General features: G+C 63.7%; 105 protein-coding genes and 1 pseudogene (2 of these 106 running past the window's edge). 48 read left to right on the top strand and 58 right to left on the bottom strand.

Features of this window, described 5'->3' with window-relative positions:
- On the top strand, positions 1-738 hold the 3' portion of the coding sequence (locus FE240_RS12360) for an FAD:protein FMN transferase (protein WP_193001317.1). It extends 309 nt beyond the left edge of the window; 738 of the gene's 1,047 nt are visible here — the last part of the coding sequence; the start codon falls outside the window, past its left edge; its stop codon occupies positions 736-738.
- Between the two features lies 1 nt (position 739).
- The gene (gene nqrM / locus FE240_RS12355) at positions 740-964 is read left to right on the top strand and encodes a (Na+)-NQR maturation NqrM (RefSeq protein ID WP_193001315.1); all 225 of its coding nucleotides are present in this window, start codon (positions 740-742) and stop codon (positions 962-964) included.
- A gap of 49 nt (positions 965-1,013) precedes the next feature.
- Here the strand turns inward: nqrM and FE240_RS12350 are convergent, their stop codons facing one another.
- Positions 1,014-1,220 (bottom strand): hypothetical protein, encoded by a 207-nt coding sequence (locus FE240_RS12350; protein ID WP_193001313.1) that lies wholly within the window; start codon positions 1,218-1,220, stop codon positions 1,014-1,016.
- Between the two features lie 116 nt (positions 1,221-1,336).
- Here FE240_RS12350 and FE240_RS12345 point away from each other — a divergent pair, with 116 nt between their 5' ends.
- The 6 genes from FE240_RS12345 (at position 1,337) to rlmM (ending at position 6,136) form a co-directional block, all read left to right on the top strand.
- Positions 1,337-1,588 (top strand): helix-hairpin-helix domain-containing protein, encoded by a 252-nt coding sequence (locus FE240_RS12345; RefSeq protein WP_193001310.1) that lies wholly within the window; start codon positions 1,337-1,339, stop codon positions 1,586-1,588.
- 8 nt (positions 1,589-1,596) lie between these two features.
- On the top strand, positions 1,597-2,646 hold the full coding sequence (dinB, locus tag FE240_RS12340; protein ID WP_193004547.1) for a DNA polymerase IV: 1,050 nt from the start codon (positions 1,597-1,599) through the stop codon (positions 2,644-2,646).
- 470 nt (positions 2,647-3,116) lie between these two features.
- The gene (locus FE240_RS12335; protein WP_042045117.1) at positions 3,117-4,034 is read left to right on the top strand and encodes a transcriptional regulator GcvA; all 918 of its coding nucleotides are present in this window, start codon (positions 3,117-3,119) and stop codon (positions 4,032-4,034) included.
- Positions 4,031-4,657 (top strand): alpha/beta family hydrolase, encoded by a 627-nt coding sequence (locus FE240_RS12330; RefSeq protein ID WP_193001308.1) that lies wholly within the window; start codon positions 4,031-4,033, stop codon positions 4,655-4,657. Before FE240_RS12335 ends, FE240_RS12330 begins: the two co-directional genes overlap by 4 nt.
- Positions 4,654-5,040, top strand: coding sequence for a DUF423 domain-containing protein (locus tag FE240_RS12325; protein ID WP_042045112.1), 387 nt, complete (start codon positions 4,654-4,656; stop codon positions 5,038-5,040). The genes FE240_RS12330 and FE240_RS12325 overlap by 4 nt, the downstream gene beginning before the upstream one ends.
- Positions 5,033-6,136 (top strand): 23S rRNA (cytidine(2498)-2'-O)-methyltransferase RlmM, encoded by a 1,104-nt coding sequence (rlmM, locus tag FE240_RS12320; RefSeq protein ID WP_193001306.1) that lies wholly within the window; start codon positions 5,033-5,035, stop codon positions 6,134-6,136. The genes FE240_RS12325 and rlmM overlap by 8 nt, the downstream gene beginning before the upstream one ends.
- Here the strand turns inward: rlmM and FE240_RS12315 are convergent.
- The 7 genes from FE240_RS12315 to queF all read right to left on the bottom strand — a co-directional run bounded on the left by FE240_RS12315 (position 6,124) and on the right by queF (position 14,941).
- Positions 6,124-6,558: a hypothetical protein gene (locus FE240_RS12315; protein WP_193001304.1), complete on the bottom strand. Its 435-nt coding sequence runs from the start codon at positions 6,556-6,558 to the stop codon at positions 6,124-6,126. The two genes, rlmM and FE240_RS12315, sit on opposite strands and share 13 nt — an antisense overlap.
- A 111-nt stretch (positions 6,559-6,669) precedes the next feature.
- Positions 6,670-7,677, bottom strand: a complete 1,008-nt coding sequence (locus FE240_RS12310; RefSeq protein ID WP_193001302.1) for an isocitrate dehydrogenase — start codon at positions 7,675-7,677, stop codon at positions 6,670-6,672.
- A 105-nt stretch (positions 7,678-7,782) separates the two neighbouring features.
- Entirely contained in the window at positions 7,783-8,571 is a 789-nt protein-coding gene (gene xni / locus FE240_RS12305) for a flap endonuclease Xni (RefSeq protein ID WP_193001300.1), read from the bottom strand.
- 74 nt (positions 8,572-8,645) lie between these two features.
- Positions 8,646-10,001, bottom strand: coding sequence for a nucleotide 5'-monophosphate nucleosidase PpnN (ppnN, locus tag FE240_RS12300; RefSeq protein WP_193001298.1), 1,356 nt, complete (start codon positions 9,999-10,001; stop codon positions 8,646-8,648).
- 155 nt (positions 10,002-10,156) lie between these two features.
- Positions 10,157-11,713: a GGDEF domain-containing protein gene (locus FE240_RS12295; protein WP_193001296.1), complete on the bottom strand. Its 1,557-nt coding sequence runs from the start codon at positions 11,711-11,713 to the stop codon at positions 10,157-10,159.
- Between the two features lie 26 nt (positions 11,714-11,739).
- Complete coding sequence (locus FE240_RS12290; protein WP_193001294.1) at positions 11,740-14,019, bottom strand: tetratricopeptide repeat protein; 2,280 nt, start codon at positions 14,017-14,019, stop codon at positions 11,740-11,742.
- A gap of 73 nt (positions 14,020-14,092) precedes the next feature.
- Entirely contained in the window at positions 14,093-14,941 is an 849-nt protein-coding gene (gene queF, locus FE240_RS12285) for an NADPH-dependent 7-cyano-7-deazaguanine reductase QueF (RefSeq protein WP_193001292.1), read from the bottom strand.
- Between the two features lie 54 nt (positions 14,942-14,995).
- Between queF and syd the strand changes: the two genes are divergently transcribed.
- Positions 14,996-15,535: a SecY-interacting protein gene (gene syd / locus FE240_RS12280; protein WP_193001290.1), complete on the top strand. Its 540-nt coding sequence runs from the start codon at positions 14,996-14,998 to the stop codon at positions 15,533-15,535.
- On the opposite strand, the gene yddG is transcribed toward syd, so the two are convergent.
- From yddG to FE240_RS12250, 6 genes and pseudogenes are all read right to left on the bottom strand, one after another.
- Entirely contained in the window at positions 15,532-16,425 is an 894-nt protein-coding gene (gene yddG, locus FE240_RS12275) for an aromatic amino acid DMT transporter YddG (protein WP_193001288.1), read from the bottom strand. The genes syd and yddG overlap by 4 nt on opposite strands.
- Before the next feature lie 57 nt (positions 16,426-16,482).
- Positions 16,483-17,253, bottom strand: coding sequence for a Zn-ribbon-containing protein (locus tag FE240_RS12270; RefSeq protein ID WP_193001286.1), 771 nt, complete (start codon positions 17,251-17,253; stop codon positions 16,483-16,485).
- Between the two features lie 32 nt (positions 17,254-17,285).
- Positions 17,286-17,555, bottom strand: coding sequence for a DNA-binding protein (locus FE240_RS12265; protein WP_193001284.1), 270 nt, complete (start codon positions 17,553-17,555; stop codon positions 17,286-17,288).
- 18 nt (positions 17,556-17,573) lie between these two features.
- Positions 17,574-17,783: a DUF2789 domain-containing protein gene (locus FE240_RS12260; RefSeq protein WP_264293209.1), complete on the bottom strand. Its 210-nt coding sequence runs from the start codon at positions 17,781-17,783 to the stop codon at positions 17,574-17,576.
- A gap of 96 nt (positions 17,784-17,879) precedes the next feature.
- Positions 17,880-18,167 (bottom strand): annotated as a pseudogene (locus FE240_RS12255) (DUF3301 domain-containing protein); the annotation flags it as partial.
- A gap of 2 nt (positions 18,168-18,169) precedes the next feature.
- Positions 18,170-19,201, bottom strand: coding sequence for a DUF3549 family protein (locus tag FE240_RS12250; RefSeq protein ID WP_193001282.1), 1,032 nt, complete (start codon positions 19,199-19,201; stop codon positions 18,170-18,172).
- A gap of 191 nt (positions 19,202-19,392) precedes the next feature.
- On the opposite strand from FE240_RS12250, the gene FE240_RS12245 reads away from it, so the two are divergent.
- From FE240_RS12245 to FE240_RS12235, 3 genes are read left to right on the top strand one after another with little or no spacing between them, the layout of a single operon-like run.
- Entirely contained in the window at positions 19,393-19,731 is a 339-nt protein-coding gene (locus FE240_RS12245) for a YqcC family protein (RefSeq protein WP_193001280.1), read from the top strand.
- Positions 19,728-20,468 (top strand): tRNA pseudouridine(65) synthase TruC, encoded by a 741-nt coding sequence (gene truC, locus FE240_RS12240; protein ID WP_193001278.1) that lies wholly within the window; start codon positions 19,728-19,730, stop codon positions 20,466-20,468. The genes FE240_RS12245 and truC overlap by 4 nt, the downstream gene beginning before the upstream one ends.
- A gap of 51 nt (positions 20,469-20,519) precedes the next feature.
- Positions 20,520-20,972, top strand: a complete 453-nt coding sequence (locus FE240_RS12235; RefSeq protein WP_193001276.1) for a flavodoxin — start codon at positions 20,520-20,522, stop codon at positions 20,970-20,972.
- A 65-nt stretch (positions 20,973-21,037) separates the two neighbouring features.
- Here FE240_RS12235 and FE240_RS12230 read toward each other — a convergent pair whose 3' ends face one another.
- Both FE240_RS12230 and FE240_RS12225 read right to left on the bottom strand, forming a co-directional pair.
- Positions 21,038-21,466 carry a PliI family lysozyme inhibitor of I-type lysozyme gene (locus FE240_RS12230; RefSeq protein ID WP_193001274.1) on the bottom strand — a complete coding sequence of 143 codons (429 nt, stop codon included), beginning with the start codon at positions 21,464-21,466 and terminating at the stop codon, positions 21,038-21,040.
- A gap of 41 nt (positions 21,467-21,507) precedes the next feature.
- Positions 21,508-23,541 (bottom strand): M13 family metallopeptidase, encoded by a 2,034-nt coding sequence (locus FE240_RS12225; protein WP_193001272.1) that lies wholly within the window; start codon positions 23,539-23,541, stop codon positions 21,508-21,510.
- A 163-nt stretch (positions 23,542-23,704) separates the two neighbouring features.
- Between FE240_RS12225 and tilS the strand changes: the two genes are divergently transcribed.
- Positions 23,705-25,018, top strand: a complete 1,314-nt coding sequence (tilS, locus tag FE240_RS12220) for a tRNA lysidine(34) synthetase TilS (protein WP_193001270.1) — start codon at positions 23,705-23,707, stop codon at positions 25,016-25,018.
- On the opposite strand, the gene FE240_RS12215 is transcribed toward tilS, so the two are convergent.
- The 6 genes from FE240_RS12215 to bioA all read right to left on the bottom strand — a co-directional run bounded on the left by FE240_RS12215 (position 25,015) and on the right by bioA (position 32,585).
- Complete coding sequence (locus FE240_RS12215; protein ID WP_193004545.1) at positions 25,015-25,866, bottom strand: GGDEF domain-containing protein; 852 nt, start codon at positions 25,864-25,866, stop codon at positions 25,015-25,017. The two genes, tilS and FE240_RS12215, sit on opposite strands and share 4 nt — an antisense overlap.
- Before the next feature lie 192 nt (positions 25,867-26,058).
- Complete coding sequence (locus tag FE240_RS12210; RefSeq protein WP_193001268.1) at positions 26,059-27,192, bottom strand: patatin-like phospholipase family protein; 1,134 nt, start codon at positions 27,190-27,192, stop codon at positions 26,059-26,061.
- An 81-nt stretch (positions 27,193-27,273) separates the two neighbouring features.
- Complete coding sequence (locus tag FE240_RS12205) at positions 27,274-28,617, bottom strand: anaerobic C4-dicarboxylate transporter (protein ID WP_193001266.1); 1,344 nt, start codon at positions 28,615-28,617, stop codon at positions 27,274-27,276.
- A 224-nt stretch (positions 28,618-28,841) separates the two neighbouring features.
- Positions 28,842-30,242 carry an asparagine--tRNA ligase gene (gene asnS / locus FE240_RS12200; protein ID WP_193001264.1) on the bottom strand — a complete coding sequence of 467 codons (1,401 nt, stop codon included), beginning with the start codon at positions 30,240-30,242 and terminating at the stop codon, positions 28,842-28,844.
- A gap of 148 nt (positions 30,243-30,390) precedes the next feature.
- Positions 30,391-31,227, bottom strand: a complete 837-nt coding sequence (locus FE240_RS12195; protein WP_193004544.1) for a HAMP domain-containing protein — start codon at positions 31,225-31,227, stop codon at positions 30,391-30,393.
- Between the two features lie 86 nt (positions 31,228-31,313).
- A complete protein-coding gene (bioA, locus tag FE240_RS12190) occupies positions 31,314-32,585 on the bottom strand; it encodes an adenosylmethionine--8-amino-7-oxononanoate transaminase (protein WP_193001262.1) in 1,272 nt (423 codons plus the stop codon).
- 112 nt (positions 32,586-32,697) lie between these two features.
- Here bioA and bioB point away from each other — a divergent pair, with 112 nt between their 5' ends.
- The 5 genes from bioB to htpX all read left to right on the top strand — a co-directional run bounded on the left by bioB (position 32,698) and on the right by htpX (position 37,359).
- Entirely contained in the window at positions 32,698-33,759 is a 1,062-nt protein-coding gene (gene bioB / locus FE240_RS12185; protein ID WP_193001260.1) for a biotin synthase BioB, read from the top strand.
- Positions 33,759-34,919: an 8-amino-7-oxononanoate synthase gene (gene bioF, locus FE240_RS12180; protein WP_193001258.1), complete on the top strand. Its 1,161-nt coding sequence runs from the start codon at positions 33,759-33,761 to the stop codon at positions 34,917-34,919. Before bioB ends, bioF begins: the two co-directional genes overlap by 1 nt.
- Positions 34,912-35,697 (top strand): malonyl-ACP O-methyltransferase BioC, encoded by a 786-nt coding sequence (bioC, locus tag FE240_RS12175; protein ID WP_193001256.1) that lies wholly within the window; start codon positions 34,912-34,914, stop codon positions 35,695-35,697. The genes bioF and bioC overlap by 8 nt, the downstream gene beginning before the upstream one ends.
- Before the next feature lie 9 nt (positions 35,698-35,706).
- Positions 35,707-36,384, top strand: a complete 678-nt coding sequence (gene bioD, locus FE240_RS12170; protein ID WP_193001254.1) for a dethiobiotin synthase — start codon at positions 35,707-35,709, stop codon at positions 36,382-36,384.
- Between the two features lie 102 nt (positions 36,385-36,486).
- A complete protein-coding gene (gene htpX / locus FE240_RS12165; RefSeq protein WP_193001252.1) occupies positions 36,487-37,359 on the top strand; it encodes a protease HtpX in 873 nt (290 codons plus the stop codon).
- 67 nt (positions 37,360-37,426) lie between these two features.
- On the opposite strand, the gene FE240_RS12160 is transcribed toward htpX, so the two are convergent.
- Complete coding sequence (locus FE240_RS12160; RefSeq protein WP_193001250.1) at positions 37,427-39,229, bottom strand: hybrid-cluster NAD(P)-dependent oxidoreductase; 1,803 nt, start codon at positions 39,227-39,229, stop codon at positions 37,427-37,429.
- 249 nt (positions 39,230-39,478) lie between these two features.
- Here FE240_RS12160 and FE240_RS12155 point away from each other — a divergent pair, with 249 nt between their 5' ends.
- Positions 39,479-41,113, top strand: coding sequence for an NAD(P)-binding protein (locus tag FE240_RS12155; RefSeq protein WP_193001248.1), 1,635 nt, complete (start codon positions 39,479-39,481; stop codon positions 41,111-41,113).
- Positions 41,110-44,691 carry a pyruvate:ferredoxin (flavodoxin) oxidoreductase gene (gene nifJ / locus FE240_RS12150; RefSeq protein ID WP_193001246.1) on the top strand — a complete coding sequence of 1,194 codons (3,582 nt, stop codon included), beginning with the start codon at positions 41,110-41,112 and terminating at the stop codon, positions 44,689-44,691. The genes FE240_RS12155 and nifJ overlap by 4 nt, the downstream gene beginning before the upstream one ends.
- A gap of 96 nt (positions 44,692-44,787) precedes the next feature.
- Here the strand turns inward: nifJ and FE240_RS12145 are convergent, their stop codons facing one another.
- From FE240_RS12145 to FE240_RS12070, 16 genes are all read right to left on the bottom strand, one after another.
- The gene (locus FE240_RS12145) at positions 44,788-45,015 is read right to left on the bottom strand and encodes a YdcH family protein (RefSeq protein ID WP_193001244.1); all 228 of its coding nucleotides are present in this window, start codon (positions 45,013-45,015) and stop codon (positions 44,788-44,790) included.
- A gap of 125 nt (positions 45,016-45,140) precedes the next feature.
- A complete protein-coding gene (locus FE240_RS12140) occupies positions 45,141-46,571 on the bottom strand; it encodes an ATP-binding protein (protein WP_193001242.1) in 1,431 nt (476 codons plus the stop codon).
- Positions 46,568-47,239 (bottom strand): response regulator, encoded by a 672-nt coding sequence (locus tag FE240_RS12135; RefSeq protein ID WP_042044526.1) that lies wholly within the window; start codon positions 47,237-47,239, stop codon positions 46,568-46,570. The genes FE240_RS12140 and FE240_RS12135 overlap by 4 nt, the downstream gene beginning before the upstream one ends.
- Positions 47,240-47,338: 99 nt before the next feature.
- The gene (locus FE240_RS12130; RefSeq protein WP_193001240.1) at positions 47,339-47,950 is read right to left on the bottom strand and encodes a tetratricopeptide repeat protein; all 612 of its coding nucleotides are present in this window, start codon (positions 47,948-47,950) and stop codon (positions 47,339-47,341) included.
- Positions 47,951-47,952: 2 nt separating this feature from the next.
- Entirely contained in the window at positions 47,953-48,747 is a 795-nt protein-coding gene (locus tag FE240_RS12125) for an SDR family oxidoreductase (protein WP_193001238.1), read from the bottom strand.
- 10 nt (positions 48,748-48,757) lie between these two features.
- Positions 48,758-49,402, bottom strand: coding sequence for a TenA family transcriptional regulator (locus FE240_RS12120; protein WP_193001236.1), 645 nt, complete (start codon positions 49,400-49,402; stop codon positions 48,758-48,760).
- Positions 49,399-50,874 carry an AMP-binding protein gene (locus tag FE240_RS12115; RefSeq protein ID WP_193001234.1) on the bottom strand — a complete coding sequence of 492 codons (1,476 nt, stop codon included), beginning with the start codon at positions 50,872-50,874 and terminating at the stop codon, positions 49,399-49,401. Before FE240_RS12115 ends, FE240_RS12120 begins: the two co-directional genes overlap by 4 nt.
- A complete protein-coding gene (locus FE240_RS12110) occupies positions 50,871-51,515 on the bottom strand; it encodes a thermostable hemolysin (protein WP_193001232.1) in 645 nt (214 codons plus the stop codon). The genes FE240_RS12115 and FE240_RS12110 overlap by 4 nt, the downstream gene beginning before the upstream one ends.
- 133 nt (positions 51,516-51,648) lie before the next feature.
- The gene (locus FE240_RS12105) at positions 51,649-52,215 is read right to left on the bottom strand and encodes a hypothetical protein (protein ID WP_404800024.1); all 567 of its coding nucleotides are present in this window, start codon (positions 52,213-52,215) and stop codon (positions 51,649-51,651) included.
- Positions 52,216-52,226: 11 nt separating this feature from the next.
- Positions 52,227-53,573, bottom strand: coding sequence for an MATE family efflux transporter (locus FE240_RS12100; RefSeq protein ID WP_193001230.1), 1,347 nt, complete (start codon positions 53,571-53,573; stop codon positions 52,227-52,229).
- Between the two features lie 71 nt (positions 53,574-53,644).
- Positions 53,645-55,426: a SulP family inorganic anion transporter gene (locus FE240_RS12095; RefSeq protein ID WP_193001228.1), complete on the bottom strand. Its 1,782-nt coding sequence runs from the start codon at positions 55,424-55,426 to the stop codon at positions 53,645-53,647.
- Positions 55,427-55,492: 66 nt separating this feature from the next.
- Positions 55,493-56,062, bottom strand: a complete 570-nt coding sequence (locus tag FE240_RS12090) for a nucleotidyltransferase family protein (protein ID WP_193001227.1) — start codon at positions 56,060-56,062, stop codon at positions 55,493-55,495.
- Positions 56,052-56,309, bottom strand: coding sequence for a GNAT family N-acetyltransferase (locus tag FE240_RS12085; RefSeq protein ID WP_193001226.1), 258 nt, complete (start codon positions 56,307-56,309; stop codon positions 56,052-56,054). Before FE240_RS12085 ends, FE240_RS12090 begins: the two co-directional genes overlap by 11 nt.
- A gap of 37 nt (positions 56,310-56,346) precedes the next feature.
- On the bottom strand, positions 56,347-57,534 hold the full coding sequence (locus tag FE240_RS12080) for an iron-containing alcohol dehydrogenase (RefSeq protein ID WP_193001225.1): 1,188 nt from the start codon (positions 57,532-57,534) through the stop codon (positions 56,347-56,349).
- Positions 57,535-57,543: 9 nt separating this feature from the next.
- The gene (locus tag FE240_RS12075) at positions 57,544-58,020 is read right to left on the bottom strand and encodes a hypothetical protein (protein ID WP_226798807.1); all 477 of its coding nucleotides are present in this window, start codon (positions 58,018-58,020) and stop codon (positions 57,544-57,546) included.
- A 17-nt stretch (positions 58,021-58,037) separates the two neighbouring features.
- The gene (locus FE240_RS12070; RefSeq protein ID WP_226798805.1) at positions 58,038-59,435 is read right to left on the bottom strand and encodes a coniferyl aldehyde dehydrogenase; all 1,398 of its coding nucleotides are present in this window, start codon (positions 59,433-59,435) and stop codon (positions 58,038-58,040) included.
- Positions 59,436-59,646: 211 nt separating this feature from the next.
- On the opposite strand from FE240_RS12070, the gene FE240_RS12065 reads away from it, so the two are divergent.
- Complete coding sequence (locus tag FE240_RS12065; protein ID WP_193004543.1) at positions 59,647-59,943, top strand: hypothetical protein; 297 nt, start codon at positions 59,647-59,649, stop codon at positions 59,941-59,943.
- A gap of 43 nt (positions 59,944-59,986) precedes the next feature.
- On the opposite strand, the gene FE240_RS12060 is transcribed toward FE240_RS12065, so the two are convergent.
- Positions 59,987-61,075, bottom strand: coding sequence for a ketoacyl-ACP synthase III (locus FE240_RS12060; RefSeq protein ID WP_193001222.1), 1,089 nt, complete (start codon positions 61,073-61,075; stop codon positions 59,987-59,989).
- A gap of 154 nt (positions 61,076-61,229) precedes the next feature.
- Between FE240_RS12060 and FE240_RS12055 the strand changes: the two genes are divergently transcribed.
- From FE240_RS12055 to FE240_RS12035, 5 genes are all read left to right on the top strand, one after another.
- Entirely contained in the window at positions 61,230-62,165 is a 936-nt protein-coding gene (locus tag FE240_RS12055; RefSeq protein WP_193001219.1) for a LysR family transcriptional regulator, read from the top strand.
- Between the two features lie 103 nt (positions 62,166-62,268).
- Positions 62,269-62,871, top strand: coding sequence for a LysE family translocator (locus FE240_RS12050; protein WP_193001218.1), 603 nt, complete (start codon positions 62,269-62,271; stop codon positions 62,869-62,871).
- 107 nt (positions 62,872-62,978) lie between these two features.
- A complete protein-coding gene (locus FE240_RS12045) occupies positions 62,979-64,811 on the top strand; it encodes a peptidase U32 family protein (RefSeq protein WP_226798803.1) in 1,833 nt (610 codons plus the stop codon).
- A gap of 314 nt (positions 64,812-65,125) precedes the next feature.
- The gene (galR, locus tag FE240_RS12040; protein WP_042049061.1) at positions 65,126-66,127 is read left to right on the top strand and encodes an HTH-type transcriptional regulator GalR; all 1,002 of its coding nucleotides are present in this window, start codon (positions 65,126-65,128) and stop codon (positions 66,125-66,127) included.
- Positions 66,128-66,435: 308 nt separating this feature from the next.
- Positions 66,436-67,704, top strand: a complete 1,269-nt coding sequence (locus FE240_RS12035; protein ID WP_193001216.1) for a maltoporin — start codon at positions 66,436-66,438, stop codon at positions 67,702-67,704.
- Positions 67,705-67,818: 114 nt separating this feature from the next.
- On the opposite strand, the gene FE240_RS12030 is transcribed toward FE240_RS12035, so the two are convergent.
- The 4 genes from FE240_RS12030 to FE240_RS12015 all read right to left on the bottom strand — a co-directional run bounded on the left by FE240_RS12030 (position 67,819) and on the right by FE240_RS12015 (position 70,996).
- Positions 67,819-68,823, bottom strand: a complete 1,005-nt coding sequence (locus FE240_RS12030) for a glycoside hydrolase family 53 protein (protein WP_193001215.1) — start codon at positions 68,821-68,823, stop codon at positions 67,819-67,821.
- Positions 68,824-68,946: 123 nt separating this feature from the next.
- Complete coding sequence (locus FE240_RS12025; RefSeq protein ID WP_193001214.1) at positions 68,947-69,363, bottom strand: hypothetical protein; 417 nt, start codon at positions 69,361-69,363, stop codon at positions 68,947-68,949.
- Positions 69,364-69,386: 23 nt separating this feature from the next.
- On the bottom strand, positions 69,387-69,569 hold the full coding sequence (locus FE240_RS12020) for a hypothetical protein (protein WP_193001213.1): 183 nt from the start codon (positions 69,567-69,569) through the stop codon (positions 69,387-69,389).
- A gap of 344 nt (positions 69,570-69,913) precedes the next feature.
- Positions 69,914-70,996, bottom strand: coding sequence for an ABC transporter ATP-binding protein (locus FE240_RS12015; protein WP_193001212.1), 1,083 nt, complete (start codon positions 70,994-70,996; stop codon positions 69,914-69,916).
- 560 nt (positions 70,997-71,556) lie between these two features.
- On the opposite strand from FE240_RS12015, the gene FE240_RS12010 reads away from it, so the two are divergent.
- The 6 genes from FE240_RS12010 to FE240_RS11985 all read left to right on the top strand — a co-directional run bounded on the left by FE240_RS12010 (position 71,557) and on the right by FE240_RS11985 (position 78,774).
- Positions 71,557-72,786: an extracellular solute-binding protein gene (locus tag FE240_RS12010; protein WP_193001211.1), complete on the top strand. Its 1,230-nt coding sequence runs from the start codon at positions 71,557-71,559 to the stop codon at positions 72,784-72,786.
- A gap of 78 nt (positions 72,787-72,864) precedes the next feature.
- Positions 72,865-74,169, top strand: a complete 1,305-nt coding sequence (locus tag FE240_RS12005) for a carbohydrate ABC transporter permease (protein WP_193001209.1) — start codon at positions 72,865-72,867, stop codon at positions 74,167-74,169.
- Positions 74,170-74,181: 12 nt separating this feature from the next.
- Positions 74,182-75,033 carry a sugar ABC transporter permease gene (locus FE240_RS12000; RefSeq protein ID WP_193001207.1) on the top strand — a complete coding sequence of 284 codons (852 nt, stop codon included), beginning with the start codon at positions 74,182-74,184 and terminating at the stop codon, positions 75,031-75,033.
- 22 nt (positions 75,034-75,055) lie between these two features.
- Positions 75,056-76,255: a glycoside hydrolase family 53 protein gene (locus FE240_RS11995; protein ID WP_193001205.1), complete on the top strand. Its 1,200-nt coding sequence runs from the start codon at positions 75,056-75,058 to the stop codon at positions 76,253-76,255.
- Between the two features lie 63 nt (positions 76,256-76,318).
- Positions 76,319-78,373 (top strand): beta-galactosidase, encoded by a 2,055-nt coding sequence (locus FE240_RS11990; RefSeq protein WP_193001203.1) that lies wholly within the window; start codon positions 76,319-76,321, stop codon positions 78,371-78,373.
- 53 nt (positions 78,374-78,426) lie between these two features.
- Entirely contained in the window at positions 78,427-78,774 is a 348-nt protein-coding gene (locus FE240_RS11985) for a glucose PTS transporter subunit EIIB (RefSeq protein ID WP_042049048.1), read from the top strand.
- Between the two features lie 154 nt (positions 78,775-78,928).
- Here FE240_RS11985 and FE240_RS11980 read toward each other — a convergent pair whose 3' ends face one another.
- Entirely contained in the window at positions 78,929-80,107 is a 1,179-nt protein-coding gene (locus FE240_RS11980; protein ID WP_193001201.1) for a dicarboxylate/amino acid:cation symporter, read from the bottom strand.
- A 339-nt stretch (positions 80,108-80,446) separates the two neighbouring features.
- Positions 80,447-81,079: a LysE/ArgO family amino acid transporter gene (locus tag FE240_RS11975; RefSeq protein WP_193001199.1), complete on the bottom strand. Its 633-nt coding sequence runs from the start codon at positions 81,077-81,079 to the stop codon at positions 80,447-80,449.
- 99 nt (positions 81,080-81,178) lie between these two features.
- On the opposite strand from FE240_RS11975, the gene FE240_RS11970 reads away from it, so the two are divergent.
- Positions 81,179-82,075 carry a LysR family transcriptional regulator ArgP gene (locus FE240_RS11970; RefSeq protein WP_193001197.1) on the top strand — a complete coding sequence of 299 codons (897 nt, stop codon included), beginning with the start codon at positions 81,179-81,181 and terminating at the stop codon, positions 82,073-82,075.
- 61 nt (positions 82,076-82,136) lie between these two features.
- Here FE240_RS11970 and pykF read toward each other — a convergent pair whose 3' ends face one another.
- Both pykF and rdgC read right to left on the bottom strand, forming a co-directional pair.
- Positions 82,137-83,549, bottom strand: a complete 1,413-nt coding sequence (gene pykF, locus FE240_RS11965; RefSeq protein ID WP_193001195.1) for a pyruvate kinase PykF — start codon at positions 83,547-83,549, stop codon at positions 82,137-82,139.
- 723 nt (positions 83,550-84,272) lie between these two features.
- On the bottom strand, positions 84,273-85,184 hold the full coding sequence (rdgC, locus tag FE240_RS11960) for a recombination-associated protein RdgC (RefSeq protein WP_193001193.1): 912 nt from the start codon (positions 85,182-85,184) through the stop codon (positions 84,273-84,275).
- 178 nt (positions 85,185-85,362) lie between these two features.
- Here rdgC and FE240_RS11955 point away from each other — a divergent pair, with 178 nt between their 5' ends.
- The 3 genes from FE240_RS11955 (at position 85,363) to FE240_RS11945 (ending at position 90,818) form a co-directional block, all read left to right on the top strand.
- Positions 85,363-85,812 carry a GNAT family N-acetyltransferase gene (locus FE240_RS11955; protein WP_042049037.1) on the top strand — a complete coding sequence of 150 codons (450 nt, stop codon included), beginning with the start codon at positions 85,363-85,365 and terminating at the stop codon, positions 85,810-85,812.
- Between the two features lie 66 nt (positions 85,813-85,878).
- Complete coding sequence (locus FE240_RS11950; protein WP_193001191.1) at positions 85,879-87,096, top strand: exonuclease SbcCD subunit D C-terminal domain-containing protein; 1,218 nt, start codon at positions 85,879-85,881, stop codon at positions 87,094-87,096.
- The gene (locus FE240_RS11945; RefSeq protein ID WP_193001189.1) at positions 87,093-90,818 is read left to right on the top strand and encodes an AAA family ATPase; all 3,726 of its coding nucleotides are present in this window, start codon (positions 87,093-87,095) and stop codon (positions 90,816-90,818) included. The genes FE240_RS11950 and FE240_RS11945 overlap by 4 nt, the downstream gene beginning before the upstream one ends.
- Positions 90,819-90,879: 61 nt before the next feature.
- Here the strand turns inward: FE240_RS11945 and FE240_RS11940 are convergent, their stop codons facing one another.
- The 7 genes from FE240_RS11940 to FE240_RS11910 form a co-directional block, all read right to left on the bottom strand.
- Positions 90,880-92,802 carry a methyl-accepting chemotaxis protein gene (locus tag FE240_RS11940; RefSeq protein ID WP_193001187.1) on the bottom strand — a complete coding sequence of 641 codons (1,923 nt, stop codon included), beginning with the start codon at positions 92,800-92,802 and terminating at the stop codon, positions 90,880-90,882.
- Between the two features lie 105 nt (positions 92,803-92,907).
- Positions 92,908-93,687 (bottom strand): substrate-binding periplasmic protein, encoded by a 780-nt coding sequence (locus FE240_RS11935; RefSeq protein ID WP_226799147.1) that lies wholly within the window; start codon positions 93,685-93,687, stop codon positions 92,908-92,910.
- Positions 93,688-93,933: 246 nt separating this feature from the next.
- Complete coding sequence (locus FE240_RS11930) at positions 93,934-94,410, bottom strand: methylated-DNA--[protein]-cysteine S-methyltransferase (protein ID WP_193001183.1); 477 nt, start codon at positions 94,408-94,410, stop codon at positions 93,934-93,936.
- Positions 94,397-95,848 (bottom strand): AlkA N-terminal domain-containing protein, encoded by a 1,452-nt coding sequence (locus FE240_RS11925; protein ID WP_193001181.1) that lies wholly within the window; start codon positions 95,846-95,848, stop codon positions 94,397-94,399. The genes FE240_RS11930 and FE240_RS11925 overlap by 14 nt, the downstream gene beginning before the upstream one ends.
- 138 nt (positions 95,849-95,986) lie before the next feature.
- Complete coding sequence (locus FE240_RS11920) at positions 95,987-97,468, bottom strand: carboxypeptidase M32 (protein ID WP_193001179.1); 1,482 nt, start codon at positions 97,466-97,468, stop codon at positions 95,987-95,989.
- A 28-nt stretch (positions 97,469-97,496) separates the two neighbouring features.
- Complete coding sequence (gene smrA, locus FE240_RS11915; protein ID WP_264293208.1) at positions 97,497-98,051, bottom strand: DNA endonuclease SmrA; 555 nt, start codon at positions 98,049-98,051, stop codon at positions 97,497-97,499.
- Positions 98,052-98,139: 88 nt separating this feature from the next.
- On the bottom strand, positions 98,140-99,021 hold the full coding sequence (locus tag FE240_RS11910; protein ID WP_193001175.1) for a TraB/GumN family protein: 882 nt from the start codon (positions 99,019-99,021) through the stop codon (positions 98,140-98,142).
- 64 nt (positions 99,022-99,085) lie between these two features.
- Between FE240_RS11910 and FE240_RS11905 the strand changes: the two genes are divergently transcribed.
- Positions 99,086-99,418, top strand: coding sequence for a DUF1904 family protein (locus FE240_RS11905; protein ID WP_042048316.1), 333 nt, complete (start codon positions 99,086-99,088; stop codon positions 99,416-99,418).
- On the opposite strand, the gene FE240_RS11900 is transcribed toward FE240_RS11905, so the two are convergent.
- Together FE240_RS11900 and FE240_RS11895 are read right to left on the bottom strand one after the other, a co-directional pair.
- Positions 99,415-100,245 carry an SDR family oxidoreductase gene (locus tag FE240_RS11900; RefSeq protein WP_193001174.1) on the bottom strand — a complete coding sequence of 277 codons (831 nt, stop codon included), beginning with the start codon at positions 100,243-100,245 and terminating at the stop codon, positions 99,415-99,417. The two genes, FE240_RS11905 and FE240_RS11900, sit on opposite strands and share 4 nt — an antisense overlap.
- 91 nt (positions 100,246-100,336) lie before the next feature.
- Positions 100,337-101,752: an OprD family outer membrane porin gene (locus FE240_RS11895; protein ID WP_193001173.1), complete on the bottom strand. Its 1,416-nt coding sequence runs from the start codon at positions 101,750-101,752 to the stop codon at positions 100,337-100,339.
- 577 nt (positions 101,753-102,329) lie between these two features.
- On the opposite strand from FE240_RS11895, the gene phoB reads away from it, so the two are divergent.
- From phoB to FE240_RS11850, 9 genes are all read left to right on the top strand, one after another.
- Complete coding sequence (gene phoB, locus FE240_RS11890; RefSeq protein ID WP_193001172.1) at positions 102,330-103,019, top strand: phosphate regulon transcriptional regulator PhoB; 690 nt, start codon at positions 102,330-102,332, stop codon at positions 103,017-103,019.
- Between the two features lie 8 nt (positions 103,020-103,027).
- Entirely contained in the window at positions 103,028-104,335 is a 1,308-nt protein-coding gene (gene phoR, locus FE240_RS11885; RefSeq protein ID WP_193001171.1) for a phosphate regulon sensor histidine kinase PhoR, read from the top strand.
- A gap of 170 nt (positions 104,336-104,505) precedes the next feature.
- Positions 104,506-105,480, top strand: coding sequence for a PstS family phosphate ABC transporter substrate-binding protein (locus FE240_RS11880; RefSeq protein WP_193001170.1), 975 nt, complete (start codon positions 104,506-104,508; stop codon positions 105,478-105,480).
- 124 nt (positions 105,481-105,604) lie between these two features.
- Positions 105,605-106,411: a M48 family metallopeptidase gene (locus tag FE240_RS11875; RefSeq protein ID WP_193001169.1), complete on the top strand. Its 807-nt coding sequence runs from the start codon at positions 105,605-105,607 to the stop codon at positions 106,409-106,411.
- Entirely contained in the window at positions 106,399-106,890 is a 492-nt protein-coding gene (locus FE240_RS11870) for a GNAT family N-acetyltransferase (protein ID WP_193001168.1), read from the top strand. Before FE240_RS11875 ends, FE240_RS11870 begins: the two co-directional genes overlap by 13 nt.
- Before the next feature lie 100 nt (positions 106,891-106,990).
- Positions 106,991-107,899, top strand: coding sequence for an ROK family protein (locus tag FE240_RS11865; RefSeq protein ID WP_193001166.1), 909 nt, complete (start codon positions 106,991-106,993; stop codon positions 107,897-107,899).
- A gap of 22 nt (positions 107,900-107,921) precedes the next feature.
- The gene (locus FE240_RS11860) at positions 107,922-108,641 is read left to right on the top strand and encodes a copper homeostasis protein CutC (RefSeq protein ID WP_193001164.1); all 720 of its coding nucleotides are present in this window, start codon (positions 107,922-107,924) and stop codon (positions 108,639-108,641) included.
- Between the two features lie 67 nt (positions 108,642-108,708).
- Positions 108,709-109,320, top strand: a complete 612-nt coding sequence (locus FE240_RS11855) for an FKBP-type peptidyl-prolyl cis-trans isomerase (RefSeq protein ID WP_193001162.1) — start codon at positions 108,709-108,711, stop codon at positions 109,318-109,320.
- A 99-nt stretch (positions 109,321-109,419) separates the two neighbouring features.
- Positions 109,420-109,722: a DUF2845 domain-containing protein gene (locus FE240_RS11850; RefSeq protein WP_193001160.1), complete on the top strand. Its 303-nt coding sequence runs from the start codon at positions 109,420-109,422 to the stop codon at positions 109,720-109,722.
- 8 nt (positions 109,723-109,730) lie between these two features.
- Here the strand turns inward: FE240_RS11850 and FE240_RS11845 are convergent, their stop codons facing one another.
- Positions 109,731-109,946, bottom strand: coding sequence for a DUF1107 family protein (locus FE240_RS11845; protein ID WP_193001158.1), 216 nt, complete (start codon positions 109,944-109,946; stop codon positions 109,731-109,733).
- Positions 109,947-110,496: 550 nt separating this feature from the next.
- On the opposite strand from FE240_RS11845, the gene FE240_RS11840 reads away from it, so the two are divergent.
- Together FE240_RS11840 and FE240_RS11835 are read left to right on the top strand one after the other, a co-directional pair.
- Positions 110,497-111,522 carry an amino acid ABC transporter substrate-binding protein gene (locus FE240_RS11840; protein ID WP_193001156.1) on the top strand — a complete coding sequence of 342 codons (1,026 nt, stop codon included), beginning with the start codon at positions 110,497-110,499 and terminating at the stop codon, positions 111,520-111,522.
- A gap of 56 nt (positions 111,523-111,578) precedes the next feature.
- Positions 111,579-112,329, top strand: partial view of an amino acid ABC transporter permease gene (locus FE240_RS11835; protein WP_226798799.1) — the 5' portion only. The gene runs 434 nt beyond the window's last position; only the first 751 of its 1,185 coding nucleotides appear in the window; the start codon lies at positions 111,579-111,581; the stop codon falls past the right edge of the window.

Below are 112,329 nucleotides of genomic sequence, written 5' to 3'. Positions count from 1 at the left end.
GTGATCGAGTCGTTGCACCTGGGTCGCGAGACCCGCGGTGCCCTCGACGTGACGGTGGGGCCGCTGGTCAATCTGTGGGGCTTTGGTCCGGACAAACGGCCGACCAAGGTGCCAAGTGACGAGCTGATTGCCCAGACTCGCCAGAAGACCGGTCTTGGCAACCTGCACGTGGTCACCTCGGCTGATGCCGATACCTTGCAAAAGGATATTCCCGACCTCTATGTGGATCTCTCCGCCATTGCCAAGGGGTTTGGCGTCGACAAGGTGGCCGAATACATCGAGTCGCTTGGTGCGCGTAACTACTTAGTCGAGATCGGTGGCGAGCTGCGTCTCAATGGTCACAACGGCAAGGGGCACCCGTGGCGGGTCGCCATCGAAAAGCCAGTGGCCGGCAGCGAGCAGGGCTCGGTGCAGGAGGTGATCGTGGTGGGCGACAACGGGGTGGCTACCTCAGGGGATTACCGCAACTATTACGAGATGGATGGGCAGCGCTTCTCCCACACCATCGATCCGGCCACCGGCAAGCCGATCCAGCACCGGCTGGTCTCGGTTACCGTGGTGCACCCCTCCTGCATGACCGCAGACGGATTGGCCACGGCGCTGACCGTGATGGGGCCGGAGAAGGGCATGGCCTTTGCCAAGGAGAAGGGGCTGGCCATTTTCATGGTCGTCAAGACCGACGAAGGGTTCCGCGAGGAGTACTCGGAGGCCTTCAAGCCGTATCTGGTGAGAAAGTGATATGCAAGTCTTCCTGATTACCTTTGCCGTCTTCCTGTTGGTGGTGCTGGGCATGGCCATCGGCTACATCGTCAAGAAGAAGAGCATCTCTGGCTCGTGCGGGGGGCTTGGCTCCATCGGCATCGAGAAGGAGTGCGACTGTCCCGAGCCGTGTGACAATCGCAAGAAGAAGATGGCCGCCGAGGAGGCGCGCCGCAAGATGCTCGAAGAGAACCGCATCCTGTAATGCAACGACGGGGCCCAGTGGGCCCCGCCGCTTTTTCCTCCCCACGGCCTCAGTAGTCGTACTGATGGCACTGTTTGTTATGAAACTCCACCTGCCAGCGTGCCAGCTCCTCCCGGGTTCCTAGGGCATCTCCTTGCTTGATGGCCAGCTTGAGGGCGGCCATTCGGTCATACAGCCAGCGGCACTCGGCGGTCGGGTGGTTTTTGGCGCTCAGCGGCAGGGCCAGCAGGCTTAGGATGAAGATAACGGCTCGCATGGTGATGACTCCTCGGCAATGAAATGAGAGAGATAGGCCGCTTTCCTATCTGGGGGCTGTCAAAACTGGCAGTCAACTGGGGTATACTGGGTTTTTATCCAGTTAAGGAGGCGGCTATGGGGTTTTCATCGTCAGAGCGCACGGCGCTGCTCTCCCTCAAGGGGGTGGGGCCGACCGTGCTGACCCGGCTCGAGGCCGTGGGCATCGACAGTCTGGCGATACTGGCTCAGAGCGAGGCGGATGAGCTGCTGCGCACCATTTCCCTGATGCTCGGCTCGACCTGTTGGCGCAACAGCCCGCAGGCGCGCGCCGCCATCACCGCCGCCATTGCGCTGGCGCGTCAGCTCGGTGAGGAGCACCCCCGGTGAGCGAGGGGATACGCAAGATCATCCATGTGGACATGGATTGCTTCTATGCCGCAGTGGAGATGCGCGATAACCCGGCGCTGTGCGAGCTGCCCATCGCCGTGGGGGGCGCGACAGAGCGGCGCGGCGTCATCAGCACTTGCAACTATGTGGCACGCCGTTTCGGGGTACGCTCGGCCATGCCGACGGCGCTGGCGCGCAAACTCTGCCCGCCGCTGGTGCTGCTGCCGGGGCGCATGAGTTATTACAAGGAGGTGTCGCGCCAGCTGCACGCCATCTTCCGCCGCTATACCGAGCTCATCGAGCCGCTCTCCCTCGATGAAGCCTATCTGGACGTGACCAGCAGCCCGCAATGTGATGGCTCGGCCACCCGGATCGCCGCCGAGATCCGCGAAACTATCCGCCGCGAGCTGGGGTTGACCGCCTCGGCCGGGGTGGCTCCGAACAAGTTCCTGGCCAAGATCGCCTCCGAGCACAACAAGCCGGATGGCCAGTTCGTCATCGCCCCGCATCAGGTGGATGAGTTCGTGCGCCAGCTACCGCTCTCCCAGATCCCTGGCATCGGTCGCAAGAGTGCCGAGCGGCTGGCGGCCTTTGGCCTGTTCACCTGCGAGGATGTGCGGGGTCTTTCGCAAGAGGAGTGTCACCGCCACTTCGGCAAGATGGGGGACGTGCTGCAAGAGCGCATCTGGGGCCGTGATGAGCGGCCGGTACAGGTGAGCCGCGAGCGCAAGTCGGTCGGGGTCGAGACCACCTATGAGAGCGATCTGCCGCCGGATGAGGCTCTTTGCTGGCAGCAAATAGAGCGATTGCTGCCCGAGTTGCAACGGCGTCTGCTGCGCCACCACGGCGAGCGCCCCATCGGTGGGCTCGGTCTCAAGCTCAAATTTGCCGATTTCCAGCAGACCACCGTCTATCGCAGTTGCGATCACATCCAGCTCGAGCTACTCCACTCCCTGCTGCGGGAGGGGTTGCTGCGGGGGGCGGGCCGGGGGATCCGCCTCATCGGCTTGGTCGCCGGGGTGGGCGTGCGCCGTGAACAGCTCTCTTTCGATCTCTAGCCGCTTCCCCGATAACCCACTCGGCTCAGCCTGATGCCGAGTATGCGCATGGGCCCATACAGCGCAGCCCTTGGGCACGACGGTGTTGGCATCACGTGGGGTCGGCTGGAGTCGGTGGGCGGCCACTCTCTGGCTAAGCACTGCGGCCGAGGCAGGAAGTTAGGGGTAGCGAGGGGAGGGCACAGTGCCGGCAGAAAAAAGGCGCCAACACAGGAAGGCGCCAAGCTATTCAGATGACAGACAGGGTCAAATCGGAGGATTTGAACCTTTCTCCCCGCACGGGGAAAAGAACACAACACCACAATCGGTCGCCATGGGCTCCGGCAGAGGCCGCACATCGAACAGGCATCACAGATGCGAGCCATATGACAACGAATTGTTGACGCGAATTATGTTTATTCGCTGGTGGGCTGGCAACCGACAATTTATAATGCCGTTCATTAGAAAAATTCATCTTTTCGGCAGGAGTCATGTCGCGTCGTCTCCCCCCCCTCAATGCGCTCAAGGCCTTCGAGGCGGCTGCTCGGCATCTGAGCTTTACCCGGGCTGCAGAAGAACTTTTTGTCACCCAAGCTGCCATCAGCCACCAGATCAAGGCGCTCGAGGAGTACCTTGGTATCAAGCTGTTTCGCCGCAAGAACCGCTCGCTTCTGCTGACCGAGGAGGGGCAGGGCTACTTCCTCGATATCAAGGATATCTTTGCCTCTATCTCGGAGGCGACTGACAAGCTGCTGGCGCGCAGCGCCAAAGGGGCGCTCACCGTCTCGTTGCAGCCGAGTTTCGCCATCCAGTGGTTGGTGCCGCGGCTGGTGCGCTTTAGTGAGCGCCACCCGGATATCGATGTGCGCATCAAGGCGGTCGACATGGACGAAGGCTCGCTCACCGATGACGTGGACGTGGCCATTTACTATGGCCGGGGCAACTGGCCGGGAGTGCGGGCCGACAAGCTGCACACCGAGTACCTGATCCCGGTCTGCTCGCCGCTGCTGCTCACCGGCCCTAAACCGCTGCGAACGCCCCAGGATCTGACTGGCCACACCCTGCTGCACGACACCTCGCGCCGCGATTGGAAAGCGTGGTTCCGTCAGCTCGGCATCGATGCGCCCAACGTCAATCAGGGGCCCATCTTCAGCCACTCCACTATGGTGATCCAGGCCGCTATTCATGGTCAGGGGGTGGCCCTTGGCCACAGCGTGCTGGCCCAGCCTGAGATCGATGCGGGTCGCCTCATTTGCCCGTTCGAGCAGGTGCTGGTGAGCAAGAACGCCTTCTATCTGGTATGCCAGGAGCAGCAGGCCGATCTCGGCAAGATAGTGGCGTTTCGCGACTGGATGCTCGAGCTGGTGGAGCAGGAGGAGGCGCGCCGCCTCTCTCAGGTGTCGGCATGAGTGAGCACGCGTGGGTGCGCGCAGGCGATCCGGCGGCGCCAGTGCGTCTGCTGCTGGCCCATGGGGCAGGGGCTGGCATGGATCACCCCTTTCTGGCCCGCCTGAGCGAGTTGCTGGCCGGTGCCGATATCGAGGTGGTGCGCTTTAACTTTCCCTATATGATCGCCATGGCCGAGAGCGGCAAGCGGCGTCCGCCCGATCGGGCCCCGCAGCTGCTGGAGCACTGGCGCTCCATGATAGCGCGCTTTGCCCACCCCAGGTTGTTTCTGGCCGGCAAGTCGATGGGGGGGAGGATGGCGGCCGAGCTGGCCGATGAGAGCGGCGCCGCCGGGCTGGTGCTGCTGGGCTACCCCTTTCATCCGGTCGGCAAACCCGAGCGCTGGCGTGGTGAAGTGCTCAAGTCAATCCAGACGCCCACCCTGCTGCTGCAAGGGGAGCGCGACAGCTTTGGCTCGCGTGCCGAGCTGGCCGATTTTCCCTTCTCGGAGCGGGTGAGCAGGCACTGGATCCCCGATGGGGACCACAGTTTTGTACCGCGCAAGGCGAGCGGGCGTGACGAAGCGGCCAACTTGAGCCTGGCGGCGGGTCTTATCTCCCGCTTTATCGAGGAACGAGCGTCATGAGTGAAAAACGTCACTGGGTGGTGCTGGCCGCCCTGTTTGGCCTCTCGGCCACGGCGCTGGGGGCGTATGGCGCCCACGGCCTGCCTGCCACCGGTATCGCGGCTGACAAGCTCTCCGCCTTTCACAGTGCAGTGCAGTACCAATTTATCCATGCCCTGGCGCTGCTTGCGCTCGGGATCTCTTCTCTGCGCGGGCGGGCTGTGGCCATCGCCTGCGCCCTGTTCGTGCTGGGGACCCTAGGGTTTTCCGGTAGCATCTATGCCATGGTGCTGCTCGGAACCAAGGGCATCGGCCTGCTGACCCCGGCCGGCGGACTCTGTTTCATGTTGGGATGGGCAACTCTGATCTGGGTTGGCTGTCGTCTTGGAGGAAAGAATGAATAACCTGCTGATTTATTGCCGTCCCGGCTTCGAGAAGGAGGCGGCGGCAGAGATCACCGAGCGAGCCAGCGAGCTGCAGTGCTACGGTTTTGCCCGGGTCAAGGACGACAGCGGCTATGTGCTCTTCGAGTTGTATGAAGAGGGGCAGGCCGATCTGCTGGCGCGCAAGCTCCCCTTCCGCGAGCTGATCTTCGCCCGCCAGATGCTGGTGCTGACCCACGATCTTGCCGATCTTGATCCGGGCGATCGTATCCGCCCCATCGTCGACGCCTGCCGCGACTATGCCATCTGCGGCGATCTGCGGGTCGAGACCGCCGACACCAACGAGGCCAAGGAGCTGTCGGGTTTTTGCCGTAAGTTCACCGTCCCCCTGCGCCAGGCCCTGCGCAGCAACGAGATCCTGACCCAGAAAGAGACCCGGCATCGCCCGGTGTTCCACGCCTTCTTCCTGGCCACCGACCATGTGCTGCTCGGCTACTCCTACTCGTTCAACAACTCCGAGTTCCACATGGGGATCCCGCGCCTGCGCTTCCCCTCCGATGCCCCGAGCCGCTCCACCCTCAAGCTCGAGGAGGCGTTCCACGTCTTCGTACCGAAAGAGGAGTGGGACGTGCGTCTGACCTCGGGCATGAAGGCGGTCGATCTCGGCGCCTGCCCGGGGGGCTGGACCTATCAGTTGGTGCGCCGTGGCATGATGGTTACCGCCGTCGATAACGGCATGATGGCCGACTCCCTGATGGAGACCGGCCAGGTGAAACACCTACGCGAAGACGGCTTCCAGTGGAAACCGGTCAAGAAGAATAACTACTGGCTGGTGTGTGACATGGTCGACAAGCCGGCGCGGGTGGTGCACATGGTGGCGGACTGGTTCCAGGATGGACTGTGCCAGGAGGCGATCTTCAACCTCAAGCTGCCGATGAAGAAGCGCTTCGTCGAGGCCGAGCACAACCTGAATGTGCTGCGCGAGCGGCTGGCCGAGGTCGACCCGAGCTTCGTCATCCAGGCCAAGCAGCTCTATCACGATCGCGAGGAGATCACGGTGCACGTCTATAACCGTTATGCCCTCTCCAAGCTGGTGCCCCAGTCTCAGAAGCGGTAATCGAAGCGCAGGCTGGACTCGTCGTCGGTCAGTTTGACCTCGACCTGTAGCGGAATGCGTTTGTCGGTCGGGTTGAATTGCAGTTTCAGCCCGTCCCCCCTGAGCTTGACCGCCGTGTTGATGCCGCCGGCCTTGAACTTGACCCTCGGCTTGTAGCGCTCAAACGAGAGAGAGACGCTCTTCTCCGGGGTCAGGTTGAGCTGATGGTAGGGGGTAATGGTCTGCTGGCCGTTGCGGTCGATCTTCACGTCGAGCCCCATGCTGTAGCGCGACGAGCGGCCCAGCAGGCCATTGCTGTCCAGCGAGGTCTCCAGTGGGGCGTTGTTGGGTAGCTCCTGCGCCTGTTTCCAGGCGGTGACATCCGGCTTCTCCAGCCCCATGGCTGGCAGCGATATGAGCATCAATGCGAGCAGCAAGCGCATGGTGGAATCTCCCTGTTTCCTGCCCTCAACCATAGCTCATGGTGTTACGGGAAGAGGGGGTGCCACCCACAAAAAAGGGAGCCAACGGCTCCCTTTTTTGTCGTTCAGCGGTTACAGGCGGGCAATGACGGCCTGGGTAAACTCATCTGTGCTGGCGCTGCCACCGAGATCGCGGGTGACATGCTCACCGGCTTCTATGGTGGCGCGCACGGCCCCCAGGATGCGCTCGGCCTTCTCTTGCATGCCGAGGTACTCCAGCATCTGCACCGAGGCCAGGATGACCGAGGTGGGGTTGGCAATGTTCTTGCCAGCGATGTCCGGTGCTGAGCCGTGCACTGCCTCGAAGATGGCGGCGCCACTGCCGATGTTGGCACCCGGCGCCATGCCAAGACCGCCGACCAGACCGGCGCACAGATCCGAGAGGATGTCGCCGAACAGGTTGGTGGTGACCATGACATCAAAGCGCTCCGGGTACATCACCAGGTTCATGCAGGCGGCGTCGACGATCATTTCCTCGCACTGGATCTCCGGATAGCGGGCCGCCACCTGACGGGCCACCTCCAGGAACAGGCCGGAGGTGGACTTGAGGATGTTGGCCTTGTGTACCACGGTGACCTTCTTGCGTCCCTCGTTCTTGGCCAGCTCGAAGGCGAAGGTGGCGATGCGCTCTGCCCCTTCGCGGGTGATGATGCTCATCGCCTCGGCGCTGTTGTTGTCGTCGCTGCGCTTTTGGCCGGCACCTGAGTACATCCCCTCGGTGTTCTCGCGCACCGTGATGATGTCGATGTTCTCGTAGCGGCTCTTGGTGCCATTGAAGGAGATAACCGGGCGCACGTTGGCGTAGAGGTTGAACTTCTTGCGCAGGGAGACGTTGATGGAGGTGAAACCGCCACCGACCGGGGTGGTGAGGGGGCCCTTGAGGCTCACCTTGTTGCGCTCGATGAGATCCAAGGTGGCTTGTGGCAGCAGTTCACCGTGTTTTTCGAGGGCAACCAGGCCGGCGTCGGCGTAGTCATAGTCGAAGTCGCAGCCGGCGTGCTGCAAAATTTGAATGGCGGAGTCGATGATGCTGGGGCCGATGCCGTCGCCCGGGATGACGGTAATTCTGGTTTTGGACATAGGGCACTTCCGAGGTACATAAAGAGGTAGAAGTCGGTGTTTCTTATACCATTTTATAAAGATTTACACCATTTTTCTTTACAACCAAGGTCGTATCCTCGTCGATTATTCTGACTTTTCCCCCGGCAACGGAAGACGCAGGTCGCGCAGGTTGAAGCCGAGCTCGATGTCATCGCGCAGCCGTACCAGTTCACAGGCCAGACGCGCCTCATCGGCATGGGCATGCACTCGCTTCACCGCCTTGTCATCACTCTCGATGCTGAGGATGGCCTCCAGCGAGCCATGGGCTTGTAGCAAGGCCGCGGCGCTCTTCGGGCCGATCCCCGGCACCCCCTTGATGCCGCTGCCCGACACGCCGGTCAGCGCCCAGTAATCGACCAACTGGGCTGACGTCACCCCAAACTGGCTCTGCACGAAGGGAAGATCGAGCCAGCGCTTGTTGAAGTAGTCGCGGATGCGGATCTCGGGGCAGAGCAGCTGGCAGAACCCCTTGTCGGTGGAGATGATGGTGACGGCCTGGCCGTGATGGGCCACCTTGCGGGCCAGGGTGGCAATCAGATCGTCCGCCTCGTCGGTCTGGGAGAGCAAGGAGTCGATGGCAAGCTCCCAGAAGGCGTCCTGCAAGGTCTCGAGGCCGGTGCGCAGCTCGGTCGGCATCGGCGTGCGTCCCTCCTTATAGGCGGGGAAGCGCACCTTGCGCCAGCCGCGAACCTCGGCGTCAAACACGGCGATGGCGTGAGTGGGGGCGGCCTGAGCGAGCAGTTTGTGGGTGGTATTGATGAGGGTTGCCCGGGTCGCGATGAGGGCCTGTTCGGGCGTCAGCGATTGCCCCGCCTGCACGGCGTGGATGCGGCGGATGAGGTTGAGGGCGTCGATGATCAGCAGGTGGGACATGGGCGGCTCGCTCGGTTCGGGCCGCCCATTGTAACAAAAGGGGGCGCCATGCGCCCCCTTTGGGTCATCCGTGATTAGCGCACTATCTCGTAGCAGGGCACGTAGGCGCTGCCCGGCAGCTTCATGCGTTGCTGCTTGACGAAGCTTTGCAGCAGTTTATCCATCAGTTGCATCAGCTCCTTGTCGCCATGGATCTTGAACGGCCCCTTCTTCTCGATGGCGCGGATGCCGGCCTCTTTCACGTTGCCCGCCACGATACCGGAGAAGGCGCGGCGCAGGTTGGCTGCCAGGGTCTGGGGCGGTTGATCCCGGTGCAGGTTGAGGCTGGCCATGTTGTCATGGGTCGGCTCGAACGGCAGTTGGAACTCGGGCTCAATCTTGAGCGACCAGTTGAAGGAGTAGGCATCGCCCACCGACTTGCGGTATTCGCGGATCTTCGGCATTCCCTCCTTCATCACTCTGGCCACCTCGGGGGCGTCGCCAATGATGATGCGATAGAGGCTGGTGGCCGCCTCACCCAGGGTGGCGCGCACGAAGTCATCGATCGCCTTGAAGTAGTCGGCGCTCTCCTTGGGCCCGGTCAGCACGATGGGGACGGGCTGACGCTCGTTGGCCGGGTGCATCATGATGCCGAGCAGGTAGAGCAGCTCCTCGGCGGTGCCTACCCCGCCCGGGAAGACGATGATGCCATGGCCGAGGCGCACGAAGGCCTCCAGCCGCTTCTCGATATCCGGCAGGATCACCAGCTCGTTGACGATAGGGTTGGGCGGCTCGGCGGCGATGATCGAAGGCTCGGTCAGGCCGATGTAACGGCTGCTCTTGATGCGCTGCTTGGCGTGGCCCACGGCAGCCCCCTTCATCGGCCCCTCCATGGCGCCGGGGCCGCAGCCGGTGCAGATGTTGAGCTCGCGCAGCCCCAGCTCGTTACCCACCTGGCGGGTGTAGCGGTACTCCACCTCGTTGATGGAGTGGCCACCCCAACAGACCACCAGATTGGGATCGGCGCCGGGCTGCACCGCTTTGGCGTTGCGCAGGATGGAGAACACCACGTTGGTGATGTGGGTGGAGTTGGTCAGGTTGACCTGGCGGTTCGATTCGAGCTGGTTCGATACATACAGGATGTCGCGCAGTACCGAGAAGAGGTGCTCTTGAATGCCGCGGATGATCTCACCGTCGACGAAGGCGTGCTCGGGGGCGTTGAACAGCTCCAACTTGACCCCGCGCTCACGGCGGATCACATGGATATCGAAGCTCTTGTAGCGCTCCAGTATCTCTTTGGAGCTATCGGTCTGGCTGCCGGAGTTGAGCACGGCCAGGGAGCAGTTGCGAAACAGTTGGTAGATGTCGCTGGTGGCGGTCTGCTTGAGGCGATCCACCTCAAGTTGCGACAGCAGATCCATGCTGCCGACCGGATTGATATGGGTAATCATAGGGCCCCCTTCGGGTCGTTGTTATTGTGGCGTACAGCTCCGTGCGGGAGAGGCGTGGCGTGGCGCCGGTCGCTAGATACTAGATGCAAGCCTAGGGGGAGGGGAATAGCAACGGGGCGCGACCGCTGGTTTTTCAACCAGTTGCCGCACCCCGGTCACAGCACTATGTTGACCTGATCGCGGCCCGAGTGCTTGGAGCCGTAGAGTGCCTGATCGGCCCGCTCAAAGGCGTCGGTGGTCTGATCGCCCTCCTTGAACAGGGTGGCACCGATGGAGATGGTGATCTCTACCCGGGCGTCCTTGAAGCGAAACGGGATGCTCTTGATGGTCTGACGCAACTTGTCGAGAGGCTTGTGGAACTTCTCCGGGTTGATGTTGGGCAGCAGCACCACAAACTCCTCGCCGCCGAAGCGGGCGATGAAGTCGGTGTCGCGCAACGAGCGCTGCAACGCCTTGGCCACCACCTTGAGAGCCTTGTCGCCGGCCATGTGGCCGTAGTTGTCGTTGATGGTCTTGAAGTGATCGATGTCGATCACTGCCAGACACAGGGGGGTCTGGTAGCGCAGCCAGCGCTTGTATTCGAGCTCAAGCCGCTCCTCCAGCGCCGCTCGGTTGTGCACCTGGGTCAGGCTGTCGAGAAACAGCTTGTGCTTTTGGATGGTGAGCCGTTTCTTGTACTCGGCGGTCTCCTCCTTCATCAGGCGCAGCTTGGCCTCCATGGAGGAGAGGCGGGTGATGAGGTGACGCTCCCGCTGATAGAGGGCATCCCGATCGCTAAGCAGCAAGGAGATGGCGTCCATGTGGCGATGCATGTCCTGCTTGAGCAGCTCCAGAGTACCGGCCTGGGCCAGGGTCTCATCGATGGAGCGCAGCTCCTTGTTGAGGGCCTGACGGCTGCGGCTGGTCTCCTCTTGCAGGGTGCGCCCCTCATCGAGGCTCTCGGTGAAGCTGAAGTGCACCGCGTGCAGCCCCTCGTTGAGGCTGATGAGGAAGGCCTGGGACGCTTTACGCTCCTCGCGGGTTCCCTGAATGATGAGTTCGATCACTTGCAGCGCCAGCTCGGAGAGCTTGGCGAGGGTGACACCACTGAGCAGCTCGCGGCGCACCATGTCGAGGCGATCCCCGACCTCGCCGGCGAAGTCCAGTTCGGTGATGAGGCGTTGCAGCTCGTCAGCCAGCTTGCCATAACTGCGCCCGCCGAGTTCGACGGACGGGTTATCGTCTTCCCGCAGCAGTGGTTCCCCCAACTGCTGGAACTTCAATGCCTGCTGGTAATACTCAAGCAGTTTCAGCACTTTGCGGTGATAGTCACCAAAGCTGTAGCCATCGTCGGCGAGCAGATGCTCGCGCAGTGCCTGACAGGCCCGCTCCGGGAAATCCTTGACCGGCTTGATGTGCTTGGCGCCGTACTGGATGGCGCTGCGAGCCGAACCGATGGAGTCCTTGACCGAGTCACCGTGGTGTTGCAGCAGTCGCTCGATCAGCGCCAGCTCGGCATCGAGGGTGGTGTAGGGCTGATGGATGTCGATCTTCTGCTTGAGCTTGGCCAGCTTGGTGTCAAGCTCACGGTCATGGCCGCGGCAGGCGAGCATCAGCTTGCCGATGAACTGCGTCACCCTGGTCCGTTCGGCGATCATGCTCTCCCTAAGCTGGGCCAGCTCGGGGTGCGTGTCCGGTGCGTCGCTGGGGGGCGAAAGAGCCTTGTCCTTCATGAAAGAGTCGCCTGTTGCTGTCTTTATTATTGCGAGTGGTCGACGACTCCAGCAGGCTGCTTCCTTGCCAGCTCATGCCACTCAACCCATTGTTTTTCGTGAGAAGAATTCACTTTAACCAATCCCTTGTCAATTGCCATCAGGCAGCGCTCCCACACGTCGCCATGGAAGAAGGCCGCCTGCTGGCAATCGACGGCTGCCAGCTCTAGCCAGACCGCCTCGCCGCTGCGCTCGGCCAGCTGCAATGCCCCGGCCAAGGCGAGGAAGCAGAGATCGAAAAGACGCTGGTGATCGACCGCGCCGGCCGCCTTGGGCAGGAAGGGGTAGCTGACGATGCCGAGGGCGCAGCGGCGCTCGAGCGGCAGCTCGCTTGGGAAGTCATGCAGCCACGCCAGCAGCTCGCCCGCCAGCTTTGGCAGGTCGGTGACGTGGCGTTGGGGGATCACATAGAGCAGGTGCCCCTCGCGCAGGTCATAGATGCGTCCATCGGGGGGATTGCCGGCGGCGAGATAGCGGCCAAACTGCTGCTCTAGCTCGCTCGCCACCTGATGGCCGAAGCGCTCACGGCAGTCGGCCAGGAAGGGCACCTTGAACAGCAGGTAGTGCAGCTTGTCATCGAAGGCTTTGTCGCCCTGCTCGCCGAGATACCAGCGATCCGAGCTCTGACGGCGCTTGGCGATTTCGACTGGCGTGCGTTGCAGCAGGCGTTGCCAGTTGGGCAGTCCGCTGCGCGGCTCGCGTTGCAGTGACTTGCCCAGCAGCTTGTTCTGCTGGCGGGCGGTGCGCAGTTTGATCCAGAGGGTGAAAAAGAGCCAGGCGAACAGGGCCAGCGAAAGGCCGGTCACCACCGAGGTCCACTGGTAGCGCTGGCGCTCGCTCCTCTCCTGCTTGAGTTCATGGGTGAGCTGGCTGAGTTGCTGCTGATACTCCACCTGCTGATAGTGCTCGGTGAGGCCGTCTTGATAGAGGGCCGCCTCCTGCTGGCGCGACAGCTCGCTGCTCTGGTGGTACTTCTTGTAGCTGTCGAGCGCCTGCTGGTAGTAGCCCTTTTGCTCATAGGCAGTGGCCAGCAGGCGATGGGTGTTGCGCTGGCGCAGGCTGTCGCCGATGCGGTTGGCCAGGGTCAGGGCATTCTCGAGCTGGAGGATGGCGATGCCTGACTCGTTCTGGCGCAGGTGCAGCTCGCCGAGCAGCAGCAGGGTGTCTATCTGGGCCTCTTTACTGTCGCCAAACTCGTAGGCTTGACGGGCGGCGGTGAGATAGTTGCGGGCCTGCACCAGATTGCCGTTTTGCAGATAGGTCTTGCCTATCTCGAACTTGAGGCGGGCGGTCTCGCTGCGCGAGGGATCATCCCCTTGCAGATCGAGGGCGTTGAAGAAGTAAACCAGCGCCATGTTCATGTCGCCAAGTTCGCGATTGAGGCGGGCCAGCTCGATCAGCGCCTCACTGAGCGGACGGGGGTCCCCCTGGTTCTGGTAGTGATCGGCCGATTCGCTGGCGAAGCTGAGCGCCTTCTTGAGATCCCCCTCCCGCCGGTAGAGGGCCGCTATCTGGCCGGTCAGTCGACCGAGGAAGGCGTGCTCTTCGCTCTCCTCCACCCGCTTGAGGGCGTCGAAGTATTGGCCAAGGGCCAGCTCGGGCTGCTTTTGCAGCAAGAAGAGATCCCCTTGCACCGCATTGACCCAAGCCAGGCGCAGGGGCTCACTGCTGCGCTCTGCGGCCTGTTGCGCCAGCGTCATCTGCTGTTTGGCTTGCTCGATGCGATGCTCACTCATGGCCAGCGAGGCTTCGAACAGGTGGCTGTAGACCTGCAAGGCATGCCGGTAAAGGGGGGGAGTATTGAGCTCTTTGTCTAGCTGCTCTAGCAAGGGGCGGGCTAGGTAGGCGCGGCTCTCATCCTGAGCCAGCAGGCGCGCTTGCAGATAGAGTGCACTGGCGGCTTGGCCGGGGAGCTTCTCCTGACGCGCCGCCTCCAGCGCCAGAGCGAAGGTGCGCATGGCCGACTCCCCCTGTCCGGCCTTGGCCTGACAAAATCCCTTGAGCAGTTGGGCGCTGTTGATCTGCTCTACGGTGCGGTAGTTGAGTAGCGGCTCGCGATAGGCGTGACTTTGGTTGCTGCCGAGCACCTGGGAGGGGTGTTCTGCCAGGCGTTTAAGAAAGGCGTTGGTCAGGCGCAGGCACTCATCCGGGCGACTGAATGCCAGGCTTTGGGCCGGCTGCAACTCGTTTGGCAACGACTCGCGGGCCAACTCCAGATCCGGAGTCGACAGGGAGGAGATCATCATTGCCAGAAGCAGAGAGTTCATCATCGGTTACAGCGCACAAGGGGTCATGGCATGTTATCTAGGGGCCCCTTGCACGTCCAGTTCAGAGGAGAGATTACTGACGAATCAATCGGATATTCGCGGGTGAACGCTCAAAATCGCTGCGAAAAGGGTTGATATCGAGGCCACCGCGACGGGTATAGCGGGCATAGACGGTGAGTTGCCGGCAACCGCAATGGGTCTTGAGATCGGTGAAGATGCGCTCGACACACTGTTCGTGGAACTCGTTGTGCTGGCGAAACGACACCAGATAGCGCAGCAGCTTCTCCCGCTCGATGCGCGGGCCACGGTAGTGGATCACCACAGAGCCCCAGTCCGGTTGGGCGGTGACCAGGCAGTTGGATTTGAGCAGGTGGCTGTGCAGGGTCTCCTCTACCTCCTCTGCTTGTGCCGCGCCACTGAGCCAGTCGGCGCTGAAGTGGTAGTCGTCGATCTCGATGTCGAGATCGTCGATGCACTCCCCCGGCAGGGTGGCGATGGTGGCGGGGGCCTGATGCAGGTGCCACAGGGTCACCGCCACAGGCGCGCCAGCGCAAGCGCTGAGATCCTGCTCAAGCAAGGCCCGAACAGCGTCGATGCTCGCGCAGCGGGTCTGGTTGAAGGAGTTGAGATAGAGCTTGAACGATTTTGACTCGATGAGGTTGGCGCTGGTGGCGGGCACCCGCACCTCACCCAGTGCCACGACCGGCTTACCCTTGCCGTCGAGCCAGGAGAGCTCATAGAGGGTCCAGATGTCTTCGCCCTGAAACGGCAAGGTGTCTCCCAGTTGCAGATCGTCGCGGTTGAGGCTGCGTGGCACCGGTTGCAGCAGCCCCGGTGTGTAGTGGCTGATGTAGTCGGACTTCTGCCCGAGGGCCAGTTGGGAGAGCGCCTTGGCGCCGGCGTAGCGGTCGTGATTGGTCATGGTGTCGATGTCGCTTAGAATGACGGACTTTGGCGGCAATTGTGGTGAATTTGCATGGCGGATCAAGTGTTGTCTGCGCTGGAGCGGCTATTTGCGCGTTGGCAGCAGCAAGGAGAGAGTCGGGGCAGTCTGCCCCTGTGTGAGGTGGAGGAGGGGTGGCGATCCCCTTGTGAGTTGGGAGAACCTCACGCCGGCATGGTGGCTTGGCGCCCCTTTGCCCGCGAGGCGCAGGAGGATTTCACGGCCCTTGAGGAGGCGCTTGAGCTCACGCTGCACCCGGCGGCTAAGGCCTTCTATGGCCACTGGTTCAGCCGTCCGCTCACCCTCTGGTACAAGGGGATGACTCTCTCCCTGATCCAGCCCTGGAACGCGCAGGACATGGATTTACTCAAGGAAAACCTCATCGGCCACCTGTTGATGCTGCGCAAGCTCAAGCGCACTCCGACTCTGTTTTTAGCCGGTTGCCGCGATGAGATGGGGCTCATCAGCCTCGACAACGAGAGCGGCGCCGTGTGGTTCGAGCGCCTCGACAGCGGGCGGCGCACCCCGCTTAGCCCCGATCTGGCCACCTTCCTCGATCGGCTCGAGCCTTAGCGCCGGGTCGCCCACCAGCACAGCAGCGAGCCGGCGGTCACCATAGCCACGCCGGCGAAAAAGCCGCCCCCCGGCGCCACACCGAGCCAGAGACTGGCCAGCGCCATCGAGAGCACCGGCGTGAAATAGGAAAAGGCGGCGAGCTGGGTCAGGTTGCCAGCCAGCACCCCGTGGTTCCAGCAGGAGTAGGCCGCGGCGGTGAGGCCGCCAAGCAGCAGCACTTGGCCCAGCCCCGGCAGATGCAGCGGCAGGGGCGGCTCGTTACTGCCAAGATAGTGGCCCCACAGTAGGGCCGCGGTGATCGCCAGAAACAGCGGGATCACCGGCTCGCGGCTACCCCAGCGCCGGGTCACCAGCGAGTAGCAGGCCCACAGCAGGGCGGCCGCGCCGGCCAGCAGGTAGGCGGACGGATTTTGCAGCAGGTTATGCCACAGCTGTGCCGGTGACCAGACGCGTTCCCCCTTCATAACCCAAATGATCCCCGTCAGGCAGAGTGCCAACCCCGGCAGCAACAGACGCGAGGCCCGCTGCTGGCGGGTCAACACGGCCAGCAGCACGGTCAGGCTCGGCCAGAGGTAGTTGATCATCCCCAGCTCCAGCGCCTGTGGGCGGTTATGGGCCCAGCCGAGGGCCAGCGCCAGTGCGACCTCATAGGCGACAAACAGGGTGCCACCGAGCAGCAGATAGGGGAGGGGAATGGCGCGCAGGCGCGGCCACCCCAGAGCCAGGGTGGCGAGCAGGGCGCTGGTGGTAAAGACCAGCGCTGCGCCACCGGCGGCGCCGAACAGCTCGGCGATACTGCGAAACAGGCCGACCGAGGCGCTCCACATCAGGATGGCGCCCATGCCAATCAGGGTGGCGCGCCGGGGGGCGGGGAGGGGGTGGTTCATCTGGGCTCCTGCTGTGGTCATCACGCCATGGGCGAGGCGATTACGGCCAGCGCCGGCTTACTCCTTGAAGTCCCATGAGAGATTGGAGACCAGCCGGCAGGTGTCGCACTTGAAGTCGAAGATCTCGTGCAGCGGCTCGGCCAAGCGCCAGTCACCGCCACACTGGGGGCAGGGGCGGCGCAGCTCCTCCTCGCGGTTGCCACCGACCCGGTACAGGTAGTAGTAGGTGGGGGTCTTTGTCAGGAACTCGATGCGTTTACACAGATCCCAGCCGCGGCGAAACAGCCGGCTGCCCACCTCGCTCATCTCGTGCAGCGCCGCGTGCTCGGCGATGGAGCCGTTCATCTGCAACTGATCGCACGCTTCCCAATCCTCCTGCCACTTGATCACCTGCTTGTGATCGCCATTGGCCACCGGCGGAATGCGGTAGAGCGGGATGGGGGCGAAGTGCTCGCCGCAGCGCAGCGGCGAGCAGGTGTGCAGGAAGCTGGTATAGAGCACCTGCCAGTGCGGCTGGGTGCACGCATCCGTGCTGTCGGAGAAGAGATCGGGGCCGTCCAGCTCCACCTTGGGGGCCAGCAGGCCAGCCTGATGCAGGCGGCGCTCGGCCAGTTGCACCTGCTCGCTGTGATGGCGTGGGTGCAGGCTGTCGGGCTCGGGGCAGACGACCCGGCTTTTAAACCAGCCATCTTGAATGCTGGTGGGCAGTTCGCGGCCGATGATCTGACCGTTGTAGCGCAGGGCGTCGAGGTAGCCGAGGATGGCCTGCTCGGCGCGTGAGAGGGTGGTGTCTTCGAAGCACTCGAAGAGGAGATCGACAAGGTACATAAGGTTCCGGTACAGGGCGGCGCGGGGCCGCCTCAGCGTGATTGCAGCAAGGAGATCAGGGTATCGAGCTTGGCCTCGATGCGCTCAAGCCGTGCCTCAATGGGGTCGGCTGGGGAGGCGGGGAGTGCCTCTGGCGCGCCGCTCTGCTCGGTGTGGCCCTGTTTCCAATGGGCCAGCACCGAGAGCAGCTCGGCCATGGGCACCGACTGGCCGAGGCGAGCCTTGACCATGGCAGTGGTCGGGGTGGTGCCACGTTCGGCCAGCTCATTGGCTATGCGTAAAATCTCATCGCGATGGGACATGGGGTTCTCCACAACGGGTTAGCGGCGCAGCATGCGATCGAGCTCGTCGATGGGGGTCGACCAGTCCGAGTCGTTATAGAGCGCATCGCGCAGGAAATCGGCCTGGGACGGGCTCCAGAAGGGGGCTTCGGGCAGCAGGGTGCCTCTGTCGAGGGGGTGGCTGTTGACGAAGCGGCGGATGCTCAGATCATCCGAGGGCAGGCCCAGTTGATCGAACAGGGTATTCATGGTGTGGTAGGGGCTTTCCATGCTCTTTTTCTCCAGTTTGGCCGGCTCTGAGTATAGTTCTCCCTCCATGGCATCCTGCCCTGGATCGCCGTCATAGACCCGGTGCGGCGGCAGCTCGATGCCGGCTAACTGTTGGCCGCGCAGGCGCAGCAGGCCGGTGTAGTGGCTCTCGCCGTCGCTGGAGAATTCGAACTGGTAGCAGGTGATGAGGCCGGGGGGCGAGCGGCTCCAGCTACGGTGGCTCAGGGCCACCGAAAGCAGTTGCAGCCCCTGCGCTTTGCAGTAGCGGCGCAGCATCAGGGTCGCCAGCTCGCCGCGCTGGCGCTCACGCCAGAACAGGGCGGCCCCGAGCAGGAGCAGCAGGATCAATACCACTTCGGTCAGCATCAGGCCCCCGCCGCCTTGAAGAGATCGCCGATGGCGCGTCCGAGCGCCTCACTGCGATGGGGATCGCGCAGCTTGCCGAGCAGTTGCAGACGCAGGGCCGGCAGGGTCACCAGCTCGGCGAAGAGCTGGCCAAACAGGGCCGCCTCTGTGGTGGCAAGCGCCTCAAGGAAGGCACTGAGCAGGGTCTCGTCCTCCAGATCGCCCGGCAGCCGGCCGGCGATGGCGAGCAGCAGCGCCGGGCTCGGCTGGGTGGTGAGCAGGGTCTGCAACTTGGCGCGGCGCAAGGCCTGCGGCGGGCAGGAGGCCTGGGCCCGGCACAGGTGGGCCAGGGTCTCAGGGTTGGGGGCGCCGCGCTCTTGCTCTTGATTGATGCGCTCAAGCAGGGCCCCCTGCAATGCCGGCGGCAGGGCCACCGACTCGAGGGCCTGACACAGGGCGTACAGCACAGGCTCGGGCAGGCGCGGCAGGCTCTTGCACACCAGTGGCAGTATGTCGGGATCGCTGATGCGCTCAGCCAGATCGGCAAAGCCCTGTAGCCCCAGTTGCTGCCAGCCATCCCCCTTGGGGTCGGCCAGATAGGCGCACAGCGGGGCCAGATAGGCCGAGGAGGGTTGGGCCAGCTGACGCGACAGGCGCGCGTGCAGGGCCGCCATCTTGGCTTCGGCCGGACGGAAGGTCCAGGGGTTGCTGGCGAGCTTTTCGGCCTTGGCTTCATCCAGTTCGCCGCTGAGCTGGTAACCCAGGGTCTCGACCACCAGCTCCATGAACTGCTTGGGGCCGGCGCTCATCAGCAGGCCTCGCTCATCGAGGGGGAAGCTCAAAAACCAGAGGTAGTGCTTGCCCGCCTCCTGATGGAAGTGCACTGCCAGCCAGGCCTTTTGCTGCAAGGGCCAGGGGTAGGGCTCCTCTTGGCGTTCGATGCGCTCGAAACGGGCGCGCTCCAGCGGTCGCAGTTGGCGGCCGAGATCGAACAACTGGAACTCGGTACCGGCCTGGGTCAGGAAGTGGGTCAGGGTATCGATGGTGGACATGCCTTGCTCTCGGATGCGGGATATGGCGCCCGATTATAGGGAGCCGGCGGGGCGGCGCAAACCGTTCCCTGCCATTCATACTCAAAACGGAACGTTGGGTGACGGCTCCGGCCCTTACCGCGCCGACGGCCCGACGTGGTATAGTGACGCCCCCCTGCGCGCCAGCGCGCCATGCAATAGAGGACCTTCTCATGTTCAACAAGCACCTGCTGGTTTCCGAACTGCTGCTGGAGCTGACCCGCGAGATGCAGCGCATCGGGCGCTGGCAGAGCGAGGCCCCGAGCAGCGAGGCGCTGGCCAGCCAGCTGCCGTTCTGTGTCGACACCCTCTCGTTCGATCAGTGGATCCAGTTCATCCTGATCCCGCGCATGCAGCAGCTCATCTTGCTGGAGGCCGAGTTGCCGAGCAGTGTCTCTCTCTACCCCATGGCGACCGAGGTCTACAAGGAGGAGCTGGCCGAGGTTGAAGATCTGTTGCGCCTCATCGGCCGCTTCGACCTGTTGCTGTCGGGCAAAGTGGTGGACCGATGACGCTCGAGCTGCTCTATCAGGACGACTGGCTGGTGGCGGTGAATAAGCCCTCCGGCCTGCTGGTGCACCGTAGCTGGCTCGATAAGCACGAGACCCGCTTTGCCATGCAGATGACCCGCGATCTCATCGGCGGGCGCCATGTCTACCCGGTACACCGCCTCGATCGTCCCACCTCTGGGGTGCTGCTGTTCGCCCTCGACCCGCAGACCGCGCGCACCCTGACCGAGGCATTTGCTGGCCGTCAGGTGCACAAGGAGTATCTGGCGCTGGTGCGCGGCTGGGCGCCCGAGCAAGGGCTCATCGACTACCCGCTCAAGGAGCAGCTCGACAAGATTGCCGACGCCTTCAGCGACCAAGACAAGCCAGCCCAAGAGGCGGTCACCAGCTATCGCCGCCTGCATCAGGTGGAGCTGCCCTATGCGGTGTCGAAAAAGCACCCCACCAGCCGCTACAGCCTGGTGCGCCTGCACCCTCACACCGGGCGCAAGCACCAGCTGCGCCGCCACCTCGATCACATCTTTCACCCCATCATCGGTGACACCACCCATGGTGACGGGCGCCACAACCGCTTCTTCAAGCAGGAGTTGGGCTCGGATCGGCTGCTGCTGGTGTCGCGCTCTTTAAGCTTCACTCACCCGGTGCTCAAGGTGCCGATGCGCATCCAGGCGCCGCTTGGGCCCGAGGTGCTGGCCCTGTTCGAGCGGCTCGGCTGGCCCGCCAGCGAGAGTGACTATTGAGCCCCGCCTGTGTCATGCTGTGACCGGTTCAATGGAACAAGGAAACAGGGAATGGCGCGGATCGATCTGTTTATCGGCACTGTATATGGTCAGGCGGCACTGGTCGCCGAGCGGCTCGCCAGCGAGCTGGAGGGGAGGGGTCACAAGGTGACCCTGAACGAGGCGGCGCGGGCCAAGCACCTCTCACCCGATCGCTTCCTTATTTTGGTCACCTCCACCACGGGGCAGGGGGACATCCCCGACAACCTGGCCCCGTTTGCCGATGATCTGCGCCACAAGGCGCCCTGGCTCGCCCCCCTGCGTTACGCCTTGGTGGCGATGGGCGACAGCGCCTACGGTGACACCTTCTGCGGCGCCGGGCGCACCCTGGACGGCCTGTTGCAAGAGCTAGGGGCCAGCCCCCTGGTGGCACGCCTTGAGATTGACGCCAGCGAGGAGGACGAGCCCGAGCGCCCGGCTCTGGCCTGGCTCAAGGGGTGGGCTGACAGGCTCGATAGCCTGTGACATGGTGCATGAAATGACAGAAGAGGGGGCCAGTGGCCCCCTCTTTGCGTTATGTCGGTGGCGTGTCACTCCTCGAGAGTTCGCAGCGCCTTGAGCACATCCTCGCCGGGGGCCAGCCCCTCCACGTGGTTGAAGCTCTCGATGCCGCCCACGTTCACTGTAAAGGCGTCGGCCGAGAGATAACCGCCGCTGCCGGCGCTTTGGGCGATCACCACCAACTCGGGGGCGAGATCGCCACTGAGCTCGGCCAGCTTGACCTCCTTGATGGTGCCGTCGCGCGGCAGCACCACGCCGGCGATGAACTCATCGAGTGGAAACTGGGGCTGGCTACCCGTGTAGAGGCGCACGTCGTAGCTGCCGATGGAGGCAGGCTCGCCGCGCCCGCTGGCGACGGTCACCACCAGGCCGCTCGGCAGGGTCAGTTGCTGGAAGAAGGGCTCGGCGGCTTGGGCATAGCTGGCTAGCAGCAACAGAGAAGAAAGCAGATATTTCATGGCTCGGTCTCTTGCAAGGGGGGCGGCAGGGCCGCCCCGGATCACCAGATCTTCACACGTTTTTGCGGCGGCAGGTAGAGCTTGTCGCCGGGCTGCACGTTGAAGGCGTCGTAGAAGGCGGGGAGGTTGGGCAGCACGCCGTTGACCCGGTACTCGGGAGGCGAGTGGGGGTCGGAGCGCAGCAGCATCTGCATCAGCTCGGGGCGATATTTGCCCTTCCACACCTGGGCCCAGCCGAGGAAGAAGCGCTGATCGCCGGTGTAGCCGTCGATGACCGGCGCCTCTTGGCCGTTCAGTGACAACTGATAGGCCTTATGGGCGATGGTGAGGCCACCCAGATCGCCGATGTTCTCGCCCAAGGTAAAGGCGCCGTTGACGAACTGGCCTTGGATCGGCTCAAAACGGTTGTATTGCGCCACCAACCGGCTGGTGCGTAGGCGAAACTCCTTGAGATCCTGCGGTGTCCACCAGTCGCGCAGCACCCCGTCGCCGTCGGATTTGGCTCCCTGATCATCAAAACCGTGCCCCATCTCGTGACCGATCACGCCGCCGATGGCGCCGTAGTTGACCGCGTCGTCTGCCGCCATGTCGAAGAAGGGGGGCTGCAAGATGGCGGCCGGGAAGACGATCTCGTTGTTGCTCGGGTTGTAGTAGGCGTTCACCGTCTGCGGCGTCATGTGCCACTCGTTGCGATCGACCGGCTTGCCGAGACGGGCCAGGCGGTCTGCATACTCCACTTCGCTGGCGCGCAGCAGGTTGCCCACCAGATCGTCGCGGTGGATGGTGATGGCGCTGTAATCCTTCCAGCTGTCCGGGTAACCGATCTTGGGGCGGAACTTGGCCAGCTTCTCAAGCGCCTTGGCCTTGGTGGCCTCGCTCATCCACTCCAGCTCGCGAATGCTCTGGCCGTAGGCGCTGCGCAGGTTCTCCACCAGTTGCTCCATGCGCGCCTTGGCTTCGGGCGGGAAGTAGCGTGCCACGTAGCGCTCACCCACCGCCTCGCCGAGGTGACTGTCGAGCAGCCCCATGGCGCGCTCCCAATCCGGGCGCTGCTGCGGCGTGCCGCTCAAGGTGGTGCCGAAGAAGGCGAAGTTGAGGCGGTCGGTCTCCTTGTCGAGGTAGGGAGCCCAGTCGCTGATGAGGTGCCAGCGTAGGTAGGCGCGCCAGTCGGCGAGTGGGATCTCGGCCATCAGGCCGTCGATGGCGCTGAGGTAGTCCGGCTGGCCGACGATGAGGCTGGGTTGTCCGGCCAATCCGGTGTCGGCCAGCCAGCGGCTCCAGTCAAAGCGCGGGGCGAGTCCCCGGATCTCGGCTTGGCTCTTGGGGTTGTAGCCCAGCTCCCGATCGCGCAGCTTCACCTTATCCCATTGCAGGGTGGCCAGGCGGGTCTCGAGGGCCAGAATGCGGCTGGCCGCCTCTTGCGCCTGCGCCTCTGGGGTGCCGCTGCGCGCCAGCATGGTGGCGATGTGAGCCCGGTACTGCTGGCGTAGCGCCTCGGCCTCCTGGCCCGTTTTGAGGTAGTAGTCCCGATCTGGCAGCCCCAGCCCGCTCTGATAGAGGGTGACGCTGTAGCGATCCGGGTGCTTCTCATCGGCACCGATCCAGAACGAGAAGGGGGCGCCGCCGCCGATCCGGGCCGTGCGGGCAAAGGCGTGGGCCAGATCGCTCTGGCTCTGCACGGCCTCAATCTCGGCCAGCAGCGGCTGGATTGGAGTGAGGCCGCGGGCATCGCGGGTCGCCCTGTCCATGAAGCTCTGATAGAGATCGGCAATTTGGCGGGTGCTGCTGCCGGCCGGGGCATCGGCCTTGATCGCCTCGTCGACCAGCACTCGCACGTCTGCCAGTGACTTGTCGCGCAGGGCGTAGAAGGCGCCGTCGGCGGGGCGATCCGGGCGGATCGCGCTGCTCTTGAGCCAGTGGCCGTTGGCGTAGCGGAAGAAGTCATCGCCCGGCTTGATGCTCTTGTCCATGTTGGCAGGCAGCAGGCCACTGTGGCGCGGCGCAGATGACTGACTGCAGCCGGCCAGCAGGGCCAGGGCGACCAGGGTGGCCGCCAGGGTGTTGCGTTGGGTCATAGTGGAGTGTCTCTTTGCTTGAGCCAATGATAAGGGGTATGCGGCTCTCTTCTGGAGCCTGTTGGCCCTTGCCACTGTAACAGTGCGCCATCCCCTTGATAAGCCTCACTTGGTGTTATCATGGCCGGCAATTGAAGTGTCTGTATCTGCCGATGGACTCCCTATGACCCAGCCTTCCCCCGCCGCCACGGCGCTGCATGCCGCCCTGGCCGAGGATACGCTAGCCCCGCTGCGCTTGGCGCTGAGCGGCGGCCTCGACTCCTGCCTGTTGCTGCACCTGCTGGCGGCCGAGCCTGACTGGCGCCGCCGCCTTGAGGCCGTGCATGTCCACCACGGACTGAGCCCCCATGCCGATGAGTGGGCCGCCTTTTGTGTGGCGCAGGGGGCGGCGCTGGGGGTGCCGGTGCGGGTGGAGCGGGTGCAGCTTTGCCCCGGCAATGGCGAGAGCTTGGAGGCGCAGGCGCGCCGTGCCCGTTATGGGGTGCTGGCCCGCCACCTGCCGCCGGGAGGGGTACTGCTCACCGCCCATCATGGCGACGATCAGCTCGAGACCCTGCTGCTGGCCATCAAGCGCGGCAGCGGGGTGCGCGGGCTGGCCGGTATGGGGGCGCGTCAGCCCTTCGCTGGCGGGGTGCTGGTGCGCCCCCTGCTCGGGTTTGCCCGCGCCGAGCTGGCCGCGCAGGCCGGCGCGCTGGGGCTTACCTGGGTGGAAGATGAGAGCAACGGCGATGAGCGCTTCGATCGCAACTTCGTGCGCCAGCAGCTCGCTCCACCGCTGCGCGAGCGCTGGCCGGCGATCTTGCAGACTGCCGCACGCAGCATGAGCCTGTGCGCCGAGGCCGCCGAGCTGCTCGACGAGCTGGCCCAAAGCGATCTGGCGGCCATCGGGGAGGGGGAGCGGCTGCCGGTGGCGCCGCTCATCCCCCTTTCGCCTGCGCGGCGCGCCAATTTACTGCGCCACTGGCTGCGAGAGCGCGGGGCCACTCCCCCTTCCCGCGAGCAGTTGACCCTGCTGTGGCAGGAGGTGGCGCAAGCTCGCGCCGATGCCAATCCCAGCCTGTGTTGGGATCTGTGGCGTTGTTGTCGTCATCAGGGGGCGCTGGTGGTGTTGCCGCGTGATGAGCAGGCTGCGCCCCTGTCATGGGAGGCCGAGCTGGAGGTGGGGCAGTGGCTGACCTTGCCGGTCGGGCTGGGCCGGCTGCGGCTGGTGCCCTCACCGGCAGGGCCGCTGCGCGCGCCGCAGGGGGGGGAGCGGCTCTTCTTACGCTTTACGGTGGCGCCGGGCTGCCGATTGCACCCTATCGGGCGCGCCGGCAGCCGGCGGCTCAAGAAACTGTGGCAGGAGTACGGCGTACCCTCGTGGCAGCGCGGCAGGGTGCCGCTGCTCCATTACGACGAGACCCCGGCGGCGGCGCTCGGGGTCTTTGTCTGCGAGGGATTTGCTGGCTCGGCGCTCGGCTGGGAGTGGCAGCGCTAGGGGAGCTGGCTCTTGCCCCGGTAGAGATCGGCGTCGGCCAGCTCATAGAGCTGGTGCACGCTCATGCCACTTTGCCAGCTGGCCGCCCCTAGGCTGCACCCGACACCAAACGAGAGCAGCTCCTGATGGCTGCGCAGCTGATCGCACAGGCGCTGCTGCACCGGCTGCCAGGCCAGCGGCTCGGCCGGTTGCAAGATCAGGGCAAACTCGTCGCCGCCGAGGCGAAACGCCTGATCGGTGGTGCGGATCACCTCGCGCAGCAGCTGGGCAAAGCGCGCCAGCACCAGATCGCCGACCGGGTGGCCCCAGGTGTCGTTGATGAGCTTGAAGCGATCGAGATCGACCAGAACCAGCACCAGGCCGTGGTGCTCGCGGCAGTTCTGCTCCACGGCGCGGCCGATGGCCTCGTCGAAGTGGGCGCGGTTGCCAAGGCCGGTGAGGTGATCAAGGCGCACCTGTGACTGCAACTGCTCCAGGCGCAGCATCAGACGCAGCGGCATGCTGAGCAGTTGGTGATATTGCTGTAGCGCCCGCTGCTGGGTATGGCTGAGCGGTAGCTCAAGGCCATAGTGCAGCAGACCGAGCAGAGAGTGGTTATCGTCGCGCAGCTCGAAGCTGCAATGATGGGGCGCCCCCTCACTGTTGACGATATGACGCGGCTGGCCGCAGTCGATGAGCAGACTGTGCAGGCGGACAATTCTTGCCACCCGGCTGGCAAAGGTTGTCAGCAGCTCATGCAGGCTGCCTTGGGCCAGCAGCAGTGCCAGCAACTGCAACTGCTCGTTGCTGTCGAGGGTGCTCGCCCTTTCTGTCTGTCTCGACCACGGTTCTGCTCCTTGTCCCCACATGCCAAACGCGATGGTGTTTTCCACGTCGACTCCTCACTACGCATCGAATCACTGCCAGGCGGGTAGGGGGAAGCAATAGTCATACCTATTTATGAACAATATGTGACTGTTTAGCGTTGGTTTATACAATGCATTGATTAGACAGGACAAATAAAAGAAACACCGCCCGAAGGCGGCGTGGTTACTGCCGCTTCAGCGGCGAGGGCTGGGTGCCAGGTCGAGAAAGTGCCGGATACTTGACTGCTTGTCCCGGGTGTCCTGATAGCCGAGCTGGATCAGGTTTTGACAGTACTCGGGCACGAACATCAGGAAGCTGGCCAGGGTGCTTGGCTCATCCCCCTTGACGCCGAGCACCCGCAGCAGTCGGCGCAGGTGGCGCGGCAGGTGGGGAAGGTGGGGTAGCGCGAGTTGGTCGAGATCCTGACTTGGCCCCAGCACGCAGGGCTCGATGAGGCGCAGGTTGAGGCGCTCGCGCTCGCGCGGTGCCATTTGGGCCAGGGTGGCGTTGATGCGGGCGAGCCGCTCCAGATCCGAGTTGAGGGTATCGCTGAACACGGTGTTGAGCAGATGGCTGGCGATCTGTGAGCTGGTGATGGCGTGGGGAGCGCTCCCCATGTCGTGGCGGGCATCCAGAGTGATCGCCAAGATGTGCTCAGCCCCCAGATGGATGGCCGGGCTGAGTGGGCTGAGCTGCTGGATCGAGCCATCGCCGAAGTCGTGATCGTCGATGCGCTGGGGGGCGAACACGAACGGCAGTGCCGACGAGGCGAGCAGGTGCTCGGTGGTGATCAGGGTCGGGATGCCACGGCGGCGGGCCCGTTGCCAGGCGTGCCGGTTGGGGCGCCCCTGGAAGAAGGTGGTCGACAACCCGCTGCGGTAGTCGGAGGCGGTGATGGCCAGCGCCTCCAGATTGCCATAGAGCAGTTGCTCGTCTATCCGGTCGTAGTTGATGAGCTGATCGAGCAGGCGCTTGAGCGGCTCCTGAGAGAAGAGGTGAAACGCCGGGTTGGGAGTGGCGCTGATGAGGCCGGCCGACCCCTCGAACAGTAGGCGACGCAGCAGTTGCCCCGGTTGAAAACGAAAGATGTGGTGGGTCTCGCAGCTGCGCCATACCCACTCGAGTTTGCGCACCCCGAGTTGGAAGTGGGAGGCATAGCAGGCGAGGGCGGTGGCGTTGAGGGCACCGGCCGAAGTGCCGCACAGAATAGGAAAGGGGATCCCCGCCTGGCGGGGGTAGAGTTCGGCGATCGCCTTGAGCACGCCAACCTGGTAGGCGGCGCGGGCGCCGCCACCGGTCAGCAACAGGGCTGTGCTGGGTTTTGACATGGCCCCTCCATGGGTTGCCTTTTCCTCACTATAACGCGTTGTTTTGTGGTGAGAAATGGGCAGAGGGGCCGGTTTTTTCGGTTACAGCAGCGTGGTGGTTAACAGGTAGCCCACCGTACTGGCCACGCTCACCCCGATGAGGCCGGGAATGATGAAGCTGTGGTTGAGAATGTACTTGCCGATGCGGGTGGTGCCGGAGCGGTCGAAGCCGATGCAGGCGAGATCGCTTGGGTAGGTCGGCAGGATGAAGTAGCCGTAGCTGGCCGGCAGGAAGGCGATCAGCAGCTTGGGATCGACCCCCAGCGCCAGCCCCATGGGGGCGATGGCGGTGAGCGCCGCCGCCTGGCTGTTGACCAGCTTGGAGATGAGAAACAGCACCAGGGCGTAGGTCCATGGCTGGGCCTGCACCACGTGGGAGAGCGCCTCTTTGAGCTCGCTCATGTGGCTGTTGAAGAAGGTGTCACTCATCCAGGCCACGCCAAACACCGAGAAGATGGCGACCATACCGGCCTTGAACACCGGGCCGTTCGATATCTCGCCCGGTTTGACCTTGCAGCTCATCAGGATCACGGCGCCGGCGATCAACATCATCATCTGGATCACCAGGTTCATGGAGAGAGGCCCGGTCTTGCCCCCCATCTCGAATACCGGGCGCAGTGAGGCATCGGCCCCCAGCACCACCACGGCGGCGATAGCGGCGAAGAAGATCCAGGTCGACCGGTAGGCCTCTTTCGGGAAGCGGGTGCCGAGCAGGGTCTCGCTGCCGCCATAGATGAAGGCGCGTTGCTGCGGATCTTGCAGCTTGGCTTGGAACTCCTCGTCCTTATCGAGATCCTTGCCGCGGCGCAGGCTCCACAGGGCGGCGGTCAGCACGCCGCACAGGGAGGCGGGCACCGACACCATCAGGATCTCGAGCAGGCTATAGGCGTGGCCCACGCCGGCCTTGGCGGCCAAGATAGAGACCAGCGAGACCACGGCCACCGACACCGGCGAAGCGCAGATGGCCATCTGGGAGGCGACCGAGGCCACCGCCATCGGCCGCTCCGGGCGGATGTTCTTTTGCAGCGCGATGTCGGCGATGATGGGGAACATGGTGTAAACCACGTGGCCGGTGCCGCACAGGAAGGTCAGCGTCCAGGTGGTGAGGGGCGCCAATATCGTGATGTACTGCGGATGGCGGCGCAGCAGGCGTTCGGCCACCTGCATCATCAGGTTGAGACCGCCAGCGGTTTGCAAGGTGGCGGCGCAGCCGATCACTGCGAGGATGGTGAGCATGACCTGCACCGGTGGCTCACCTGGGGTGAGGCCGAAGATAAAGCTCAATATAAACAGACCGATGCCGCTGATAAGGCCCAGCCCCATACCGCCAAAACGGGTGCCGAGCAGCAGACAGCCGAGCACCACTAAAAACTCCATCAGGATCATTCCCTGTTACCTCCATCAGTTGAAACAGCGCCGCCCGTGGCCGGCGCACACTCCATCGTGCCTTGTTGTGTTAGCCCTAAAGGGTTAGGTGAATTATCGGGGGTGACGGCGGGCGAAAAGTTGCGGCATCTCAAGGTGAATCAATAACAACTTAAAAACTGCGAGGTCAGGAGAAATGCAAAAGGCCGCCCCGGAGGGCGGCCTTTGAGGTCATGTCGGTGCGCTTAGAACTCGGCGGTGCGCGGAGTTCGCGGGAAGGGGATCACGTCGCGCACGTTGCCCATGCCGGTCACATAGACCACCAGGCGCTCGAAGCCGAGGCCAAAGCCGGAGTGGGGCACGGTGCCGTAGCGACGCAGGTCGCGATACCACCAGTAGTCCTCTTTCTTCAGACCCATCTCTTCAAGGCGCTGATCCAGCACGTCGAGGCGCTCTTCACGCTGGGAGCCGCCGATGATCTCGCCGATCCCAGGGGCCAGCACGTCCATGGCGGCGACGGTCTTGCCGTCGTCGTTCAGGCGCATGTAGAAGGCCTTGATGTCCTTGGGGTAGTTCTTCACCACCACGGGGGCCTTGAAGTGCTCCTCGGCCAGATAGCGCTCGTGCTCGGAGGAGAGATCGATACCCCAAGAGACCGGGAACTCGAAGGTCTTGCCGCAGTTTTCCAGGATGGTGATGGCATCGGTGTAGTCGACCTGGGCAAAGTCAGAGGCGACGAAACGCTCGAGGCGGGAGATGGCCTCCTTGTCGACGTGCTGGGCAAAGAACTCCAGATCGTCGCGGCGCTCGGTCAGTACGGCGTTGAAGACGTACTTCAGCATGGCTTCGGCCAGGGCGGCGTTATCTTCCAGATCGTTGAACGCCACTTCCGGCTCGACCATCCAGAACTCGGCCAGATGGCGGCTGGTATTGGAGTTTTCGGCGCGGAAGGTGGGGCCAAAGGTGTAGACCTTGGAGAGGGCGCAGGCATAAGTTTCGGCGTTGAGCTGGCCGGAGACGGTCAGGAACGCCTCTTTGCCAAAGAAGTCCTCGGCGTAGTCCACCTTGCCGGCATCGGTGCGCGGCAGGTTTTCCATGTCCAGGGTCGAGACGCGGAACATCTCGCCGGCGCCTTCGGTATCGGAGGCGGTGATGAGCGGCGTGGCCACCCAGATGAAGCCCTGCTCGTGGAAGAAGCGGTGGATGGCCTGGGCCAGGCTGTTGCGCACCCGGGTCACGGCGCCGATCAGGTTGGTGCGGGCACGCAGGTGGGCGTGCTCACGCAGGTACTCGATACTGTGGCGCTTGGCAGACATGGGGTAGGTGTCGGGATCTTCGACCCAGCCGACTACCTTGACCTCGGTGGCTTGCAGCTCGAAGGACTGGCCGCTGCCCTGGGACTCGGACACGGTGCCGGTCACTTCGACGGAGCAGGCGGTGGTCAGATGCAGCACGTCGCTCTCGTAATTGGCCAGGGTATTGGGCACGACTGCCTGCACCGGGTGGAAGCAGGAGCCGTCAGATACGGCCAGAAACGAGATCCCCGCCTTGGAATCGCGGCGAGTCCGGATCCACCCCTTGACGGTCAGGGTGGTGCCGACCGCAAATTTGCCGGTCAGCACATCAACTACGGATGCGTGCGTCATCGAAATAAAGTCTCCAACTGGTGCTTGCACAGTTTTTCTTGCAATAAAAAAGAGGGCGGCGCAAGGCCGACCGAATGCCACATCTTACCCGCGCCGGCTTGATAAACAAGCAAAAGATGGCGCTTTGGGCTGGGCGGTAACGGCACTTTTAGCCCCGTTTGGGGTCTGCTGCGGCGCTCATGGTTCGGCTTTGGGCGCCCGGTTCGGATGGCCGTGGCGCGAGCCGTCGCTCCATGCTGTCGAGCATCTGGTTGTAGGCGGCGGCCACTCGGCCAATCTCATCCTCTTCTTCTATCTCGAGGCGCCGGCCGGGGAGCGGGGCATCGGTGGCCTCTTCCATGGCGCGGGTGAGCTGGCCGAGCGGGTTGACCACCCAGGTACGCAGCACCCAGAGGGTGAGCAGCAGGCCGGCGCCAAACAGGGCGGTGAGTGCCAAGGTGGAGCCGAGGATGCTGCGCTCAACCTGGGCGAACAGGGCGTCGAGGTCGTACTCAAAGCGCACCGCACCGAGCACGGTCCCCTCTTCGACTTGATGGCAACTGGTGCAGTCGGTGCCGCGATAAGCCTTGCTGGCGCGCAGGGGCAGGGTGGCAATCAGGCGGCTGCTGGCCCCCTCTTGGATCACCTCCAGACTCCCTTTTCCCTCGAGGGCGAGGCGGTCAAAGTCATCCTGCACCGCCTCTTCTGCCCGCCCCGGCCCGTATTGGCGGGTGAGGGCGGTGCTTCGCACGATACGGGCATCCTTGACGTGGCTATGGCGCTTGAACTTCTCGCGCAGGGTATCGCGCGCCGCCATCTGGCCGGTCAGCATCAGCATGTTGAGGCTGTCGAAGTAGGCTTCGGTCTGCTCCTGGCTCTGCTCCTTGATGAGGCTGAGGATGAGATCGCGTTCGCGCACTGCTTGGTAGCAGGCCGAGAAGACCAGCACCATGGAGAAGATGAAGAGCAAAAAGAAGTTGAGTTTGGCGGCAATAGAGAGGCGCATGGGCAGTGTGATGGGGCGGGTCAATAAACCGCCCCACTCTACGCCTCTTTTTCACATGGGTCTGATGGCTGGGTCACAAAGCGGCGTCAGCGCCAGCTCCCCTCTTCCAGCACGGTGGCGATGGCCCGGGTCAATACCGCCAGCTCTTTTGCCGTGATGACAAACGGCGGCATCAGGTAGACCAGCTTGCCAAACGGGCGGATCCAGGCGCCGAGCTCGACGAAACGGCGCTGGATGGCGGCCACATCGACCGGCTGGTGCAGCTCGACCACCCCGATGGCGCCGAGCACCCGCACATCGGCCACCGCCCCATGGCGCGTGAGCGGCAATAGCTCATCGCGCAGCTGCGCCTCGATCCGTTGGACCCGTTCCTGCCAAGGGGAGGCCAGCAGCAGATCGATAGAGGCGCAGGCGATGGCGCAGGCGAGCGGGTTGCCCATGAAGGTGGGGCCGTGCATAAAGACCCCGGCTTTTCCTTCACAGATGGTGGTGGCCACCTGTTCGGTGGTCAGCGTCGCCGACAAGGTGAGGTAGCCCCCGGTGAGCGCCTTGCCCAGGCAGAGGATGTCGGGGCGGATGCCGGCCCAGTCGCAGGCGAACAGTTGGCCGGTGCGGCCAAAACCGGTGGCGATCTCGTCGGCAATCAGCAGTACCCCGAACTCGTCACACAGGGCGCGCACCCATTGCAAGTAACGGGGGTGGTAGAAGCGCATGCCGCCGGCCCCCTGCACTATGGGTTCGAGCACGATGGCGGCAACTTCTTCGTGGTGATCCGCCAGCAGGGTGGCAAGTTCCACCACGCACTGCTCATCCCACTGGTCGTGGAAGCGGCAATGAGGGGCGTCAACGAAATGGTGCTCGGGCAGGAACCCCTTGTAGATCTCGTGCATGCCGCCATCTGGGTCGCACACGCTCATGGCGCCGAAGGTGTCGCCGTGATAGCCGCTGCGCAGGCTGACAAACTTGGCCCTGGGCGTCCCCTTGGCGTGCCAGTACTGCTGGGCCATCTTGAGCGCCACCTCCACCGCCACCGAGCCCGAATCGGCGAGAAACACCCGATCCAGCCCCGCCGGAGTGATCTCGACTAGCTTCTGGCACAGTCGGATGGCCGGCTGGTGGGTGATGCCGCCGAACATAACGTGGGCCATGCGCCCGAGCTGATCGCGCGCGGCCGCATCGAGCTCGGGGACCTGGTAGCCGTGAATGCAGGCCCACCATGAGCTCATGCCATCGACCAGCTGGCGGCCATCGGCCAGGGTGAGGTGCACGCCGCTCGCCTCGCTCACTTCGTAACAGGGCAGGGGGCGGGTGAGGGAGGTATAGGGGTGCCAGATGTGGTGCAGGTCAAAATCGCTCACAAAATAATCCAATGTCAATGTGGTGCAACTGGTTGGTGTTGACAGGATATCGGCAATCCCTACACTGGCCAACCATTAACGGCCCGCGAGCCTTCACAACGAGAAGCACTGCATGAGCACCGAACTGCGCCACGACTGGACCCTGACCGAGGTACAGTCCCTCTTCGCCCTCCCGTTCAACGATCTGCTGTTTCGCGCCCAGAGCGTGCACCGCGCCCATTTCGACCCGAACGAGGTGCAGGTGAGCACCCTGCTCTCCATCAAGACCGGCGCCTGCCCGGAGGATTGCAAGTACTGCCCCCAGAGCGCCCGCTACCAGACCGGCCTCGAGGCGGAGCGGCTGATGGAGGTGGAAAAAGTGCTCGAGCGGGCCCGCGAGGCGCGCCAGAACGGCTCGTCGCGTTTTTGCATGGGCGCCGCCTGGCGCAACCCCAAGGAGCGCGACATGCCCTACCTCATCCAGATGATCGAGGGGGTGCGCGCCATGGGGATGGAGACCTGCATGACCCTCGGCATGCTCAGCGCCGAGCAGGCCGGTCGGCTGGCCGAGGCGGGGCTCGATTACTACAACCACAACCTCGACACCTCGCCGGAGTTTTACGGTGACATCATCACCACCCGCACCTATCAGGATCGGCTCGATACCCTGGCGCATGTGCGCAGCGCCGGCATGAAGGTGTGCAGCGGCGGCATCGTCGGCATGGGCGAGCAGCCCAGCGATCGGGCGGGGCTCCTGATGGCGCTGGCCAACCTGCCGCGCCACCCGGAGAGCGTGCCCATCAACATGCTGGTCAAGGTCAAGGGCACGCCACTTGAAGACGAGGCGAACCTCGATCCGTTCGAGTTCGTGCGCACCATCGCCGTGGCGCGCATCATGATGCCCCACTCCTACGTGCGCCTCTCGGCTGGCCGAGAAAAGATGAACGATCAGCTGCAAGCCCTCTGCTTTATGGCTGGCGCCAACTCGATCTTCTATGGCTGCAAGCTGCTCACCACGCCGAACCCGGACGAGAGCAGCGACATGCAGCTATTCCAGCGCCTCGGCATCCACCCCGCCCAGTGTGCCCAGAAGCCCGACGCGGTGCAGGAGGAGGAGCTGACCGCCACCTTGGCGCGTCAGGCGGCGACCCAGCCGGCGCCAGAGGATCTCTTCTACGACGCCACGGCTCGCTGATGGGCTCCCCGTTTCATCTCGCCGACGCGCTCGATGCCCGGCGCGAGGCGGCGCTGCTGCGCACCCGCAGCGCAGTGCGCCATGAAGGGGCGCACCTGCACGTGGCCGGGCGCGACTATCTGCACTTTGCCGGCAACGACTACCTGGGGCTGGCGCGCGAGCCATTGCTGGGCGCGGCGTTTGCCGAAGGGCTCACCCGCTTTGGCGCCGGCAGCGGCGCCTCGCCGCTGGTCACCGGCTACCACGAGGCGCACCAGCGCCTCGAAAAGAGCCTGTGCGACTGGCTCGGGGTAGAGGCGGCGCTGCTGTTTAACTGCGGCTTTTCTGCCAATCAGGCGGTGCTCAAAGCCTTGCTCGGCAAGGAGCACCGCCTGTGGCAAGACCGGCTTAACCACGCCTCTTTGCAAGAGGCCGGCAGCCAGCTCCCCTGCACCATGCAGCGCTTTGGTCACAACGACATGCAGGCGCTGGCGCGCCAGCTCGAGCCCGGCGCCGGCCTCATCGTCTCGGAAGGGGTGTTCAGCATGGACGGGGATCTCGGCGACTGGCCGTCCCTGTGCGATCTGGCCGCGCAGAGCGGCAATTGGCTGATGATCGACGACGCCCACGGTCTCGGTGTGCTGGGGCCGGAGGGGCGAGGCACCCTGGCTGCGCTCGGCATAGGGCCAGAGCGGGTACACATCCACATGGGGACGTTTGGCAAGGCGCTCGGGGTGGCCGGGGCCTTTGTGGCCGGCAGCCGCGAGCTGGTGGAGTATTTGACCAACTTCGCCCGCACCTATGTCTACAGCACCCATATGCCGCCGGCCCAGGCCCACGCCATCACGGCGGCGATTGATTTGGTGCGTGCCGGTGAGGCGCGGCGTACCCACTTGCACGGGCTCATCGCGCGCTTTCGCGCCGGGGCGAAGGGGCAGGGCTGGCGGCTTGGTTGCAGCCACACGCCGATCCAGCCGCTGCTGGTGGGGGAGAGCGAGGCGGCGCTGCACCTGGCGGCGCGGCTGCGTGAGCGCGGCATCTGGGTCACGGCGATCCGCCCGCCCACCGTGCCAGTTGGTACGGCGCGCCTGCGCATCACCTTAAGCGCGGCCCACGGCGAGGCGGACGTCGATGCCCTATTGGCGGCGCTCGCCGAGTGCCGGGAGGCGCGCCATGGGTGAGCTGCCCCCGTTCCAGCGGGTCGACAAGGCCCAGTTGGCCCGCCGCTTTGGGGCGGCAGCCCGGCGCTACGACGCCCACGCCGCCTTTCAGCGCGAGGTGGGGCAGGCGCTGCTTGGCTGGTTGCCGGCGCACAGCGATCACCTGCTCGATCTCGGCTGCGGTACCGGCCACTTCCTGCCCATGCTGGCAGCGCGCAGCCATCGCCTCACGGCGCTCGATCTCTCGCCCGGCATGCTGGACGAGGCCCGCCGGCGTGGCAGTGGAGCCTCGCTCTTATGCGGCGACGCCGAGGCGCTGCCGCTGCCCGGCGGCCAATTCGATACGCTGTTCTCCAGCCTGGCGTTGCAGTGGTGCGAGCGCCCCGAGCGCGCCTTTACCGAGGCGGGCCGAGTGCTCAAACCCGGCGGCCGGCTGTTTTTCTCGACCCTGCTGGCCGGCTCCTTGCACGAGCTGCGTGCGGCCTGGCAGGCGGTGGACGGCGCGGCGCACGTGAACCGCTTCCTCGAGCGGGCGGCGCTTGAGCGCGCCCTGCTGGCCGGGGGGCTCGTTATCGAGCGCCTTGAGGTGCACCCCTGGCAGCTTCGTTATGGGGCGGTCGAAGGGTTGCTGCGCGATCTCAAGGGGATCGGTGCCAGCCAAGTCAATGAAGCGCCGCGCGGCGGGCTGGGGGGAAGGGCCCGGCTGGCGGCGCTGGCCGATGCGTACGAGCAAAACCGGGTGGACGGCACCCTGCCGGCGACCTATCAGGTCTGCCTCGCCGTGGTGCGCCGCCCTTAGGAGAAGCAGATGAGTCACACCTATTTTTTAACCGGCACCGACACCGACGTGGGCAAGACCCTGGTGGCCTGTAGCCTGCTGCACGCCTGGCAGGCAACGGGTCTTGCCGCCGTGGGCTACAAGCCGATCGCGGCGGGCTGCGAGCAGAGCGCACAGGGGCTGCGCAACCGCGATGCGTTGCAGTTGCAGGCGGCGGGAAGCGTCCAGATGCCCTATGAGGCGATCAATCCCATCGCCTATGCGCCGCCGATCGCCCCCCACATCGCCGCCGAGCAGAGCGGCATCCCCATCGACACGGCCCTGCTCGATGCGGGGCTGGCCCGCTTGCAGGCGAGCGGGGCCGAGCGGGTACTGGTGGAGGGGGCGGGGGGCTGGCACCTGCCCATCGGTGGCGGCCGGCTGCTCTCGCATTGGGTGGCCGATCATGGGCTGCCGGTGATCCTGGTGGTGGGGGCGCGCCTTGGCTGCCTTAACCATGCCCTGCTGACGGCCGAGGCGATCCGCGCCGCTGGCCTGACCCTAGCAGGCTGGGTTTGCAACCGCATCGATCCCGATATGCCTTTCTACGAGCATAACCGCGACACCCTGGCGGCCCTGCTGGGGGCGCCGCTGCTTGGGGAGATCCCTTGGCTGGGAACTCAGCCTCAAGCGGCGCCGCATGGGCTCGATGTTCGCCTCTTGCAGTAGGCAGTATTATTCAGCGATTATTCATTGATTTTTGCGATAGTGACGCCGTGAATAAAACATGGCGTCGTACTGTGACGTTGCGTAGCTCAATGAGGAGTCAAAATGAAGCGCATCTTACTGTTCCTGGCCACCAACCTCGCCGTGATGCTGGTGCTGGGGGTGGTACTCAATATTCTGTTTAGCGTGCTTGGTATCAACCGCTCGAGCATCAGCGGCCTGCTGCTGTTTTGTGCCGTGTTCGGTTTTGGCGGCTCCTTTATCTCCCTGTTCATGTCCAAGTGGATGGCCAAGCGCAGCTACGGGGTGCAGGTGATCGAGCAGCCCCGTAACGAGATGGAGCACTGGTTGGTCAGTACCGTGGCCCGTCAGGCGCGCGAGTCTGGCATCCAGATGCCGGAGGTGGGGATCTATGACTCTCCCGAGATGAACGCCTTCGCGACCGGTGCCAGCCGCAACGCCTCTCTGGTTGCCGTCTCCTCCGGCCTGCTCTACACCATGAGCCGCGACGAGGCCGAGGCGGTGCTGGCACACGAGGTGAGTCACGTGGCCAATGGCGACATGGTGACCCTGACCCTGATCCAGGGGGTGGTGAACACCTTCGTGATGTTCTTCGCTCGCATCGTGGCCGGCGTCATCAGCAACTTCTTTAGCAACAACAATGATGAAGAGAGCAGCAGCACCGGTGGTCTGGCCTACATGGCGACCGTGTTTGTGCTGGAGATGGTGTTTGGCATCCTGGCCTCGATCATCGTCATGTGGTTCAGCCGTCAGCGCGAGTTCCGTGCCGACGCTGGTGCCGCCAAACTGGCCGGCCGTGACAAGATGATTGCCGCCCTGCAACGTCTGGCCCGGGGCCCCGAGTCCCAGATGGAGGGCACCATGATGGCCTTTGGCATCAACGGCAAGCGCTCTATGAGCGAGCTGTTCATGAGCCACCCGCCCATCGAGCAGCGCATCAGTGCTCTGCGCGGTTAAGCCTTCCTGATCGCTCCCTGATAACAAGAAGGGCCGGATGATTCCGGCCCTTCTTTTTTATTGCGCATTACTCGATGTGCACATCGGTGAGGGGCACGGCGCAGCAGGCGAGGATCTCGCCGCGATCGCGGGCCGCCTCGTCCAGCGCAGGCGCTGCCGGTTGATCCACTTCCCCAACCCGCAGGGTGCAGCGGCAGCTGCCACAGATCCCGGCGCGGCACGACCAGGGGAGATCGATCCCCTGCTTGGCGGCCTGATCGAGCAAGGTGCCTTGGTTGTTGCCGATGAACTCTTCGGCGCCGATGCGGATCCGCACCGCCTGATGGGGGCGCGCCACCGTCAGCATCTGGCCGCCAAACGACTCGTGGTGCAGTTGCCCGGCGGGCACTCCTAATTCGGCGAGCCAATCGAGGGCCAACTGCATGAAGCCGGTGGGGCCGCAGACATAGACGTCGCGCTCGGCCAGCTCCGGGATGGCCTCTAGCATGGCGTGGGTCAAGTGGCCGCGCAGGCCCTGCCAGTGAGGTTCGGGGCGGCTGAGCACCAGTTGCAGCTGCATGCCGGCCAGGCGCAGGGCGAGCAGCTCTTCACGGGCGGGGATGTCGACCTCGCTGCGGCACTGGTGCAGGAAGTGCACTTCACCAAGGGCCCCCTGATCGGCCAGGAAGCGCGCCATGGAGAGCATGGGGGTGATGCCGGAGCCGGCTGAGAGCAGCAGCAACTTGCGCCGTCCGCCGAGGTGGAACTCGCCGGCCGGGGCATGGGCCAGCAGGGTCTTGCCGACCCCTAGCTGCTGGTGCAGCCAGGTGGAGAGCCGTCCCCCCTCAAGGCGCTTGACCGTGATGGCGAGGCGCTCGGGACGCGACGGGCTGGAGCTCAGGGTGTAGTTGCGCAAGATGCGCTGGCCATCCACGTCGATGGCGATCGGCAGGTACTGGCCCGGCAGGTAGTCAGGCAGGGGCAGATCGTCGTCGGCCTCCAGCCAGAAGGTCTCCAGCTCCCGAGCCAGAGTTTCGCGCGCCACACAGCGCAGACGGCGGCGGGCGGGAGCGCCGTTGGGGTAGGCGGGGGCGCGCCGGGTCTCCAGCACCTCGACCGGATCGCCTGCGCTGATCGTCCCTTCGTTCAGGGCGATCAGGTTCTGGCCGAAGTAGACCTCGCCATCCTCCCCGCGGCGGTAGCGGGTGAGGGTGGCGAGCGGCTCTTTGAGGGCGTTGAAGCGCTCGCTGCCGGGCTCCACTGTGGTCATGATGCAGCGGCTGCACGGCTTGGCGACGGCAAACTCCACCTCGCCGATGCGAATGCGGGCCCAACCATCCTCGGCGAAGGGGGCGGTGCCACTGACCACCAGGTTGGGGCGAAACTGGCTCATCAGATGCAGCGCGTCGGAGCGCCGGTTGAGATCTTCCAGCGAGGCCTCGCTGATGAGCAGCAGCGGGTAGCCATCGGCAAAGCTCACCCGGGTGCCGGTCTTTTCCCGGTAGCGGTTGGAGCGCTCGCCGAGCCACAAGAGGCGGGCCGGCTCGCCGAGAACCCGGCTTATCCAAGCGTCGGCCTCGTCCGTGGTGGTGAGCGCCTCGAAATCATCCTGCCACACCCGGGTGGCCAGTGAGTCACGGGTGAAGCTGCGCTCTTCCAGTCGCAATGGTTCGCCGCCGCTGAAGGCCAGGCGCACGCCTCCCACGAACGGATCGGCCAGCACCTGTAGCAGGCGTGGGTGGGTGCGCGCCGTGATAAAACTGCCATCCGGGCGCACCACCATGTAGCGGCGATCCCCGAGCAGCCCCTCTTCGGTGACCGTGGCCCGCAGCGGGGAGAGGGCGGCGCAAGACTTGACGGGATAGAGATGAAGGGAGACGAGAGTGGTCATGAGCGCTCCTTTGCAGATGAAAATGCACCATAACGATTTCGTTTGAGCAGCTCAAACAGTTTGTTTTGGTGTTGATAGAGTGCGCTTTTATTGATCTCGATTGCATCATCGCTGCGCGCGTTAGGTCAAACTGTGACCAGTTTCCAGTTCTTGACGCTTTTGCTTTTCCCGTCAGCCACCGGCCGCCACGGCGCGCCGGTTTTCAAGGGCAGATGACGGTCGGTTCACCCACAAGCAGAAAGCCACGTTATGAGCAGACCACTGGATATGACGCTGCCACCGGATCTCTCCCGCAAGACGGGGACGGGCCCGGTGCTCAGTCGGGTGCCACGCTGGCGCCCGGCCCTTCCCCCCTGCAATCACGCCTGCCCTGCCGGTGAGGACATCCAAGCCTGGCTCTCCCTGGCCCAGTCCGGCCAGTTCGAGGCCGCTTGGCGGCGCCTCATCGAGGTCAACCCCTTGCCGGCCGTGCATGGCCGAGTCTGTTACCACCCCTGCGAGCGTGCCTGCAACCGTGCCGAGGTCGACGAAGCGGTCTCGATCCACGCCATCGAGCGCTTCCTTGGCGACGAGGCACTGCGCCTCGGCTGGCTGCCGGCGCCGCCTCCAGCGCCCACGGGCAAGCGGGTGCTCGTCGTCGGGGCAGGCCCTTCGGGCCTCTCTTGCGCCTGGCACCTCAACCGGCTCGGCCATAGCGTCGAGATCCGCGAGGCGGGCCCGCGCCCCGGCGGCATGCTGCGTTTTGGCATTCCTGCCTACCGCCTGCCGCGCGCCGTGCTCGATGGTGAGGTGGCGCGCATGCTGGCGGCCGGGGTGCAGCTCACCCTCAACCACAAGGTGGAGGATGTGCTGGCCGAGTGGCGTGAGGGGGGCTTTGATGCCGTCTTCATGGCCATCGGTGCCCACCTGGCCAAGCGCGTCGATATTCCGGCCCGCGAGGCCGGGCGCATCCTCGATGCGGTGAGCTTTCTCCAGCAGGCGAGTCTGGCCCAGGAGCAGGGGCTACAGCCCCCAGTGCTGGGGCGGCGCGTCGCCATCTATGGCGGCGGCAATACCGCCATGGATGCGGCCCGCACCGCGCGTAGGCTCGGCGCCGAGGAGGCGATGATCATCTACCGGCGGGATCGCGACCATATGCCGGCCCATGACTTTGAGGCCATCGAGGCCGAGGAAGAGGGGATCACCATCAATTGGTTGCGCTCTATCCGCCAGTTCGACAGCGATCGCCTCGAGGTGGAGGTGATGACCCTCGATGAGCAGGGGCAGCCGCAACCCACCGGCCGCGTCGAGACACTGGAGGCCGATGCCCTGATCCTGGCCCTTGGCCAAGAGGTGGACTTGAGCGTGCTCAAGAGCGTGCCCGGTGTGCGCTTGAGTGGCGAGGTGGTGCAGGTGGGGGAGAACCTGATGACTGATCTGCCGGGCCTGTTTGCCGGCGGCGACATGGTTCCCTCCGAGCGCACCGTGACGGTGGCCACCGGCCACGGCAAGAAGGCGGCGCGCCACATCGATGCTTGGCTGCGCGGCGAGCGCTATTGCAAGCCCCCCTCCTTCCCGCTGGTGGGGACCGCCTCCTTGCAGCTCTGGTTCCAGACCTGGGCGCCGGCGAGCGATCAGTCGGTGCTGGCACCGGCGTCGCGCCACGGTTTTAGCGAAATCGTCTGCGGCCTCGATGCCAATGAGGCCCGTTATGAGGCGAGCCGCTGCTACTCGTGTGGCAACTGCTTCGAGTGTGACGGCTGCTTTGCCAGTTGCCCCGAGCAGGCGATCGAGAAGCTGGGCGCTGGGCTTGGCTACCGGGTCGATCCGGCGCGGTGCAGTGGGTGCAGCGCCTGCCACGACCAGTGCCCGTGCAATGCCATCGAGATGGAGGAGGCCAAATGAGCGACAAGATGATCATGGTAGATGGCAACGAGGCCGCCGCCCGGGTGGCCTATCAGTTGAGCGAGATCTGCGCCATCTACCCCATCACCCCCAGCTCGACCATGGCGGAGCTGGCCGATGAATGGGCGGCAGAGGGGCGCCCCAATCTGTGGGGCAACGTGCCGACCGTGGTGGAGATGCAAAGCGAGGGGGGCGCTGCCGGCGCCGTGCATGGCGCTCTGCAAGGGGGGGCGCTGGCCACCACCTTCACCGCCAGCCAAGGGCTGATGCTGATGCTGCCCAACATGTACAAGATTGCCGGTGAGCTGACCCCGGCGGTATTTCACGTGGCGGCCCGCTCCCTGGCGGCGCAGGGGCTGTCTATTTTTGGCGATCACCAAGACGTGATGGCGGCGCGCACCACGGGGTTTGCCATGCTGGCCTCGGCCAGCGTGCAGGAGGCCCAGGATCTGGCGCTGGTGGCCCACTGCACCACTCTGCGCAGCCGGGTGCCGTTTTTGCATTTTTTTGACGGCTTTCGCACCTCCCACGAGGTGAACAAGATAGCGGCTATCGAGCGGGTGACCCTGCGCTGCATGATCGACGATGACTGGGTGCGCAGCCACAGGGCCAGGGCGCTCAACCCGGACAACCCGGTGATGCGTGGCACGGCGCAAAACCCAGATACCTATTTTCAGGCTCGCGAGAGCGTCAACCCCTTCTACGAGGCGCTGCCAGCCCAGGTGCAGCAGGTGATGGACGAGCTGGCCGGCCACACCGGACGCCACTACCGGCTGGTGGAGTACAGTGGTGCGCCGGATGCCAGCGAGGTGGTGGTGCTGATGGGCTCGGGGGCGGCCGCCGCGCGCGCCGCCAGTGACTGGCTCAATAGCCAGGGGGGCAAGACCGGCGTGCTCCAGGTGCGCCTCTATCGCCCCTTCCCGGTGGCGGCCCTAGTGGCCGCGCTGCCGGCCAGCGTGCGGCGCATAGCCGTACTCGATCGCACTAAAGAGCCGGGCGCAGGCGGTGAGCCGCTGCTGCTCGATGTGCAAAGCGCCCTCATCGATGCCCTGCAAAGGGGGAGCCTAGGGAGCTTGCCCCACCTGTGCGGCGGGCGCTACGGCCTCTCTTCCAAGGAGTTCACTCCGGCTATGGCGGCCGCCGTGTTTGCCGAGTTGGCGAGCGAGGCGCCGCGCCCGCGCTTTAGCGTGGGGATCTGTGACGATGTCTCCGGATTGAGCCTGACGCTGCCCTCCTTGCCGAGTCTGGAGCCGCAGGATAGGGTGTGCGCCCTGTTCTTCGGTCTCGGTGCCGATGGCACGGTCGGGGCCAATAAGAACAGCATCAAGATCATCGGCGAGCGCGGCGATCTGCACGCCCAAGGCTACTTTGTCTACGACTCCAAGAAGTCGGGGTCACGCACCGTCTCCCACCTGCGCTTTGGCCCCGATCCCATCGATGCTCCCTGGCTTATCGAGGCGGCGAACTTCATCGCCTGCCATCAGTGGGGCTTTGTCGAGACGCTGGATCTGCTCGAGCATGCCGCACCCGGCGCCACCTTGCTGCTCAACGCCCCCTGGCCCCCCGAGGCGGTGTGGGGACAACTGCCCGAGCGGCTGCGCGCCCGCATTCGCGCCAAGGGCGTCCGGCTGTGGGCCATTGACGCCGACCGGGTGAGCGAGCAGACCGGCATGGGCAAGCGCATCAACACCATCATGCAGACCTGCTTCTTCGCCCTGGCCGAGGTAGTGCCGCGGGAGGAGGCGATCGCGCTCATCAAGGGGAGCATTGCGAAGAGCTACGCCAGCAAGGGGGAGGCGGTGGTGGCGAGTAACTTCGCCGCGGTCGATGCCACCTTGGCGGCGCTGCACCCGGTGCCCTGGCCCAGCGAGGGGGAGGAGCAGAGCGGCGACTATCCGCTGCCGCTGCAATGGCCCGCCGGATTATCGGCAGCCGAACACACCTTCATCGAGCGGGTGACTGGCCCCATGCTGGCCGGTCGGGGCGATCGGATCCCTGTGTCGCTGCTGCCCTGTGATGGCACCTACCCGCTGGGAACCAGTCGGGTGGAGAAGCGGGCGATAGCCCGCGACATCCCCATCTGGCGGCCTGCGGCGTGTGTGCAGTGCGGTAACTGTTCGTTTGTCTGCCCCCACGCGGCGCTGCGTGCCAAGTTTTACCACCAGGCGTGGCTCAAGGATGCCCCAGCCGAGGCCCGCTCGGCGGCGCTGACGGCCCGAGGTTACCCCGACAGCCGCTACACCTTGCAGGTCTACCCGGAAGATTGCACCGGCTGTGGTCTGTGCGTGCAGGCTTGCCCGGTACGCGATGAGGCGGGCGAGCGTGCCATCGTCATGGGGCCGCTGGCGGCGCATCGTGAGTCGGAGCGCACGGCGCTGGCCTGGTTCGAGCGCCTGCCCTGGCCGGCGCGGGAGAAGATCGACTTCTCCACGGTGCGCGGGGTGCAGTTCTTAGAGCCCCTCTTTGAGTTCTCCGGCGCTTGCGCCGGCTGCGGTGAGACCCCCTACCTGCGGCTGCTCACCCAACTGTTTGGCGATCGCATGTTGGTGGCCAACGCCACCGGTTGCTCCTCTATCTATGGCGGCAACCTGCCGACCACTCCGTGGAGTCACAACGACGAGGGCAAGGGGCCAGCCTGGTCTAACTCCCTGTTTGAAGACAACGCCGAGTTCGGCTTTGGGCTGCGCTTGTGCGCCGATCAGCACAGGGGCCAGGCCGAGGCGGCGCTGCAAGCGGTCAGGTCGCGCGTCGGGGAGGCGCTGGTCGATGCCTTGCTGCACTCACCGCAGCGGTTGGAATCGGAGATCCGCACCCAGCGCCAGCGCCTGACCATGCTGCGCCGGCGTCTGGAAGATGACGAGAGCACGGAGGCCCATGCCCTGCGCTCGCTGATGGATCAACTGGTGCGCCGCTCGGTGTGGATTGTCGGCGGTGACGGCTGGGCTTATGACATCGGCTCGGCCGGGCTCGACCATGTGCTCGCCTCCGGGCGCGACGTCAACGTGCTGGTGATGGATACCGAGGTCTACTCCAACACCGGCGGTCAGATGTCGAAGTCGACCCCGCTCGGGGCGGTGGCCAAGTTTGCCGCCGGGGGCAAGACCCTGGCCAAGAAGGACGTGGCGTTGCAGGCTATCGCCTACGGCAATGTCTATGTGGCGCGCATCGCCTTCGGTGCCCACCCGCAGCAGGCGTTGCAGGCCCTGCGCGAGGCGGAGGCCTATCCCGGCCCTTCGCTCATCATCGCCTATAGCCACTGCATCGCCCATGGCATCGACATGGAGCAGGGGCTGGCCCAGCAGAAGCGGGCGGTGGACTCGGGGCACTGGCCACTGCTGCGCTACAACCCTGTGCTGCGTGAGTCCGGGCAGAACCCCTTCAGCCTTGACAGCCTGCGTCCGACCCTGGCGCTGCGCGCCTACCGCGAGCAGGAGAGCCGCTACCGGGTGTTGGCCCAGAGCGATCCGGCCGAGGCCGAGCGGCTGATGGCCATTGCCCAGCAGGTGGCGTGGCAGAAGTGGGCGACCTATGAGGAGATGGCGACCCGCAGCGCCGAGCAGTTCCATCCGCTGTTGTGAGTCGGTGGCGGCGGGCTTAGGCCCGCCTCTTTTTTTGAGGGACGCCAAAACGAAACGACCCGGGATTGCCCCGGGTCGCATTGCCTTGCGAGAGCATCACTGCAGTGATGTGTCGCGCTTACTATGAGTTTTCAGGATCTCATAGAGATCTTCTTTGAGTTTCAGCTTTTTCTTCTTCAGTTCACGAACCTGATCGTTGTCTGCGTACTCTTTTTCCAGTTGCTTGATCTCGTCATCCAGCTGGTTATGCAGGTTAAATTTCCTCTGAAAGTGGGCATCGGTCGTTTTCAGCTGAGTGATTAGATCACGGTACTCTGGAAACATGTGGCCTCCTTTTTCAGTGTGTGTAAGTTCAAGCTACTCCATTCCGGCAGGGGGGAATGTGATGATGGTCACCCTTGGTGACAATCATGCATTTTTCTCTCGCTATGCTATTTAGCTCACATTTTTCAGCTTTCCAGTTGGAAGTAGACGCTAACTTCAAGCCCCCCCTGCGGGTGATTGTGTACCCTCATCTCGGCCCGGTGCAGCTCGGCGATACGGCGCACGATGGCCATGCCAAGCCCCGCCCCGTCCCCTTGCTGCGGGTTGACCCGAAAGAAGCGCTCACTCAGGCGCGGTAACAGCTCGGGCGGCACGCCGGGGCCGCTGTCGCGCACCCTGACCCGAGCCTTGTGCCCCTCGCGATCGAGCAGCACAGTGATGGTGCCGCCGCGCGGGGTGTAACGGATGGCGTTGTCCACCAGGTTGGCAAACAACAGCTCGAGCAGGGTCGGTTGCCCGGCGATGGTGAGCGCCTCATCGGCCTCGAAGGCGAGCTGCTGCTCTTTGTTAAGCGCCAGCGGCACCAGGCTGGCGATGGTCTCGCGCAGGGTCTCGCGCAGATCGAGCGGCTGGTGCGGCATCGGCTTGCGGTGATCGAGGCGGGCATGGGTGAGCAACTGGCGCAGCAACCGATCGCTGCGATCGAGCGCCTGCTGCATCTTCTCCAGCGCCTGGCGCCGCGCCTCCTCGTTGTGGGCGTGCAGGGCGTTCTCGCTGTATAGGCGCAGCACGGCGAGCGGGGTACGCAGCTCGTGGGCCGCTTCGTCGGTGAACTGCCGCTCGCGCTCGAGGGTCTCTGCCAGGGTGTGCATCAGGCGGTTGAGCTCGGTCATCAGCAACCCCACCTCCTTGGGCGGGTGGTCGATATGCAGTGGGGTTAGGTTGGCCGGATGGCGCTCACCGATGGCGGTGGTGAGCCGGGTGAGCGGTGAGATGCTGCGGGTCACCAGCCACCACAGCAGGATCAGCAGCAGTGGCAAGGTGATAATCAAGGGCAGCATGGTCAGGGTGGCCATGCTGCCGGCCAGCTCGTCACGCTCGTCGTCGCGTTCGGCCACGATGAGCCAGGTGCCGCGCTCCTCGTTGTGCAGGGTGAAGGTGCGCCACAGGTGCTTGCCATCTTGCATCTCATCAAAGCCGGGCGCCAGGGCGCCGAGCGGCTGCTCGGGGGCGCTTGGCGAGCGCAGCAGCACGCTACCGGCCGGATCGAGTAGTTGAAACGCCAGATTGCGCTCGAACTCGTGGCCGTAGGGGGTGAACTCGTTGTCGGTGTAGATGCCACGGCGCTGGGAAACCCGCTCGGCATCCGGGTGGCTCAGCTCCCACTCCTCATAGACCAGGCCACTGTCGTGGTCGGCCGGTAACTGCTCTAGGTAGCGCAGCAGCAGGCGCTCGGTGATGCGGGCCGACTGGGCGAGACGGGCGTCGAACAGCTCTTCCATCTCGTGGCTGGCAGAGAAAAAGCCGAGCAGGGCGCTGACCGACAGGCTGGCGGTGACCAGCAGCAGCACCCCGGTCAGCAGGGTGCGGCGCAGTGAGCGGACCGGGCGGCTCACGAGGTGGCGACCTCGCGCGGCACTATGTAGCCGACCCCACGGATGTTGCGGATGAGATCGGAATAGAGCTTCTTGCGCAGGTGGTGGATGTGCACCTCGACCGCGTTGCTCTCGGCCCCCTCATCCCAGCCGTAGAGGCGTTGGTGTAGCTGCTCTTTGCTCAGCACCCGGCCCGCCTGACTCAAGAGCTCGTGCAGCAGCTTGTACTCGTGGGGAGTGAGGCGCACCGGCTCGCCCTGGTAGGTGACCTGCTGGGCGTCCGGGTAGAGCACGATGGCGCCGTATTCCAAGGTTGGCAAGGCATTGCCGGCGCTGCGCCGCAGCAGGGCCCGCAGGCGGGCGTTGAGTTCGGGCAGGGCAAACGGCTTGGTGAGGTAGTCATCGGCGCCAGCATCGAGGCCAAGCACCCGATCGTCGAGGGCGTCGCGGGCGGTGAGGATCAGCACTGGCAGGGTGAAGCCCTCGCGGCGCAGCTTGCGCAGCAGGCTGATGCCGTCGATATCGGGCAGATTCAAATCGAGGATGAGGGCGGCAAACTCCTCGCACTTTAAGGTGGTGAGGGCCGGCAGGCCTGTGGTTAGCCAATCGACCGTGTAACCCGAGCCCTTGAGGGCGTCCTGCATGCCGTCGCCCAGCATCACATCATCTTCAACCAACAGGATCCGCATTCCAACTCCGTGTCGAGGCCCAGCGTGGAGACAGTATGCCGTCATCACCGACCCTGCTCCAGCTTGGCAATCTCAGCGGGCCTTGTGGCCCGCTGTGCATCACAATGTGGCCAGTTTGGCCTTAATCTCGCCATGGCGGCCCTGATCGGCCAACTCGCGACCGGGGCGGGGCGGGGCCGCCAGCGCTTTTTCGAAGTAGCGTTTGGCCTCGGCCTTGTGGCCCTGATCGAGCAGGAAGTCGGCATAGAAGTAGTTGGGGTCGATGCCGGTGGGGTTGATGGCCAGCGCCTGCTTGAGCAGCGCCTCCGCCTTGTCATCATCGCCAAACCCGACCGGCCAGCCCGGCACCTGATAGTAGAGGGAGCCGAGGCTGGTGTAGGCCGAGCCGTCGAGGGCCTTGGGGTCTTGCTCGATGGCTATTTCGAGGCGGCGCTTGGCATCCTTGACCAGAGAGAGGGCTCCAAGGCCCCCCTTGGCGCCGGCCCAGGTGCTTTTGACGATGGCAGACCAGATCAGCAGATCGGTGCGAAACGCCTCCTTGGCGCTGGCCGCATCGGCGCGCTGGCTGAGCTGCTCGAGGCAACGTTCCTTCTGCTTCTCCGGGCTCTGGTATTGGCACTGGGCCCAGACGGACTGGATCTCGGGCAGGGCATCGGCGGCAAAGGTGGGGGCGGCGAGCAGGCTGCCGACCAGTAACAGGGTCGATTTCATCTTCAGGCTTCCTTGTGGTGGGCAAAACGGGCGATAACGGCGTGCTGCCGTGCCAAGGCTCGGTCGACCAGCCCCGGCAGCAGGGCATTGAGGCGCACAAACAGCTTCTCGGGCCAGCCGACCCAGGTGCGGGTGCGCTCTCGCTCCAGGCTCTGTACCAGCTGATCGGCCACCTCCTCTGGGGTGTCGGTGTGGGTGCCGAGCTCGGCATTCATGGCGTACACCTCGGGGGCATTGAGGTGGGTGCGGGTAGCGCGCGGGGCAAAGTGCAGCACCTTGATCCCGCTGCCGGCCAGCTCGCGGCCGAGTGCCTCGGAAAAACCACGGATGGCGAACTTGCTGGCGCAGTAGACGCTGTAGCCGGGGTAGCCGATGCCACCGAAGCTTGAGCCGACGTTCATGATGAGGCCGGGGCGCGTCAGGCGCGGCAGCAGGGCACGGGTCAGCAGCAGGGGGGCCAGGGTGTTGAGCTCGAGCTGGCTGGCTATCTGCTCTTCGCTCTGATCTTCGAGCCAGGCGAAGTGGTTGGTACCGGCATTGTTGATGAGGATGTCGACCCCAGACTCCAGCGCCGGGTGGTGGATGAGCGCGAGGCGCCCCTCTGCGCTGCGCAGATCGGCGCACAGGGTGTGGTGGCGCTCTGGCGCCGGCAACTGTAGGCGCAGTCGCTCCAGGGCCAGGGGTTGGCGCCCGTGCAGCAGCAGATGGGCGCCGCGCTCGGCCAGAGCCAGGGCGAGGGCCTCCCCGATGCCGCCGCTGGCACCGGTGAGCAGGATTCGTTTGCCGTCGAGGTTCATCACGGGCTCCTTAGGCGAGGGTGCGCAGCATGTCGCCGTAGAGGCGGTAGACCACCTTGGCGCTGTGGATGATGGCGGCCTGATCGGCCGGGTTCTGCACCCGGTTCATCAGCCCCTCGAAGAACTTAAGGTGCTCCTGATCGAGCGCCCCGTGGGAGCTCAGATAGCTCATCGCATGGGCTGGCAGGCCGAGCCCCTGCTTGAGCTGGTCGGCCACGCTCAGGGCGATGGCGACGCTGGTGCCCTCAAGCACCTGCACCATGCCGAAAAAGCCCATGGGGTTGCCGCGTTGGATCTGGTCGTAGAGAAAGGCGACCATCAGCTCGATGGGCAGGCAGGGAGTGCCGGCGCGCACCGCCTCGGAATCGCCGCCGCAGGCGCGAATGTCGTTCAAGATCCACTCCTGATGGCCGTACTCCTCCTCGATATACTCGGCCAGAGCGCCGCGCACCCACTCGTACTCCTGAGGCAGGCGGCCGCCGGTGGCCATCAGCAGCGGCACTGTGTGGCGCACGTGGTAGTAGGCCTGAGTCAGAAAGGCGATGTAGGTCTCGCCGGTGATCTCGCCGCGCTGGCAGGCGGCGATGATGGGGGCGCTCAGCAGGTATTCGCGCTCGCTGGCGGTGCGCTCGTTCAGGATCTGGTAGAAGCTCACAGGCTCTCTCCTTGGCTTAATTGTTCAATCTGATGTCGATAGGTGGTGAAAATTCGCTCCCGGCGCGGGCGGCCGTTGGCGGTCAGCAGATCCGACTCGGGAGATAGGGTGGCCACGAACCAGCGATGAATGCCGGCATAATCAGGCAGGCGGCGGTTAAGGCGCGCCACCTGCTCGGCCAGCGCCCCCTCCTGGCCCGCCATCGGCTCGAGCAGCGCCACGTTGCGCGCCAGACCGTCGCCAAACACCACGCAGCGGGCGATGGCGGGCTCAAGCTGGGCCTCGGCCTCGACCCACTCGGGGGAGAAGTTGCGGCCAAAGGCGGTGATCTGGACGTTCTTCTTGCGCCCGGTGATAAAGAGGAACCCCTCCTCGTCGAGCCGGCCAAGATCGCCTGTGTGGATGGCGCCGCTGACGGGAGGCTCGCCGAGGTAACCGAGCATGGCGGCCCCCTCGACCAGCACCTCGCCGTCATCGGCCAGCGTCACCTGGCAGTGGGGCAGCACCCGGCCGACGCTGCCGGGTTTATCCCCGTCTGGGCCGTTGAGCGCCACCACGGAGCCGCACTCGGAGAGGCCATACCCCTCGAATACCGGCAGCCCCAGTTGGCGGGCCGCCAGCAGCAGGGCTGGGGCCACCTTGCCGCCGCCGACCGCGACCAAGCGCAGTTGCTGACCGAGGTAGCGGGCCAGGGCCGGCTGGTGTTGACACAGGCCGACCAGCAGGCGCAGCAGCTCGGGCACCAGCACTAGGCTGTGGGGATGCTCGCGCCCGAGCAGGGCGCTCAGGCAGGCCGGATCTAGGCGGCTCGAGCCGGTGACCCCCCCCTCGGCCAGAGACGGCAGTACCGTGGTGGCGCCGGTCAGCAGCGGCACATAGAGGCCGGTCAGGTTCTCCAGCAAGGTGGTGAGCGGCAGCAAGGTGAGATGGCGCTCCACCTTGGCCGGGGCCACCCGCTCGGCCAGGGAGCGGCAGACCGCCTCAAGCTGGGCCAATGAGAGGCAGACCCCCTTGGGCTGGCCTGTGGTGCCCGAGGTGTAGGTGATCTTGGCGGTGCCGGTCGGCAGTACCGGCGGCGCAGCGACGACGCGGCGCAGCAGACGATAACCGGCCAGCGTCTGTGGCTGCCACGACGCGCCGAGCAGGGGCTGCCAGAGGGTGTCCTCCTGCACGGCAAGGGCATCGGCGCCGCTGCTCTCAAGCAGCCACTGCTTTTGCTGCGCCGAGAAGAAGGCGGGCACCGGGATGGCGACGATACCGGCATGGGCGCAGGCGAGATCGAGCAGTGCCCACGGGATGCCGTTGTCGATGGCCATGGCCAGGCGCTGCACGCCGGCGGCGCTGAGGGCTGAGGCCAGTTGCTCGCACTGCGCGAGCAGTTGGCGATAACTCAGGTGGCGGGTGCGCTCCACCAGCGCCGGCTGATCGGGGCGAGTCTGGGCGTGGCGCCGCAGGGCGGAAAACAGGGTCATGAGTGCGCCCTCCGGGCGGTGGGAAACAGGGTGGGCATGGGCTCGAACAGGCCGAGTAGCAGCGAGCTTTCGGCCAGCACGCGGCGTCCCTGGCCGAGATCGCCCACCATCACCTTGGGTTGGCAGCGGTAGTACTCACCCCAGGCGGCGGCGTCCTCACCGACCCGCTCCGGCTGGGCTTGGGCCAGCTCAATGGGGTTGAGGTGCAGGCGATGAAAGATGTTGCGAAGGCGCACCGTACCGGTGAAGACCACGTAGTCGAGTTCGTTCTCGCACAGCAGTTTGCACAGGGCGGCGAACATGATGCGGGCATGGCCCGGTTCGGCGCAGGCGAAGTTGCCGATCTCCACCAGATGATCGCGAGATGGGGTGGTGCCAATGCAAGCCGCGATCGCCTCTTCAATCGGGGCGTCCAGATAGCGCTCCAGATAGAGGGGGGCCTCGCCGGCCGGGGTGAGGCCGCAGGCACCGACCAGCATGCCGTCGGCGCGATAGAGCCCGAGCAGCAGCGGCAGAAAATGGGGGATGGTGGCGTTGAACTCGCGGGTATAGGCGGCCTGAATATAGGCCTGTAACTGGGCCACCTGCTCGGGGATTCGGGCGATGGCGAGGCGGTAGGGTGCCTTTATCTCGGCATGCATGGTGGGCTCCTCTCTCGGATGATGGAGGGAGGATGACCGGCTTGGCTTAAGAGAAAATTAAGTCAGAGGAGCAGGCGCTCGAATTTGCGAAAAAAGAGAAGGGGCGCCGTGGCGCCCCTTGCTGTCAGCCGGTTTAGCTCTCTTTTTTATCTTTTTTCTTACGCTCGGGCAGCGGTTTGCCGTCGCGCTCGATCACCTTGCCGGCCTCGAAGCAGATCTGGGCGGCCAGCTCCTCGAGATCCGGCGCCTTGGCCTCGGCTCCGATGGCGTAGCGCCAGTTGATGATGGTGATCTTCTCAGCGCTCGGGGTGTCGGCGACCAGCGGCTCGCGCCAGCCTTGGCCGATGTGGGCCACCAGCACGCCGTCACGCAGCAGCTCGGCGACGATCTCCTGGGTCGGCGCCCCCTTGCCGTAGGTGAAGCCCTGTGGATGCTTGGCGCCCACCAGCGGGGCGTCGCTGGCCGGGATCAGCTTGCTGCGCAGCACCCACTTGGGCAGTTTCTGCTCCTTGCCGAGCGGCTTGCCGACCTGATACTCGTTGACCTTGATCGCCTTGATCAACTGGTTGGTGAACTCCTTGGTCAAGGCCTTCTGGGCCTCGTTGCCACTCTCTGTCTGGATCGGTGCCAGATACCAGGTTGCGGCCAGTACCGGTTGCGCGCACAGCAGCATCAGCAGCAGACCCAACAGGGATTTCATTCCGTTTTGCATCATGATTCCACCAAGATTTTGTTTTGCCAGCGGCGGCTGCGCCAGCGCCAGTACATGGCCAGACCCCGGACCCACTCGTCGCAGGCCAGCGCCAGCCAGATGCCGACCAGTCCATAACCCAGCATGATACCGAGGAAATAGGAAAGAGGCACGGCGATCCCCCACATGGAGATAAGCCCCATGAGCAGGGGGAAACGGGCATCCCCGGTGGCACGCAGGGCGTTGATCACCACCAGGTTGAAGGTGCGCCCCGGCTCCATGATGAGGCTCACCAGGAACAGTTGGGCCACCTGATTGATGATGTCGGGATCATCGGTAAACAGGCTGATGATGCTGCGCCCGTTGATCGCCGCCGCCACCGCGATGAGGCAGGTGACGATGAGGCCGAGCTTGAGGCTCTTGAGCAACTGGCGGTAGGCGCGGTCGAACTGCCGCGCCCCGGCCAGATGGCCGATGATGATCTCGTTGCCAAGGCCGATGGAGAGGCCAAACAACAGGATAAACAGGCAGATCTGGAAGAAGTAGGACTGGGTCGCCAGCGCCTTGTCGCCGAGCAGGCCGACAAACGCTGTGACCACCATGAACTGCAACATCCACGAGAGGTTCTCGCCGGCGGCCGGCAGGCCGATGTGCAGCACCTTGCCGAGCATCTCTCGGCTCGGGCGCAGTATGTCGCGGGGGATCAGGCGGATGCCGGTCTTGCGCCCCACCAGCCACACCAGCAGCACGACCCCGATCAAGCGGCCGGCCACCGTGCTGATGGCCACCCCGGCCACCCCCAGCTCGGGCAGGCCGAACCAGCCGTAGAGCAGCAGCATGTTGCCGACACAGGTGATGGCGTTGACGATGAGGGTCACGTACATGGCCTGGCGGGTGTGGCCGTGGGCCCGCAGGGTAGCGGCCAGACAGAGGGCCGCCGCCTCGGGCAGCAGGCACAGGCCGATGATCTGCAAGTAGAGCTGGCCGTCGCTGAGCAGCTCGGCGGGCAGGTTCATCATGGCGAGGATCGGGGCGGCGCCGCCCATGACCCCGAGGGCGGCCACCAGCCCCACCAGCAGGTTGAAGGCGATGGCGGTGTGGATCACCACCCGGGCTTTTTCCCGGTCGCCGGAGCCCAGATACTGGGTGATCACCACGCTGGTGCCGATGCTGACGAAGCTAAACAGGGTGATGGCGAGATCGAACACCTGGTTGCCGACCGCCAGCGCCGCCACGGCGCGGTAGGAGACATGGCCGACCATGAAGGTGTTGAGCGCCCCGGTCAGAAAGTGCAGGGCGAGATCGATGAACAGAGGCCAGGTCAGCGAAAAGAGCGAGCCTGGCCCCTGGGGGGAGTGAGTTTGCATGTGAATTCCGGCGCTGGGGGCACGACCGGAGGGCCGCGCCACGGTGCGTCATTTAACACCAAGCGCCGGGCTCACGCAATCGTGGTGGCCAGGTTCACCTCACGCTCCTCCTGCTCCGGGTTACCCTCGGCCAGGGTCAGCGCCTCCTCCTCCTCCTGGCTGCGGTAGCAGCGGGTCATGCGCAGGGCCTGATAGATGTCGGGACAGAGCAAAATACCGTCCTCGCCGACCTTGACCCCGGCCTGGCGGAACCACTGGCTCAGTTGGCCGTGGCGGCCCGCCATCACCATGTGGATGCCGCGCCGTTTCAGCTCGCGGTGCAGCTCGCCGACCATGATCATCACGCTGATGTCCTGATGGGTGAAGCAGGCGACCGCGTCGATCACCAGACAGCGCGGCGAGCTGGGGTCCTGGGTCAGCAGGGCCAGCACCCGGCGCTTGAAGTAGGGGGCGTTGAAGTAGGTGAGCGGCGAGTTGAAGCGATAGACCATCAGGCCGGGCACGCTCTTGATCTGCTCGTCGTTGCCGAGGGTGCGCACCACGCCATCTTGGTCGGTGCCAAGCAGTTGGTCGGTCGGGCGCATCACATTACGCAGGAACTGGAACAGGCCGAGCAGCACTGCCAGGGTGATGCCGGGAATGACCCCCATGGTGAGCACACTGATGAAGGTGATGAGGGCCAGCCAGAAGGCGGCGCAGTCTGAGTTGCGCAGTGCCCACAGGCCGCGAAAATCGGTGAGCGAGAACGAGGCCATCACCAGCACCACCCCGAGGGCGGCGGTGGGGATGTACTGCAAGGGGGCGGTCAGGGTGAAGGTGACCAGACCAATGGTGCCGGCAGCGATGAGGGAGACCAGTTGGCTCTTGCCGCCGCTGGCGTCGTTGACCGCGGTGCGGGAGTCGGCGCCGCTGATGGCAAAGCCCTGAGAGGCCGCTGAGGCCAGGTTGGCCATGCCAAGGGCCCGAAACTCCTGATCGGCATCGATCTCGTACCCATTCTTGGCGGCGAAGCTGCGGGCGGTGAGCATCATGGAGACGAAGCTCACCATGGCGAGGTTAAGGGCCGGCAGCACCAGCTCACGCAGCAGGCCGGGGGGAAAGTCCGGGATTTGCAGCGAGGGGATGCCGGAGGGCACGGCACCGATAGTCTGGATGCCGAGCTCGCCGAGCGGGGAGAGCTGGCTGCCCCACACCGCCAGCGCCGCGACGGCCAGCGCCAACATGGCGGCGGGCCAGTTGGGTTTGAGCCAGCGGCACACAAGCAGGGCCAGCAGGGTCAGCAGGCTCATGGCCAGGGTCGGCAGGTGGGTCTGTTGCAGGTAGTCGAGGGTGCTGGCGAGGCGCTCGATCAGGAATTTCTCGCTGTAGGTAAAGCCGAAGATCTTGGAGAGCTGGCCCACCATGATGGTGATGGCCACGCCGTTGAGCAGCCCCATCAGGATCGGACGCGACAGGAAGTCCGCCAGTACCCCGAGTCGGAAGCGGCTGGCGATGAGGCACCAGAAACCGGTCATGGCGGTCATGGTCATCACCAGTTGCCAGTGCTTGGTGGGATCGCCGGCGGCGAGCGGGGCCACCACCGCATAGATGACGGCGCAGGTGGCCGCGTCGGGGCCGACGATGAGCTGGCGCGAGGTGCCAAACAGGGCGTAGACCGCCATCGGCAGTATGCACGAGTAGAGGCCGACCACGGCGCCGACGCCGGCCAGTTCGGCATAGGCGATGGCCACCGGCAGGGCGACCGCCGCCACCGAGAGGCCGGCGCGCAGATCCGGCAGCAGCCAGCCGCGCTGATAGTGCAGCAGGGAGGCCAGGCCGGGAAGCCAGCGCTGGAGAGAGAAAAAGTCGCGCATGTTCAACCCTTTAGTGATGCTTTAACCCCTAGTGTGCCCATGGGTTTCACACAAAATCAACCTGGCTTAAGCGGGCCAGAGCACCCGCAGGCGGGGCCACAACTGTTGCCAGCGCTTGGCGCGAACCCGCTCGGTGAAGAGGGCCGGCCCTTGGCGGCAGTGCGGATTGGGACGCACCTCGAGCGACCAGTTGTGGGCGATGCCGTGCGGGGCGACCAGCAGCAGGCGGTCATCGGCCAGCAACCGCACCCCGATGCAGGTGGGAAGCTCGACCCAGTGGGAGAGGGCGGTCAGGGCAGTGTCGAACGGCGGCGTCCGCTGACGCAGGTGCATGCGCGCCTGATTGCGCGCCTCCCAGTTCTGCCCCGGCAGCAGGGCGCGGGCGCAGGCCTCAATCTCGCTTTCGCGGCGCCCATCCGGATCGCGCTGATCCAGATAGATGAGATCGATGTCGCTCAGTGCGGTGGGATGGCGGTAGCCGTGCAGGTGATCCCAGATGAGGTTGCGCACGAAGCCGGCCCCCAGATACCAGTCGGGCAACGCCAATTCGCGCGCGGCCAGCAGGCACTGCCAATGCAGCGGCGAGGTGCGCAGCAGGGCGCAGGTCTGCTGTTGCAGGTCATCATCACTCTCCATGGCGGCTCAACCATACCTCTATGTAGCTGCAACTCGGCACTATGGTCAGGCTCTGGCTGCGGGTCCATTGATAAAACGCGCGCGCCAGCTTATCGGCCACCCCGGCGTTGCGTAAGGCGGGGGGGACATAGGTGTTGAAGGCCTCGACCGTGTTGGCATCGAGGTGGCGATAGCGCAGGTGGGCCTGCTCGCCCTCCTGCTGGTAAATGAACTGATGCTGTTCCGCTTGATGGGTGACGATGATCATGGGGACTCCTGCCGGGTGATGTCTGTTCGAGGGTGGTTTACCAGGCCTGTTCGAGCAAGTGGAGCAGGGTGTCCCGATCCGGCGCCTTGCGGCAGTAAAGCAGGGCGCCGTCGTTGTGGGCGAGGTGGGCCACCGCCGCGAGTGGGGCGCGATCGCTTAGGCCCGCCTCGCGCAGGGTGCGCGGCAGGGCGGCCTGTTGCCACAGTTGATCGCGCAGGTGTTGCAAGCAGGCCATGGTGGCGTCGGCCCGAGCCGCTGACGGGCAGGCGGCATAGGCATCGGCTCCCGCCAGTGGCAGCAGCAGGCGGGCCAGCTCGTCGTCGATCTGCGGGCGCTGATAGGCCAGCGCCACCGGCAGAAACAGGTTCATGCACAGGCCATGGGGCAGGTGGCAGTGGGCTCCCAGACTGTGGCCAAGGGCGTGCACCAGCCCCACCATGGCGTTGGAGAAGGCCATGCCGGCCAAGGTGGCCCCCTCGGCCAGGGCGAGGCGCAGCCCAGGATCGCTCGGGTGCTCGGGCAGTAAGGGCAGGGCGGCGGCGATTTTCTCCACCGCCAGCAGGGCAAGCGCACTGCTGAGCGGGTTGGCGGCGTTGCTGATGAGCGCCTCGATGGCGTGGGTCATGGCATCCATCGCCGTGGCAGCGCTGATGGGCAGCGGCAGCGTCTGGGTGAGGCGGGCATCGAGCACCGCCAGGTTGGGCAGCAGGAAAGGCGAGGTGAAGGGCACCTTGCGGCCACTGCCTTCGTCGCGAATGACCGCCACTTGGGTCACTTCCGAGCCGGTGCCGGCCGTGGTGGGCAGCACGGCGAGCGGTGCGAGCGGCCGGGTCAGCAGATCGGCGCCAGCCCAATCGAGCAGGCGCGCTCCCCCCATCGAGACCAGGATGTTGACCGCCTTGGCGGTGTCGATGACCGAACCCCCGCCCAGGGCAATGAGGGCGTCGCAACCGAGGGCGCGGTAGCGCTCGGCGATCCGCTCCACTACGGCGGTGGAGGAGTCGGGCGGGATCTGATCCTCAATGGCGGCAGGGGTCATCACGCCCGCAGCGAGCTGCTCCCCCACCATCTTGGCCAGCCCGCTGGCTACGATGCCGGGGTCGGTGAGCAGCAGCGGCCGCGTGGCACCGAGCGCCGCCAAGGCCGCCGGCAGCTGCTCGATGGCCTGTTGCCCGACCAGCAGCTTGACCGGGCAGAAGAACTCGTAATAGCGGGGCGTGGTCATGGGGGCTCCTTAAGGGAGAAGCAGGCCAGCGAGGATGGTCAGTGCCCGCCTGAGTTGTCGGGGCGGGCGCCGGTAGTCGCGCAGCAGCGGGCGGGCGAACCTGGGGGGCAGCAGCACGGCTTGCAGCGCCTCAAGGGCGCGCACCCAGTGCATGGCGGCCACCAGATCCCCTTCGGTGCTGAGCCGTCCCTCGCAGAAGCTGGCATTGATGCCGAGGCGAAAACCGAGCACCCGCAGCGCCACATCCGGGTGCTTGAAGGTCAGGCGCAGGGTGGCGGTGGCCGGGGCCGTGCTCCACCCCTGCGCCTGTTTGTGCAAGATGAGCGGGCGTGTCAGGCCGAGGCAACCCAGTTGCAGGCAAAAGCCGACGGGGAGCGGGGCCAGCTCGGCATGGATGAGCGGATCGACTCGCGCGGCGCGGCGCAGCAATCGCCCCAGGCCCCACAGCAGCAGGGCGAGGGCGCGCAGGCGGATGCGTTGGGGCACAGGGCGTATCCGCATGCCTAGCGCAGCAACAGCCAGAGCAGCAGGCGCTGGCGCCAGCCGTAAGGGGGCTGGATCAGGGCGCCGCTCGACCAGCGGCCACGGCGCAGCACCGTCTTGGCCTTGGAGAGGGTGAGAAACCCTTCATGGCCGTGGTAGTGGCCCATGCCGGAGGGGCCGATCCCGCCGAACGGGGCATCGTCGGCGGCCACTTGGAAGACGGTATCGTTGATGGCCATGCCGCCGGCATGCACCTCCTTGATGACTCGCGCCTGCACGGCTGCATCGAGGCTCATCAGGTAGCAGGCGAGCGGGCGGGGCCGCGCGCGGATATAGGCGAGCGCCTCATCCAGCGAGTCGTAAGCAATGAGCGGCAGCAAGGGGCCGAAGATCTCCTGCTGCATCACGGGGCTCTGCTCGGGCAGGCCCCATAGCAGATGGGGGGCCAGCCGGTGGGCGGCGTCATCGCGAGCCGGCTCGCAGGCAGGGATGACTCGGGCCCCGTCGGCGCTGGCCTGCGCCAGCCAGCCGGTCAGGCGGTGGTAGTGGGCAGCGCTTACCACAGAGGTGAAGTCAGCACTGGCGAGCCCCTTGGGGTAGCGGCGGGCGAAGGCGCGCTGGAAGGCAGTGGCGAAGGCCTCCTCCTGGCCACGGGGCAGCAGCACATAGTCGGGGGCGACGCAGATCTGTCCGGCATTCAAGCACTTGCCATAGAGGAGCCGGTCGATGGCGAACTCAAGCGGGATATCCGGGGCGATGAGGCAGGGGGATTTCCCCCCCAGCTCGAGGGTCACTGGGGTGAGGTGCTGGCTCGCCGCCGCCATCACCTGGCGTCCGATGGCGGTTGAGCCAGTAAAAAACAGGTGATCAAACGGCAGGGCGCTAAAGCGCGCCGCCACCTCGGGACCCCCTTCCACCACGGCGACCTCCTCTTCGGTAAAGCAGCTTGCCAGCAGGCGGCGCAGCACGGCATTGGTGGCAGGAGTGAACTCGGAGAGCTTGAGCATGGCCCGGTTGCCGGCGGCCAGCGCCGTGATGAGTGGGCCGATGGCGAGCATCACCGGGAAGTTCCACGGCACCATGATGCCCACCACCCCGAGCGGCTGGTAGTGCACCCGCAGTGAGGCCGGGTGAAGCAGCAGGCCGGGGCGACGGCGGCTCGGCGCCATCCAGCGTTTGAGATGGCGCCGGGTGTAGCCAATCTGGCGGATACAGGGCAAGAGGTCGGCGATCAGCGTGTCATAGGGGCTGCGCCGGCCATAGTCGGCGGCCAGGGCATCGCACAGGGCCGCGCGCTCGCGCAGCAGTGCTCGCTTGAGGCTGGCGAGGGCAGCGCTACGCTCGCCATGGGAGGGCAATGGCCGAGCCAGGAAGGCGGAGCGCTGGCTCTCAAGCTGTGATAAGAGGGGGTCGGGCATCGTTGAATAGGCCTGATCCATGGCGGCTCTCGATAGTGGCATGGGCATTGTCAGGTGTTGGCACGCTAACGTGCCGGGCCGCGACTTGTAAAGAGGGGGAGGGGGGGATGAGGGCAGAAATGGGGAGTGGGGCACAGAAGTGGGCTCAGGGGGGTTGGCAGTGCGGCATCATGACGTTAAGGTGCTAAAAAATACCTATAAGGAGATAAGTATTATGATGGAACTGTCTTCCCTGTTCTCCCGCCTTGGGGATGTGGTCGAGCGTATGCCCGAGCAGTTCACCACCTACGATCTGGTGCAGCGTTTCGCCCACCTCTATCCGGCTGACTACTTTGCCGCTGGCCACGAGCTGGCCCAGCAGACCCCGCAGGAGGCGCTCAAGGTGCTTCATCAGGGGATAGGGCAGTGGCTGAGCAGCAGCGACAGGGTGATCGAGGGGGCGCATCTGCCCTGTGTCACCCCTTGGGGTGAGCGCAGCAGCTCGCCGCGCTGGCACCGCAAACACTAAAAACTATCAGGCCCCGCATGCGGGGCCTGATAGTGAGTGGCGGTTACGCCTGGTTGGCGGGGGCGGCCTTGCACCCCTCGACTGCCGCGCGGATGAGATCGAGCGCACTCGCCTCGCAGGGCGGCAGCTCGTCATCACAGCTAGCCAGCGGAGTGACCCGCTCGCCCCACTTGATGAGGCCTGCACCCCAGGTGAGGCCGGCGCCGAAGGCGGCCGTCAGCAGATAGCTGCCGGGCTTGACGCGGCCTTGCTCGAGCGCTTCGCACAGGGCGATGGGCACGGTGGCGGCCGAGGTGTTGCCGTACTGCTCGATGTTGACCATCACCTTGTCCATGTCGGCGTTCATGCGCTTGGCGAGGAACTCAATGATGCGCACGTTGGCCTGGTGGGGCACCAGCAGATCGATCTGCTCGGGAGTGATGCCAGCCTGGGCCAGCACGGTGGCGGTGGCCTCACCCATGCCACGCACGGCCCGCTTGAAGATCTCCTGCCCTTCGAAGTTGAAGATATAGTGACCGTCGGTGTCGTTGAAGCGCTCGCGATCCGAGCCAAAGTTCGGTACGTGCAGGATCTCGCGAGCCTCGCTGTCGCTGCCGAGCTTGCTGGCAATCAGCCCCGACTCGACGTCGCTTGCCTCGACCACCACGGCCCCGGCACCGTCACCAAACAGCACGGCGGTGTCGCGGCGCGCCCAATCGAGCAGATAAGTGAGGCGCTCGGCGCCGATCACCAGGATCTTCTTCATCATGCCGCTCTGGATCAGCGAAGTGGCGACCGTCAGCGAGTAGACGAAGCCGGTGCAGGCGGCGTTGAGATCGAATACGGCGGCGCGGTGGGCGCCCAACGCCTGTTGCACAGCAGAGGCGCTGTTCGGCACCAGGGTGCCCGGGGTGGCGGTGGCCAGAATGATGGCGTCAAGTTCGCTGGCCTCGAGGCCGGCGCAGGCCAGGGCGCGGCGAGCCGCCAGGGTGGCCAGCTCGCTCTGGCTGACGTGGGAGACCCGGCGCGCCTTGATGCCCGTGCGTGGATAGATCCACTCGTCAGACGTTTCCATGATGGTGCTGAGATCGTCGTTGGTCAGCACGGCGGGCGGGAGACACTTGCCCCAGCCGGTAATAGTGGCGTAAGTCATCGAAATACCGCTTGTGATGGGTGGGCCCAGGGATGAGGGGGTCTTCCGTGGGCGGAAAATCGCCCGATTATGCCAAAAGGTGGGCCGGCTGACTACTTCATGGCCCGCTGCTGAGCTGATAGTCTGTGACGCATCCTGTCTCGCCGGAGTTGCCATGCCCAATCTCAACCTGCTGCCGACCCTCAAGGTGTTGCTGGAAACGCGCAACGTCAGTCGCGCCGCCGAGCTGCTGCACCTGAGCCAACCTTCCATCAGCAAGCAGTTGGCTCAGTTGAGGCGCGAGTTCGGTGATGAGTTGCTGGTGCGTGAGGGGCAGCGCTGGCTGCTCACCGCCCGAGCCGAGCAGTTGGCCGGCCAGTTGGGGGGCTCCCTGTCGGCCCTCGAGCGGCTCTACGCCCCGCCCGCTTTTGCCCCGGCCGAGTGCCGCAGGGTGTTTCGCTTTGCCTCCTCCGACTACGTGGCCCAGCACATATTGCCGGATATCTGCAAGGCGCTGGCCGAGCAGGCGCCGCTGGCAGCCATCGATTATCAGTTGTGGGACAAGCACCAGTTGCCGAGGCTATGGGAGCTCGATCTCGATCTGGTCTCCACCATCACCGATGAGGTGCCGGCGCTGATCCATGGGCGCCAGCAGGGCAGCGATCATCTGGTGGTGCTGATGGGGGCGCATCATCCGCTGGCGGGGCAGCCGCTCACCCTGGAGGGGTATCTGGCCTGGCCGCACCTGCAAGTGAGTGGCGGCGGTGACAAGGACAGTCCGGTTGAGCAGGTGCTCGCCCCCCTCGGCCGCCAGCGGCGCTGGTTTGCCCATGTGCCTTTCTTTCAGGCGGCGCTGGAGATCTTGCTGCGCACCGACTGCCTGCTCACCACCCCGGCCCACATCGCTTGGCTGCTGGCCGAGCGCCATCCCCTCTGCTTTGCGGCCCTGCCGTTTGCCACCCGCGAGCAGCACTATCACCTGCTATGGCACCAGCGTCACCATCAAGACCCGGCCCACCGCTGGTTGCGCGATCTCGCCTGGCCGATCCTCAGCGGACACCTGCAACAGGGGGTCGCCGCCAGCCGGCAGCAGCTTGGCATAGAGCTATAGCAAATGGGCATGGTGTATATTCATTGCTTTCATTTTTAGAATACTTTGGTGCGATCTAGGCTATGGCCCACACCAGATAGGAACGATAGCGGAGAGTAAGCGCATGGAGTGGAGTAGTTGGTTGGCCCTCGCCGCCATTTGTATCATGGGGGCGGTCAGCCCAGGGCCGAGCCTGGCACTCATCATCCGCAACACGGTCGGTGGCGGACGCGGCAACGGGGTGGCGACGGCGCTTGGCCATGGGGCCGGGGTCGGTCTTTATGCCCTCATCACCGCCATGGGGCTGGCCATCCTGATCACCAGAACGCCGCTATTGTTTGACGTGATCCGCTATGGCGGGGCCGCGTTTCTCGCCTGGCTCGGGGTTAAGGCGCTGCTGGCCAACGCCGGCCCAGCCGAGGCACAGGAGCACAGGGGCGGCTCCCGGCGCGGTGCGCTGGAGGGCTTCATGGTGGCGTTTCTCAATCCCCAGCTCGCCATCTTCTTCGTGGCGCTCTTTAGCCAGTTTGTGCATCAGGACACCGGCTGGCGCGAGGGGGGGATCATGATGCTCACTGCTGGCGGTATCGATGCCCTGTGGTATGTGCTGGTGGCCCTCGGCCTCTCCCACGGCCCCGTGCTGGCTTGGCTGCACCGCAGGGCGAGCCTCATCAACAAGGCGAGCGGTCTGGTGCTGCTCGGGCTGGCGGTCAAGGTGGTGATGTAAGATGCCTTTGCAAGGCATCTTTGACCCCTGAACTTAAGCAGGATCAAGGCAAGCGGGGGCGGCAGGGGCTAGACTGCCAGCCCCGTTTTTTTATGGTTATCCCATTCATGCACAGCCAGCGACTCGAGTTGCTTGCTCCGGCCAAGACGCTGGAGTACGGCATTGAAGCCATCAATCACGGCGCCGATGCCGTCTATATCGGCGGGCCCGCCTTCGGCGCCCGCAGCGCCGCCGGCAACTCGGTGGCCGATATCGAGGCGCTCGCCCGCCATGCCCACCGCTTCGGCGCTCAGGTGTTCGTCGCCTGCAACACCTTGCTCTATGACCACGAGCTGGAAGGGGCGAGCCGCATGGCCCATCAAATCTACGAGGCGGGGGCCGACGCGCTGATCGTGCAGGATCTCGGGTTGTTGCGCTGCGATCTGCCGCCGATCGCCCTGCACGCCAGCACTCAGATCGATAACCGCACGCCGGAGAAGGTGAAGTTCCTCGAAGAGGTCGGCTTTTCTCAGGTGGTGCTGGCGCGCGAGCTGTCGCTCGAGCAGATCCGCGCTATCTGCGCCACTACCAGCGTGCAGATCGAGTGCTTCATCCACGGCGCCCTGTGTGTCTCCTACAGCGGCCAGTGCAACATCAGCTATGCCCGCACCGGCCGCAGCGCTAACCGGGGCGAGTGTGCCCAGCTCTGCCGCCTGCCTTGCACCCTGCAAAAGCCGGGTGGCGAGGTCTTGGTGGCCGACAAGCACCTGTTGTCCCTGAAAGACATGGATCAGAGCGACAACCTAGAGGCGCTGATCGATGCCGGGGTGCGCTCGTTCAAGATAGAGGGGCGCCTCAAGGATCTTGGCTATGTGAAAAACGTCACCGCCTGGTATCGCCAGCAGCTCGACGCCATCATGGCGCGGCGCCCTGAGTTGGCGCGGGCCTCGGCCGGGCGCTGCACCCACGCCTTCACGCCAAACCCGAAAAAGAGCTTCAACCGCGGCAGCACTGACTACTTCCTGCACGATCGTCACGCCGATATCGGCTCGCCCGACAGCCCGAAATCCCTCGGTGAGCCGCTTGGTCAGGTCAAGCGGGTGACCCGCAGTGGCATCGAGCTTGGCAACGGCATCACGGTCAACAACGGCGACGGGGTGGCTTTTTTCAACCCCAGAGGGGAGCTGGTGGGGGCGCGGGTGAACGAGGTGAGCGGGGGCGAGCTGCGCTTTAATGAGCCAGTGCGTGGCCTCAAGGCCGGCAGCCTGCTCTATCGCAACCATGATCAGGCTTTCAGCCGGTTGCTCGAGAAAAAGAGCAGTGAGCGGCGCATCGATCTCGATCTGCATCTGAGCGTGACGCCGGACACGCTCAGTTTGCGGGTGACCGACGAGCAGGGCTTTTGCGTGACCTGTGAGGCGGCCGGTCAGTTTGCCGCCGCCGACAATCCGGAGCGGGCGCAGCAACAGGTGCGCGATCAGCTCGCCAAGCTGGGGAGCACCATCTTCGTCGCCCGCGCCGTCGAAATTGAGTGGGATCTGCCACGGTTTGTGCCGGCAGGACTGCTCAACGGCCTGCGCCGGGAGGCGGCAGAGCGGCTCGATGCGGCGCGCATCGCGGGTTGGAAGCGTCCGGCGCGGCGGGTGGCACTCAAAGAGGCGGTCTATCCTGCCAAGCGACTCAACTACCTCGGCAATGCGCTCAATCAGGCGGCGGTGGCCTTCTTTCAGGAGCATGGGGTGGGGCGCGTGGCGCCCGCCTTTGAGGCCGGTCAGGAGCAGGGGGAGGCGGTCTTGATGATCACCAAGCACTGCATCCGCTACAGCCAGAACCTATGTCACAAGCAGCATCCCGAGATAAAACCCGAGCCGCTTGAACTCAAGATGGGCAAGGATACCTTCCGCCTGCGCTTTGACTGCGTACGCTGCGAGATGCAGGTGCTGGGAAGTTTGAAGCGCTGAGATAAGGTGAGATGAAAAGGGCCTTCGGGCCCTTTTTCATTAGCTGGGCCGGCGCGAGGGATGTGGCGGCTCTCAACGCTGAGGGCTTGGCCTGCGCCGGCATGGCGTGGTGGGATGCAGAAGGCGCGCGGCGCACCTTCTGGCGCCTGTGGTAGCGATTACCACCATTCTTCGCCAAGGTGGCGGGAAATATCCCAAAACGGCACAGAGGGTGGCAACGAGTGTGACAAGTCCGTGTCTTGATGGGAAATAAAGGGTAATATCGCCCCATTTAACGCGCCATCGGCGGCGCCGTATCCCGGGGATCAGTATTTATGGCCACCATCAAAGATGTAGCCCGTATGGCCGGTGTATCTGTTGCCACCGTCTCTCGTGTCATCAACAACTCCCCCAAGGCAAGCCAGACCTCCCGTGAGCTGGTGCTAAAAGCCATGGGCGAGCTCAACTATCACCCCAACGCTAATGCCCGCGCCCTGGCCCACCAGAGCACCGAGACGCTGGGGCTAGTGGTGGCCGACGTATCCGATCCCTTTTTTGGCACCATGGTCAAGGCGGTGGAGCAGGTGGCGCAGGCGTCCGGCAAATTCCTGTTAATTGGTAACGGTTACCACGATGCCAACAAGGAGAAGCTGGTGATCGAGCAGTTGATCCGCCATCGCTGCTCCGGATTGGTGGTGCATGCCAAGATGCTGCCCGACGCGGAGCTTATTCAGATGATGGAGTATGTGCCGGGCATGGTGCTCATCAACCGGATCCTGCCGGGTTATGAGTCCCGCTGTGTGGCGCTCGACGATCGTTACGGCGCCTGGCTGGCGACCCGCCATCTGATCCACGAAGGGCACCGCAAGATCGGTTTTCTCTGCTCCAACCACCTCATTTCAGACTCCCACGATCGCCAGCAGGGTTACCTCGATGCCTTGACCGAACATGGGATCACCCCGGACGAGCGGCTCATTGCCCGTGCCAGCCCGGATGAAGAGGGGGGCGAGGCCGCCATGACCGAGTTGCTCAGTCGTGGCAGCCAGATGACGGCCGTGGTCTGTTACAACGATCCGATGGCTGCCGGCGCCCTCTCTGTGCTGAGTGACAATGGGATTGAGGTGCCCCAAGAGCTCTCCCTTATCGGCTTTGATGATGTGCTCATCTCCCGTTACCTGCGGCCTCGCCTGACCACGGTGCGCTATCCGGTGGTGGCGATGGCGACCCAGGCGGCCGAGCTTGCCATTGCCCTCTCGACCGGGGCTGAGCTGCCGCCGACCACCCATATGTTCAGCCCGACCCTGGTGCGTCGTCACTCGGTTCGCTCCCTGCCTTAATCTCTCCTCCCCCTTCCTCCCAAACAGAGAGGGCTGCCGTCGGCAGCCCTCTCTGTTTTTGTGATATCGGTTACAATTTAGCGCTGTGATATAACGCAATGAATAATAAGCATATTTTTATTTGTCATGGTTTTTTAGTGTAATGGTAACGCACTAATTAGTGTAATTTTCACTGTTTTGTGAGTTTCATCATGTCAGTTGTTGTCATCCTCTCTCTATAATCGCCTCGGCTAGTGATAACGTTTTCCCAATGGACTGGCCCGTGTGACCTGACAACTACAACGCAACAGTGGAGTAAAGGAATAATGATGAAACAGAAACTGCTGACCACGTCCATCGCCATGGCCCTTGCCATGACGGCTGCTTCTTCCCATGCGGTTGATTTCACTGGCTATTTCCGTTCCGGCGTCGGCGTGTCCCAAGATGGCGACACCCAGAGCTGGAAGATCTCTCGCCTCGGTCGTCTCGGCAACGAGGCCGACACCTACACCGAAGTCGGTGTTGGCCAAGAGGTTTACAACAAGGATGGTAAGAGCTTCTACGTCGACAGCATGTTCAGCATGAACAGCGATGGCTCCAACGATTGGGAGAGCACCCAGGCGGCCTGTAACTTCGACAGCAAGAGCTGTTCAGAAGACGCCACCTTCGCCCTGCGCCAGTTCAATGTGAAGGCCAAGGGGCTCATCTCCTCCAACCCGGATGCGGTGCTGTGGGCTGGCAAGCGTTACTACCAGCGCCATGACTTGCACATCATCGACACCAAGTACTGGAACATCTCCGGGGCTGGCGCCGGCCTCGAGAACCTCAAGGCGGGCCCCGGCACCATCTCCGCCGCCTGGATCCGTAACGATGGCGACGAGCTCAACGTCAACTACCTGGATCTGCGCTACGCCGGCTGGAGCCCGTGGCAGGGGGCCTGGACCGAGTTCGGTGCCGACTATGCCCTGGCCAACGAGACCGATGCCCAGAAGGCCTCCGGCACTTACGACCAGTTTGAAAACAGCCTGATGCTGACCGCCGAGCTGAGCCACTTCTTCGCCGACAGCAAGATCTCCCAGAAGATAGTGGGCCAGTACGCCAACAAGGGGCTGGCCAAGAACATGGTCGATCAGGGGGGCGGCTGGTATGACGTGTGGAGCGGGGACAACAGCGATGCCAAGGGCTACCGCTTCATCAACACCGCCGATTTGCCGTTTGGCGATCGCGTCATGCTCAACTATGTGCTGACCTATGGCCGCGCCGACGACTACGCCCCGAACAGCGACATCGACAACACCAAGCTCTTCTCCGCCGTGGCCCGCGGCCATTACGCCTGGACCGACTACACCAAGACCATAGTGGAGGCCGGCGCCTTCAAGGAGAAGCACTCCTACACCTCGGGCAGCACCTACAAGGAGTCGGGTCAGAAGTACACCCTGGCGCAGGCCTGGTCGGCCGGTGCCAGCTTCTGGGCCCGCCCCGAGATCCGTGTCTACGCCTCTTATCTGAAGAACGACGGTGACTATGACACCACTTTTAACGGCAACACCGACAACAGCACCTGGAACTTCGGTGTGCAGGCCGAAGCCTGGTGGTAACCCCCGCCGAGTGACCTCGAAGGGAGCCCAAACGGGCTCCCTTTTTCATGGGCAACTGGCGATGGGTAAATGAAAAAGGCGCGGCCTGGGCCACGCCTGTGTAACGTTACACGCTTATTGCAACAGGAAGGCATCCAGCGCATAAGTGGGCTTGCCGCTGTTGTCCATCAGACCCAGGCTGTAGCCCTGCCAACTCTTGTGGCTCTGCGGCTCCCAATAGAGCACGCCAAGCCCCTTGCCATTGGGGATCCACTTCATCTTGTTGAGCAGGTCGGCAATGGTGTCGTAGCTGTTTTTCGGATCATCCCACGGCATGCCCACCTCGACGATCATCACCTCCTTGCCGTAGCGATTGACCATGTCGGCGAGGTTGTCGTAGCAGAGGTTATCGAGGGTGAACCAGTCGCCGTTGCCGCTCTGGCTCGGGTAGATGGAGGCGCCAATCACGTCCCACTTGGCCCCGTTGTTCTTAAGGCCGTCAAACATCCAGCGATAGAGGCTGTTGTTCTCGCAGTTGGCGAGGTGGACGATCACCTTGATGTTGCCGTCGACCGCCTTGACCGCGTCATAGCCGCTGTTGATGAGCCAGGCAAAGTTCTTCATGTTGGCCGAGGCGCGTCCCTCTTCCCACAACATGCCGTTGTTGGTCTCGTTGCCGACCTGCACCCACTTGGGGGTGATGCCGGCATTTTTCAGGGCGATGAGGGAGTTATAGGTGTGCCACCAGACGTTCGACATCAGTTGCTCGAAGGTGTAGCTCTGCCAGGCCGCCGGCTTGGTCTGCTTGCCCGGATCGGCCCAACTGTCGCTGTAGTGAAAGTCGATCAGCAGATCGAAACCGGCCGCCTTGGCCCGCTTGGCTTTAGCGATGACGTCATTGATGTTGTTCCAGCCATCGGCAGGATTGACCCAGACCCGCAGCCGGATGGTATTCATGCCGTGCTCTTTCAGAGTCTTGAACAGATCTTGCTGCTGGCCGGCATCGTTATAGAACTTGTAGCCGGCCTGCTCCATCTGGGTCAGCCAACTGACGTCCGCGCCTTTGACCATGGCCTCTCCCTGGCCGTGAAAGAGCAGGGCGCTGCCAAGCAGCAGGGTGGTAAGCAGATTCTTCTTCATCTTTGTTATCTCCTGTCTGGATGTGTGTAGGGTGGCGACAGGGAGGCAGTCCCGCGCCTGGATGACGTCGCGTGGCGGCGCCATCCAGGCTGAGGCTGGGGCCGCCTGACGGCGGCCCTGGGATCAACCGACGGGGGAGACGGTGACCTGGATGTGCTGGGGATCGCGGCGATCCAGGGTGATGCGGTACTGGCCGTCGCTGGGTGGGGTGAATTTCATGTCGCTCCACTGCCAGCCGGCTTTGACCACGACCGGCTTGCCCGCCTCGACCTTGGCGCTGGGATCGAACTGGCCATAGGTGGTGTCGGCCTTCCACTTCTCGTCGGCGATCTTGAACTTGTAGGCGCCGTGGCTCGCTTGTAGCGCTACCTGTACCGTCAGTAGCTCCCCCTGTTGAGCCAGTTGCTGGGCGGCCGGCGCCTCCCAGTTGTTCATCTCGCCGCGCAGGAACAGCGGGCGGGCCATGGGGTCCTCATCCTTGGCCAGCGCCGGTTGGAGGCAGGCGATGAGGGTGGTCAGCAGCAGTGTCTTCTTGAGCATGGTGTCTCCTCTTTGTGGTGTGATCAGGCGCTCTGCTGGGCGGCGGGCCAGCGCCAACGGCCGTGGTAAAGGCGGCGGTGGTCACGGGGCTGTGCCTGCCCGGTCAGGGCATCCTGTTTGTCATCGCGAATACGGGCCTTGCCGTGGTTGCCGCGCCGCTCAGGTGATACGGCGGCAGCCGTGACCCCCAGGCCGGGTGGTTCCACCTCGCCACTGGCAAAGCCCTGTGCCAGCGGCGGGTGCCTAAATGTGATATCGATTACACGTCCATTCAAGCCAGCTTTAGCTGATGGTAAAAGCGATAATTCAATTAATATCAGTTTGTTATGTTTTCTTTGATGCTCGGTATTGATATAAATGAATACCTGAGTGGATATTTAAGTGTAACGTTTCACTTTTTTGTGAATCTTTTACACTCCTTTTCGCCCCCCTTGTACAGGATTTGTGCAGGGTTGCGAGCCTGCTCTCACTTTGCGCCGCCGGCTCCCGGATAAAAAAAGCCCCCGACTGGGCGGGGGCAAGGTGGATCAGAGCATGCAAGTGGCCGCGTTCAGCGGCTTATTCTGATCCCTTCGGCGTTGAAAACCAGGCAGTTTTGCGGGGCGAAGAAGACATCCATCCTCTGGTAGGGGTGAAACTCACCGTCCCCCGCCAGCAGCAGCTTGAAGCCGTCGGTGCCGCAGCATTGACCGAACAGGTAGGTGCTGTTGCCCAGCCGCTCCACCACCTCGCAGGTGAAAGCGAGGTGGACTCCATCTCCCCCCGGTATCACATGCTCCGGGCGCAGGCCGAGGCTGATCTCGCTGCCCGGCTCGAGCTGCTCGGTGGCGATGGGCAGGCTTAGCTCCTGCTGGCCGGCGACCCTGACCCGGATCTGCTCCGGGCTCCACGCCAGCACGCTGGCCGGCAGGAAGTTCATCTTGGGTGAGCCGATAAAGCCGGCCACGAAGCGGTTGCACGGCTTGTAGTAGAGATCCATCGGCGAGCCGACCTGCTCCACCTTGCCGTAGTTCATCACCACTATCTTGTCGGCCAGGGTCATGGCCTCCACCTGATCGTGGGTCACGTAGATCATGGTGGTCTTAAGCTCCTGGTGCAGCTTGGCGATGTGCAGGCGCATCTCGACGCGCAGCTCGGCATCGAGGTTGGAGAGCGGTTCGTCAAACAGAAACACCTTGGGATTGCGCACGATGGCACGGCCGATGGCCACCCGCTGGCGCTGACCGCCGGAGAGCTGCTTGGGCTTGCGATCGAGCAGGTGGGAGAGTTGCAGCGTCTTGGCCACCATGCTGACCTGGTGGGCTATCTCCTCTTTCGCTACACCGTTGACCCGCAGGCCGTAGCCCATGTTCTCGGCCACCGTCATGTGGGGGTAAAGGGCATAGGACTGGAACACCATGGCCACACCGCGATGGGCCGGCGCCACGTCGTTGACCACCTGCTCGTCGATGGCGATGTGGCCATCCGAGATCTCCTCAAGGCCGGCGATCATGCGCAGCAGGGTGGACTTGCCGCAACCGGAGGGGCCGACGAAGACGGTGAACTCGCCGTCTTCCACGTCCAGGTTGACGTTGTGCAGGGTCACGTTGCTGCCAAAACGCTTGACCACATTGTTCAATCTGATACTCGCCATGAGCTGTAACTCCTTGATAGTAAATGCATTAGCTGCAATTTCGCGAGGTGGCCATGCCCCCTGCTGCGGCTGCGTTGCCCTGGGAGGAAGAGGGCGTCACACACCGTTTCACCCTGTGGCTATGGGGTGACTATATCAGTCATGTGTAACCGTTTGCACAAAGTGCGATTTCTTTTGTGCATGAGATCACAGCCTTGGCACGTGCTACTAGCAGGCTGTGCAAGCACCGCTTACCGTGGAGCTACTCGGTGTAATCGTTACCTTTTTCTCTGCTCTGTAATGCTTTCTAGGGCACATCTGGTGAAAAAGTAAAACGCGAGCCGATAGCCTCAGATGTGATGTATGGGATTTAACCAGTTATTTATCAGTGTGTTAGATAACGAGTAGTGTGCGGCTGTGTTTTCTGGCCGGTTCGGTGGTAACGAGAGCGGTGAGTTTGGTTACACCTGAACCGGTAAAAAGCGCCGTGAGTTACACCGGCTTGATGAGATCGCAATACCAGACTGACTACCGTCGCCGCGAATACCTGTTTTCACCTGAATTAAGGACAAGGAAATCATATGAAAATCAATAAATTGACCGCTGCAATGTTGTTTTCTCTGGGCGTGATGGGGTGGGGCCAGGTGGCCCACGCCGCCGACGGCGAACTGCTGGTGTGGGAAGACATCAAGAAGTCGAACGGCATCGAGGAGGCGGTCAAGGCATTCGAGGCCAAGTACCAGGTCAAGGTGAAGATCCTCGAAACCCCCTATGCCCAGCAGATCGAGAAGCTGCGCCTAGACGGCCCGGCTGGCATCGGCCCGGATGTGCTGGTGCTGCCGCACGATCAGGTCGGCACCGCCGTGGTGCAGGGGCTCATCAGCGAGATCACGCCGGGCGCCGACTACCTGGCCGGTTTCACCAAGCCGGCAGTGGACGCCCAGACCTATGAGGGCAAGCTCTACGGCCTGCCCAAGGCGGTCGAGACCATCGTCATGGTCTACAACAAGGATCTGCTGCCCAAGGCGCCGGAGAGCTTCGACGAGCTGATCAAGGCTTCCCAGACCCTGCGCGGCGAGAACAAATACGGCCTGCTCGCCAAGTTTGACGAGATCTACTACGCCTACGGCGTGGTGGCGGCCATGGGCGGTTATGTTTTCGGCCAGAACCCCAACGGCTCGCTCAACGTCAAGGACGTGGGGCTCGCCAATCAGGGGGCGATCGACGCGGTCAGCTTCCTCAAGCGCTTCTACGCCGAGGGGCTGTTCCCGGCCGGGATCGTCGGTGAGACCGGCGCCAATGCCATCGACTCCCTGTTCACCGAGAAGAAGGCCGCCGCCGTCATCACCGGCCCCTGGTCGTTCCAGCCTTACAAGGATGCCGGCGTGAACTACGGTGTGGCCCCGCTGCCGACCCTGCCCAATGGGGAGCACATGCGCTCCTTCCTCGGGGTGAAGGGCTACAGCATCTCCACCTACTCCAAGCACAAAGAGCTGGCGCAGCAGTTTATCGAGTTCATCAACCAGCCCGAGTACGCCAAGATCCGCTTCCAGAAGACCGGCGAGATCCCGCCGCTCAAGGCCCTGATCGACGATCCGCTCATCAAGGATGACGAGAAGTCCCGCGCTGTGGCTATCCAGGCCGGCTTTGCCACCCCGATGCCGAGCGTGCCCGAGATGCAGGAGGTGTGGACCCCGGCCAACAGCGCACTGCAACTCGGCGTCACCGGCAAGCAGGAGGTGAAGGCGGCGCTGGAAGGGGCGGTCAAGAACATCAACATGCAGATCGAAGTCAATCACGCACAGCAATAACGAACGGCGGGCGCAGGCCCGATCCGGGCCGGGCGGCGACGGTCGCCGCCCGGGCTCTTCATGGAAAGGAGGTACATTGTGGTTGTCGATTCCGGCGCGTTCGCCCAGATCGGTACAAGAACCCATCACGCCAAGGTCGCCGCCCTGCTCTCGCTGATCCCGGGGCTCGGCCAGTGGTATAACCGGCAGTGGGTCAAGGGCACCCTGTTTTTCATCGTCATGGCCTGCTTCTTCGGCGTGTTCCGTGACTTCCTGTCCCAGGGCTTTTGGGGCCTGTTCACCCTCGGCACCGAGTTGCCGCGGGATAACTCAGTCTTCCTCTTGGCCAAAGGGGTCATCAGCGTGCTGGTGGCCGGGTTTGGCGGCGCCTTCTACTACTGGAGCCTGCGCGATGCCTACGTCAACGGCGAGCGCCGCGATCGCGGCGTGGCGTTGACCAGCGTACGCAAGCAATACCAGTTGCTGCTGAGCGAAGGGTTCCCCTACCTGATGATCACCCCAGGCTTCATCTTGCTGGTGTTCGTGGTGGTGTTCCCCATCATCTTTGGCTTCTCCATCGCCTTCACCAACTACGACCTCTACCACACCCCGCCGGCCAAGCTGGTGGACTGGGTGGGGATGAAGAACTTCATCAACATCTTCAAGCTCGATCTGTGGCGCTCGACCCTGCTCGACGTGTTGCAGTGGACCGTGATCTGGACCCTGATCGCCACCACGCTGCAATGCGCGGTCGGAGTGCTGCTGGCGATCCTGGTCAACCAGAAGGATCTGCGTTTCAAGGCGCTGATCCGCACCATTTTGATCCTGCCGTGGGCGGTGCCCGGCTTTGTCACCATCCTGGTGTTTGCCGGCATGTTCAACGAGACCTTCGGTGTCATCAACAACGGCATCCTGGCGGCGCTTGGCATCGAGCCCAAGGCGTGGATGACCGACCCGTTCTGGACCAAGACGGCCCTCATCCTGATGCAGACTTGGCTCGGCTTCCCGTTCGTCTTCGCCATGACCACGGGGGTGTTGCAGGCCATTCCAGATGATCTCTACGAGGCGGCCACCATCGACGGGGCCAGCACCTGGCACAAGTTGACCACCATCACGCTGCCCCTGGTGCTCTACTCGATCGCGCCGATCCTGATCACCCAGTACACCTTCAACTTCAACAACTTCAACATCATCTACCTGTTTAACAACGGCGGCCCTGCGGTGGCGGGCTCCAACGCCGGCGGCACCGACATCCTGGTCTCTTGGATCTACAAGCTGACCATGTCGTCGTCCCAGTACGCGATCGCGGCGAGCATCACCATCCTGCTCTCTATCTTCGTGGTCGGCATCGCCCTGTGGCAGTTCCGCGCCACCAACTCCTTCAAGCAAGACGACATGGTGTAAGGAGAGCCAGCCATGAGTGTCAAACACAGCCTGAAAAAGCGTAATGCCATCCGCCTGACCCTGAGCTACCTGCTGCTGGCCATGGTCGCGGTGATCATCATCTACCCCTTGATCTGGACCGTGGGGGCGTCGCTCAATCCGGGCAGTAGCCTGCTCAATACCTCGATCATCCCCGAGAACTTCTCCTTCATTCACTATCAGGAGCTGTTTGATGGGCGCATCGACTACGCCGCTTGGTACTGGAACTCGATGAAGATCAGCTTCCTGACCATGGTGCTGACCCTCATCAGCGTCAGCTTTACCGCCTACGCCTTCTCGCGCTTTCGCTTTCGCGGGCGGCAGAACGGCCTGATGCTGTTCCTGCTGCTACAGATGGTGCCCCAGTTCTCGGCCCTCATCGCCATCTTCGTGCTGGCCCAGATGCTTGGTCTGGTCAACAGTCACCTAGCGCTGGTGCTGGTCTACGTGGGCGGCATGATCCCGATGAACACCTACCTGATGAAGGGCTACCTCGACGCCATCCCCAAGGATCTCGACGAGTCAGCGCGCATGGACGGGGCGGGCAACTTTCGCATCTTCATCGAGATCATCATGCCGCTCTCCAAGCCCATCATCGCTGTGGTGGCCCTGTTCTCCTTCACCGGCCCGCTCGGTGACTTCATCCTGGCTAGCACCATATTGCGTACCCCAGATCAGTTCACCCTGCCCATCGGCCTTTACAACCTGGTGGCTCAGAAGATGGGAGCCAGTTACACCACCTACGCGGCGGGGGCCGTGCTCATTGCGGTGCCGGTGGCCATTCTCTACCTCTCGCTACAGAAGTACTTCGTTTCCGGTCTTACCGCGGGTGGGACCAAGGGTTAATCAGCCAAACAGGACGTTCGACATGACAATCAAGAAGACGCTGGTGATGGCGGCGCTGCTCGCCACTGGCCTGCTGGGCATGCAGGCCCAGGGCGTGGCCGCCGAGAGTGCCGTGGTGCAGCCGGTGGCGGTGCCGCAGGATTTCATCAAGGGGGCCGATGTTTCCATGCTGGCCGAGGTGGAGAAGTTTGGCGGCAAGTTCTTCGATGCCAGCGGCAAGCCGCAGGACGCCATGGCCATCCTCAAGCAAAACGGCTTTAACTACATCCGCCTGCGCCTGTGGGTCGACCCCAAGGATGCCGACGGCACGCCCTACGGCGGTGGCAACAACGATCTGGCCACCACGGTGGCGCTGGCCAAGCGCGCCAAGGCGCTCGGCATGAAGTTCCTGCTCGACTTCCACTACAGCGATTTTTGGACCGATCCGGGCCGCCAGAACAAGCCCAAGGCGTGGCGCACTATGTCGGTCGAGCAGTTGGCTGACGCTGTCTATGCCCACACCAAGCAGAGCATGGACGCCCTGGCCAAGGCCGGCGTGCTGCCTGACATGGTGCAGGTTGGCAACGAGATCAACGGCGGCATGCTGTGGCCCGAGGGCAAGAGCTGGGGCCAGAACGGCGGCGAGTTTGACCGCCTGGCCACCCTGCTCAAGGCCGGCGTGCGTGCGGTGAAAGAGCATGGCAAGGAGATCAAGGTGATGCTGCACCTGGCTGAGGGCACCAAGAACGACACCTTCGTCTGGTGGTTTGACGAGATAACCAAGCGCGAGGTGCCCTTCGATATCATCGGCCTCTCTTTCTACACCTACTGGAATGGCCCCATCAGCGCCCTCAAGGCCAACATGGATGACATCAGTGAGCGCTATGGCAAGGACGTGATCGTGGTCGAGGCCGCCTACGGCTACACCACCGACAACTGCGACAACGCCGAGAACAACTTCACCGCCAAGGAGGCGAGCGACGGCGGTTACCCGGCCAGTGTGCAGGGGCAGGCCGACTTCCTGCGCGATCTGCTCAAGAGCGTGGTAATGGTGCCAAACGGTCGCGGCAAGGGGCTCTTCTATTGGGAGCCGGCCTGGCTGCCGACCCCCGGCGCGACCTGGGCCACCAAGGCCGGCATGCGGTACAACAACGACGACTGGAAGGAGGGCAATGCCCGGGAGAACCAGGCGCTGTTTGACTGCACCGGCCATGTGCTCCCCTCGATCAAGGTGTTCAACTGACCCGCTTTCAACCGACAGGGCAGCCGGCCATGGCCGGCGCCCCTTCGTTTTAGGAGATGTGTGATGCTCAAGTTTCCCCCGCTCAGTGAACGGGTGCCGGCCCTGCTGCATGGTGCCGACTACAACCCGGATCAATGGCTGGACGACCCCCAGGTGTTCGAGCGCGATCTCGAGATGATGCGCCAGACCCGCTGCAACGTGATGTCGGTCGGCATCTTCAGTTGGTCGTCGCTGGAGCCGCAGGAGGGGCGTTATGAGTTCGGCTGGCTCGATACCGTGATCGACCGCCTGCACGCCAGCGGCGTATCGGTCTTTCTTGCCACCCCGAGCGGCGCCCGCCCGGCTTGGCTCTCCCAGCGCTATCCCGAGGTGCTGCGAGTCAGCAAGGAGCGGGTCAAGGCGCTGCACGGTGGCCGCCACAACCACTGCATGAGCTCGCCGGTCTACCGCGACAAGGTGCGCGCCATCAACGGGGCCTTGGCCGAGCGCTATGGCCGCCACCCCGGCGTCATTGCTTGGCACATCTCCAACGAGTACGGCGGCGAGTGCCACTGCGAGCTGTGTCAGGAGCGTTTTCGTGACTGGCTCAAGGGGCGCTACGGCAGCATAGAAGCGCTCAACCACGCCTGGTGGACCAGCTTCTGGAGCCACACCTACAGCGACTGGTCACAGATCGAATCCCCGTCCCCCATCGGCGAGAGCTCGATCCACGGCCTCAACCTCGACTGGAAACGCTTCAACACCGCCCAGGTGAGCGACTTCTGCGCCGAGGAGATCAAGCCCCTGAAGGCGGTCAACCCGAGCCTGCCGGCCACCACCAACTTCATGGAGTACTTCTACGACTACGACTACTGGCAGCTCGCCAAGGTGATCGACTTCATCTCGTGGGACAGCTACCCCCTGTGGCACAACAGCGGCGATGACACGACTCTGGCGGCCTACACCGCCATGTACCACGACCTGATGCGTACCCTCAAAGGGGGCAAGCCCTTCTTCCTGATGGAGTCGACCCCGAGCCTGACCAACTGGCAGCCCATCAGCAAGCTCAAGAAGCCGGGGATGCACATCCTCTCCTCCTTGCAGGCGGTGGCCCACGGCTCCGACTCGGTGCAGTACTTCCAGTGGCGCAAGAGCCGCGGCTCGGTCGAGAAGTTCCACGGCGCCGTGGTCGATCACGTCGGTCACATCGACACCCGGGTCGGCCGCGAGGTACAGGCGCTCGGCGAGATCCTGGCCGCCCTGCCCGAGGTGGTGGGCAGCCGCGTCGAGGCCAAGGTGGCCATCATCTTCGATTGGGAGAGCCGATGGGCCATGGACAACGCCCAGGGCCCGCGCAATGCCGGTCTCTTCTATGAAAAGACGGTGACCGAGCACTATCGCCCCTTCTGGGAGGCTGGGGTGGCGGTGGACGTCATCAATGCCGATGGCGCGCTGGATGGCTATGACCTGGTCATCGCCCCCATGCTCTATATGGTGCGCGACGGCTTTGCCGAGCGAGTCGACGCCTTCGTCAAACGGGGCGGTCAGTTTGTTACCACTTACTGGAGCGGCATCGTCAACGAGACCGATCTCTGCCATCTGGGGGGCTTTCCGGGGCCGCTGCGCCCGATCCTCGGGATCTGGGCCGAGGAGATCGACGGCCTCTACGACGAGGAGCGCAACGCTATCTCGGGGCTGGCCGGCAACGAAGCAGGGCTGCGCGGCCCATACGAGGTGAGCCAGCTGTGCGATCTCATTCACCTGGAGGGGGCGCGCGCCTTGGCCAGCTATGACGGCGACTTCTATGCCGGGCGCCCGGCGGTGACGGTCAACGAGCACGGGGCCGGGCGCGCCTACTATGTTGCCTCGCGCAACGATCTGGCGTTCCAACGCGACTTCTTCGGCCACCTCATCGACAGCTTGGCCCTGCCGCGCGCCCTGCCGGTGTTGCCGGAGGGGGTCACCGCCCAGTGCCGCAGCGATGGGGAGCAGGCGTTCGTATTCGTGCAGAACTTTGCCAACGCCGAGCGGCAGGTCACCTTGCCGGGGGGCCACCACGACATGGTGAGTGGCGAGGCGCTGGGCGACTCACTGCGGCTGCCGCCGTTCGGTTGCCGGGTGCTGCGCCGCGCCCGTTGATGGCGGGCGGAGTCACAGGCTCCGCCCTCTTTTTTCATCATGAGGAGGTTCCTATGGTCAAGATGCAGGATTTCAAGCGGCTGTTTGCCGCCGCCCTCGGCCACAAGGGGGAGAAACCAGCGGCGGCGCCGCTCAGTGAGCTGGACGAGGCGGCCATCACCGCCCTCATCGCCGCCTTTGGCGGGCGTGACAACATAGCGGGCTTTGACGCCTGCCTGACCCGGCTGCGGGTCAGGGTTAAGGCTCTGCAACCGGTCGACAGCGAGGCGTTGCAGCGTCTTGGCGCCATCGGCGTCATCATCATCGGTGACGAGGTGCAGGCCATCTTCGGCAAGCGCTCGGACAACCTGCGCCGCGAGCTTAGCCAGTGGCTCGAGCTGCACGAGCCGGCGCCGCGCTAAGAGAGGCCCACCATCTCATCACCAATGCCGGGAGCGCCCCGGCTCTCCCCCTTCAAGGGGTGACCCAGCCGGTGGTTGCATCGTGGCCAAGCAGGGGCTCTGAGCTTGCTTCTGGCAATAAAAAGCCCGGCATCTGCCGGGCTTTTTCATCGGGTTACTGCGCCGTTTCGGCCAGCGCCACCTCATCTTGCTGGCGGCCGGCGAAGCGGTCAACCCACAGGGCGATGGCGCCGTCGCCGGTGACGTTACAGGCGGTGCCGAAGCTGTCCTGGGCGAGGTAGAGAGCGATCATCAGTGCAATCGACGCATCACCGAAGCCGAGCATGGAGGTGAGCAGGCCGAGGGCCGACATCACGCCGCCACCCGGCGCGCCTGGGGCGGCGATCATCACCACCCCCAGCATCATGATGAAGGGGAGCATCTCGGACAGGCTCGGGATGGCCAGGTGCTCGGAGAGAAACATGACGGCGGTGGCGCAAGTGACCAAGGTGATGGTTGAGCCGCACAGGTGAATCGTGGCGCACAGGGGCACGGTGAAGTTGGCGATGCCATCGCTCACCCCGTTGTTCTTACTCGCCTGTAGGGCCACCGGGATGGTGGCGGCACTCGACATGGTGCCGACGGCGGTGAAGTAGGCCGGCAGCATGTTTTTGATCAACTGGAGCGGGGAGCGGCCGAGGGCGAGGCCAGTGCCGACAAACAGGGCGGTGAGCCACAGCCAGTGCATCACGATGGCCATCACCAGTACCACGCCGAAGGTCTTGAGGGTGGTAAAGACAGTGCCCTCAACCGTCATCTCGACGAAGACGCCGGCGATGTAGATAGGCAGCAGGGGGATCAGCACCTTGGCCAGCAGGCGGTCGATGATGTCGCGCCCCTGATCGGCCACACTGCGCAGATCGCGCGCCTCGGTGGCAGAGATACCGATGCCGAACACGAAGGCGGTGGCCAGTGCGGTCATGACGCCAAACAGGGGCGGCACTTCCAGATTGAGGTAGGAGGCCAGCTTGACCCCCTCCTGGCTGTTCATGGCCACACTGCTGGCAAACAGCGGGATGAAGTGGCTGGCGACCAGGAAGGCCAGGGTGCCGGCCAAGAGGGTCGAGCCATAGGAGAGACCCACGGTCTGACCGAGCAGGCGACCCGAGTTCTTCGGCAGGCTGGCGATACCGCTGGTGATAAAGAACAGGATGATAAGCGGAATGGTGAAGGTAATGAGCTGACCGATCAGCACCTTGGCAGTGAAGACCAGGCGCGCCAGCCACTCGGGGGCGTAGAAGCCTATCAACAGGCCGACCAGGATGCCGGCCAGCAGTTTTGCGATCAGTTTCATGATGAAGTTCCGCTTATATATGAAGTCGTCGAGTATTTTGTCGGGGCGTTTTTTAACACAAAAGCAGCAAAATTTCCCGAAAAAAACAGAATAAATAGCGGAATAATTCAGCAAAATTGCATTTGACGAGTGTCTTCGCCGATGTTCCCTGTGGGCCAGCCACTGGGGGGGACGGCCATCCTTGCAGCGCAGCAGCACACGCTGGGTCGGCGCGCCCTGCCAGCCCAACTTGCGGACCACGCTGGCGTGGCTCTGGTCATCGAGGATGGGCTCGTGTTGCCAGAGCCGGCACGGCGGCGGCCAGCAGGCTCAGGCCGTGGTGGTGGATCTGCTGGCGCGTTATGCCAGTTGCCCCGCCAGTTGCCAAGTGAGCTGGGTCGCCAGTGCCAGCATGATGCCACCGACCAGCAGGTCGATGCCGCGCTTGACCTTGGGCTGACTCAGCACGGGGGCGAAGCGGGCGGCCCCAAGTGAAAGGGTGTTGAACCAGATGAAGGAGGCGAGCAGGCAGCCCACGGCGAACCAGAGCCGCTCATGGGTGGCCAGTTGGCTGCCGATGGAGCCGAGGATCACCATGGTGTCGAGGTAGACGTGGGGGTTGAGCAGGGTCACCGCCAAGGTGCCCAGCAGCACGGCACCCCGGCCACCGAGGTGAGCTGCCTTGCGTGCCTCATCGGCGGCAGCCGGTCGCATGGCGCTGCGCAGGGCCATGGCGCCGTAGGTAGTGAGAAATAGGATGCCGGCCCCGGTGATGAGGGTGAGCAGCAGGGGTTGGCTGCTCATCAGGGCACCGGTGCCGAAGACCCCGAGGCTGATGAGGAAGACATCGCAGCAGATGCAGACGGTCGCCACCATCAGGTGGTGGTGACGGCGGATCCCCTGATTGAGCACGAAGGCATTCTGGGCACCGATGGGAACAATCATGGCCAGGCCCAGTGTGAGGCCCTGCCAGAGGGGAGAGGTGACAAACATGATGAGACTCCTTGAGGTAATGAGCGCAGCATAAGGAGTGGCGTCGATTTAGAGAAACTAATAATCTTAATTCATTATCAGTTTTGCTAATGGTGAAGGATGCGCGGACTCGATTATCTCTGGCTGGAGGCGCTCGACGCCGTGGTGGCCTATGGCGGTTTTGACAAAGGAGCGCAGGCGCTGTTTGTCACCCAGTCGGCCGTCTCGCAGCGGATCAAGCAGCTCGAGAAGTGGCTGGCACAGCCGGTGCTGGTTCGCGGCAGCCCGCCCAGGCCGACCGCTATCGGCCGTCGCCTGCTCGGTTTTTATCGCCGGGTGAAGACCCTGGAGCTGGATCTGCTGCCTTCCCTCTCGCCAGACGGGGTGGATGCACCGTTGCCGGTGGCCATCGCCACCAATGCCGACAGCCTCGCCACCTGGTTGCTGCCAGCCTTGGCTCCTCTGATGAGCGAGGGGAGGCTAGTGCTCAATCTGATGGTGGAGGATGAGAGCCGCACCCTCAACCGACTGCGATCGGGGGAGGCGGTGGCGGCCATCAGCAGCGAGCCGACCCCGATGGCGGGCTGTGTCAGCGATCGGTTGGGGCGTCTTGAATACCTTTGTGTGGCGAGCCCGGCCTTTATCGCGCGCTACTTTTCGCACGGGGTCAATGCCGAGGCGATGACCCGAGCCCCCGCCGTGGTGTACGACCTGCACGATGACATGCACTCTGCGTTTCTCGCCGAGCGTTTTTCCCTCTCCTCAGTAAGCTGGCCTACCCATGTGGTGCGCTCTTCTGAGGCCTTCGTTAAGTTGGCCAATCAGGGGGTGGCCTACTGCCTGATCCCGAGCCTGATGATTGAGCACGAACTGGCGCAGGGGACACTGGTCGATCTGCTGCCGGGGCAGGGGGTGATCCGCACCCTCTACTGGCACCGCTGGGCGCTGGAGAGCGGACTGCTGGCCTCTCTTTCAGCCACCTGCATCCGTCACGCGCGGGAGGCGCTAGCGCCTTGAAGGTGAACACTGGAATAAAAAAAACGGCGCCGAGAGGCGCCGTTTTTGCGGGCAGTGCCGATTAGAGCACGTGCACGGAAGCGGTGTTGGTGGTGCCGCTCGGTACCAGAGCACCAGAGACCATGACCACGATGTCACCCTTCACGCCCATGCCGGTTTGCAGCGCCACGTCCATACCGATGCGGTAGAAGTCATCGGTGGAGGCGATGGTGTCGACCACGTGAGTCACCACGCCCTTGGACAGGGAGAGCTGGGAAGCGGTCTTGGCATTGGTGGTGATGGCCAGGATCCACGCCTTCGGGAAGTACTTGCGGATAGCCTTGGCAGACTTGCCGCCTTCGGTCGCTACCACGATCAGCGGGGCGTCCAGCTTCTCGGAGGTCTCGACTGCACCTTTACACACGGCTTCAGTGATGCGCAGCTTGTTGCTGTCGTTGGCAGCAGACAGGTTGGACGGCATCACGGCGTCGGTGCGCTCGCAGATGGTGGCCATGATGCTCACGGCTTCCAGCGGGTACTTACCCTTGGCGGACTCACCGGACAGCATGACGGCGTCGGTACCGTCCAGGATGGCGTTGGCCACGTCGCCGGCTTCGGCGCGGGTCGGACGCGGGTTCTTGATCATGGAGTCAAGCATCTGGGTGGCGGTGATGACCAGCTTACGTGCCTTGTTGCACTTCTGGATCATCATCTTCTGGGCGAAGATAACTTCTTCAACCGGGATTTCCACACCCAGGTCACCACGGGCGACCATGATGCCGTCGGACACAGCCAGGATCTCGTCGAAGTTATCCAGGCCTTCCTGGTTTTCGATCTTGGAGATGATCTGGATGGCGTCACCGCCGTGGGCCTTGAGGTGCTCACGGATTTCCAGTACGTCTTCCTTCTTACGGATGAAGGAGGCAGCAACGAAGTCGACACCCTGCTCGCAACCGAATACCAGGTCACGCTTGTCCTTCTCGGCCAGGGCCGGCAGCTTGATGGAGACGCCCGGCAGGTTAACGCCCTTGTTCTCACCCAGATCGCCGTTGTTGAGGACCTTACAGATCACTTCACGCTCGGAGATCTCGACCACGTCCATACCGATGAGGCCATCGTCAACCAGGATGCGGTTACCAACGCGCAGATCGCTGGCGAAGCCCGGGTAGGTCACGGCGACCTTGTCAGCGTTGCCGATGACGGTCTGGTCGGTGGTGAAGGTGAAGGTTTGGCCTGCAACCAGGGCGACATCGTTGCCCCCTTCCAGCTTCATGGTACGGATTTCCGGCCCCTTGGTATCGAGCAGGATGGCGGCCTTGCGACCGGTCTCGGCCATCACTTCACGCAGGTTGCGGATGCGGGTGCCGTGCTCTTCGTAGTCACCGTGGGAGAAGTTGAGACGCATAACGTTCATGCCGGCATCCAGCAGTTTGGTCAGCATTTCTTTGGATTCGGTCTTAGGACCGATAGTGCAGACGATCTTGGTCTTTTTCATGTCAGTCTTCATGGTTAAAGGAATTTTCACTACGCAATATACACCAATTTCGTGAGACTTTTTATGATCCAGAAACAACGTTTTTGCCGTGGAGCTCGTTTTTTTGAGCGGTAACGTTTTCTTTTCGATACCGTAGCTTACGGCGCGAACAGCGTTATCCGTGGGGTGAAAAAAACAAGCTCCAATAGACGCTTTTCGGGCCTTAGTTCGATTTGTAGTAATAAATTGACAAAAAGGTCATGGAGTTGTCATGGGGAGAGGCGAGGCTTGCTCTGGTTTCAGGAAGGAGGATAGCCCATGGCCGGTTTCCCGTTGCCGCCCATTTGGGTTTGGCTGCTCTGGCTGACATTGGGTGTCGTGCTCAGCCTGTCAGGCGACCCCGAGTCCAGACTGGCCGCTACCGAGTGGCTTGCCTGGCTGGGGGCGCATCGTCTCTGATTTTTTCCGGTCTCTTTTTTCCGATCTCGGCGCGCCGCGCCGCGCGCTGCGTCACATTCAGACGGCGCCAGCCAGTGGCCCTCATGCAGGGCTGTCTCCTCGTCCTCATTCACCACGTATTGTGCCCCGCGATCCAGTCAGTACCCGATGCGCTCCTCCTGCTCGCTGCGTGGGGGGGATTGATACCTTATTGCTGGTCATCGCCGGTTATTGTGAAGCGATGGCTAGTTGAGCGTCATTAACAAAAAGGCCGCCCGCAGGCGGCCTCCGATAGCGCAGAGGGGATCAGAGTGACTGCTCTTCACCGCCCAATGCTGCCAGCAGGGCGGGAATGAACTGAGAGAGCTCGGCAGTCACCAAGGCAAAGTCGGCATCGAGGCGGGCGGCCGGATCTTCGCTGGTTATGTCATCGTTCTGTTCGCGCAGCTCCTCGCTGAACTTGAGGCGCTTGATAGAGAGATCATCCCCCAGCACAAAGCTCACCGTCTCGCTCCAGTTCAGGGCCAGCTTGGTGACCAGCTTGTCGTTGGCCAAGTGGTTTTTGATTTCGTCGGTCATCAGATCCTGCTGCTTGCAGCGGATGATGCCGCCATGCTCCATGGCGCTACGCAGCTCGGCCTCGTCTTCGAGGGTGAAAGAGCTTGGCAGATTGCCCTCGTTCAGCCATTCGGTCATGGTGATCTCGGGGGGATTTTTGAGGGCCACCGGCACCACAGGCAGGGTGCCGATGGATTTACGCAGCAGGGCGAGCAGATCGTCAGCCTTCTTGGCGGAGCCAGCATCGACCACCATCAGGTTGTCGGCAGGGTTGATCCAGGCGAAGGTCTGGCTGGTACGGCTGAAGGCGCGTGGCAGCAAGGTGTGCAGGATCTCTTCTTTAAGCGCTTCTTTCTCTTTTTTCTTCAGGGCGCGCCCCTGCTCATGCTCCATCTCTTCAACCTTCTCGGCCAACATGTCTTTGACCACGGAGCCTGGCAGCATCTTCTCCTCTTTGCGGGCACAGACGAGGATCTGACCGGAGGCGGAGTGGGTCAGGGTGGCGCCGAACTTGCCGAGCGGTTTGACCCAGCCGAACTTGGAGAGATCCTGGCTACCACAGGGGGTGAAGATGCAGCTCTCAAGCTGGGTCTCCAACTGATCCACGGTCAGCTCGAAGGGGCGGGTAAAGCGATAGATCTGCAGGTTCTTGAACCACATGGCGTCGTCGGTCTCCTAGGTTGTCTGGCCGGCATTGTACTGCAAAAGTGGGGCCTGTGATCAGCGCCTTACTTCGGTGAAAAAAAGTGGAGCCAGCTCACAGGAGAGATTTTTCATCCAAAATTAATCGTAAATCCTCCCTAGACTGCTCATTGTGCGATGACTCAGGAGCGGCCTTATGATCAGACTTGGCGTGGAAAAAGACATGGATGCCGTGCTGGAGATCTGGCTGCTGGCCTCCTTGCAGTCCCATGATTTCGTCAATGCCTCGAGCTGGTGGCAGGTGCAAGAAGATCTGCGGGTGCGTTACCTGGAACAATCCACTATCTGGGTGTGCGAAGAGCGCGGTGAGCTGCTCGGCTTCATGGCGCTGGCAGATGACTATTTGGCGGCCCTGTTCGTGCGCCCCGATCGCCAGGGACGTGGTGTTGGCCACGCCTTGCTGACCAAGGCCAAGGGATTGTTGTCTGAGCTGCGCGCCAAGGTCTATGTGGAGAACGACGAGGCGGTGCGCTTCTATCGCCATCATGGCTTCGTCATTGAGGGCGAAGAGTTAGACCCCATGACCGGCCACAGCCTCTACCTTATCCGTTACGCCGGACAGACCCCAGCAGCCCAATCTGCTTGATAAGTGTCATCCGCGCCCCCATCTTCAGCTTATCTTCTGTCTTTGCCTTCTCATCCGGATCCGCGCATGAAACTCCTGCACACCGCCGACTGGCATCTGGGGCATCAGCTCCATGGCCATGATCGCCACGCCGAGCACCAGGCCTTTCTCGACTGGCTGGCGGCCACCATCGCAGAGCGCCGCCCCGACGCCCTGCTGGTGGCCGGTGATCTGTTCGATACCGCCAATCCCCCCGCCAGCGCCTGGCAACAGCTCTATCGCTTTCTGGCTCGTTTGCGGGCCGATCACCCCGCCCTTAACATCGTGCTCATCGGCGGTAACCATGACTCCCCCTCCAAGCTCGATGCCCCGCACGAACTGCTGCGCGCCTTCGATCTGCATCTGGTGGGCAGCGTCAGCCGCGATAGTGCGGGACAGCTCGACATCGAGCGCCTGCTGGTGCCACTGAGGGGGAGCGATGGGGCTGTTCTGGCCTGGTGTGCGGCGGTGCCGTTTCTGCGCAGCAGCGATCTGCGCCCGGCCGAGCTGGCCGAAGGGGCGGATCGGCTGGTGGAAGGGGTTCGTGACATCTATCGCCAGGTGCTCGAAGAGGGGCGCCGGCGGGCCGGCGATCTGCCGCTCATCGCCATGGGGCACGCCTATCTGGCGCGCGGCCAGCTCTCTGAACTCTCCGAGCGCAAGGTGCTTGGCGGCAACCAGCACGCCCTGCCAGGGGATCTGTTTACCGGAGCCGATTACACGGCCCTTGGCCACCTCCACCTGGCCCAGCAGATAGGGGACAAGGTGCACTACAGCGGCTCCCCGCTGCCCCTTTCACTGGCCGAAGCTGAGTATCGCCACCAGGTGCTGGAGGTAGACTTTCACGGCCGTGAGGCCAGCGTGTCGCGCCTCATGGTGCCGCGCGCCGTCGAGATGATCCGCCTGCCCGAGCAGACGCTCGATGAGGCGTTGGCCGCCATTGCCGCACTGGATCTGCCCGAGTGTGAGCTGGCCGCGCGCCCCTTTCTCGAGGTGCGTCTGCTGTTGCCCAAGCCGGAGGCGCGGATCCGCGAGCGCGTGCTGGCGGCGCTGGAGGGCAAGCCAGTGCGGCTGGCGCGCATCGCGCCCCGCTACAGCGGCAGTGGGCGGGAGCTGGCTGCCGGTGTCCGGGTTCGGCTTGACGAGATGAGCCCGGAGGCGGTGTTTCGTCTTTGCTATCAGCGTCAGTTTGAAGGGGAACCGGATGATGCCCTGCTGGCCTCGTTCAACGAGATGGTCCAGCAGGTTAAGGAGCATGAACAATGAAGATCCTCTCCCTGCGTGGTGAGCACCTCGCCAGCCTCACCACCTCGTTTGAGATTGACTTTGCCGGCGGCCCGCTCGGCACGAGCGGCCTGTTCGCCATCACCGGCAATACAGGAGCGGGAAAGAGCACCCTGCTCGACGCCATCTGTCTGGCCCTCTACGACGAGATGCCGCGTTTTATCGCCAATCGTAAGAACGTGGCCGAGGTGGGACGCCTCGACGATGAAGAGAAGCTCAAGGCCAACGACGTGCGCGGCATTCTCAGTCGCGGCCGCGCCAGCGGCTTTGCCGAGGTGACCTTTCGCGGCTGCGATGGGCGACTCTATTGTGCCCACTGGTCGGTGCGCCGGGCGCGCAATCGGGTCGAAGGGCGCTTCCAGTCCCAGGAGCGCAGCCTCACCGATGTGGCGAGCGGTCAGGTCTTTTCCGGCAACAAGCGTGAGCTGCAAGAGCGTATCGACGAGCTGGTCGGTCTCTCCTGGGAGCAGTTTCGCCGCGCGGTGATCCTGCCTCAGGGGGAGTTTGCCGCATTTCTCAAATCGAGCGTGAATGAGCGCTCGGCCCTGTTGGAGCGCATGACCGGCACCGAGCTCTATTCGGCCATCTCGATGCAGATCCACGAGCGCCACCGGGCCGAGCAGTCGGTGTTGAGTGAGCTGACGGCTCGTCTGGGCGATGTGGTGCTGATGGACGATGACGAGAAAGCGGCGCTGGCCAGCGAGCAGGTACAGCACGCGGCGCAGCTGCGGGAGCTGGGGGAAGAGCGCCAGCAACTGCGGGAGCTAGCGGCACTGGAAGAGCGCTTGGCGGCGGCCGAGCAGGCCATGCAGCAGGCCGACGCCGAGCAGGCCGAGGCGCTGGCCGAGCAGGCGCAGGGTGAGGAGGAGAGCCGCCGCCTCGCCCTGCTTGAGCGGGTACAAGGTGAGCGGCCACTGCACGATGAACTGGCCCGGCTGACCGTGCAGCTCGCCCAGTTGGAGGCCCAGCGCGAGCGCTTGATGCCGGCACTGGCCGAGCTAGAGCCCCGCGAGGCGGCGGCGCGGGCCCGTGAAGAGCAGGCCCGTGTCGCGCGTCAGCAGGGGGAGCTGGCGCGCGCCGCCTTGCAAGGGGAGCTGGAAGAGGCGCTGCGCCTTGATGAAAAGCTGGCCGAGAAGGCGCGCCAGCAGGGGCAGCTACAACACCATTGCCGCGCGTTGCACGATGAGGCACAGCGCCGTGAACAGGCGCGCGCCGCGCTGGTTGACGAGCTGGCCGGCTGGCAGAGCGCCGCCTCCGAGGGGGCCGCCTGGCTGGCGCAGCACGCCCGTTTTGCGCCACTGGCCCAAAGCGGAGTGCTGGATGCTTTGCACGACATGGCGGCGGGGCGGCATGCCTTTGATGAGGGGCGCCGCGCCCTGGCTGAGTGGGAGCAGCAACGCTCCCGACTGAGCGATGAGCTGGCCGCCGTGGCGCAGAGCCGCAGCGACGGTCAGGCCGAGCAGGAGCGACTCGAGCAGGCGCTACGCGAGGTGGAGGCCGGTGAAGACAGTGAGCGATTGGCGACGCTGGAGGCGGAGCTCTTCGCAGGAAAAGCCCGTCTGGCGCTTCTTGGCCAGCAGCGGGAGCTGATCGAAGCGGGAGCCCAGATCGGTGCTCACGAGATGGAGCGCACGCAGCTGCGCGAGGCGCTCTTGGCGCGTTTAGGCGAGCTGGAAGGGCGGCTCGGCGCACTGGCGCCAGAGCTGATGGCCGTGCAAAGCCGCGTCGAGGAAGCGCGCCACACCTTGCAGCAGTCGCATCTGGTGCAGGGGCTCGGGGAGCTGCGGCATCAGTTGGTGGCGGGGGAGCCCTGTCCGCTGTGCGGTGCCAACGAGCACCCCTGGGCCAGTGAGGCGCCCGTGGTAGCCGGACTGCTTGGCCAGATGGAGGCCAGGGTGCGGGAGCTGGAGCAGGAGCTGGCTCTGGGGCTGCGTCAGCAGGCGCAGTGGCAGGGAGAGGCTCAGCAGTTGGTACGCCAGCAAGCCCAGTTGGATGAGGAGCTGCGACGTCTGGCCTCGCACCGCCACGGCTGGCTGGAGCGCTGGCAGAGTCTGGCCGGCGAGGTCGGTGAGTGGCCGGCCAGTGAGGCGGCTTGGCAGGCCCTGCTTGCGGCGGTGGTGGCCGAGGGCCAGGCGCTGAGCGAGCAGTTGGGTCACAGTGAACTGGCCTACCGCCAACTGGCGGCTGCCCGTCAGCAGATCCTGGCCCTGCGCGGTGAGTACGCCCGTTTTAGTCAGCAGCGGCAACAGCAGGAGCGGCAGTGGCAGTTATGGGAGCAGCAGCGCCTCACGCTGGAGGCGGAGATCCGCGCGCAACATGAGCGGCTAGCTGAGCTGGAAGGGCGGCTGGTGCAGGGGGCCGAACGGCTCGATGCCCAGTGGCCGGATGGGGAGTGGCGGCGCTGGCTCACCGACTTGGGACAGTTGGCCGATCTCAAGCGGGATTATCTGGGCGTGCTTGCCCGTCAGGAGCAGGCCAAAGAGGCCATCGCCACCTTGTCGCCACAGGTGGCCACGCTGGAGGCCGAGAGCCGCAACGTCGTCGAGCAATTGGCCAAGGGTGAGCAAGATCTGGCCCATCAGACGCAGCTGCATGCCGGATTGCTGGCCCAGCGTCAGCAACTGCTGGGCGGGAAGGGGGTGGCCGAGGTGCAGGCGTCCTGGCAGGGGCAATTGCAGGGGCTGACCGATGAGCTGGAGCGCGCCAGCCGCGCCGCGCGGGGCTTGACCGAAGAGTTACAGGTGGCCCGCGAGCGGCTTGAGGCTTGCCGGCAGCAGCTTGAAGAGACGGCGGCGGCGCGCCGTGCGGCGCTGCAACAGTGGGCTGCGCGCGTGCATGAACTCGGACTCGATGAGTATCAGTTGCGCACTCTGCTGGCGGTGACCCCTGAGGAGCGCGAGGCGCTGCGCGAGCGGTGCGCCGCCCGGACTCGCCGCGTGCAGGAGGCCGGCGTCAGGCTCGCCGAGCGGCAACGGACGCTGGCTGAGGAGCGTGAGCGACGTGAGCTGCGTCTGGCCGCGCGGCCTGGATTGGTGCAGTGGCAGGGGGAGGCAGGGCGCGCTCGCCTGCTGGCGCTAGAGAGCATGTGCCATGAGACCGAGCAGGCGCTCTTTGCGTGCCGTGCCAAGCTGGCGCGGGCCGAGGAGGATGTGCTGCGCGCCGGGGCACTGCGCGATGAGCTCGCGCGGGCCCAGGCGCGGGCTGACCACTGGCAGCGTTTGTGGGATCTGGCGGGCTCGGCCGATGGCGCCAAGTTGCGCACCTTCGCCCAGAGCCTGACCCTGGAGCGGCTGCTGCTTGAGGCCAACGCCCAACTGGCCGAGCTCTCGCCGCGTTACCGGCTGGAGCGGGTGCCCGGCTCCGATCTCGCCTTACAGGTGGTCGATGGCGACATGGGGGATGAGGTGCGTTCGGTGGATTCGCTCTCCGGTGGCGAGAGCTTCCTGGTGTCGCTGGCGCTGGCGCTGGCCCTCTCCAGCCTCTCTTCCAAGCAAACCCAGGTGGAGTCGCTGTTTATCGACGAAGGGTTTGGAACCCTAGACCCCGACAGCCTGGATCTGGCGCTCTCTTGCCTCGACTCCTTGCAGGCCAGTGGCCGCCAGATCGGGGTCATCTCCCACGTACAGACCTTGGTCGAGCGCATCGGCGTGCAGATCAAAGTGGAAGCCATGGGGGGAGGGGAGAGCCGGGTGGTATTGCCTTAAGGGCACTGTGGTTCTCAGGGTTGTAAAGAGCCCCGCACTGGCGGGGCTCTTTGTCATCGGATCATGCCTGGGCCAGGATGGCCGGGATGCGCCCCGCCTGCTCACCGATGTGGCTGGCCACCCGGTGCGCCTGCTCGGTGATCTGGAGCGACTGGGTGCGGATCTGCTCCATCAGCTCGGCGAAACGTGACAGCCGGTCGGCCTGACAGCGGGCATGGTCGGCGCCCTGCTGGGCCACCACGGCGGTGCTGCGCACCGTGTCTTGCACCGTGCGGGTGGTGTGGCGCAGGGTATTGGCTTGCTCATGCTGGCGTTTGGCCTCTTCGTCGATGCGTTGCATGGTCGCCGAGAGGCGATCGCCCGCCCCCTGCAAGCGGGTCAGAATATCGACGATCTGCTCGAGAGAGCGCTGGGTATCGGCCGAGAGGTGGCGTACCTCGTCGGCGACCACGGCAAAGCCTCGGCCTTGCTCGCCGGCACGGGCTGCCTCGATGGCGGCATTGAGGGCCAGCAAGTTGGTCTGCTGGGCGATGTGACCAATCACATCGACAATGGCGGTGACCTCACCCAGGGAGTGGCCCAGCTCGCCGATGGCCTGCTGACACTCATCGATGGCGCGGGTGGTCTGACCCGTGGTCTCGAGCAGGGTATCGACCATGGTTTCGCTCGAGCGCATGTGCTGCTCGTTGTGGCTCGCATGAGCCGCGATGTCCGCCGCGACCCCGCTGACTTCGGCCGCCAGCCTCTTGAGCTCCTCCATCATGGCCCCCCCTTCGCTGACGGCGTTCTGGGCATGAGCGGTGCTTTGCTGAATCGGCTCGACCAGACTGACCATCTCCTGCAACGAGGCCGAGACGGCGGACAACTGCTGGGCCTTGTGTTCTTGATCTTGATGCTGACGGGCGATCAGCCGGTTGTAATTGCGCCCGATCTCGGCGAGTTCGTTACGCTGGCGCAGCTCGGGCAGGGGCTCTGCATCCCCCGTATCGGCCAGACGGGCGAAGGCTTGTTGCAGATGCCGCAATGGGCGCAGCACCCAGCGCTGCTGGCACTGCCAGCCAAGCAGGGCAAACAGCACCAGGGTCAGCGCCATGCTGCCGAGGATGAGATTGAGGCGGCTCTGGGTCTGTTGGCGCAGCATGGTTTGGGCATGGCTCAACTCGCTGCCGGTGCGCAGCAAGGCCGCAATATCCCGGTTGACTTGGGCCCGTGCCGCCTGCTGCTGCGTGAGTTGACGCGTGGTGGCGGCCAGTTCACCCGGATAGCGGCGCAGCAGACTGGCAATCTCGCTGCGGGCCGTTTCTCCTATCTCTTCCGGCTCAGTGGGGGTCAGCACCAGCAGATCCGTGCTGCGTTCGGCGTATTGGCCCAGCAGGGGCAGGGCGAGCAGGGCCTCGCTCTGCTGCTGCATATCGTCCAAGGTCTGCTGCATGGCGGCATTTAACGCCGGATTGGCCTGTTCCAGATAGCTCTCTCTCTGGTGGGCCAGGGTCGGTAACGCAGCCAGCATGGCACCGCTATGGCGGATGAAGGCCAACCCTTGTGCATCGCTGGCCTGCTCCCCGTAACGCTGTAACTGGCGCAGTTGGGCCACCAGTTCGTTCTCGGCGTTTTGCAGCAGCAGTTGCTGATTGCCAGAGAGTTTACCGGCCGCGAGATACTCCCGTTGCAGGCGTTGGGTCATGTCGGCCAGTTGCTTGCTAAGGGGCGCTGCGAGTGAGGCGGGCAGCGTGGCCGCCTGCTGGCTGATCCGCCGCAGAGTCTGCTCTGCCCCTTTGAGGTGGGTCTGATCGCCACTGCCCAGATAGTGGTTCAGGTTCTCTTGCAGGGGCTGGCTGATGAGGTATTGCAGCAGTTGAATACGCTCGGTTTGCGAGGTGTCTAGGCGCAGTTGCTGGCTGCCCCACCACAGCGCGGCCGTCAACAGCGTGGCCAACGAGAGTAAAAGCAGGGAGGAGAGACGAGAAAAGAGAGAGATGCGCACGCAAGTACCTTAAGTCCGATCCGGTGACTGTGGATTAGCGCTGCGTATGGTGGCCTGTGTTGATGACAGGTTGATGACACCTTGCTGCCAGCCCTGGGTGTGCGGCTAGTTGGGCCCTGACTCCTGTTGCCACTTTGTCTCGTATTTTTTGATCAGGGCATCGATATAGCCATTGGCCTTGTAGGCGATGATCTTCTGGCTAAACGCCGCCTTGTAGGATCTGAAGGCCGACTTTTTGGCAAAAGCAAGGTACATACCGTGTTTGGGCAGGCCGGCGGAGATGTAGTCAATCTTATCCCTCACCCCTTCGCGCTGGGCGTAGGCAAGGCCGGCGTGTAGGCCGTAGATGATGTAGTCGTTGCGGCCATATTCGAGCTTTTTGAATAACTGCTCGACCGTCGCCACATGCTCGATTTGAAACTTCTGATCAGGGAAGTGCGACTGAGCCTTCTGCTCGAAGGCGGTGATGCTGGCATCCCCGAGCAGGCCACCACCGACTTTGCTCGCCGCGTCATGCCAATTTTTGAGCGGCACTGCATGCCCCTTGAGCGTGAAGATGACGGACTCATCCATCATGAAGGGCGGATAGACGTAGTCGAGATAGGCCTCCCGCTCCTTGGTCACGAACAGGCCGGCAATCATGTCCACGTCACCGTTTTCGGCGGTGTTCTGCACCCGTTTCCATGGGCCGGCATAGTGGTTTTCAACCGATATGCCGAGCTCGTTGCTGATGGTCTCGGCCAGCTCAATGCCGATCCCGGTCACCTGCTGCGGGTTACTGTGACTTTGCCAACTGAACGGTGGATAGACAGGGCTGCCGGTGAGGATAAGGCTGGGCTCTGAAGCCGCTGCGGCGAACGTGAACAGAAGAGGTAACAACAGCATCAAGTGCCAAGCCGCTCTTTGACAAATGGTATTGGCAAAGCCCATGCAACTCCCCTTCATGGTCTGTAAGTTCGATAACACTGTAGCCGCTTCCTTTACCGCTGGCATGGGCCTCTGTCAGCCTGCGGGAGGGAGGTGGCGAGCCAGTCTGGCTGATGATACAGAGGGTTTCGCACTGGAACAGTGCAAAAAAATGAAAGTTGGCTGGCGATCAAACATTGCGTCGCCAGCCACGTCATGACGGGGTCAGATGGGAATGCCTTCCAGGCGCAGCAGAGTCCGCTTGATGGGCAGGCCACCGGCATAGCCGGTGAGTGAGCCGTCTTTACCGATCACCCGATGGCAAGGGACGATGATCGAAAGCGGATTGTGCCCATTGGCGGCACCGACGGCGCGGCTTGCCCCCGGCTTGCCAAGCAGGGCAGCGAGTTCGCCATAGCTGCGGGTCTGGCCGAAGGGAATGGTGCGAAGCTGCGCCCATACCTCATGTTGAAAGGCGGTGCCGGCTGGGGCACACGGCAGCGTAAAGGCGCGTAGCGCACCGTTGAAGTAGTCATGAAACTCACGCATAAACGGCGCGAGCGCACTGCTATCGCGCCGCCATTCAGGCCTTAGCGGCAGCGGGCGCAGGCCATCGACGAAATCGACGTGGGCGAGCCCCGCCCGGTTGATGGCGACCAGCAATGGGCCGCAGGGGGTATCCATCAGGTCAAAGCGGATCATGGGGATCTCCTTTATGTGAGGGGGTGGCGGGCACGCCGCTGGCGGCGCCATGCCATAGCCAGCTAGCGGCATAGGCGCGCCACGGTCGCCATGGTTCGGCCCGCTCAGTGAGGGCTGCGGTGCTTAATCGCGTCCCTGGGATCAGGGCTTTTTGCAATACCAGATCGCTGGCCGGGAAGGCGTCAGGATCGACCCCGCAGCGCAGGCGCCAGTAAGCCACCGTCCAAGGGCCGATGCCGGGCAGGGCAAGCAACTCGGTATCGCTGGCGGTCTCAAGATCGAGCCCGCCAGCCAATGCCTCAGCCAGCGCCTTGAGCGTACGCACCCGGCTGCCGGGCAGGCCAAGGCCATCGAGGTTCATGGCTAGTAGCTCGGGGCCACTTGGCAATGCCGAGGCGCCCCACTGCGCGGCGCGGCGCGCCACCAGGCGTCCAAGAATCGTGATCGCCCCCTTCACCGAGATCTGCTGGCCTATGATGGCGCGCAGCATCACCTCAAGCGGGTCCCAGCCACCGGGCAGTCGCAATCCCGGTGCGGCCGCCACCTGGGGGGCCAGCAGGCCAGTGCCTAGGCGGGCGATAATCGGGGCCGGATCGGCATCGAGATCCCACTGGCGCCGCACCTTATGCAGCAGCAGCGGCAACTCGTGCGGGTGGATGCCATAAAACGTGACCACCAGTTGGTGACCTTCCCCTTGGCGCACGGCAAGACGTGCCGGGTTGCCACGTGTTCCCATGGGCAGGTGCCGCACGTAGCAGTGACTACTCACCTCCTCGATGCCTGCAATGGCGCGCAGGCGGAAAAACGCGAGCAAGGCCGCAAAGTCATACGGGGGGCGGTATGCAAGGTGCAGCGTTAGGCCATCGCTCGGGATGGCGGGGGCCAGGGAGCGGCGCAGCGCGCTCGGGCTTAAGTGGTAGGCGTGCAGCCACGCATCGTTAAAGCGGCGCAAGCTTTGAAAACCGGCGGCGAACGCCACCTCCGTGATGGAAAGCTGCGTGTCGGTGAGCAGTTGCTTCGCCAGCAGCAAGCGCCTTGTCTGCTCTAACTTGAGCGGGGTGAGCCCAAGGTGCTGCTCGCACTGGCGGCGCACCGTGCGCGCCGTCGCGCCGTAGCGCGCCGCAAGCTCATCGAGCGTCATGTCAGCGAGATCGCCGCGCGCGATCGCGTGCAGCACATAAGACAGTGCGCCGGGCAAGGGGTGGCGCTCCCCCGGTGCAAGCTCTGGCCGGCAACGCAAGCACGGGCGCAGTCCGGCCAGCTCCGCCGCTGCCGCGCTGAAGAAATAACGCACGTTGTGCTCCAGTGGCGGCCGCGCGGGACAGACAGGGCGGCAATAGATCCCCGTGGTCAGCACGCCGGTGAAGAAGCGGCCATCGAAACGGGCATCGCGGGCTAGTCGGGCACTGCGGCACTGGGCTGGGGTGAGGGGGAGCATAGGGCCTCCTTGGATCTTGCCCTCAGAGTAGGGGGGAGGCGGAGCGGTGACTAGCCAAAAACGGACAGCAATGAAAAGAAAATCGGGGAGGGCCACAGGGCGGCCTAATGTGACCCTGTGGCCCGTACTGAGGGGGGGTTACTTGCCGACGTAACGTTGCTCAAGGTGGCGGCGCAACCAGCGCGGTGACAGCGTCTCGCCCGTTGCCTGCGTCAATAGCTCGTCAGTGGGTAGCAAGCTCGCGTGTTGCCAGATCTTTGCACTGAGCCACGCAAACAGGGCAGGCAGGCGACCGGCCTCGATCACGCTGCCCATCTCGCCGAGATCGCGCTCCAGCGCAAAGCGCAACTGCGCCGCTGTCATGGCGCCCAGCGTATAACTCGGAAAATAGCCGAACGAGCCATCAGTCCAGTGAATATCCTGCATGCAGCCATCTCGGTAGTTACCGGCCGTGCGCAGCCCCAGCCACTGCTGCATCTTCGCATCCCACAGCTCGGGAATGTCGGCCACCTCGATGCGCCCCTCAATGAGATCGCGCTCCAGTTCATAACGCAAGATGACGTGGGCCGGATAGGTCACCTCATCCGCATCGACCCGGATCAAGCCGGGTTCAACCCGGTTGTAAAGGCGCGCCAAGTTCGCCGCCGAGAGCGCTGGCTGCTCGCCGAAATGGGCGCGGATGCGCGGAGCAATGAGCGACAGGAACGCCGGGTGGTGGCCGAGTTGCATCTCGCAAAACAGGCTCTGACTCTCGTGGATGGCCATGGAGCGCGCCTCACCCGCCGGCTGGCCCAGCCACTCGCGCGGCAGCCCCTGCTCGTAGCGGGCGTGGCCGGTCTCGTGGATGATGCCCATCAGGCTCGAGACAAACTCCTCTTCGTTGTAGCGCGTGGTCATGCGCACATCGGTGGGCACCCCGCCGCAAAACGGATGGGAGCTGACATCGAGGCGGCCGTGGTTGAAGTCAAAGCCGATGAGCGACATCACCTCGAGCCCGAGCGCCTTTTGCTGCTCAGTCGGGAAGGGGCCGACGGGGGTGAGCACCGCTTCGCCGCGCTGGCGTTCACTGACCTCTGTGATGAGCCCCGGTAGCCAGTTGGCGAGATCGCCAAACACCTGATCCAACTTGACCACGCTCATGCCCGGTTCATACAGCGCCAGCATGGCGTCATAGGGGCGCATCTCGAGCGCCTCGGCCCGCAGCCTCGCGACGTCGCGCGACAGACGCACCACCTCGCCGAGATTCGGGGCAAAGCCAGCCCAGTCGTTCTCTTGGCGCTGACGGCGCCAGGCGTGCTCACAACGGCTGCCGGCCAGTGAAAGCGCCTCGACCAGATCGGCAGGCAGCAGGCGGGCATCCTGCCAGTGGCGGCGGATCTCGTTGAGATTCGCCTGTTGCGCCGCACTGAGCGATTCGCCTTCGGCCGCAGCAATCCAATCGCCGACCTCGGGAGCGGTCTTTTTGGCATGCAGCAGCACCTCAAGTTCAGCCATGGCCTCGGCGCGGGCCTGACTGCCGCCTTCGGGCATCATGGTCGCCTGATCCCAGCCACAGATGGCAAAGAGGTGTTGCAGGCGGTCGATCTGGCGTTGATGGGCTTCCAGTTGTTGATATGACATGGGGGATTCCTGGTGTGAGAGGGGCTCGTCAGGCGAGGCGGCGCAGGTGGCGCTCGCGATTCTCCGCCTTCTTGCGATCGCTTTTACGCAGCAGCACATACAAGGCGCCACTGCCGCCGTGGCGGCGCTCGGCGCTGTGCATGGCCATCACTTCGGGAATGTGCGGCAGCCAGGCGCTCACGTAGCTTTTCAGCAGCGCCTGGGGCTGGCTGCGCTCTCCCTTGCCGTGCAGGATCAGCACGGAGCGGATGTCGCGCTCGAGGCAGTCGCGGATAAATTGCAGCAGCGCCACGCGCGCTTCGCGCAGGGTGTGCTGGTGCAGATCCAGGCTCGCCTGCAACTCATATTTACCAAGGCGCAGCTTCTTGTAGACCCCCTCCTGCACGCCGTCGCGCTTGAAGCCGACCGGATCGCTTGGGCGCAGCATCTCGACCGCCTCCATGGTGAGGCCATCGGGTTCATGGCCGTCCTCGCGCATGGCTGCCTCGCGGCGGGCGAGCTGGGCCTCGCTGGGGTGCGGCAAAGGCGAGGAGGGGGGGATCTGATCAGACGTGATGGGCTTGACGCCACTCATCTCCTGCATGAAGAGCTGATAATCGTCGGGTTGCACGGCGCGGCTCCTGGATATTTTTTGCCGATTATAACGGGCAAGCGGGTGAGGGCCTACCGCCTCAACCCGGCGTGGTGGCGGGCGGGCTGAGGCGCTCGATGCGGTAGCCGCGCTCGGCAAGGCCGGCCAGCAGCCCCTTTGGCCCATACAGGTGCAGTGAGCCGACCACGATGAAGCTGCCGCTCTCAAGACCCGGCAGTTGGGTCAGCCAGCGCGCATTGCGCTCGGCCAGCAGTTTCTGCTCGAGCCACTCCTGTAGCTCTTGCGGCCCCATCTCCTCTTTGAGCAGCTCGCTTAAATGGGTTTCATCGCCGGCCTGCCAGGCGTTGAGCACCTCGGTGAAGCTCTGCTTGAAATCATCCAGCTCATCGAGGGTGCTCTCGAGCATGGCGTTTTGGTGCGCGCTGACGCTCGCCAGATAGCCGAGCTGCTCGGTGAAGCCTTCCAGCCCCTTGATGGGGCGCTTGGCGTCAGTGGCTTGGGCCAGAAAGTGGCTGTCGACCCCGAGCGCCGGATCAAAACCGCTCTGGCCGATGGCGGCCTGACTCAGAGCCAGCGCCGCATACCAGGGTTGCAGCGGCGCGAGCTGCGCGATGGGCACGCCAAGGCGGGCGGCGGCGGTCTGGGTCTTGGCATAGAGCGCGGCGGGCAGCACATCGGCGAGTTGCTGGCCATCTGGCAGGCGGGTGAGGCGGGCCATCTCGGCCAGATCGCCAGGGGTTATCTGATTGAGGTTCACCTCGACCACCAGTTGCCGGCTCTGTTGCCACGCCTCGTCGATGGCCTTTGGCAAGGGGTAGAGAGAGGTATGGCCTGCATGCACTGAGCCGAGCAGCCAGAGCGTCTGGGCCCCTTTCTCGACCTGGTAGAACGCGGGCTCGGCACGCAATAGCAGCGGCCAGAGCAGCAGGAGAAGCCAGGGGGATCGCAGAAATTTGATCATGGAAATCCTTATGTTGCACACTGGGGCTCACTTAAGGAAGCCACTATAACAAACCGGAGTTCCCATGCCTCACCTGCGTTGCCGTGCTCTGTCCCAACCGGACGTCGAGCGTTTGAGCCTGACCCTGATCGATGCCCTAGCCGAGCTGCTGGGCAGCGATCCGGCCAACTTCACCCTGGAGCGGGTCGAGAGTACCTTCTTTGCCGATGGCTGGCCGCGCCAGAGTTCGCCCCTCATCGAGGTGGCCTGGTTTGCCCGCGAGCAGGCGGTGCAGGATGCCGCCGCCCGGCTCATCACCGAACAGGTGCGCGAAATAGTGGGGAGCGAGGTGCGGGTGGCCGTGGTGTTCCAGGCGCTCGAGCGCAGCGCCTACTACAGCGACGGCCAGCACTTCTAGGCGGACTTGACCAGTAGCCGGTCGAGCCAGCGGGTTGGCAGCAGCCGGCGCAGCCAGCTAAACAGCCGGGTCGGGAAGGTGACCGGGTAGCGGGCCTTGGGGCGACGGCTGCTGAGGGCGTGCACCAGGGGCGGCAGGCAAGATTCGGGCGGCAGGGTGAAACGGCCGCTCGGCCCCTCTTTTTCTAGCCGCTTGAGGGTCTGGCGGTAGGCTTTCTTGTGGCGGCTCGCTTTTGGGTCAACATGGCGCAAGAAGGCGTCACGGGCGTTGACCCGAAACTGAGTGTCGATGGGGCCCGGCTCAATCAGGCTGACGTGCACCCCGCTGCCGGCCAGCTCGAGGCGCAGGGTATCGCTGTAACCTTCCAGAGCGAACTTGCTGGCGTTGTAGGCACCGCGATAGCGCATGGCGACCAGCCCGAGCACCGAGCTGTTTTGCACGATACGCCCCTCGCCGGCCGCCAGCATGCCCGGCAGCACCAGCCGGATCAGATGGTGCCAGCCGATGAGGTTGGTCTCGAGCTGCTCGCGCAGCGCCTCGGTTGGCAGATCCTCAAGGGCGCCGGGTTGACCGTAGGCGCCGTTGTTGAACAGTCCATACAGGCGCCCGCCGGCCAGATAGAGCGCCTCGGCGGCCCCGGCTTCAATGCTGGCGGGATCGCGCAGATCGAGGCGGACAGTGGTCAGCCCTTCGCCGCGCAGGCGGGCGGCGTCTTCTTCACTACGGGTGGAGGCGATCACCGAAAAGCCGTGCTGGCGCAGGCCACGGGCGGCGGCGAGCCCGATGCCGCTAGAGCAGCCGGTGATGAGGACGTAACGGTTGGCCATCGAGGCATCCTTGGCGGTGGAAAGCGTCAGGGTAGCGCAAAATGAAACCGGGCCACAGGGGCCCGGTTGTGCTTTCTGCCATGGATAACCGTTACAGTACGGTGAACGGCATGATGATGTGGAACTTCACGTCACGCTCGGAGGCGAACATGTTCGGGTAGTACCAGCTCCCCTTGTCGTCTTGCTGGTTGTTGTAATCGGTGTAGTGCAGCTTGAACAGGGTGCCCTTGAGCGAGCCTTCCTGCACCGTGTACATCAGGTCGAAGTTGGCGGCCCACTCCTTACCGTTCTTGATGGTGCTGTCGCCGTTCTCAGCATCCCAGCCATAGGCACCGGAGAGACCGACGGTCCAGCCAGCGGCCCCGACCAGGTCATCCAGGGTACGGGTCACGCCGAAGAAGACGGCCTTCTCGTTGTTTTCGTTCCAGTCGGAGCGGGAGTCCCACCAGATCTCGTTCGCGCCCTGAGAGTTACCGTAGCCGCGGGTCAGACGGGGCAGGTAGTTGCCCTCGGAGCCTTCGGCCTTGGTCCACAGCCCTTCGAGGCGGAAGCCGTACGGGCCGGCGCCCCAGCCGAAGGTGATGGCTTGTTGCCAGGCCAGACCGTCGTAGGTCTCAATCTCGCCGCCATCCTTGGTGTAGTCGTCGGTCTTGGAGCCGTAGAACTGGTAGCTGGTATTGAGGCCACCGAGCACATCAAACTTGTGGGCCAGCTTGAAGTGGTAGCTGTCCATGTAGTCTTCGGACTGACCGAAGGCGGCGGTGACGGCCGTGCCGTTCTCGAAGGTATAACGGGCGGCCAGACCGTGGATGTAGTCGATGACGTTTTCATCAGCAAACGGGTCCATCCATGCCTTGGCGCGGGAGAACTTCTGGGTATCGCGATACCAAGGGGCCTTGTATTCGTCAGCGATGGCGTAGGTCAGGTAGAGGTTGCCGAAGTTGCCTTCCACCTGGCCACCACGGTAGGTGCCGGGCTGATAGGACCAGTTCACGCCGATGATGCCGGGCACGTAGAGCTGGGTCAGACCCCCCTTGGCGGTGACGGCACCATCAAAGAACTTGAACTTGAGGGCGGCGTTGGTCAGGCTGGCGCCGTTTTCAGAGCGGCCATCGGAGCCACCCCAGCTGTTGCCCCAGAAGGAGAACTCGTTCTCTTCGTTGACCGGGTTGCTTTCGTCAACGGCCAGATCCATGGCGCCATAGCCACCGACATCGACACCGACCACATCCCATGCGTAGCCGGAGTTGAAGTTCAGTGCCAGCTGAGCGGTGGAGTGGCTGAGGTTGGAGTGGTATTGGCCATCGCCGGCGCCATCCTTGCGGTCACGCTCGCGCTGGAAGTAGAAAACGCCGCCGGAGAGTTTGGCGTCCTCCACGAAGGCTTCGTAGGATTTGCCGTAGCTTGGGCTCATGGTGTCCTGAACGGCCAGGGCCATGCCCGGGGCTATCATGGCGGCGATGACGGCGGCACTCAAAGCGGCACGCTTGAAGAGGATAACTTCCATTACAATGCTCCTGATTTTATGGACTTAGCATTTATCCGGCTACCGGTCATCCGGCCGCTCGGCGATGGCATGGTTGGCCTTTTTTCGGCCTTGTTATTACTTCTCTGTCCCGGTCACCGGGTCTTGGCCCCCGGCGCTGTGACAAGTTGGTCTGTTTATTTTCATCGGATCCGGTCTTGGCGTTCCGGATAAGACCAGAGTACTTTCGCGGTGCGAAATATCAATCGCTCCGGAGGGGGAAAGTTCAAAACTATGACCGAGTGCAAAAAATCGAGTCCAATCCCATGGAACTTTCAGCACATCGGTATTCTGAAAGGGATGGTAGCGTTTTCGAGTGGCGTGTTTTTGCGGTGAAGGTAGGAGGGAAAGGGGGGCGAAATGGTTGTTACAAAAAGAAATAATTCTCACAAGAAAAAAACAGGGGCCGTATCGAACTGGCCTAGCGGGCGGTGCTGCCGTGCTACGGGGGGGGCTCTGGGGGCTGGGCGGACTCGATAACGGCCGCTAAAGTCATAAAACTGTCACACAAACTTCCAATAATTGGCGCACATATCTTCACATGGGAGAGAGAAGGGAAATGGCAAAGCGAATTCTGGTGGTCGAGGACGAGGCCCCCATCCGCGAGATGCTCTGCTTCGTGCTGGAGCAGAAGGGTTATGAAGCCATCGAAGCCCAGGACTTTGAGGACGGACTGGCCAAGCTCAAGGAGCCCTACCCCGAACTCATCGTGCTGGATTGGATGCTGCCGGGGGGCAGCGGGATCCAGTTCCTCAAGCAGCTCAAGCAAGATGAGATGACCCGCCAGATCCCGGTGGTGATGCTCACCGCTCGCGGCGAGGAGGAGGACAAGGTACGTGGCCTTGAGGCTGGCGCCGATGACTACATCACCAAGCCGTTCTCTCCCAAGGAGCTGACGGCCCGCCTGCATGCGGTGATGCGCCGCGTCTCGCCCACCTCGGTGGAAGAGGCGATCGAGGTACAGGGGTTGCGCCTCGATCCGCTCTCCCACCGGGTCAGTGTTGAGGACAAGGCGCTCGACATGGGGCCGACCGAATTTAAGCTGCTGCACTTTTTCATGACCCATCCTGAGCGGGTTTACAGCCGCGAGCAGCTGCTTAACAATGTGTGGGGCACCAATGTCTATGTGGAGGATCGCACCGTGGACGTGCACATCCGCCGACTGCGCAAAGCCATCGAAGAGACCGGCCATGATCGTTTGGTCCAGACTGTACGCGGGGCAGGCTATCGCTTCTCGACCCGGCTGTAGGAACCCTTATGTTGCAACCATATAGTTGGCGCCGGCAGCTGTGGCGGATGGTGGGCTTCTATGCCCCCTTTGCCTTGGTAGGCTGGCTGGTGGGTCATCTGGCCGAAGTGTTGCTGGCCGCGACCGTGTTGCACCTCATCTGGCACTATCAGCAGCAGCACCGGCTGGCCTACTGGCTGTGGCATGACCGCAGCCTGGTGCCCCCCACCGGCAGCGGCAGTTGGGAGTATATCTTCAACGGTATCTACAAGTTGCAGCAGCGCCAGCGCAGCCGCCGTCGCGAGCTGGCAGGCCTTATCCGCCGCTTTCGTGAGGGGGCGGAGGCGCTGCCTGATGCTGCTGTGGTCTATCGTGAGGATGGCAGTATTCTCTGGTGCAACCGGTTGGCCGAGAAGATGCTCGGTTTTCGCTGGCCCGAGGATGCCGGCCAGCACATCGGCAACCTGATCCGCGCCCCCGCCTTTACGGATTACCTCGCCAAGGGAAATTACGAGGAGCCGCTCGAGTTACCTTCCCCCAACAATGAAGAGAAGCTACTCGAGTTTCGCATCATGCCCTATGCCATCGATCAGGCGATGCTGGTGGCGCGTGACGTGACGCGTTTGCGTAGTCTAGAGAAGACCCGCAAGCACTTCGTGGCCAACGTCTCTCATGAACTGCGTACCCCGCTCACCGTACTAAAAGGCTATCTCGAGATGACCGAGGAGCTGCCGCCCCCCGGCCTGTGGGACAAGACCCACAGGGTCATGTCGGAGCAGGCGCAGCGGATGGACAACCTGGTCAATCAACTGCTGACCTTGTCTCGCATTGAGGCGGCAAGTGAAGTGGATCTCACCCGTATCGTTGACATACCGGCGATGCTGGCGATCCTCGAGCAAGAGGCGCGAACCCTTTCCGGTGAGCGAAAACATGTGTTCCGTTTCGAGATCCAACCCGATCTCAAGCTCTATGGTGATCCGGATCTGTTGCGCAGCGCCGTCTCCAACTTGGTTTACAACGCGGTGCACTACACACCGGCAGGTCGGGCCATCACGGTGGAGTGGCGCCGTCAGGGGGCCGGGGCCCTGTTTGCGGTGACCGACGAAGGGGAGGGGATTTCACCCGAGCACCTGACCCGCCTGACCGAGCGTTTCTACCGGGTCGATCGCGCCCGCTCACGCCAGACTGGGGGATCGGGACTGGGGCTGGCCATCGTCAAGCATGCCCTGAGCCATCACGATACCCATCTCGATATTGAAAGCCGGGTTGGCAAAGGGAGCCGTTTTAGCTTTTTGGTGCCTCCTCCTTTGCTGGTGGATCAACGGAAAAGTGCCTGATGGCGCGCAAAAACAAGGGCTGCCATGGGCAGCCCTTGTGCTTTTCGAATAGATGGCATTTTCTTTAACCGTGTCATGAAAGTGTCACGGATGATCAATATTTTTGTCATTGGCAGGCCAGATACTGGCGCCGTCTTGGAACAGACCCTTGTTACCTTTGGAGAGATTGGATGAAACTCAACAAATTGGCTGGCGTTATTGGACTGTCTACTGTCGCCCTGTTTTCCGCCCACAGCATGGCTGCTGCTGTTGACAGCTCGCTGCCTGACTATCAGCCGATCAGCGGCATCTCGGGCAACCTGTCGTCGGTAGGCTCCGATACTCTGGCCAACATGATGACCCTGTGGGCCGAAGAATTTAAGCGCATGTACCCGAACGTGAACGTGCAGATCCAGGCTGCCGGCTCTTCGACCGCGCCGACCGCACTGACCGAAGGCGTGGCTCAATTCGGCCCCATGAGCCGTGAGATGAAGGCCGGTGAAATCGAGGCATTCGAGAAGCGCTACGGCTACAAGCCGACCGGGATCCCGGTGGCGGTGGATGCCCTGGCCGTGTTCGTCAACAAAGACAACCCCGTCAAGGGGCTGACCATGGAGCAGGTTGACTCCATTTTCTCCAGCACCCTCAAGTGTGGTGGCGCCAAGCAGGCTTCCCGCTGGTCTGACGTCGGCTTGACCGGTGAGTGGGCCGCCAAGGATATCCAGCTCTATGGCCGCAACTCCGTCTCCGGTACCTATGGCTACTTCAAGGAGCACGCCCTGTGCAAGGGGGATTTCAAGAGTGGCGTGAACGAGCAGCCGGGCTCCGCCTCCGTGGTGCAGTCGGTCTCCTCCTCCCTCAACGGCATCGGCTACTCCGGCATCGGTTATGTCACCTCCGGCGTGCGCGCCGTGCCGCTCTCCAAGGATGGCAAGACCTTTGTCGAGGCAACTGAGCAGAACGCGCTGACCGGCAAGTATCCCCTGTCACGCTTCCTCTACGTCTACGTGAACAAGCACCCGAACAAGCCGCTCTCTCCGATGGAGCAGGAGTTCATCAAGATGATCCTCTCCAAGACCGGTCAGAGCATCGTGGCCAAGGACGGGTACATCCCGCTGCCGGGCAAGGTGGTGGAGAACGATCTTAAAAAGCTGGGGCTGATGTAAGTCACAGCTTGTCGAAGCGGGCCCTGCGGGGCCCGTTTTGTTCTCTTCAGACGCCCGTTGTCCTTGCACCGGGCGTCACCATTTTTGACAATACAGGGGTGTCTTCTACCAAGGATTGTCGACCATGTCCCGCACCGTACCCGCCTTTGCCGTTAGCCTGCTGTGCGCCGCCCTGCTGAGCGGATGTGCCCAGTCACCGACCGGCCGTAACCAGATGCTGCTCTTTTCGCCCCAGCAGATGAGCCAGCTGGGTGCCGACTCCTTTACCCAGATGAAGCAGCAAGAGAAGGTGAGCAAGGATGCCAAGACCAATGCCTATGTGCAGTGCGTGACCAAGGCGGTGACCGCCCAGGTGCCGGCCAGCTACGGCATCAGCAGCTGGGAGGTGGTGGTGTTTGACTCCAAGGAGGTCAATGCCTTCGCCCTGCCGGGCGGCAAGGTCGGGGTCTATACCGGGCTCCTCAAGGTGGCCCAGAACCAGGATCAGCTGGCCACCGTCATCGGCCACGAGCTGACCCACGTGCTGGCCCAGCACTCCAATGAGCGCCTCTCGCGCAGCCAGCTGGCTGACATGGGCATGGCGGCGGCCAATGTGGCGCTCGGCTCCTCGGAATATGGCGGTGCCACCATGGCGGCGCTGGGGCTCGGGGTGCAGGTCGGGGTGCTGCTCCCTTACGGCCGAGCCCAAGAGAGCGAGGCCGATCAGATGGGCCTCGAGCTGATGGCCCGCGCCGGCTTCAATCCGGCCCAGGCGGTGACCCTGTGGCAGCGGATGGGGGCGGCCAGCGGTGGCGAGAAACCCCCGGTGTTGCTCTCCACCCACCCAAGCGATGATCAGCGCATCGTCACCTTGCAAAAGTTGCAGCCGCAGGTCGAGCCGCTCTATCGCGCCGCCCAGGCGGCCGGGTTGCGTCCCCAGTGCAAGCTGTAACCCTGCGCATGGCGCGGCCACAGGATGCCGCCGCCATGGCGCAACTGCAACGGGCCAGCTGGCTGGGGGCCTATGCCAGCGTGCTTGGCAACGACCTGCTCGAGCAGATGAGCGAGGCCGAACACGAGCAGGTATGGCAGCGCCGGCTTGAGGAGGGGGCAAGGCCCATGCTGGTGTGCGTCGATGAGGCGCCGGTCGGGCTGCTCTACTGGCAGCAGGAGGGGACGCAGGCCTGGATCCGCGCCCTCTATCTGCATCCCTCCCATTGGCGGCAAGGGCTGGGCCAGCGGCTGTGGCATGCGGTCGCCTTGCAGATGCGCCGCGCCGGCTGCGACGTGGTACACCTGTGGCTGCTGGCGGGCAACCGCATCGGTGCCGGGTTTTACTTCCGGCAAGGTTTCCGGCCGACCGGAGAGCGGCGCACCCTGGTGTCGCTCGGCCATGATTGCGTGCAGCACAGGTTGGCGCGCTCCCTCTGAATCCGGGTTTTACGCCCGCCATCACTTTATTTTTTATGCAAATTAATAAAATGGTGCTGTGCAATAGGGAGCGTGGCTGAGCCGCAGGCAGGGAGAGGGCATGTATTACGGTTTTGATATTGGTGGCACCAAGGTGGCGTTTGCCGCCTACGACGGGGCACTGGCGCTGCGCCAGGAGCTGCAAGTTGCGACCCCGACGCAGGATTACGAGGCACTGCTGACCCTGCTGACCGAGCTGGTGCGTCAGGCTGACGTGCGCTTCGGGGCGCGTGGCTCTGTCGGGGTCGGATTTCCGGGGATCCTCAATCCACAGGATGGCAGCATAGTGGCGGCCAACCTGCCCGCCATTCATGGCCGCCATCTGGAGCGCGATCTGTCCGAGCGTCTGGACCGGCCGGTGGCTGTTGACAACGATGCCAACTGTTTTCTTTGGTCGGAAGTGCAGGGGGGAGCGGCTGACGGTGCTCGCTCGGCGCTCGGCATGACCATTGGCACGGGGATTGGTGGCGGCATTTATCTCAACGGCCGCATCCATCAGGGACGCAACTGGTTGGCCGGGGAGATCGGCCACTATCCGCTGCCGGGCACCCTGCTGCTCAAGTATCCCGAGTTGCCGCGCCTGCGCTGTGGCTGTGGCCGCCTGCTCTGCGTCGAGACACTGGCCTCCGGCAACGGTCTTGAGCGCCTTTATCACCACTTCAGCGGCGAGCGCCTGAGCGGTCAGCAGGTGGTGGCGCGTTTTTATGGCAAGGAGCCTCATGCCGAGGCAGCCATCGACTGCTGGCTGGAGGTGTTGAGCGCAGGGCTGGCCTGTGCCCTCTCCACCCTGGACCCCGATGTGGTGGTACTGGGGGGAGGGGTGAGCGCCCTGCCTGTGCTTTATGAACAGTTGCCGCTGCGTCTGCCCGGCCACTTGCTCTCTGGCGTGGTGTTGCCGGCGATCCGCGAAGCCCGTTTCGGCGGGGCTGGCGGGGTGCGCGGGGCGGCGCTGCTCAATGTTATCCATTAAGGCCAGCGGGCCGGAGAGGCAAATGACCAAGCTCGAAGTCTGTATCGATAATCTGGAGTCCTTGCACACCGCGCAAGCGGCAGGGGCCGATCGCATCGAACTGTGCAGTGCGCTTGCTCTGGGGGGGCTCACCCCCTCCTTCGGCCTGATGCAACAGGCGGCGCACCATGCCCGTATTCCGGTCTACGCCATGATCCGGCCGCGAGCCGGTGATTTTTGCTTCTCGGATGCCGAGTTGGCGCTGATGGCGCTGGATATCGCTGCCGCCCGCCAGGCCGGCCTGCAAGGGGTGGTGGTGGGGCTGCTCGATGACACCGGCCGGGTGCCCGGCGATGCCCTTGAACGCCTAGTACAAGCGGCAGGGCCGCTGGGCGTGACCTTTCACCGCGCCATCGATCTCTCGTGCGACTGGCGGGCCGATCTCGAGGTGATTGTCTCTGCGGGCTGTGAGCGGATTCTCAGTTCGGGCCAGGCCGCCAGTGCCGAAGCCGGATTGCAGACCCTGGGCGAGATGCAGCGCCAGTTGGCTGGACGAGCCAGCCTGATGCCGGGGGCGGGGGTGAATGCCGGCAACGTGCAGAAAATTCTGGCCGCCTGCGCGGTGAGCGAGGTACACATGTCCGGCATGGTGTGGCGCGGCAGTGCGCTGCAAAGTGGCGTCGCCATGGGCAGCAACGACGACGGCCGCATCAATGTGGTCGACGCAGACAAGATTCGCGCCGTGCGCCAGCTGCTCGGCTGACACGACAGCGGCCGTCGGCTTTGTTATCATCGCCCCCTCATTAACCCGCGAGACAAGCGAGAGACACATGTCCCAATACTCCACCATCGAACAGAAGGCCAGCTACGGCATCGGCCGTAACATGGGCGATCAACTGGCCCAGCAAGCTTTCAGCGGCCTGGATATTCCGGCCCTGCAACAGGGTCTTGCCGATGCCCTCAACGGCCTCGAGTTTGCCGTGAGCCGTGACGACATCAATGACGCCTTCGGCGTCATCACCGAGCGCATGCAAGCCGAGCAGGAAGCCGCCGCCAAGGCCGCTGCCGCCGATGGCGAAGCCTTCCTGGCTGACAACGCCAAGCGCGATGGGGTGCAGATGACGGACTCCGGTCTGCAGTACGAAGTGCTGGTGGAAGGCAATGGCGAGAAGCCGGTGGCCGGTCAGTCCGTGCGCGTACACTACCACGGCACCTTCACCGACGGCCGTGTGTTCGACAGCTCCGTCAGCCGTGGCCAGCCGGCCGAGTTCCCGGTGACCGGCGTCATCAAGGGGTGGGTCGAGGCGCTGCAACTGATGCCGGTTGGCTCCAAGTGGAAGCTCTACATCCCGCAGGATCTGGCCTACGGCGCCCGTGGTGCCGGCTCCATCCCGCCGTACTCGGCGCTGGTGTTTGAAGTCGAGCTGCTGGATATCCTGTAATTCGACGTCGAGCAGAGGAGGGCGGCCCATGGGCCGCCCTCTTTTTTATGGCCGCTGGCGTATAGTCAAGGGCGGGCAGCTCGACGCGGAGGAAGGGAGATGAGCAAATGGATGGTCATGGTGTTGGCGCTGATAGGGGGAGCCGCACAAGCCGATACGGTGCGTTGCAAGGATGCGCTCATCACGGAGGGGGACAGCACGGCGCTGCTGCTGGTTAAGTGTGGGCCGCCGCTGCTTAAGGAGGATCTGACCCGTTTTGAAGAGAACGGCTTCGGGGCGCGGATCACGGTGAAGTACGGTGAGCGCTGGACCTATAACTTCGGTAAGCAACGCTTCATGCAGATGGTGACCGTGGTCAATGGCACGGTCACCGAGATAGAGAATGGCCCAGTGGGGGAGTGATCCCCACGTCAGCAATAAGAAGGCAGCTCGGGGCGCAAGGAGCGCAGCAGGGTGTTGACCTTGCCTGCTAAGGCGCGCTTCTGGTGTTGCGGCAGCCGATCGACCCTGATCATGCCCGCCTCGAATTCAAACTCGCCCACCGATTCCACGGCAAAGGCTCCCTTGTGGAAACTTTTCACATAACGGGCGATTTGGATCGGAGAAAAGCGTTTAAAAACTTTCATCTGATTTTCTCTGTGTTATATGGTGATTTGCACTATACATCCAAAGGATGACAGCAAGATGAACAGGTTTGCACATAATGTGCGTTCTTGCTGCTGAATCTGAACCCCACCTTTCCCCTGCATAAAGATTCTCTTATTCCCCCTCATTAACCCGAATTGCCGGGTCATGCCACGCCCTGTGGTGCCGCAGCGATCGTGTAGGAACAAGGGTGTTGCGGAATTGTTTTTATAAGTACCAATGATGACTTTGCGTTGTTGTAAATATGTGAATTGGCGAGTGCGCCATGGGCACCATTTCGGTGCGTGGTGGTCCTGGCGTGAAAAAAAATCATGGGGGTCAGGTCGGAAGGCGGGAGCAGAGCATGGGGTGAGCGCCGGGGGCGCACGATGATTGTCACCATCCCTGCCCACTCAGTGGTTTTTTGTGCTGTTGCACCATGTTTGGGCTTGTTTGCACCGATTGACAGGTTTTTTGTCCGCTGGATATGGTGCAAATCGTTGGTGGAAGAGGTTCTTCCAGTATTTTCATCTAACGGGTGAGGTGTAAAACATGACAAGGATGTGGAATGCAGGGATCGCTGCGCTACTGGCATTGACCAGCGCCGGCAAGGTATGGGCCGCTGAAAGCACCCTCGATTCGGTCAAGAAGAAGGGGTTCGTGCAGTGCGGGGTCAGCGATGGCCTGCCCGGCTTCTCCAACCCCGATGCCAAGGGCGTGTGGCAGGGGATGGATGTGGATGTTTGCCGCGCCGTTGCTGCCGCCGTGCTGGGGGATGCGGGCAAGGTGAAATATGTCTCCCTCACCGCCAAGGAGCGCTTCACTGCCCTTCAGTCCGGTGAGGTGGACATCCTTTCACGCAACACCACCTGGACCCTGACCCGTGACGCCTCCCTCGGGCTGACTTTCGTCGGCACCGCCTACTACGATGGTCAGGGTTTCCTGGTCAACAAGTCGCTCGGGGTGAAGAGTGCCAAGGAGCTCGATGGGGCGGCCATCTGTATCCAGTCTGGCACCACCACCGAGCTCAACGTCGCCGACTACTTCCGGGCTAATGGCGGCATGAAGTACACCCCCGTGGTGTTCGACACCTCGGATCAGACCGTCAAGGGGTTTGAATCGGGGCGCTGCGATGTGCTCACCTCGGATCAGTCCCAGCTCTACGCCCTCAAGGTCAAGCTCTCCAAACCCGAGGAGGCCATGGTACTGCCGGAAGTGATCTCGAAAGAGCCGCTGGGGCCGGCCGTACGCCAAGGGGACGATCAGTGGTTCAAGATAGTGCGCTGGACCCTGTTCGCCATGCTCAACGCCGAGGAGGCGGGGCTGACCTCGACCAATGTGGACGGCATGCTCAAGTCAGACAACCCGGACGTGCGCCGTCTGTTGGGGCTGGAAGAGCCCAAGGGGAGCGTGCTGGGGCTCGATGACAAGTGGGCCTACCACATCATCAAGCAGGTCGGCAGCTATGGCGAAGTGTTCGATCGCAACGTCGGCAGCGGCTCGCCCTTGAAGATCGACCGCGGCATTAACGCGCTGTGGAATAAGGGCGGCTTCATGTACGCCCCCCCCGTCCGCTGATCTCCCATGGCCGGGGTTGCCCCGGCCATCTTCTCACCGTAATCGGAGTGGGTTCCATGATGTCAAGAACCACATCCTCGCAAGGGCCGGCCCACTGGTGGAATGATGCCCGCTGGCGTGCCCTGCTGTTTCAATTGATCGCCATCGCCGCTGTGGTTGGTGTGCTCGTCTACATAGTGCACAACGCCCTGAGTAACCTGGAGGCGCGCGGCATCACCACCGGGTTTGCCTTTTTGCACAACACGGCAGGCTTTGGCATTTTGCAGAGCCTCATCCCCTACAGCGAGACCGATAGCTTCGGTCGCACCTTCGTGGTCGGGCTGCTCAATACCTTGCTGGTTTCGTTGCTCGGTATTGTGCTGGCGACCTTGCTCGGCTTTGCCATCGGCGTGATGCGCCTGTCCAACCACTGGTTGCTGTCGCGCCTCGCTGCCCTCTATATCGAGACGTTTCGCAACATTCCGCTGTTGTTGCAGATCTTCTTCTGGTACTTCTCGGTGCTGCGAGCCCTGCCATCGCCGCGCGAGAGCCTCTCGATCGGCGACGGGGTGTTTCTCAACGTGCGCGGCCTCTACCTACCCAGCCCTGAGTGGGAGGCCGGCGCCGGCTGGATTGCGCTGGCCCTGCTGCTGGCGCTGGCGTTGTGCTGGGGGGTTAGCCGTTATGCCCGCCGCCGTCAGGCGCTCACCGGCAGAGCGTTCCCGCTGTGGCGCTCTTATCTGGCGCTGCTGGTGCTGCTGCCGGGGATCGCGGCCCTTGCCACCGGTCTGCCGATGCACTGGAGCCTGCCTGAGCTGCGCGGCTTTA

Origin of the sequence: Aeromonas simiae, assembly GCF_014892695.1 — a bacterium.
GTDB classification, from domain to species: Bacteria; Pseudomonadota; Gammaproteobacteria; order Enterobacterales; family Aeromonadaceae; genus Aeromonas; species Aeromonas simiae.
This window is presented reverse-complemented; position numbering and strand designations above follow the sequence as displayed.

Coding starts and splice junctions, on each gene's coding strand:
- nqrM (WP_193001315.1), top strand. CDS start 740: ATGCAAGTCTTCCTGATTACCTTTGCCGTCTTCCTGTTGGTGGTGCTG.
- FE240_RS12350 (WP_193001313.1), bottom strand. CDS start 1,220: ATGCGAGCCGTTATCTTCATCCTAAGCCTGCTGGCCCTGCCGCTGAGC.
- FE240_RS12345 (WP_193001310.1), top strand. CDS start 1,337: ATGGGGTTTTCATCGTCAGAGCGCACGGCGCTGCTCTCCCTCAAGGGG.
- FE240_RS12335 (WP_042045117.1), top strand. CDS start 3,117: ATGTCGCGTCGTCTCCCCCCCCTCAATGCGCTCAAGGCCTTCGAGGCG.
- FE240_RS12330 (WP_193001308.1), top strand. CDS start 4,031: ATGAGTGAGCACGCGTGGGTGCGCGCAGGCGATCCGGCGGCGCCAGTG.
- FE240_RS12325 (WP_042045112.1), top strand. CDS start 4,654: ATGAGTGAAAAACGTCACTGGGTGGTGCTGGCCGCCCTGTTTGGCCTC.
- rlmM (WP_193001306.1), top strand. CDS start 5,033: ATGAATAACCTGCTGATTTATTGCCGTCCCGGCTTCGAGAAGGAGGCG.
- FE240_RS12315 (WP_193001304.1), bottom strand. CDS start 6,558: ATGCGCTTGCTGCTCGCATTGATGCTCATATCGCTGCCAGCCATGGGG.
- FE240_RS12310 (WP_193001302.1), bottom strand. CDS start 7,677: ATGTCCAAAACCAGAATTACCGTCATCCCGGGCGACGGCATCGGCCCC.
- xni (WP_193001300.1), bottom strand. CDS start 8,571: ATGTCCCACCTGCTGATCATCGACGCCCTCAACCTCATCCGCCGCATC.
- ppnN (WP_193001298.1), bottom strand. CDS start 10,001: ATGATTACCCATATCAATCCGGTCGGCAGCATGGATCTGCTGTCGCAA.
- FE240_RS12295 (WP_193001296.1), bottom strand. CDS start 11,713: ATGAAGGACAAGGCTCTTTCGCCCCCCAGCGACGCACCGGACACGCAC.
- FE240_RS12290 (WP_193001294.1), bottom strand. CDS start 14,019: ATGAACTCTCTGCTTCTGGCAATGATGATCTCCTCCCTGTCGACTCCG.
- queF (WP_193001292.1), bottom strand. CDS start 14,941: ATGACCAATCACGACCGCTACGCCGGCGCCAAGGCGCTCTCCCAACTG.
- syd (WP_193001290.1), top strand. CDS start 14,996: ATGGCGGATCAAGTGTTGTCTGCGCTGGAGCGGCTATTTGCGCGTTGG.
- yddG (WP_193001288.1), bottom strand. CDS start 16,425: ATGAACCACCCCCTCCCCGCCCCCCGGCGCGCCACCCTGATTGGCATG.
- FE240_RS12270 (WP_193001286.1), bottom strand. CDS start 17,253: ATGTACCTTGTCGATCTCCTCTTCGAGTGCTTCGAAGACACCACCCTC.
- FE240_RS12265 (WP_193001284.1), bottom strand. CDS start 17,555: ATGTCCCATCGCGATGAGATTTTACGCATAGCCAATGAGCTGGCCGAA.
- FE240_RS12260 (WP_264293209.1), bottom strand. CDS start 17,783: ATGAATACCCTGTTCGATCAACTGGGCCTGCCCTCGGATGATCTGAGC.
- FE240_RS12250 (WP_193001282.1), bottom strand. CDS start 19,201: ATGTCCACCATCGATACCCTGACCCACTTCCTGACCCAGGCCGGTACC.
- FE240_RS12245 (WP_193001280.1), top strand. CDS start 19,393: ATGTTCAACAAGCACCTGCTGGTTTCCGAACTGCTGCTGGAGCTGACC.
- truC (WP_193001278.1), top strand. CDS start 19,728: ATGACGCTCGAGCTGCTCTATCAGGACGACTGGCTGGTGGCGGTGAAT.
- FE240_RS12235 (WP_193001276.1), top strand. CDS start 20,520: ATGGCGCGGATCGATCTGTTTATCGGCACTGTATATGGTCAGGCGGCA.
- FE240_RS12230 (WP_193001274.1), bottom strand. CDS start 21,466: ATGAAATATCTGCTTTCTTCTCTGTTGCTGCTAGCCAGCTATGCCCAA.
- FE240_RS12225 (WP_193001272.1), bottom strand. CDS start 23,541: ATGACCCAACGCAACACCCTGGCGGCCACCCTGGTCGCCCTGGCCCTG.
- tilS (WP_193001270.1), top strand. CDS start 23,705: ATGACCCAGCCTTCCCCCGCCGCCACGGCGCTGCATGCCGCCCTGGCC.
- FE240_RS12215 (WP_193004545.1), bottom strand. CDS start 25,866: ATGTGGGGACAAGGAGCAGAACCGTGGTCGAGACAGACAGAAAGGGCG.
- FE240_RS12210 (WP_193001268.1), bottom strand. CDS start 27,192: ATGTCAAAACCCAGCACAGCCCTGTTGCTGACCGGTGGCGGCGCCCGC.
- FE240_RS12205 (WP_193001266.1), bottom strand. CDS start 28,617: ATGATCCTGATGGAGTTTTTAGTGGTGCTCGGCTGTCTGCTGCTCGGC.
- asnS (WP_193001264.1), bottom strand. CDS start 30,242: ATGACGCACGCATCCGTAGTTGATGTGCTGACCGGCAAATTTGCGGTC.
- FE240_RS12195 (WP_193004544.1), bottom strand. CDS start 31,227: ATGCGCCTCTCTATTGCCGCCAAACTCAACTTCTTTTTGCTCTTCATC.
- bioB (WP_193001260.1), top strand. CDS start 32,698: ATGAGCACCGAACTGCGCCACGACTGGACCCTGACCGAGGTACAGTCC.
- bioF (WP_193001258.1), top strand. CDS start 33,759: ATGGGCTCCCCGTTTCATCTCGCCGACGCGCTCGATGCCCGGCGCGAG.
- bioC (WP_193001256.1), top strand. CDS start 34,912: ATGGGTGAGCTGCCCCCGTTCCAGCGGGTCGACAAGGCCCAGTTGGCC.
- bioD (WP_193001254.1), top strand. CDS start 35,707: ATGAGTCACACCTATTTTTTAACCGGCACCGACACCGACGTGGGCAAG.
- htpX (WP_193001252.1), top strand. CDS start 36,487: ATGAAGCGCATCTTACTGTTCCTGGCCACCAACCTCGCCGTGATGCTG.
- FE240_RS12160 (WP_193001250.1), bottom strand. CDS start 39,229: ATGACCACTCTCGTCTCCCTTCATCTCTATCCCGTCAAGTCTTGCGCC.
- FE240_RS12155 (WP_193001248.1), top strand. CDS start 39,479: ATGAGCAGACCACTGGATATGACGCTGCCACCGGATCTCTCCCGCAAG.
- nifJ (WP_193001246.1), top strand. CDS start 41,110: ATGAGCGACAAGATGATCATGGTAGATGGCAACGAGGCCGCCGCCCGG.
- FE240_RS12145 (WP_193001244.1), bottom strand. CDS start 45,015: ATGTTTCCAGAGTACCGTGATCTAATCACTCAGCTGAAAACGACCGAT.
- FE240_RS12135 (WP_042044526.1), bottom strand. CDS start 47,239: ATGCGGATCCTGTTGGTTGAAGATGATGTGATGCTGGGCGACGGCATG.
- FE240_RS12130 (WP_193001240.1), bottom strand. CDS start 47,950: ATGAAATCGACCCTGTTACTGGTCGGCAGCCTGCTCGCCGCCCCCACC.
- FE240_RS12125 (WP_193001238.1), bottom strand. CDS start 48,747: ATGAACCTCGACGGCAAACGAATCCTGCTCACCGGTGCCAGCGGCGGC.
- FE240_RS12115 (WP_193001234.1), bottom strand. CDS start 50,874: ATGACCCTGTTTTCCGCCCTGCGGCGCCACGCCCAGACTCGCCCCGAT.
- FE240_RS12110 (WP_193001232.1), bottom strand. CDS start 51,515: ATGCATGCCGAGATAAAGGCACCCTACCGCCTCGCCATCGCCCGAATC.
- FE240_RS12105 (WP_404800024.1), bottom strand. CDS start 52,215: ATGAAATCCCTGTTGGGTCTGCTGCTGATGCTGCTGTGCGCGCAACCG.
- FE240_RS12100 (WP_193001230.1), bottom strand. CDS start 53,573: ATGCAAACTCACTCCCCCCAGGGGCCAGGCTCGCTCTTTTCGCTGACC.
- FE240_RS12095 (WP_193001228.1), bottom strand. CDS start 55,426: ATGCGCGACTTTTTCTCTCTCCAGCGCTGGCTTCCCGGCCTGGCCTCC.
- FE240_RS12090 (WP_193001227.1), bottom strand. CDS start 56,062: ATGGAGAGTGATGATGACCTGCAACAGCAGACCTGCGCCCTGCTGCGC.
- FE240_RS12085 (WP_193001226.1), bottom strand. CDS start 56,309: ATGATCATCGTCACCCATCAAGCGGAACAGCATCAGTTCATTTACCAG.
- FE240_RS12080 (WP_193001225.1), bottom strand. CDS start 57,534: ATGACCACGCCCCGCTATTACGAGTTCTTCTGCCCGGTCAAGCTGCTG.
- FE240_RS12070 (WP_226798805.1), bottom strand. CDS start 59,435: ATGCCCGACCCCCTCTTATCACAGCTTGAGAGCCAGCGCTCCGCCTTC.
- FE240_RS12060 (WP_193001222.1), bottom strand. CDS start 61,075: ATGACTTACGCCACTATTACCGGCTGGGGCAAGTGTCTCCCGCCCGCC.
- FE240_RS12055 (WP_193001219.1), top strand. CDS start 61,230: ATGCCCAATCTCAACCTGCTGCCGACCCTCAAGGTGTTGCTGGAAACG.
- FE240_RS12050 (WP_193001218.1), top strand. CDS start 62,269: ATGGAGTGGAGTAGTTGGTTGGCCCTCGCCGCCATTTGTATCATGGGG.
- FE240_RS12045 (WP_226798803.1), top strand. CDS start 62,979: ATGCACAGCCAGCGACTCGAGTTGCTTGCTCCGGCCAAGACGCTGGAG.
- galR (WP_042049061.1), top strand. CDS start 65,126: ATGGCCACCATCAAAGATGTAGCCCGTATGGCCGGTGTATCTGTTGCC.
- FE240_RS12035 (WP_193001216.1), top strand. CDS start 66,436: ATGAAACAGAAACTGCTGACCACGTCCATCGCCATGGCCCTTGCCATG.
- FE240_RS12030 (WP_193001215.1), bottom strand. CDS start 68,823: ATGAAGAAGAATCTGCTTACCACCCTGCTGCTTGGCAGCGCCCTGCTC.
- FE240_RS12025 (WP_193001214.1), bottom strand. CDS start 69,363: ATGCTCAAGAAGACACTGCTGCTGACCACCCTCATCGCCTGCCTCCAA.
- FE240_RS12015 (WP_193001212.1), bottom strand. CDS start 70,996: ATGGCGAGTATCAGATTGAACAATGTGGTCAAGCGTTTTGGCAGCAAC.
- FE240_RS12010 (WP_193001211.1), top strand. CDS start 71,557: ATGAAAATCAATAAATTGACCGCTGCAATGTTGTTTTCTCTGGGCGTG.
- FE240_RS12000 (WP_193001207.1), top strand. CDS start 74,182: ATGAGTGTCAAACACAGCCTGAAAAAGCGTAATGCCATCCGCCTGACC.
- FE240_RS11995 (WP_193001205.1), top strand. CDS start 75,056: ATGACAATCAAGAAGACGCTGGTGATGGCGGCGCTGCTCGCCACTGGC.
- FE240_RS11990 (WP_193001203.1), top strand. CDS start 76,319: ATGCTCAAGTTTCCCCCGCTCAGTGAACGGGTGCCGGCCCTGCTGCAT.
- FE240_RS11985 (WP_042049048.1), top strand. CDS start 78,427: ATGGTCAAGATGCAGGATTTCAAGCGGCTGTTTGCCGCCGCCCTCGGC.
- FE240_RS11980 (WP_193001201.1), bottom strand. CDS start 80,107: ATGAAACTGATCGCAAAACTGCTGGCCGGCATCCTGGTCGGCCTGTTG.
- FE240_RS11975 (WP_193001199.1), bottom strand. CDS start 81,079: ATGTTTGTCACCTCTCCCCTCTGGCAGGGCCTCACACTGGGCCTGGCC.
- FE240_RS11970 (WP_193001197.1), top strand. CDS start 81,179: ATGCGCGGACTCGATTATCTCTGGCTGGAGGCGCTCGACGCCGTGGTG.
- pykF (WP_193001195.1), bottom strand. CDS start 83,549: ATGAAAAAGACCAAGATCGTCTGCACTATCGGTCCTAAGACCGAATCC.
- rdgC (WP_193001193.1), bottom strand. CDS start 85,184: ATGTGGTTCAAGAACCTGCAGATCTATCGCTTTACCCGCCCCTTCGAG.
- FE240_RS11955 (WP_042049037.1), top strand. CDS start 85,363: ATGATCAGACTTGGCGTGGAAAAAGACATGGATGCCGTGCTGGAGATC.
- FE240_RS11950 (WP_193001191.1), top strand. CDS start 85,879: ATGAAACTCCTGCACACCGCCGACTGGCATCTGGGGCATCAGCTCCAT.
- FE240_RS11945 (WP_193001189.1), top strand. CDS start 87,093: ATGAAGATCCTCTCCCTGCGTGGTGAGCACCTCGCCAGCCTCACCACC.
- FE240_RS11935 (WP_226799147.1), bottom strand. CDS start 93,687: ATGCTGTTGTTACCTCTTCTGTTCACGTTCGCCGCAGCGGCTTCAGAG.
- FE240_RS11930 (WP_193001183.1), bottom strand. CDS start 94,410: ATGATCCGCTTTGACCTGATGGATACCCCCTGCGGCCCATTGCTGGTC.
- FE240_RS11925 (WP_193001181.1), bottom strand. CDS start 95,848: ATGCTCCCCCTCACCCCAGCCCAGTGCCGCAGTGCCCGACTAGCCCGC.
- FE240_RS11920 (WP_193001179.1), bottom strand. CDS start 97,468: ATGTCATATCAACAACTGGAAGCCCATCAACGCCAGATCGACCGCCTG.
- smrA (WP_264293208.1), bottom strand. CDS start 98,051: ATGCAGGAGATGAGTGGCGTCAAGCCCATCACGTCTGATCAGATCCCC.
- FE240_RS11910 (WP_193001175.1), bottom strand. CDS start 99,021: ATGATCAAATTTCTGCGATCCCCCTGGCTTCTCCTGCTGCTCTGGCCG.
- FE240_RS11905 (WP_042048316.1), top strand. CDS start 99,086: ATGCCTCACCTGCGTTGCCGTGCTCTGTCCCAACCGGACGTCGAGCGT.
- FE240_RS11900 (WP_193001174.1), bottom strand. CDS start 100,245: ATGGCCAACCGTTACGTCCTCATCACCGGCTGCTCTAGCGGCATCGGG.
- FE240_RS11895 (WP_193001173.1), bottom strand. CDS start 101,752: ATGGAAGTTATCCTCTTCAAGCGTGCCGCTTTGAGTGCCGCCGTCATC.
- phoB (WP_193001172.1), top strand. CDS start 102,330: ATGGCAAAGCGAATTCTGGTGGTCGAGGACGAGGCCCCCATCCGCGAG.
- phoR (WP_193001171.1), top strand. CDS start 103,028: ATGTTGCAACCATATAGTTGGCGCCGGCAGCTGTGGCGGATGGTGGGC.
- FE240_RS11880 (WP_193001170.1), top strand. CDS start 104,506: ATGAAACTCAACAAATTGGCTGGCGTTATTGGACTGTCTACTGTCGCC.
- FE240_RS11875 (WP_193001169.1), top strand. CDS start 105,605: ATGTCCCGCACCGTACCCGCCTTTGCCGTTAGCCTGCTGTGCGCCGCC.
- FE240_RS11865 (WP_193001166.1), top strand. CDS start 106,991: ATGTATTACGGTTTTGATATTGGTGGCACCAAGGTGGCGTTTGCCGCC.
- FE240_RS11860 (WP_193001164.1), top strand. CDS start 107,922: ATGACCAAGCTCGAAGTCTGTATCGATAATCTGGAGTCCTTGCACACC.
- FE240_RS11855 (WP_193001162.1), top strand. CDS start 108,709: ATGTCCCAATACTCCACCATCGAACAGAAGGCCAGCTACGGCATCGGC.
- FE240_RS11850 (WP_193001160.1), top strand. CDS start 109,420: ATGAGCAAATGGATGGTCATGGTGTTGGCGCTGATAGGGGGAGCCGCA.
- FE240_RS11845 (WP_193001158.1), bottom strand. CDS start 109,946: ATGAAAGTTTTTAAACGCTTTTCTCCGATCCAAATCGCCCGTTATGTG.
- FE240_RS11840 (WP_193001156.1), top strand. CDS start 110,497: ATGACAAGGATGTGGAATGCAGGGATCGCTGCGCTACTGGCATTGACC.